102 protein-coding genes, 1 tRNA gene and 1 riboswitch (2 of these 104 cut by a window edge) are annotated in these 115,080 nt (G+C 71.6%); of the genes, 32 read left to right on the top strand and 71 right to left on the bottom strand.

Annotated features, from left to right (window positions below; all coding sequences use genetic code 11):
- Positions 1–1,584 carry the 5' portion of a DNA polymerase I gene (polA, locus tag P3G67_RS05405; protein ID WP_276092396.1) on the bottom strand. The gene continues 1,197 nt to the left of window position 1, outside the view, so 1,584 of the gene's 2,781 nt are visible here — the first part of the coding sequence; it begins with the start codon at positions 1,582–1,584; the stop codon falls past the left edge of the window.
- A 126-nt stretch (positions 1,585–1,710) separates the two neighbouring features.
- On the opposite strand from polA, the gene P3G67_RS05400 reads away from it, so the two are divergent.
- Together P3G67_RS05400 and P3G67_RS05395 are read left to right on the top strand one after the other, a co-directional pair.
- Complete coding sequence (locus tag P3G67_RS05400) at positions 1,711–4,023, top strand: FdhF/YdeP family oxidoreductase (RefSeq protein ID WP_276092395.1); 2,313 nt, start codon at positions 1,711–1,713, stop codon at positions 4,021–4,023.
- 136 nt (positions 4,024–4,159) lie between these two features.
- Entirely contained in the window at positions 4,160–4,648 is a 489-nt protein-coding gene (locus tag P3G67_RS05395) for a PaaI family thioesterase (protein WP_276092394.1), read from the top strand.
- Positions 4,649–4,655: 7 nt separating this feature from the next.
- Here P3G67_RS05395 and P3G67_RS05390 read toward each other — a convergent pair whose 3' ends face one another.
- Both P3G67_RS05390 and P3G67_RS05385 read right to left on the bottom strand, forming a co-directional pair.
- Positions 4,656–5,819 (bottom strand): PP2C family protein-serine/threonine phosphatase, encoded by a 1,164-nt coding sequence (locus P3G67_RS05390; protein ID WP_276092393.1) that lies wholly within the window; start codon positions 5,817–5,819, stop codon positions 4,656–4,658.
- A 312-nt stretch (positions 5,820–6,131) separates the two neighbouring features.
- On the bottom strand, positions 6,132–6,833 hold the full coding sequence (locus P3G67_RS05385; protein WP_276092451.1) for an ANTAR domain-containing response regulator: 702 nt from the start codon (positions 6,831–6,833) through the stop codon (positions 6,132–6,134).
- A gap of 130 nt (positions 6,834–6,963) precedes the next feature.
- On the opposite strand from P3G67_RS05385, the gene P3G67_RS05380 reads away from it, so the two are divergent.
- Positions 6,964–7,038: transfer RNA gene (locus tag P3G67_RS05380), tRNA-Leu, on the top strand.
- Positions 7,039–7,146: 108 nt separating this feature from the next.
- Positions 7,147–7,902 (top strand): helix-turn-helix domain-containing protein, encoded by a 756-nt coding sequence (locus tag P3G67_RS05375; protein ID WP_276092392.1) that lies wholly within the window; start codon positions 7,147–7,149, stop codon positions 7,900–7,902.
- A 22-nt stretch (positions 7,903–7,924) separates the two neighbouring features.
- Here P3G67_RS05375 and pyk read toward each other — a convergent pair whose 3' ends face one another.
- The 9 genes from pyk to P3G67_RS05330 form a co-directional block, all read right to left on the bottom strand.
- A complete protein-coding gene (gene pyk / locus P3G67_RS05370) occupies positions 7,925–9,358 on the bottom strand; it encodes a pyruvate kinase (protein ID WP_269854429.1) in 1,434 nt (477 codons plus the stop codon).
- Positions 9,359–9,477: 119 nt separating this feature from the next.
- Positions 9,478–10,188, bottom strand: coding sequence for an SIMPL domain-containing protein (locus tag P3G67_RS05365; RefSeq protein WP_269854428.1), 711 nt, complete (start codon positions 10,186–10,188; stop codon positions 9,478–9,480).
- Positions 10,189–10,327: 139 nt separating this feature from the next.
- Positions 10,328–11,788, bottom strand: coding sequence for a lysine N(6)-hydroxylase/L-ornithine N(5)-oxygenase family protein (locus P3G67_RS05360; RefSeq protein ID WP_276092391.1), 1,461 nt, complete (start codon positions 11,786–11,788; stop codon positions 10,328–10,330).
- A 19-nt stretch (positions 11,789–11,807) separates the two neighbouring features.
- Positions 11,808–13,304 (bottom strand): pyridoxal phosphate-dependent decarboxylase family protein, encoded by a 1,497-nt coding sequence (locus P3G67_RS05355; protein ID WP_276092450.1) that lies wholly within the window; start codon positions 13,302–13,304, stop codon positions 11,808–11,810.
- A 169-nt stretch (positions 13,305–13,473) separates the two neighbouring features.
- Positions 13,474–14,355, bottom strand: a complete 882-nt coding sequence (locus tag P3G67_RS05350) for a helix-turn-helix domain-containing protein (RefSeq protein WP_276092390.1) — start codon at positions 14,353–14,355, stop codon at positions 13,474–13,476.
- 47 nt (positions 14,356–14,402) lie between these two features.
- Positions 14,403–17,495, bottom strand: a complete 3,093-nt coding sequence (locus P3G67_RS05345; protein ID WP_276092389.1) for an endo-alpha-N-acetylgalactosaminidase family protein — start codon at positions 17,493–17,495, stop codon at positions 14,403–14,405.
- 111 nt (positions 17,496–17,606) lie between these two features.
- On the bottom strand, positions 17,607–18,821 hold the full coding sequence (locus tag P3G67_RS05340) for a sensor histidine kinase (RefSeq protein WP_276092388.1): 1,215 nt from the start codon (positions 18,819–18,821) through the stop codon (positions 17,607–17,609).
- Positions 18,755–19,468: a response regulator gene (locus P3G67_RS05335; RefSeq protein ID WP_276092387.1), complete on the bottom strand. Its 714-nt coding sequence runs from the start codon at positions 19,466–19,468 to the stop codon at positions 18,755–18,757. The genes P3G67_RS05340 and P3G67_RS05335 overlap by 67 nt, the downstream gene beginning before the upstream one ends.
- Before the next feature lie 171 nt (positions 19,469–19,639).
- The gene (locus P3G67_RS05330; RefSeq protein WP_276092386.1) at positions 19,640–20,197 is read right to left on the bottom strand and encodes a class F sortase; all 558 of its coding nucleotides are present in this window, start codon (positions 20,195–20,197) and stop codon (positions 19,640–19,642) included.
- 94 nt (positions 20,198–20,291) lie between these two features.
- On the opposite strand from P3G67_RS05330, the gene P3G67_RS05325 reads away from it, so the two are divergent.
- From P3G67_RS05325 to P3G67_RS05315, 3 genes are all read left to right on the top strand, one after another.
- Positions 20,292–21,377, top strand: coding sequence for a serpin family protein (locus P3G67_RS05325; RefSeq protein ID WP_276092385.1), 1,086 nt, complete (start codon positions 20,292–20,294; stop codon positions 21,375–21,377).
- Positions 21,378–21,459: 82 nt separating this feature from the next.
- Positions 21,460–21,633, top strand: coding sequence for a hypothetical protein (locus tag P3G67_RS05320; protein WP_276092384.1), 174 nt, complete (start codon positions 21,460–21,462; stop codon positions 21,631–21,633).
- A gap of 64 nt (positions 21,634–21,697) precedes the next feature.
- Positions 21,698–22,645 (top strand): hypothetical protein, encoded by a 948-nt coding sequence (locus tag P3G67_RS05315; RefSeq protein ID WP_276092383.1) that lies wholly within the window; start codon positions 21,698–21,700, stop codon positions 22,643–22,645.
- 561 nt (positions 22,646–23,206) lie between these two features.
- Here the strand turns inward: P3G67_RS05315 and P3G67_RS05310 are convergent.
- The 13 genes from P3G67_RS05310 to P3G67_RS05255 all read right to left on the bottom strand — a co-directional run bounded on the left by P3G67_RS05310 (position 23,207) and on the right by P3G67_RS05255 (position 38,705).
- On the bottom strand, positions 23,207–24,166 hold the full coding sequence (locus P3G67_RS05310; RefSeq protein ID WP_276092382.1) for an alpha/beta fold hydrolase: 960 nt from the start codon (positions 24,164–24,166) through the stop codon (positions 23,207–23,209).
- 149 nt (positions 24,167–24,315) lie between these two features.
- A complete protein-coding gene (locus P3G67_RS05305) occupies positions 24,316–25,776 on the bottom strand; it encodes a glutamate synthase subunit beta (protein WP_276092381.1) in 1,461 nt (486 codons plus the stop codon).
- Complete coding sequence (gltB, locus tag P3G67_RS05300; RefSeq protein WP_276092380.1) at positions 25,769–30,367, bottom strand: glutamate synthase large subunit; 4,599 nt, start codon at positions 30,365–30,367, stop codon at positions 25,769–25,771. The genes P3G67_RS05305 and gltB overlap by 8 nt, the downstream gene beginning before the upstream one ends.
- A gap of 309 nt (positions 30,368–30,676) precedes the next feature.
- Positions 30,677–31,411: a VIT1/CCC1 transporter family protein gene (locus P3G67_RS05295; RefSeq protein WP_269854414.1), complete on the bottom strand. Its 735-nt coding sequence runs from the start codon at positions 31,409–31,411 to the stop codon at positions 30,677–30,679.
- 215 nt (positions 31,412–31,626) lie between these two features.
- A complete protein-coding gene (gene lgt / locus P3G67_RS05290; protein WP_276092379.1) occupies positions 31,627–32,697 on the bottom strand; it encodes a prolipoprotein diacylglyceryl transferase in 1,071 nt (356 codons plus the stop codon).
- A gap of 72 nt (positions 32,698–32,769) precedes the next feature.
- Positions 32,770–33,558: a DsbA family protein gene (locus P3G67_RS05285; RefSeq protein WP_276092378.1), complete on the bottom strand. Its 789-nt coding sequence runs from the start codon at positions 33,556–33,558 to the stop codon at positions 32,770–32,772.
- Positions 33,559–33,637: 79 nt separating this feature from the next.
- Positions 33,638–34,450: a tryptophan synthase subunit alpha gene (gene trpA, locus P3G67_RS05280; RefSeq protein ID WP_269854411.1), complete on the bottom strand. Its 813-nt coding sequence runs from the start codon at positions 34,448–34,450 to the stop codon at positions 33,638–33,640.
- Positions 34,447–35,691: a tryptophan synthase subunit beta gene (trpB, locus tag P3G67_RS05275; RefSeq protein WP_276092377.1), complete on the bottom strand. Its 1,245-nt coding sequence runs from the start codon at positions 35,689–35,691 to the stop codon at positions 34,447–34,449. The genes trpA and trpB overlap by 4 nt, the downstream gene beginning before the upstream one ends.
- A gap of 382 nt (positions 35,692–36,073) precedes the next feature.
- Positions 36,074–36,229: a tryptophan biosynthesis modulator TrpM gene (gene trpM, locus P3G67_RS35985; RefSeq protein WP_391858202.1), complete on the bottom strand. Its 156-nt coding sequence runs from the start codon at positions 36,227–36,229 to the stop codon at positions 36,074–36,076.
- 6 nt (positions 36,230–36,235) lie between these two features.
- On the bottom strand, positions 36,236–37,045 hold the full coding sequence (trpC, locus tag P3G67_RS05270; RefSeq protein ID WP_276092376.1) for an indole-3-glycerol phosphate synthase TrpC: 810 nt from the start codon (positions 37,043–37,045) through the stop codon (positions 36,236–36,238).
- A gap of 162 nt (positions 37,046–37,207) precedes the next feature.
- Positions 37,208–37,636: a DUF2752 domain-containing protein gene (locus tag P3G67_RS05265; RefSeq protein ID WP_269854408.1), complete on the bottom strand. Its 429-nt coding sequence runs from the start codon at positions 37,634–37,636 to the stop codon at positions 37,208–37,210.
- Between the two features lie 88 nt (positions 37,637–37,724).
- Entirely contained in the window at positions 37,725–37,937 is a 213-nt protein-coding gene (locus P3G67_RS05260; protein ID WP_269854407.1) for an HGxxPAAW family protein, read from the bottom strand.
- Between the two features lie 111 nt (positions 37,938–38,048).
- Positions 38,049–38,705, bottom strand: coding sequence for a TIGR02234 family membrane protein (locus tag P3G67_RS05255; RefSeq protein WP_276092375.1), 657 nt, complete (start codon positions 38,703–38,705; stop codon positions 38,049–38,051).
- Between the two features lie 339 nt (positions 38,706–39,044).
- On the opposite strand from P3G67_RS05255, the gene P3G67_RS05250 reads away from it, so the two are divergent.
- Positions 39,045–40,271, top strand: a complete 1,227-nt coding sequence (locus P3G67_RS05250; RefSeq protein ID WP_276092374.1) for a S53 family peptidase — start codon at positions 39,045–39,047, stop codon at positions 40,269–40,271.
- Positions 40,272–40,326: 55 nt separating this feature from the next.
- On the opposite strand, the gene P3G67_RS05245 is transcribed toward P3G67_RS05250, so the two are convergent.
- Positions 40,327–41,835 carry an anthranilate synthase component I gene (locus P3G67_RS05245; RefSeq protein ID WP_276092373.1) on the bottom strand — a complete coding sequence of 503 codons (1,509 nt, stop codon included), beginning with the start codon at positions 41,833–41,835 and terminating at the stop codon, positions 40,327–40,329.
- Positions 41,836–42,015: 180 nt separating this feature from the next.
- The gene (hisI, locus tag P3G67_RS05240) at positions 42,016–42,369 is read right to left on the bottom strand and encodes a phosphoribosyl-AMP cyclohydrolase (protein ID WP_269854403.1); all 354 of its coding nucleotides are present in this window, start codon (positions 42,367–42,369) and stop codon (positions 42,016–42,018) included.
- A gap of 170 nt (positions 42,370–42,539) precedes the next feature.
- Between hisI and P3G67_RS05235 the strand changes: the two genes are divergently transcribed.
- Positions 42,540–43,373: a hypothetical protein gene (locus tag P3G67_RS05235; protein WP_276092372.1), complete on the top strand. Its 834-nt coding sequence runs from the start codon at positions 42,540–42,542 to the stop codon at positions 43,371–43,373.
- A 33-nt stretch (positions 43,374–43,406) separates the two neighbouring features.
- Entirely contained in the window at positions 43,407–44,045 is a 639-nt protein-coding gene (locus P3G67_RS05230) for a TIGR03085 family metal-binding protein (RefSeq protein WP_276092371.1), read from the top strand.
- Positions 44,046–44,113: 68 nt separating this feature from the next.
- Here P3G67_RS05230 and hisF read toward each other — a convergent pair whose 3' ends face one another.
- The 8 genes from hisF to hisD are packed head-to-tail and all read right to left on the bottom strand — an operon-like array spanning position 44,114 to position 49,905.
- Entirely contained in the window at positions 44,114–44,884 is a 771-nt protein-coding gene (hisF, locus tag P3G67_RS05225; RefSeq protein ID WP_276092370.1) for an imidazole glycerol phosphate synthase subunit HisF, read from the bottom strand.
- A complete protein-coding gene (locus tag P3G67_RS05220) occupies positions 44,881–45,327 on the bottom strand; it encodes a Rid family hydrolase (RefSeq protein ID WP_276092369.1) in 447 nt (148 codons plus the stop codon). Before P3G67_RS05220 ends, hisF begins: the two co-directional genes overlap by 4 nt.
- Entirely contained in the window at positions 45,324–46,049 is a 726-nt protein-coding gene (priA, locus tag P3G67_RS05215; protein WP_276092368.1) for a bifunctional 1-(5-phosphoribosyl)-5-((5-phosphoribosylamino)methylideneamino)imidazole-4-carboxamide isomerase/phosphoribosylanthranilate isomerase PriA, read from the bottom strand. The genes P3G67_RS05220 and priA overlap by 4 nt, the downstream gene beginning before the upstream one ends.
- Before the next feature lie 8 nt (positions 46,050–46,057).
- Positions 46,058–46,693, bottom strand: a complete 636-nt coding sequence (gene hisH / locus P3G67_RS05210) for an imidazole glycerol phosphate synthase subunit HisH (protein WP_269854397.1) — start codon at positions 46,691–46,693, stop codon at positions 46,058–46,060.
- 27 nt (positions 46,694–46,720) lie between these two features.
- The gene (locus P3G67_RS05205) at positions 46,721–46,873 is read right to left on the bottom strand and encodes a hypothetical protein (RefSeq protein ID WP_269854396.1); all 153 of its coding nucleotides are present in this window, start codon (positions 46,871–46,873) and stop codon (positions 46,721–46,723) included.
- Positions 46,870–47,460, bottom strand: coding sequence for an imidazoleglycerol-phosphate dehydratase HisB (gene hisB, locus P3G67_RS05200; RefSeq protein WP_269854395.1), 591 nt, complete (start codon positions 47,458–47,460; stop codon positions 46,870–46,872). The genes P3G67_RS05205 and hisB overlap by 4 nt, the downstream gene beginning before the upstream one ends.
- A 4-nt stretch (positions 47,461–47,464) precedes the next feature.
- Complete coding sequence (locus P3G67_RS05195) at positions 47,465–48,577, bottom strand: histidinol-phosphate transaminase (protein ID WP_276092367.1); 1,113 nt, start codon at positions 48,575–48,577, stop codon at positions 47,465–47,467.
- Entirely contained in the window at positions 48,574–49,905 is a 1,332-nt protein-coding gene (hisD, locus tag P3G67_RS05190) for a histidinol dehydrogenase (protein WP_276092366.1), read from the bottom strand. Before hisD ends, P3G67_RS05195 begins: the two co-directional genes overlap by 4 nt.
- A 223-nt stretch (positions 49,906–50,128) precedes the next feature.
- Between hisD and P3G67_RS05185 the strand changes: the two genes are divergently transcribed.
- The 5 genes from P3G67_RS05185 to P3G67_RS05165 all read left to right on the top strand — a co-directional run bounded on the left by P3G67_RS05185 (position 50,129) and on the right by P3G67_RS05165 (position 55,060).
- Positions 50,129–51,763 carry an oxidoreductase gene (locus P3G67_RS05185; RefSeq protein ID WP_276092449.1) on the top strand — a complete coding sequence of 545 codons (1,635 nt, stop codon included), beginning with the start codon at positions 50,129–50,131 and terminating at the stop codon, positions 51,761–51,763.
- Positions 51,764–51,843: 80 nt separating this feature from the next.
- Positions 51,844–52,563 (top strand): LON peptidase substrate-binding domain-containing protein, encoded by a 720-nt coding sequence (locus tag P3G67_RS05180; protein WP_276092365.1) that lies wholly within the window; start codon positions 51,844–51,846, stop codon positions 52,561–52,563.
- A 53-nt stretch (positions 52,564–52,616) separates the two neighbouring features.
- Positions 52,617–53,072, top strand: a complete 456-nt coding sequence (gene ybaK / locus P3G67_RS05175) for a Cys-tRNA(Pro) deacylase (protein ID WP_391858205.1) — start codon at positions 52,617–52,619, stop codon at positions 53,070–53,072.
- A 375-nt stretch (positions 53,073–53,447) separates the two neighbouring features.
- Positions 53,448–53,891, top strand: coding sequence for a Fur family transcriptional regulator (locus P3G67_RS05170; protein WP_276092364.1), 444 nt, complete (start codon positions 53,448–53,450; stop codon positions 53,889–53,891).
- On the top strand, positions 53,888–55,060 hold the full coding sequence (locus P3G67_RS05165; RefSeq protein ID WP_276092363.1) for a VIT1/CCC1 transporter family protein: 1,173 nt from the start codon (positions 53,888–53,890) through the stop codon (positions 55,058–55,060). The genes P3G67_RS05170 and P3G67_RS05165 overlap by 4 nt, the downstream gene beginning before the upstream one ends.
- A gap of 10 nt (positions 55,061–55,070) precedes the next feature.
- Here the strand turns inward: P3G67_RS05165 and P3G67_RS05160 are convergent, their stop codons facing one another.
- The 4 genes from P3G67_RS05160 to P3G67_RS05145 all read right to left on the bottom strand — a co-directional run bounded on the left by P3G67_RS05160 (position 55,071) and on the right by P3G67_RS05145 (position 58,849).
- Positions 55,071–55,709, bottom strand: coding sequence for a DUF2567 domain-containing protein (locus tag P3G67_RS05160; RefSeq protein ID WP_391858201.1), 639 nt, complete (start codon positions 55,707–55,709; stop codon positions 55,071–55,073).
- A 49-nt stretch (positions 55,710–55,758) separates the two neighbouring features.
- Positions 55,759–56,538: an ABC transporter permease gene (locus P3G67_RS05155; protein WP_276092446.1), complete on the bottom strand. Its 780-nt coding sequence runs from the start codon at positions 56,536–56,538 to the stop codon at positions 55,759–55,761.
- A 29-nt stretch (positions 56,539–56,567) separates the two neighbouring features.
- A complete protein-coding gene (locus P3G67_RS05150; protein ID WP_276092445.1) occupies positions 56,568–57,551 on the bottom strand; it encodes an ABC transporter ATP-binding protein in 984 nt (327 codons plus the stop codon).
- A 62-nt stretch (positions 57,552–57,613) separates the two neighbouring features.
- Positions 57,614–58,849 carry an NYN domain-containing protein gene (locus P3G67_RS05145; protein ID WP_276092362.1) on the bottom strand — a complete coding sequence of 412 codons (1,236 nt, stop codon included), beginning with the start codon at positions 58,847–58,849 and terminating at the stop codon, positions 57,614–57,616.
- 267 nt (positions 58,850–59,116) lie between these two features.
- On the opposite strand from P3G67_RS05145, the gene P3G67_RS05140 reads away from it, so the two are divergent.
- A complete protein-coding gene (locus tag P3G67_RS05140) occupies positions 59,117–59,290 on the top strand; it encodes a hypothetical protein (RefSeq protein ID WP_269854387.1) in 174 nt (57 codons plus the stop codon).
- 75 nt (positions 59,291–59,365) lie between these two features.
- On the opposite strand, the gene dnaE is transcribed toward P3G67_RS05140, so the two are convergent.
- Entirely contained in the window at positions 59,366–62,914 is a 3,549-nt protein-coding gene (dnaE, locus tag P3G67_RS05135; RefSeq protein WP_276092361.1) for a DNA polymerase III subunit alpha, read from the bottom strand.
- 134 nt (positions 62,915–63,048) lie between these two features.
- Here dnaE and P3G67_RS05130 point away from each other — a divergent pair, with 134 nt between their 5' ends.
- On the top strand, positions 63,049–63,702 hold the full coding sequence (locus P3G67_RS05130) for a hypothetical protein (protein ID WP_276092360.1): 654 nt from the start codon (positions 63,049–63,051) through the stop codon (positions 63,700–63,702).
- Positions 63,703–63,787: 85 nt separating this feature from the next.
- A complete protein-coding gene (locus tag P3G67_RS05125; protein ID WP_276092359.1) occupies positions 63,788–64,594 on the top strand; it encodes a thioredoxin domain-containing protein in 807 nt (268 codons plus the stop codon).
- A gap of 7 nt (positions 64,595–64,601) precedes the next feature.
- Here P3G67_RS05125 and P3G67_RS05120 read toward each other — a convergent pair whose 3' ends face one another.
- The 6 genes from P3G67_RS05120 to P3G67_RS05095 all read right to left on the bottom strand — a co-directional run bounded on the left by P3G67_RS05120 (position 64,602) and on the right by P3G67_RS05095 (position 70,198).
- Complete coding sequence (locus P3G67_RS05120) at positions 64,602–65,180, bottom strand: dienelactone hydrolase family protein (protein ID WP_276092358.1); 579 nt, start codon at positions 65,178–65,180, stop codon at positions 64,602–64,604.
- A 300-nt stretch (positions 65,181–65,480) separates the two neighbouring features.
- Positions 65,481–67,067, bottom strand: a complete 1,587-nt coding sequence (locus P3G67_RS05115) for a Na+/H+ antiporter (RefSeq protein WP_276092357.1) — start codon at positions 67,065–67,067, stop codon at positions 65,481–65,483.
- A gap of 100 nt (positions 67,068–67,167) precedes the next feature.
- On the bottom strand, positions 67,168–67,653 hold the full coding sequence (locus P3G67_RS05110; RefSeq protein ID WP_276092356.1) for a GNAT family N-acetyltransferase: 486 nt from the start codon (positions 67,651–67,653) through the stop codon (positions 67,168–67,170).
- Positions 67,650–68,591, bottom strand: a complete 942-nt coding sequence (locus P3G67_RS05105) for an RluA family pseudouridine synthase (RefSeq protein ID WP_269854380.1) — start codon at positions 68,589–68,591, stop codon at positions 67,650–67,652. Before P3G67_RS05105 ends, P3G67_RS05110 begins: the two co-directional genes overlap by 4 nt.
- A gap of 46 nt (positions 68,592–68,637) precedes the next feature.
- Positions 68,638–69,276 (bottom strand): signal peptidase II, encoded by a 639-nt coding sequence (lspA, locus tag P3G67_RS05100; protein WP_276092355.1) that lies wholly within the window; start codon positions 69,274–69,276, stop codon positions 68,638–68,640.
- A 76-nt stretch (positions 69,277–69,352) separates the two neighbouring features.
- On the bottom strand, positions 69,353–70,198 hold the full coding sequence (locus tag P3G67_RS05095; RefSeq protein WP_276092354.1) for a TraR/DksA family transcriptional regulator: 846 nt from the start codon (positions 70,196–70,198) through the stop codon (positions 69,353–69,355).
- Between the two features lie 522 nt (positions 70,199–70,720).
- Here P3G67_RS05095 and ileS point away from each other — a divergent pair.
- Positions 70,721–73,855: an isoleucine--tRNA ligase gene (ileS, locus tag P3G67_RS05090; protein ID WP_276092353.1), complete on the top strand. Its 3,135-nt coding sequence runs from the start codon at positions 70,721–70,723 to the stop codon at positions 73,853–73,855.
- 221 nt (positions 73,856–74,076) lie between these two features.
- On the opposite strand, the gene P3G67_RS05085 is transcribed toward ileS, so the two are convergent.
- The 17 genes from P3G67_RS05085 to mraZ form a co-directional block, all read right to left on the bottom strand.
- On the bottom strand, positions 74,077–75,252 hold the full coding sequence (locus tag P3G67_RS05085; RefSeq protein ID WP_276092352.1) for a DivIVA domain-containing protein: 1,176 nt from the start codon (positions 75,250–75,252) through the stop codon (positions 74,077–74,079).
- A gap of 46 nt (positions 75,253–75,298) precedes the next feature.
- Entirely contained in the window at positions 75,299–75,583 is a 285-nt protein-coding gene (locus P3G67_RS05080; RefSeq protein ID WP_255931860.1) for a YggT family protein, read from the bottom strand.
- A gap of 68 nt (positions 75,584–75,651) precedes the next feature.
- A complete protein-coding gene (locus P3G67_RS05075) occupies positions 75,652–76,212 on the bottom strand; it encodes a cell division protein SepF (protein ID WP_269854375.1) in 561 nt (186 codons plus the stop codon).
- A 124-nt stretch (positions 76,213–76,336) separates the two neighbouring features.
- Entirely contained in the window at positions 76,337–77,056 is a 720-nt protein-coding gene (locus P3G67_RS05070; protein WP_276092351.1) for a YggS family pyridoxal phosphate-dependent enzyme, read from the bottom strand.
- A gap of 7 nt (positions 77,057–77,063) precedes the next feature.
- Positions 77,064–77,780: a peptidoglycan editing factor PgeF gene (gene pgeF, locus P3G67_RS05065; RefSeq protein WP_276092350.1), complete on the bottom strand. Its 717-nt coding sequence runs from the start codon at positions 77,778–77,780 to the stop codon at positions 77,064–77,066.
- A gap of 34 nt (positions 77,781–77,814) precedes the next feature.
- A complete protein-coding gene (ftsZ, locus tag P3G67_RS05060) occupies positions 77,815–79,065 on the bottom strand; it encodes a cell division protein FtsZ (RefSeq protein WP_276092349.1) in 1,251 nt (416 codons plus the stop codon).
- Positions 79,066–79,339: 274 nt separating this feature from the next.
- On the bottom strand, positions 79,340–80,146 hold the full coding sequence (locus P3G67_RS05055; RefSeq protein WP_391858200.1) for a cell division protein FtsQ/DivIB: 807 nt from the start codon (positions 80,144–80,146) through the stop codon (positions 79,340–79,342).
- A 30-nt stretch (positions 80,147–80,176) separates the two neighbouring features.
- Positions 80,177–81,271, bottom strand: a complete 1,095-nt coding sequence (gene murG / locus P3G67_RS05050) for an undecaprenyldiphospho-muramoylpentapeptide beta-N-acetylglucosaminyltransferase (RefSeq protein ID WP_269854370.1) — start codon at positions 81,269–81,271, stop codon at positions 80,177–80,179.
- A gap of 6 nt (positions 81,272–81,277) precedes the next feature.
- The gene (ftsW, locus tag P3G67_RS05045; RefSeq protein WP_276092347.1) at positions 81,278–82,684 is read right to left on the bottom strand and encodes a putative lipid II flippase FtsW; all 1,407 of its coding nucleotides are present in this window, start codon (positions 82,682–82,684) and stop codon (positions 81,278–81,280) included.
- Between the two features lie 57 nt (positions 82,685–82,741).
- Positions 82,742–84,208 (bottom strand): UDP-N-acetylmuramoyl-L-alanine--D-glutamate ligase, encoded by a 1,467-nt coding sequence (gene murD / locus P3G67_RS05040; RefSeq protein ID WP_276092346.1) that lies wholly within the window; start codon positions 84,206–84,208, stop codon positions 82,742–82,744.
- A gap of 8 nt (positions 84,209–84,216) precedes the next feature.
- Entirely contained in the window at positions 84,217–85,281 is a 1,065-nt protein-coding gene (gene mraY, locus P3G67_RS05035) for a phospho-N-acetylmuramoyl-pentapeptide-transferase (RefSeq protein ID WP_269854367.1), read from the bottom strand.
- On the bottom strand, positions 85,281–86,705 hold the full coding sequence (locus P3G67_RS05030; protein WP_276092345.1) for a UDP-N-acetylmuramoyl-tripeptide--D-alanyl-D-alanine ligase: 1,425 nt from the start codon (positions 86,703–86,705) through the stop codon (positions 85,281–85,283). Before P3G67_RS05030 ends, mraY begins: the two co-directional genes overlap by 1 nt.
- Complete coding sequence (locus P3G67_RS05025; protein WP_391858199.1) at positions 86,702–88,417, bottom strand: UDP-N-acetylmuramoyl-L-alanyl-D-glutamate--2,6-diaminopimelate ligase; 1,716 nt, start codon at positions 88,415–88,417, stop codon at positions 86,702–86,704. The genes P3G67_RS05030 and P3G67_RS05025 overlap by 4 nt, the downstream gene beginning before the upstream one ends.
- A 7-nt stretch (positions 88,418–88,424) precedes the next feature.
- On the bottom strand, positions 88,425–90,362 hold the full coding sequence (locus P3G67_RS05020; RefSeq protein WP_276092343.1) for a peptidoglycan D,D-transpeptidase FtsI family protein: 1,938 nt from the start codon (positions 90,360–90,362) through the stop codon (positions 88,425–88,427).
- A 4-nt stretch (positions 90,363–90,366) separates the two neighbouring features.
- Positions 90,367–90,777 (bottom strand): septum formation initiator family protein, encoded by a 411-nt coding sequence (locus P3G67_RS05015; RefSeq protein WP_276092342.1) that lies wholly within the window; start codon positions 90,775–90,777, stop codon positions 90,367–90,369.
- Positions 90,774–91,748 carry a 16S rRNA (cytosine(1402)-N(4))-methyltransferase RsmH gene (gene rsmH / locus P3G67_RS05010; RefSeq protein WP_276092444.1) on the bottom strand — a complete coding sequence of 325 codons (975 nt, stop codon included), beginning with the start codon at positions 91,746–91,748 and terminating at the stop codon, positions 90,774–90,776. Before rsmH ends, P3G67_RS05015 begins: the two co-directional genes overlap by 4 nt.
- A gap of 313 nt (positions 91,749–92,061) precedes the next feature.
- On the bottom strand, positions 92,062–92,493 hold the full coding sequence (mraZ, locus tag P3G67_RS05005) for a division/cell wall cluster transcriptional repressor MraZ (protein ID WP_276092341.1): 432 nt from the start codon (positions 92,491–92,493) through the stop codon (positions 92,062–92,064).
- Between the two features lie 367 nt (positions 92,494–92,860).
- Between mraZ and P3G67_RS05000 the strand changes: the two genes are divergently transcribed.
- The 4 genes from P3G67_RS05000 (at position 92,861) to P3G67_RS04985 (ending at position 98,491) form a co-directional block, all read left to right on the top strand.
- Positions 92,861–93,394 carry a beta-class carbonic anhydrase gene (locus tag P3G67_RS05000; RefSeq protein WP_269854363.1) on the top strand — a complete coding sequence of 178 codons (534 nt, stop codon included), beginning with the start codon at positions 92,861–92,863 and terminating at the stop codon, positions 93,392–93,394.
- Positions 93,395–93,568: 174 nt separating this feature from the next.
- Positions 93,569–94,564: an AAA family ATPase gene (locus tag P3G67_RS04995; RefSeq protein WP_269854362.1), complete on the top strand. Its 996-nt coding sequence runs from the start codon at positions 93,569–93,571 to the stop codon at positions 94,562–94,564.
- 172 nt (positions 94,565–94,736) lie between these two features.
- On the top strand, positions 94,737–96,032 hold the full coding sequence (locus P3G67_RS04990; RefSeq protein ID WP_276092340.1) for a DUF58 domain-containing protein: 1,296 nt from the start codon (positions 94,737–94,739) through the stop codon (positions 96,030–96,032).
- A complete protein-coding gene (locus P3G67_RS04985; protein ID WP_276092339.1) occupies positions 96,029–98,491 on the top strand; it encodes a transglutaminase family protein in 2,463 nt (820 codons plus the stop codon). Before P3G67_RS04990 ends, P3G67_RS04985 begins: the two co-directional genes overlap by 4 nt.
- Positions 98,492–98,553: 62 nt before the next feature.
- Here P3G67_RS04985 and P3G67_RS04980 read toward each other — a convergent pair whose 3' ends face one another.
- The 3 genes from P3G67_RS04980 to P3G67_RS04970 form a co-directional block, all read right to left on the bottom strand.
- The gene (locus tag P3G67_RS04980) at positions 98,554–98,958 is read right to left on the bottom strand and encodes a DUF3040 domain-containing protein (RefSeq protein ID WP_269854359.1); all 405 of its coding nucleotides are present in this window, start codon (positions 98,956–98,958) and stop codon (positions 98,554–98,556) included.
- A gap of 263 nt (positions 98,959–99,221) precedes the next feature.
- Entirely contained in the window at positions 99,222–99,977 is a 756-nt protein-coding gene (locus P3G67_RS04975; protein ID WP_276092338.1) for a methyltransferase, read from the bottom strand.
- A 110-nt stretch (positions 99,978–100,087) separates the two neighbouring features.
- The gene (locus tag P3G67_RS04970; RefSeq protein WP_269854357.1) at positions 100,088–100,582 is read right to left on the bottom strand and encodes an SAV_6107 family HEPN domain-containing protein; all 495 of its coding nucleotides are present in this window, start codon (positions 100,580–100,582) and stop codon (positions 100,088–100,090) included.
- Between the two features lie 231 nt (positions 100,583–100,813).
- On the opposite strand from P3G67_RS04970, the gene P3G67_RS04965 reads away from it, so the two are divergent.
- The 4 genes from P3G67_RS04965 to P3G67_RS04950 all read left to right on the top strand — a co-directional run bounded on the left by P3G67_RS04965 (position 100,814) and on the right by P3G67_RS04950 (position 105,793).
- Positions 100,814–101,617: an ATP-binding cassette domain-containing protein gene (locus P3G67_RS04965; RefSeq protein ID WP_276092337.1), complete on the top strand. Its 804-nt coding sequence runs from the start codon at positions 100,814–100,816 to the stop codon at positions 101,615–101,617.
- On the top strand, positions 101,589–103,676 hold the full coding sequence (locus P3G67_RS04960) for a YhgE/Pip family protein (protein WP_276092336.1): 2,088 nt from the start codon (positions 101,589–101,591) through the stop codon (positions 103,674–103,676). The genes P3G67_RS04965 and P3G67_RS04960 overlap by 29 nt, the downstream gene beginning before the upstream one ends.
- A 19-nt stretch (positions 103,677–103,695) precedes the next feature.
- Positions 103,696–104,298, top strand: a complete 603-nt coding sequence (locus P3G67_RS04955) for a TetR/AcrR family transcriptional regulator (RefSeq protein WP_276092335.1) — start codon at positions 103,696–103,698, stop codon at positions 104,296–104,298.
- Positions 104,299–104,365: 67 nt separating this feature from the next.
- On the top strand, positions 104,366–105,793 hold the full coding sequence (locus P3G67_RS04950; RefSeq protein WP_276092334.1) for a phytoene desaturase family protein: 1,428 nt from the start codon (positions 104,366–104,368) through the stop codon (positions 105,791–105,793).
- 134 nt (positions 105,794–105,927) lie between these two features.
- Here the strand turns inward: P3G67_RS04950 and P3G67_RS04945 are convergent, their stop codons facing one another.
- From P3G67_RS04945 to P3G67_RS04925, 5 genes are all read right to left on the bottom strand, one after another.
- The gene (locus P3G67_RS04945) at positions 105,928–106,719 is read right to left on the bottom strand and encodes a hypothetical protein (protein WP_276092333.1); all 792 of its coding nucleotides are present in this window, start codon (positions 106,717–106,719) and stop codon (positions 105,928–105,930) included.
- 59 nt (positions 106,720–106,778) lie between these two features.
- The gene (metF, locus tag P3G67_RS04940) at positions 106,779–107,696 is read right to left on the bottom strand and encodes a methylenetetrahydrofolate reductase [NAD(P)H] (protein WP_276092332.1); all 918 of its coding nucleotides are present in this window, start codon (positions 107,694–107,696) and stop codon (positions 106,779–106,781) included.
- Positions 107,697–107,755: 59 nt separating this feature from the next.
- A complete protein-coding gene (thiE, locus tag P3G67_RS04935; RefSeq protein ID WP_276092331.1) occupies positions 107,756–108,439 on the bottom strand; it encodes a thiamine phosphate synthase in 684 nt (227 codons plus the stop codon).
- 25 nt (positions 108,440–108,464) lie between these two features.
- The gene (locus tag P3G67_RS04930) at positions 108,465–108,839 is read right to left on the bottom strand and encodes an Rv2175c family DNA-binding protein (RefSeq protein WP_276092330.1); all 375 of its coding nucleotides are present in this window, start codon (positions 108,837–108,839) and stop codon (positions 108,465–108,467) included.
- Positions 108,840–109,070: 231 nt separating this feature from the next.
- Positions 109,071–110,240: an NAD(P)/FAD-dependent oxidoreductase gene (locus P3G67_RS04925; RefSeq protein WP_276092443.1), complete on the bottom strand. Its 1,170-nt coding sequence runs from the start codon at positions 110,238–110,240 to the stop codon at positions 109,071–109,073.
- A gap of 547 nt (positions 110,241–110,787) precedes the next feature.
- Positions 110,788–110,901, top strand: a riboswitch (TPP riboswitch).
- On the opposite strand from P3G67_RS04925, the gene thiO reads away from it, so the two are divergent.
- From thiO to P3G67_RS04900, 5 genes are all read left to right on the top strand, one after another.
- Positions 110,898–112,070: a glycine oxidase ThiO gene (thiO, locus tag P3G67_RS04920; RefSeq protein ID WP_276092329.1), complete on the top strand. Its 1,173-nt coding sequence runs from the start codon at positions 110,898–110,900 to the stop codon at positions 112,068–112,070. Its footprint overlaps the riboswitch before it by 4 nt.
- Complete coding sequence (thiS, locus tag P3G67_RS04915) at positions 112,067–112,267, top strand: sulfur carrier protein ThiS (protein WP_269854347.1); 201 nt, start codon at positions 112,067–112,069, stop codon at positions 112,265–112,267. The genes thiO and thiS overlap by 4 nt, the downstream gene beginning before the upstream one ends.
- 4 nt (positions 112,268–112,271) lie before the next feature.
- Entirely contained in the window at positions 112,272–113,081 is an 810-nt protein-coding gene (locus P3G67_RS04910; RefSeq protein WP_269854346.1) for a thiazole synthase, read from the top strand.
- Between the two features lie 43 nt (positions 113,082–113,124).
- Positions 113,125–115,029 (top strand): Stk1 family PASTA domain-containing Ser/Thr kinase, encoded by a 1,905-nt coding sequence (gene pknB / locus P3G67_RS04905; RefSeq protein WP_276092328.1) that lies wholly within the window; start codon positions 113,125–113,127, stop codon positions 115,027–115,029.
- Positions 115,029–115,080, top strand: partial view of a deoxyribonuclease IV gene (locus tag P3G67_RS04900; RefSeq protein ID WP_276092442.1) — the start only. 821 nt of this gene lie beyond the right edge of the window; the window shows 52 of its 873 coding nt (coding positions 1–52); its start codon is at positions 115,029–115,031; the stop codon falls past the right edge of the window. The genes pknB and P3G67_RS04900 overlap by 1 nt, the downstream gene beginning before the upstream one ends.

The raw sequence follows: 115,080 nt of genomic DNA, 5'->3' as shown, positions 1-115,080 counted from the left end.
CAGCTCCACGTCCCGCAGCAGCTCCAGCGCGCCGTCCGCGGCCAGCCGGGCACTGAACACCTCGCCCAGGTCAGCCACCGTACGGGCCTGGAGCATCAGCGCCTCCGCCTCGGCGCCGTCGTCCACGCCGAACGCCAACTGCCCGCCGTCGCCCTCGGACGTGGTCAGCTCACGGCCCAGATACTCCACCGAGAGCGCGTCCAGGGCGAACGAGCGCCGCCCGGGCTTGATCAGGTACGCGGCCAGCGCGGTGTCCATCGCCACGCCGTCCACCGTCCAGCCGTGCTCGGCGAAGACCCGCATGGCGCCCTTGGCGTTGTGCAGCACCTTGGGCCGGTCACGGTCCGCGATCCAGCGTGCGAACGCCTTCTCGTCCCGCTCCACCAGATGCGCCGGATCGAACCAGGCCGCCGGTCCCTCCTCGGTGGCCAGCGCGATCTCGGTGACCGTCCCCGAACCCAGCGCCCAGGAGTCGACCGTGGCCACCCCGACCGTGCCCTGGCCGTGCTCCTCCAGCCAGTCGGTCAGCTCACCGGCGGCCAGCACCCGCCCGTCGATCTCCACCCCGTCGCCGACCGCCTCGGCGGCCTCGCTGGTGCCGGGGTCGGCCGCGTACAGCCGCTCACGGAAGTTGGCGTGCCGGAACTCCAGCGCCTCCAGCACCACATCGAGCGAAGCCCGGTCATACGGTTGACGCCCCAGCCCGTCGGGGCCGACCGGCAGTTCGACGTCCCGCACCATCTCGGTGAGCCGGCGGTTCAGCGTGACCGCCTCAAGGTGGTCGCGGAAGCTCTGCCCGACCTTGCCCTTGACCTCGTCGGCCCGCTTCACCAACTCGTCGAACGAGCCGAACTGGATGATCCACTTGGCCGCGGTCTTCTCACCGACGCCGGGAATGCCCGGCAGGTTGTCCGACGGGTCGCCGCGCAGCGCCGCGAAGTCCGGGTACTGCCGGGGGCTGAGGCCGTACTTCTCCTCGACCTTCTGCGGGGTGAACCGGGTCAGCTCGGACACGCCCTTGGTCGGGTACAGCACCGTCACGTTCTCGCTGACCAGTTGGAACGAGTCCCGGTCACCGGTGACGATCAGCACCTCGTAGCCCGCCCGCTCGGCCTGGGTGGCCAGGGTGGCGATCACGTCGTCGGCCTCGAAGCCGTCCACCGCGAACCGCGGCACCCGCATCGCGTCCAGCAACTCGCCGATCAGCTCCACCTGGCTGCGGAACTCGTCCGGAGTCTTGGAACGCGTCGCCTTGTACTCCGGATACTCCTCCATCCGCCAGGTCTTGCGGGACACGTCGAACGCCACCGCCAGATGCGTCGGCTGCTCGTCACGCAACGTGTTGGCCAGCATCGAGGTGAACCCGTAGATCGCGTTCGTCGGCTGGCCGGTGGCGGTGTTGAAGTTCTCCACCGGCAGCGCGAAGAACGCCCGGTACGCCAAGGAGTGCCCGTCCAGCAGGAGCAGGCGCGGGCGGCCTCCCTTCTGGCCTCCGGTCGCCCCGGTGGTCGTCGCGGTCTTCTTCGCCGTCGTCTTCGATGCCTTTGCTGCCACGTCTCCGATCCTCCCACGGACCACTGACATCCCCGCCCGCGGCGCCGCCACCCGCCCTCGCCGTCAGCGGCCCGTGGGAGGATTCGAAACGACAGCATCGAACACGCGACGCCGGCCGGGGCGAACCCGTACCGGCACGTAGCGAAGGGGACGACGATGGCAGGCAAACCGCCCGCGGGGGACCCGGTCCAGGACGCACCCGATGTCACCGCACCGCAGCACGCCGCCGCCGGGCTGCCCGCCATCGGGCACACGCTACGCATCGCGCAACAGCAGATGGGCGTGCGCCGCACCGCGCTGACCCTGCTCAAGGTCAACCAGAAGGACGGCTTCGACTGCCCCGGCTGCGCCTGGCCCGAGCCCGACAAGCGGCACCGCGCGGAGTTCTGCGAGAACGGCGCCAAGGCCGTCGCGGAAGAGGCGACGCTGCGCCGCGTCACCCCCGAGTTCTTCGCCCGCCACCCGGTCTCCGACCTCGCCGCCCGCAGCGGCTACTGGCTCGGCCAGCAGGGCAGGCTGACCCAGCCGATGTACCTGCCCGAAGGCGCCGACCACTACGAGCCGGTGCCGTGGGAGCGCGCCTTCGACATCATCGCCGAGGAACTGCGCCGGCTCGACTCGCCCGACGAGGCGGTGTTCTACACCTCGGGCCGCACCAGCAACGAGGCCGCTTTCCTCTACCAGTTGTTCGCCCGCGAACTGGGCACCAACAACCTGCCCGACTGCTCCAACATGTGCCACGAGTCATCGGGCTCCGCACTCACCGAGACCCTCGGCGTCGGCAAGGGCAGCGTGCTCCTCGAAGACCTCTACCGCGCCGACCTGATCATCGTCGCCGGACAGAACCCCGGCACCAACCACCCCCGGATGCTGTCCGCGCTGGAGAAGGCCAAGGCGAACGGCGCGAAGATCGTCACCGTCAACCCGCTGCCCGAGGCGGGACTCGAGCGGTTCAAGAACCCGCAGACCGCCCGCGGACTCGCCGGTTCCGGCACCCCGCTCACCGACCTGTTCCTCCAGATCCGGCTCGGCGGCGACCAGGCGCTGTTCCGCGCCCTGAACAGGCTCCTCCTGGAGACCGACGGAGCCGTCGACACCGAGTTCGTCGCCCAACACACCCACGGCTTCGAGGAGTTCGCCCAGACCGCCCGCGCCACCGACTGGGACGAGGTACTGCGCGCCACCGGACTGGACCGCCAACGGATCGAGCAACTGCACGACATGGTCCTGAGCGCCCGCAGCATCGTGGTGTGCTGGGCGATGGGCCTCACCCAGCACAAGCACGCCGTGCCCACCATCCGCGAGGTCGTCAACTTCCTGCTGCTCCGCGGCAACATCGGCCGCCCCGGGGCCGGAGTGTGCCCGGTGCGCGGCCACAGCAACGTCCAGGGCGACCGCACCATGGGCATCTTCGAACGGCCCGCGCCCGCCTTCCTCGACGCCCTGGAGAAGGAGTTCGGCTTCGCACCACCGCGCGAACACGGCCTGGACGTCGTACGGTCCATCCGCGCGCTTCGCGACGGCACGGCGAAGGTGTTCTTCGCCATGGGCGGCAACTTCGTCTCCGCCACCCCCGACACCGAGGTCACCGAGGCCGCGATGCGCCGCGCCCGGCTCACCGTCCATGTGTCGACCAAGCTCAACCGCTCCCATGTGATCACCGGCGCCCGCGCCCTGATCCTGCCCACTCTCGGCCGCACCGAGAAGGACGTCCAAGCCACCGGCGAACAGTTCGTCACCGTCGAGGACTCCATGGGAATGGTGCACGCCTCCCGCGGCGGACTCGCCCCCGCCAGCGCCCAGTTGCTCTCCGAACCCGCCATCATCTGCCGACTCGCCCGCGCCGCGCTCGGCCCGGACAGCGTCGTCCCCTGGGCCGAGTTCGAAACCGACTACGACCTCGTACGGGACCGGATCTCCCGGGTCGTCCCCGGCTTCGAGGACTTCAACACCAAAGTCCGCCGCCCCGGCGGCTTCACACTGCCGCACGCCCCGCGCGACAACCGCCGCTTCCCCACCGCCACCGGCAAGGCCAACTTCACCGCCGCTCCCGTCGAGTACCCCCAGGTACCCGAAGGCCGGCTGCTGCTGCAGACGCTGCGCTCGCACGACCAGTACAACACCACCATCTACGGCCTCGACGACCGCTACCGGGGCATCAGGGGCGGCCGCCGCGTCATCCTGCTCCACCCCGAGGACGCCCACGCCCACGGCCTGGCCGAGGGCGCGTACACCGACCTGGTCAGCGAGTGGTCCGACGGAGTGGAGCGGCGCGCGGAGGGGTTCCGCGTCGTCCACTACCCCACCACCCGCGGCTGCGCCGCCGCGTACTACCCGGAGACCAACGTACTGGTCCCGCTCGACCACACCGCCGACACCAGCAACACCCCGGCGTCGAAGTCCGTCGTCATACGCCTGGAGGCCACACGTGATCAAAACCACCTCCCGACGGCCGCCCCGGACGCGTGAACACCTGATAGGACGCTGCTGACACACTTCCCGGGGGCCGCGGCCGACACCGCGGGCTCCCGGGGCCCAGGCGGTGCCGGCTCCGCGACGTCCGAAGCCCACCGCGACCGACCGAAGACGATCGGAGCCGACCGACATGGGCGAGCAGGCCGCCACCCAGGCCCCCACCAAGTTCCCGCCGGAGGTCCTCGAACAGTACGCAGGGCTCGGCATCGACCTGCCGTCCCTGTTCTCCGCCGGAACCCTGGGCACCCGCATGGGCATCCAGGTCACCGAGGCCTCCGCCGAGCGGGTCGTCGGCACCATGCCGGTCGAGGGCAACACCCAGCCGTACGGGCTGCTGCACGGCGGCGCCTCGGCCGTACTCGCCGAGACCCTCGGCTCGGTCGGCGCCATGATGCACGCCGGACCCCACAAGCTCGCGGTCGGCGTCGACCTCAACGCCACCCACCACCGCGGCATCCGCGCCGGCACCGTCACCGGCGTGGCCACCCCCGTGCACCGGGGCCGCTCCACCGCCACCTACGAGATCGTCATCACCGACGAACAGGAACGCCGCATCTGTTCGGCCCGACTGACCTGCGTACTGCGCCCCTCGGCCCCCAGCGGCAACCAGACCACCTGACCGCCGCCTACCGCCCGTGCGGGGCGATGGCCAGGATCGCCACGTCGTCGTGGAGCGCCCGCGCGTGCCGGGGCAGATCGGTGTCGAGGAAGTCGATCACATCCCTGGGCGTGGGCGCCGCCAGCCCGGCGAAACGCCTCCGCAACTGGTCCAGCAGCGGGTAGAAGACCCCACCATGGTCCCGGGCCTCCATCAGGCCGTCGGTGCACAGCAGCAGCACATCCCCCGGAGCGAAGCGGTGCTCATAGGACACCGGACGCCCCGGGGCCAGCACGCCCAGGCCCAGCGGAAGGGCCGGCGGCCCGGCGAGCGTGTTCACCTCCCCACCGGAGATCAGCACCGGCTCGATATGGCCGTGGTTGATGATCGTCACGCGGTTCGCCCGCGAGTCGTACTCGACCAGGGCGGCGGTAACGAACAACTCGTCGTCGAGGATCGCCGCCGCCTCCCGGGTGATCCGGCGCTCCATGCTGACCGCCACCTGTAGCAGGTCGCCGGGATCGTAGGCGGCCTGCCGGAAACTGCCCAGCACATCGGCGACAGTGCGCACGGCCTGCAGGCCCTTGCCCCGCACATCGCCGATGATGGCCCGCTCACCCGCCGGGGTCGCGCAGATGTCGAACAGGTCGCCGCCCACCATGGTCCCCGCCTCGGCCGGGTGGTACAGGCTGGCCGCCAGCACATGGCCCACCTGGTGCGGAACCGGCCGCAGCAGGGTGTGCATCAGCGCCTCAGCGACCGAGTTGGCGTGCAGCAGATGCGCTTCCTGGCGCTTGCGGTGGGCGGACAGCGCGGTGCCGATGAAGCCCACCAGGGCCGTGGAGATGTACGCGCCGACATAGTGCCTCTCCCACAGGTCGTGGGCGTTGCGGCCGGCACAGCACGGCGTCCCGGCCAGGACCGCCTCGAACGCGATCGCGAACACCGTCACCCCGGCGACGCTCACCGGGCCCTGGGTGTACGCGGCGATCACCGGCAGCGCGATGAGCAGGAAACTCACCGGCCACTGCACCGGAGTCACCGGCTCCAGCAACAGCACCGCCGCCACGTACGCGACCGGCAGCCAGCGCATCCAGGCCGGTGCGGCGGGCACCTGCAAGCCCGCGTCGCTCAACCTCGCCGCACGGCGGTGGTCGGCCTTGCCGACCTCGCCGCGGTGTTGCTGGTTCACCTGTCACTCCCAGCGGTGTGCGGCGGGTGTGCGGTGCCCAGGCAGACGGTTGGATGCGCGGCTTGGACGCCGGTGGCGCGGAAGGAACTCCTGGGCGGCGGCTTCTTCCTCCTGACGGCATACGACCGACCAGCGCCGTCACCATCATCTTCCCGAGCACCTCGCGGCGCACGGCCAGCGCCCGCCGCACGGCCGGGCGGCTGCGGCCAGACGGCGTAACGGCCCGAAGCGGCCGTCACGCCATCAGCGCCACGCCAGGTGACATGGGACCCAACGTGCCCGGACGCGCCGGGAGCAGCCGGACGGCGGACCTCAGCCGGCCGCGCCCTTGTCGTCCGTGCCGCCCTTGTCGTCCGTGCCGCCCTTGTCGTCCGTGCCGCCCTTGCTGGCGGTGCCGCTGACCTCGTCGATGACGGCCTGTGCCACCTGCTGCATCGACATCCGGCGGTCCATCGACGTCTTCTGGATCCAGCGGAACGCGGCGGGCTCGCTCAGCCCGTACGCCGTCTGCAACGCGCTCTTGGCCCGGTCCACCAGCTTGCGGGTCTCCAACCGCTGGGCCAGGTCCGCGACCTCCGCCTCCAGCGCGCGCAGTTCGGTGAAGCGGGAGACGGCCATCTCGATGGCCGGAACCAGGTCGCTCTTGCTGAACGGCTTGACCAGGTACGCCATCGCGCCCGCCTCACGCGCCCGGTCGACCAGTTCCCGCTGCGAGAAGGCGGTCAGCATCAGCACCGGAGCGATGCGCTCCTTGGCGATGCGCTCGGCGGCGGAGATCCCGTCCAGGATCGGCATCTTCACGTCCAGGATCACCAGGTCGGGCCGGTGCTCCTCGGCGAGTTCCACCGCCCGCTGGCCGTCCCCGGCTTCGCCGACGACCAAGTACCCCTCTTCTTCGAGCATCTCCTTGAGGTCGAGGCGGATCAGCGCCTCGTCCTCGGCGATGACGACGCGCGTCGTGTGCGGCGGAACGTGCGACGGTTCGCCTTCGGCGTCGGCAGCCGGGGGCGTCATCTCATCGGGGGCGTCAGCGGCGGTCACTGGCTTCGGCTCCTCATTTCAGTGCGGGGGTGCATGCATGAGCCTACCTACGTCCTGTAGGTTTGAGTCATGGCGGGTATCCGCTATCCTTCATTTCGAAGGGGCCCCGGTAGCCCAACTGGCAGCAGGCAATGGATTCAAAACCCATACAGTGTCGGTTCGAATCCGACCCGGGGCACTCACCTTCTTTTCCAAGGTCATCACCTCATTAGCGATCTTCACCGCTTGGAGTGAACAACCCTTCGATTCGGCCAGAGGTCATTGACTTTCCGCCAGGATCGACCGCATGTACGACCTTGAGACGCGCAAGCGCGCACTCACCCTGCTCCGCCAAGGACGCAGCCTCAACTCGGCCAGCAGGCAGACGGGCATCTCCCGCGCCGCCATCCGCGGCTGGCAGGCCCGGATCGAGCCGCTGCGCCCAAGTGACTGCTGCCGGTGCCGAGATCGCCCCGAGCTCCCCCATCCCCCGGACGCGTACGCCTACTTACTCGGCCTGTACCTCGGTGACGGCTGCGTCAGCCCGCATCCGCGCACCGGTTACTTCCTCCGCATCGCCTGTGCCAACGCCTGGCCTGGCCTCATCGACGCCTGCGCCAACGCGGTGCACGCCGTACATCCGACGGGCTCGGTCCACCGACTGCCACGCGAGGGCTGCGTGAGCGTGGTCAGCTACGGTCGGCACTGGCCCTGCCTCTTCCCCCAGCACGCGCCCGGGAAGAAGCACGAGCGGCACATCCAACTCGCCACCTGGCAACGGGAATCGGTCAACGCCCACCCCTGGGAGTTCCTCCGCGGACTCGTCCACTCCGACGGCTGCCGCACCACCAACTGGACCGAACGCACCGTCGCCGGGCAGCGCAAGCGCTACGAGTACCCCCGCTACTTCTTCACCAACAAGTCCGAGGACATCCGACGGCTCTACACCGACACCCTCGACCACCTCGGCATCGAGTGGAAACAGGCGAACACCTGGAACATCTCGGTGGCCCGCAAGGCCTCCGTGGCGATGATGGACCGGCACATAGGCCCCAAGGACTAGGAGCCGTACGTTCAGGCCCCCGCTACTTCGGTGAGTCGTCCTCCCCGATGTGGTGGACCCGGACCATGTTCGTCGTGCCGGGGACGCCCGGGGGTGAGCCTGCCGTGATGACGACCACGTCGCCGGGCTTGCAGCGGCCGATTCGCAGGAGGTGTTCGTCGACCTGCTCGACCATCTCGTCCGTCGTCTGGACCATCGGGCCGAGGAACGTCTCCACGCCCCAGGTCAGGCTCAGTTGTGAGCGTGTCGCCGGTTCCGGGGTGAAGGCCAGGACCGGGATCGGTGAGCGGTAGCGCGACAGGCGCCGGGCGGTGTCGCCGCTCTGGGTGAACGCCACCAGGAACTGCGCGCCGAGGAAGTCGCCCATCTCGGCGGCGGCCCGGGCGACGGCGCCGCCCTGGGTGCGCGGCTTGCCGCGTTCGGACAGCGGGGGCAGGCCGGCCGCGAGCATGTCCTCCTCGGCTGCCGCGACGATCCGGCTCATGGTCTTGACGGTGGCCACCGGGTACTTGCCGACGCTCGTCTCGCCGGAGAGCATCACCGCGTCGGCCCCGTCCATCACCGCGTTGGCGACATCGGATGCCTCGGCGCGGGTCGGCCGGGACGCCTCGACCATGGAGTCCAGCATCTGGGTGGCGACGATGGCCGGTTTGGCGTTCCGCCTGGCGAGTTTGACCGCGCGCTTCTGCACCATCGGCACGGTCTCCAGCGGCATTTCGACACCGAGGTCACCGCGCGCGACCATGATCCCGTCGAACGCGTCGACGATCTCGTCCAGGTGCTCGACGGCCTGTGGTTTCTCGATCTTGGCGATGACCGGGATCCGCCGTCCCTCCTCCGCCATGACGCGCAGCACGTCCTCCGCATCGCGGGCGTTGCGTACGAAGGACAGGGCGATGACGTCGGCGCCGATGCGCAGGGCCCAGCGCAGGTCCTCCAGGTCCTTCCGGGAGAGCGCGGGGACGCTGACGGCGACGCCCGGCAGGTTGAGGCCCTTGTGGTCGGAGACCAGCCCGCCCTCGATGACCATGGTGTGTACGCGGGGGCCTTCGACGTCGGTGACTTCGAGGGTGACGCGGCCGTCGTCGACGAGGATGCGTTCACCGCGGCTGACGTCGGCGGCCAGACCGTTGTAGGTCGTGCCGCAGATCTGCCGGTCGCCCTCGATGTCCTCGACGGTGATGGTGAACTCGTCGCCACGTTCAAGGAGTACGGGGCCTTCGGCGAACCGGCCGAGGCGGATCTTCGGGCCTTGAAGGTCGACCAGCACCCCGACGCTGCGCCCGGTCTCGTCGGCTGCCTTGCGCACCCGGCGGTACCGGTCCTCGTGTTCGGCGTAGGAGCCATGGCTGAGGTTGAACCGGGCGACGTCCATTCCTGCCTCGACCAGGGCCTTGATCTGGTCGTACGAGTCTGTGGCGGGGCCCAGAGTGCAGACGATCTTTGCTCGGCGCATACTGCCGAGCCTACGACCTACCTGCCGGTAGGGAACCGTCTCCCGGAGAAGGGGGAACGTCCGCTCCGTTAAAGGTTGTTGACGTGAATCGCAACGGTGTACGTACCCCACAAGGGCTTTCAGCGCGGCTCAGGCGCCCGCAGGTCGGGTCGGGTCATGGTGAAGTGCGCGGTGACCTGGGCGTGCACGGTCTGGCGTTCGGGTTCGAGGGTGATCGCCGGGACCGGCTGGGCCCCGGCCGCACCGCCGGGGGCGGCGGGTGCGAACGCCCGGGGGTGATATGGGGCGGTCGGCTCCGTGCCGGTGTCGGCGAGTTCGAGGAGCGCGGTGACCTCTCCGCCGAGCGCTTCGGCGTACTCCCGGGCGCGTCGTACGGCGTCCCGTACGGCCTGGGTTCTGGCTGTGCGGTAGGCGGGTGAGTCGGGTCGCAGGGACCACCATGGGCCGTCGACCCTGGTGAGGTCGAGTTCGGCGAGTCGGGTGATGAGTTCACCGAGGGCGGTGAAGTCGTTGAGGGTGACCTGGAGGTGGACGCGGCCGTGGTAGGAGCGAACGCGTTCGCCGCGTCCCTTGGCGAGTTCGGGGGTGATGACCAGGGCGCTGGTCTGGGTCTTCTCGACGGCTTCGGTGTGGGCCCTGATGAGTTCCAGGACGGTGGTGTTGCGGCGGGTGAGGTCGTCGAGGGCGCCGCGGCGGTCGGTGCCGCGGGCGTTCACGGTGATGGCGATGCGGGCGAGTTCGGGTTCGGCCTCGATGTGGGCCTCGCCGCGTACGCCGAGGCGTGGCGCGTCCTCGTGGGGGTGGTCCTGGGGTGCCGGTGTCGTGGTCATGTCTCCACTGTGGCAGGCGCGTTGGGCACCGGAGGGTTGTCGGTGGGGCGCGTACGGGGGTGTTGTGCGCGCGGTCTGGCTGGGTGAAGGCGAACAGGGCGGTGGTCTCCGGCCGTGTTCGCCTCCGGCGGCTGGTGGCTCACCCGCGTGGGAGTGCCGCTGTTCTGATGGTGGGGGTGCTGGTCCCGGGGCGGGGTACGGCGGTGCGGGGTGGGCGGTGGGCGGGGTGGGGGTCCAGGCCGAAGGTGGTGAAGGCGGTGCGCTGCGGCAGTTCGTAGGCGGTGTCGCCGGTGAGGGAGTTGAGGATGACGGCGGAGCGCCAGGCGCCGAGGCCGAGGTCGGGGGTGCCCACGCCGTGGGTGTGGGTTTCGGCGTTCTGTACGTGGATGGCGCCGCGGATGGAGGGGTCGAGGACGAGGCGGTGCCGTTCGTCGACGCGTGGGCGGCCGGCGGAGTCGCGGCGCAGGTACGGGTCGATGGGGGCGAGGAGGGGTTCCAGGGGCCGTTGCCGGTATCCGGTGGCGAGGACGACGGCGTCGGTGGTGACGCGGCTCTGGGTGCCCTGTTGGACGTGTTCGAGGTGGAGTTCGACACGGTCGGCGCCCATGCGGCCGGCGGTGCGCACCGAGACGCCGGGAGTGAGGGTGACGTCCGGCCAGGAGGGCTGTCCGGACTCGGTTGTCAGTGTGCGCTGGTACAACTCTTCGTGGATGGCGCTGATGGTCTCGTGGTCGATGGCTTTGTGGAGTTGCCACTGGTGTGGGAGGAGTTGGTCGCGTACGGATTCGGGGAGGGCGTGGAAGTAGCGGGTGTAGTCGGGGGTGAAGTGTTCGAGGCCGAGTTTGCTGTATTCCATGGGGGCGAAGGCCTCGGTGCGGGCGAGCCAGGTGAGTCCTTCGCGGCCGTGCGGGCGGTGCCGCAGTAGGTCGAGGAAGATTTCGGCGCCGGACTGCCCGGATCCGACGACGGTGACATGGCCGGCGGCGAGCAGCCGGTCGCGGTGGGTGAGGTAGTCGGCGGAGTGGAGGACGGGGACGCTGGGGGATTCGGCGAGCGGGCGCAGCCGTTCGGGTACGTGGGGGGTGGTGCCGATGCCGATGACGAGGTTGCGGCTGTGGGTGCGGCCGACGGCGACGGCCTCGCCGTCGGCGTCGAGGCGGGTGAAGTCGACCTGGAACAGGTCGCGTTCGGGGTTCCAGCGGACGGCGTCGATCTGGTGGCCGAAGTGGCAGGTGGGCAGTGAGCCGGCGACCCAGCGGCAGTAGGCGTCGTACTCGGTGCGCGGGATGTGGAAGCGCTCGGCGAAGTAGAAGGGGAAGAGGCGGCCGCGGGCTTTGAGGTAGCACAGGAACGACCAGGGGCTGGCGGGTTCGACCAGGCTCACCAGGTCGGCCAGGAAGGGCACTTGGAGGGTGCTGCCCTGGATGAGCTGGCCCGGGTGCCAGCTGAACGCGGGGCGCCGGTCGTAGAAGGCGGTGCGTAGTTCGGGCAGTCCGTCGGCGAGGGCGGCGAGGGAGAGGTTGAACGGCCCGATGCCGATGCCGAGTAGGTCCAGGGGTTCGTCGGTGGAAGGGCTGTCGGCGGGGTCGACGGTGTTCATGGCGGTGTCCTTCCGTGGGTTACTGACCGTTCCGGGGTGCGTTGCCGCCCGGCGGGTCTTGGCCGGTGGAGGGTTCCTGGCCGTTCGACGGCGGTCGGCCGGTTCGGGTTTCCCGTGCGGTGCGGGCGACGAGGTCGAGGAGGGCGGTGAAGTCGGCTGGTTCGGTGGTGGGGTTGAGCAGGGTGGCCTTGAGCCACAGGCGCCCCGCGGCGTGGGCGCGGCCCAGTACGGCCGTGCCGGAGGTCACCAGGGCGCGGCGGATGGCGGCCAGTTCGGCGTCGGTGGCATGGCTGGGGCGGAAGAGGACGGTGGTGATGGTGGGGCGGGCGTAGAGGGTGAGACCGGGGTGGGCTTCGACGAGGTCGGCGAGGCGCTGGGCCTGTTGGCAGACCCTGTCGATGAGTTGGGCGAGCCCGTCGCGGCCCAGGGCCCGGAGGGTGACGGCGATCTTGAGGATGTCGGGGCGGCGGGTGGTGCGTAGTGAGCGGCCGAGCAGGTCGGGGAAGCCCGCTTCGATGTCGTCGTGGGCGTTGAGGTAGTCGGCGTTGGTTGCCAGTGGCCGCAGTGCGGTGGTGTCCGGTACGGCGAGCAGTCCGGCGGCGATGGGCTGCCAGCCGAGTTTGTGCAGGTCGATGCCGACGGAGGTGGCGGACTGCAGGCCGGACAGCTGGGCGCGGTGGTGCTTGCTGAACAGCAGCGGTCCGCCGTAGGAGGCGTCGATGTGGAGTTCGGCGCCGTGGGCGGTGGTGACTTCGGCGATGCCGGGGAGTGGGTCGATGGCGCCGGTGTCGGTGGTTCCGGCGGTGGCGATGACGAGGGCCGGGCCGCGCAGTTCGGCGAGGGCGCGGTCGACGGTGGCGGGGCGCAGGGTGCCGTCGTGGGTGGGCAGGGTGCGGGGTTCTGGCAGGCCGAGCAGCCAAGCGGCGCGGTGGACGCTGTGGTGGGCGTTGTCGCCGCAGACGATGTGTACCGCGGGCACGCCGGTGGCGCGGGCGCGTTCCCGGGCGAGCAGTAGGCCGAGTTGGTTGGACTCGCTGCCTCCGGTGGTGACCAGGCAGGCGGGTTGTGGCAGGTCGGGGTAGACCAGGGCGGCGAACGCGGCGGTGGTCTCGGCCTCCAGGGCGGTGGCGGCGGGGGCCTGGTCCCAGGAGTCCATGGAGGGGTTGAGCGCGGACGCGGCGAGGTCGGCGGCGACCGCGAGGGCGAGCGGCGGGCAGTGCAGGTGCGCGGCGCAGTACGGTTCCGCGGGGTCGGCGGAGCCCTCGGTGACGGCGCGTACCAGGGTGCGCAGCGCGTCCTGGGCGCCGGTGCCGTTGGCGGGCAGGACGGGGGTGGCCTGGGCGCGCAGCCGTTCGGCGACCGCCTGGGGGCCGCCCGCCGGGATGGGGCCGCCGCGGGCTGCGGCGCCCTGGCTGAGTGCGCCCAGCACGGTGTCGACCAGTGGCCGCAGTTGGCTGGGGCCTGTGGCGCCCCCGGCGAGGGCGGGCGGTTCCCCGGGGTCGTTCGGCGTCGGCATGGGTGCGGTGCCCTTCGGGATGGCGGCTTGAGGAGGCACAGACATCCCCAAGTCTTGTGGCGTTCAGGTGCGTTCACCTGACGAGCACAACGATCTCGACCCGAAAGGGGTATTGCGGGGTTATGTATGTCCATATCCTGGGCGGGGTGGCGGCAGGATCGTGGCGGGTTCAGTCCGGTGCGATCGTCGGCGGGTGGTCCGGGTGGGGGACGCGGTCGCTCCAGCCGCCGGGGACGGTGTGGTGCTGCTGCGCGCGGAAACGTATCGGCGCGACCCCCACGCGGCGGGTGAACAGTCGGCTGAAGTAGGCCGGGTCGTGGTAGCCGACCCGGCGGGCCACGGCGGAGACCGGTAGATCGGTGGCGGCGAGCAGTTCCTTGGCCCGGCCGAGGCGGATACCGAGCAGATAGTCCTTGGGGCTGCATCCGGCCGCCCGCCGGACGGCGGCGCGCAGTTCGGCGAGCGTCATACCGTGGCGTGCGGCGTGTTCCGCGACGGCGAGCGGCAGGAAGGCGTCCCGGGCCAGCGCGTCCAGTACGGGCGAGCCGTCGCCTCCGGTGTCGGCGCGGGAGCGGCGCAGGGTCACCAGGAGTTCGTGGACGGCGGCGGACGTCTCGACTTCCAGCAGGGGGTTGCCGATCCGCGCCGCGCGGGCGACGCGGGTGATGACGCCGCGGGCGGCGGCGCTGTCCCGCAGTGGGGTCACCGGCCGGTCGGGGTCGATGTAGCCCAGTTCGGTGTACGCGGTGGTGGCGGCTCCGGTGAAGTCCACGAAGCCCTCGTCCCAGCCGTCGTCCGGGTCGGGCGCGTAGTGGTGTTCGACACCGGGGGTGATCCACAGCAGCGCCGGTGCGGTGACGGGGAGGGGCGGCCCGGACCGGTGGCGGAACCAGCCGTGCCCGGTGCTGATGACGACCGCAACGTGGTGGTCGATGGCACGTGGCCCCACCGTCGGCAGCGCGCCGCGCTGGAGGCCGACGCCGAGGCACACCAGCCCGAGCCGGTGGTGGACCGGGCTCGGGGTGAAGTAGCGCATCCACGTCTGGTACATGCCGAGCACCGATCCTGCGGCATGGCGCGCCGTGACGCCATATGTCCTCAGGCGCTGCCGAGGTCGATGACGGTGAAGGAGTCCAGGGCGAACTCGGCGGTGCCGCTGTCGCCGGTCTTGGTCAGCCCGACCCAGGCCTCGCCGCCGGCCGGGGCGGTGAACTCGTAGCGGTGGTCGGCGGGGGCGTCGGCGGCGGGCAGTGGGGTGCTGGTGAGGACCTGGGGCGTGGGGGTGTCGACGGCGGTGGTCCAGGCGTACTGTCCGGCCGACTCGTTCTCGTACCGGAAGGTGACGCGGTAGCGGTGGCCGGGTTCGAAGCGCACGGTGTGCGGGACGGTGCGGTAGACGGTGCCGTTGTTCTCGCCGCGTGACTTCAGCGACTGGCCGCCGTCGATGACGTCGTCGATCACCTTGCCGTTCCAGCCGCGCTGGGTGTAGCGGGCGTGCCGTTGGGCGATGTGGGTGCGGGGGTCGGTGGCGCCGCCGGCGTCGCCCTTGACGAACGGCCCCCAGCCCTGCGGGACGTGTTCGAAGTCCTCGTGCACCAGGGCGCCTTGGGCGTGCGGTCGTACCGCGGGGACCACCCGTACGTTGTCGAAGCGGACGCGTGCCTCGCCTGCCGCCGCGGTCAGTGCGAGGGTCACCGGGCCGCCGCCGGGCGGTACTTCGAAGTAGGTGAACATCCGCTGGAAGCGGGAGTCGTGCTTGCGGTCGGCGGCGACGTAGTTGACGGCGGTGGACGTCTCGGTCCAGTTCTCCGCCGTGGCCCCGTCGCCGGTCCGCACCCGCAGCGCCGCCCGGCGCCGCTCCCCCGCGCTCTCCCCCACCTCGACCTGCACGGAGGCGGCGTAGCCGCCCGGGGCGAGCCGGGCCAGCCGCTGACTGACCGAGGCGGCCGAGCCCGCGCCGATGACCAGTTCGTAGTCGCCGAGAGCGCTGCGCACCACCGAGGCCGGGCCGCTGACCTGCCAGCCGCGCAGCGAGCCGGAGTTGAAGCCGGGGTCGTACAGCGGTGTGCCCTGGCCCCAGCCGGGCGCGCTCTGCCGGGGTGCCCGCCGTCGGTAGAGGACGTACGGCTGGTCCGGGTCGGCCTCGATGGTTACCTCACCGCCGCGCACCGGCAGGTCGCCGACGAGGATGCGCCCCTGGTCGGTGAGCCGGTACAGGCAGACCGAGGGCGCCGTGCGCCAGTCGCGCGGTAGGCGCCAACTGCTGGTGCCGCCGGCGGGGTTGTAGTGGTAGAGCCTGCCTGGCGCGTGGGCCTCGCGCGGTTCCCAGGGCAGCAGGTAGGTGCCGCCGTCGTAGACCGGTTGTCCGTCGGTGGTGATGACCCGACGGCCGGTGCGGTCCGAGACGGATGTCCTGTAGGGGCCGAAGAAGGTGATCTCGTGGTCAGTCCAGGTCTTGATCGGATATGCCTGGAGGTACTTGGCGGTTAGGTTGTCGGTCCACAACTGGCGGTAGAACGTGGTCCAGTCGGTCTTTCCCTGCCAGCCTTCGAAGGTGCCCAGCTTCGGGGTGCCCAGCAGGGGGAACTTGTCGGCGAACACGTCCTTCTGGTGCCCGCGCAGGAAGCGGATCAGGGTGGAGTTGATGCCGCGGGAGGTGTCGGGTCCGTAGTCGACCTCGTTGGCCCAGTGGGACCACAGGGAGGAGCGCTCCAGACCGCTCGACCATTCACTGCCGACCTTCCAGCCCTGTGCGCGCAGATGTCTTTGCAGACCGTCGGAGGGCCAGCCGCTCTCCCGGAAGACGTCGATGTACAGCGTGTCGAGTGCCGGATCCGTCTCGTCCCGCAGTTGCTGGAAGCGCCGCACGATGCCGTGGGTGTACAGGTCGCGCCGTGAGTCGATGCGGTAGCTCTGGTCGAGCCAGTCCCACTGCGGGTCGTGGACGTCGACCAGGGCGTCGCAGAAGGCGTGGGCCACGGGGTAGGACTCGGTGGCGTTGACGTGCACCGCGAAGTCGCTGTTCCAGTGACGTCCCTCGGCGACAAGGAGGTTGAGGTCGGCCAGGCCCCCGGCGCGGGTGTTGTAGTTGCCGCCGTAGTCCGGGTGGGCGGAGTCGTGTCCTTCGGACTGATATCCCTTGAGCAGGGTGAACTGCCGTAGTCCGTCAGTGGCCAGGGATATGCGTTTGATGTTGTCGAGGGTGGTCAGGAACGGATTGGTGGCCTGACTGGCGAAGTTGAACGGGATGTGCGGGACGACGCGCAGATACTGCTCGTCGGCGCCGAGCGGGGTCACCATGATGTCTCTGAGCGCTATGGCCGCGTCCTGCCAGTCGATGTGTCCGTCACCGTTGCGATCGCGGGTGAGGATGACGGTCACCCAGGGCAGCGGTTCGGTGTCGTCTACGGCGGCGCCCGCCGCGCGGTGGGTCCACTGGCCGCAGGAGATGCCGACCAGGGTGTGGCCGCCGGTGCTGACCGCCTGCCGCCACAGGCGGCCGTTCTCCCAGGCGGCCTCGGGGTGGGCGGTGACGTCGTCCCAGACGGTGTTGGTCTCGATGGCGGCGGCCAGGGTGTCATGGCTGGCGACCGCGTAGGCGCAGCCGATCGGCGCGGCGTCGGCCGGGGTGGCGTCGGTGACGTGGACGGTGGTGTCGCCGTTCTTCGCCTTGTCCAGGTCGATTCTGGCGGTCAGTACGCAAGCGCCGCTCTGGTCGCCGCGGACGCTCAGCCACGCCTGGCCCGGCAGTTGCAGGGTGCCGACGCGCAGGGCGGGGGTGTCGGCGACCCGGGTGATCCGGAAGGTCACCGTCCAGTCGTGGACCGCGATCTCCGCGTCGATCTCGGTGCCGCCTTCGAGGGTGAGGGCGTAGGCCACGCGGTCGGCGGCCGCCGCGCAGGTGACCGTCGGCGTGTGCGGAACGCCGTTGACGACAAGGGAGTTGACCGGTGTGGACTGGGCGTGGAACACCGCGCCGCTGCCGCGGTCGGTGTACGAGATGACGCGCGGGAAGGCGGGGTCGACGCGCACTTCCAGGGCGGTGGAGCGCAGTACGGTCTCGCCCGCGGCCTGGGCGTCGTGGGGGGTGAGCGCGCCGCCGATCCCGGCGAGTGCCGTGCTGAGCAGTACGGACCTGCGGCTCGGCCCGGTCCGGTCGGCTGGTTGTGGGTCGAGGGCGGGGCGGAACATCGCGCTCCTTCCGGCATGGCATCCGATCCGCACAGGGTGGATCATCGGGGCCGGTGCTGCCCATGGACAAAGGGGTGGCAGCGCTTGGACTCCCGCGTTCCGCGGCCGGGGTCAGTGCAGCGGCAGTACGGCGGTGACCAGCCAGCCGCCTTCGGGGGCGGGTCCGGCGGACAGTCGTCCGCCGAGCGCTTCGGCGCGTTCGGTGAGGCCGACCAGGCCGAAGCCGCCGCCGCGCGCGGACTCGGCGAGCTTGGCGGCCTTGCTGCCGTCGTCGGCGATCCGCACTTCCAGGCCGTCGGCGACGGTGCGGAGCGTGATGCGTACCGCCGTGGCGTCGGCCGCGTGCTTGACCACGTTGGTCAGCGCCTCGCGGACGATGCGGTGGACACCCGCCGCGACATCGGGTGGGACACGGTCGTCGAGGCCGCGTTCCACCTGGAGCAGCACGGGCGGGCCGGTGCGTGAGAACGCCTGCGTCAGCTCTCGTACCTGCTCGATACCGGCGAGCGGCGCGGTCTCCGCGGTGTCCTCGCGCAGTACGTGCACCAGGCGCCGCATGGCGCCCAGCGCCTCGCCCGCCGCGGTCTCGATCCGGCCGAAGCTCTCGGCGGCGTCGACCACGGCGCCTTGTTCACGCTCGGTGAACCGGGCGGCGCGGGCCTGCACCACGATGCCGGTGATGTGGTGGGCGACCACGTCGTGCAACTCCCTTGCCAGCTCCCTGCGTTCGGCGGAGCGCACGGCGGCCAGGTCGCGCAGCCGCTGGGTGGACTGGGCGCGCAGCACCAGCGAGAAGGCGGCGACCAGCGTGGTGGAGACGGCCATCACCAGGGTGAAGGCGCCCGGTCTGGTGTCGCGCAGCGGCGCGGCGACGGCGGCCAGGCCCAGCAGCGGCCCGAGGACGACGGCGGCCCGGTCCGGGGCGCGGTGCACCACCGCGGTCAACAGCACCAGCAGGGCGATCGCCTCACCGAGCCCCCAGACGCTGAGCGGGGGTTGGCCGACGAGCAGCACGATGGTGGTGGTCCAGGAGACCACCGCGGCCACCGCTGCCCGTACCACCAGTGGGACGCGGTTGTTCGGCACCGCGCACACGCACACGGCGACGCCCGCGGCCCAGACGATGGCGTGCGGACGGGTGGGCTGCCGGGCCAGCACGAGCGCCTCAAGGGCCACCAGGAACAGCAGCACGAAGGCCAGGGCGCACTTGCCGACGCCGACCGCTCGCGGATGGCGGGCCGCCCATCCCGCCAGCCCGGTCATCCGCCCGCGCCGCCGGAAGGCCCGGCGGTGCCCGAGCCGCTGGTGGCAAGTCCGCTCTCCCACGCCCACGCGGCGATCTCCACGCGGTTGCGGGCGTCGAGCTTGGACTGGATGTGGGCCAGGTGGGTCTTGACGGTGGACAGGGAGACGAACAGCTCGGAGGCGATCTCGGCGTTGGTCAGCCCGCGGGCCAGACAGCGGGCGACATCGGCCTCACGGTCGGTGAGCGGCTCGGACGGCTGTCTGGCGGGATTGCCGGTGGCGGCCGAGGTGGCCATGGTGCGCAGCAGCCGTACGGTGATCGCCGGGGAGATCAGCGAGTCGCCGACGGCGGCTGCGCGGACCGCCTCGACCAGCATGGCCGGGCTGGAGTCCTTCAGCAGGAAGCCGCTGGCGCCGTGGTGCAGCGCGGTGTGCACATACTCGTCCAGGTCGAAGGTGGTGACGATGACGATCCGCGGCGGGGAGCCCTGCCAGTACGAGGCGGCCTCGGGGGCGAGCAGGCGGCGGGTGACCTCAAGGCCGTCCACCTTGGGCATCCGGATGTCGAGCAGGCAGACGTCCGGGCGCAGCCGGCGCACGGTGTCCAAGGCGGCCTCGCCGTCCACGACGTCGGCGACGACATCGATGTCCGGCTGGCTGTCGAGGATCATCCGGAAGCCGGTGCGGACCATCTCCTGGTCGTCCGCGATGACCACGCTGATCGCCATGGGTTCCTTTCGCGGGGCCCTTCACGGGGGCGGTTTGCGGGGTTTCCGCGGCTTGTGTGTGTCTATGGGAACGGGATCGTCGGCACCCCGCAACCGGGGTGTGCGGCAGCGCCGGTCCGCGCCTTGGTGATCACTGGCCGCCGCGGTGGGAAGGCCCTTGCGGAAGCCCTGTCACGCGTTCTGGTCGGCGTGGACGACCACCGTCTCGTTCGCGGTGACCGGGGTGATCAGCTCCAGCTGGGCCGCGGTGGTGGCTTCGGGGCCGGGGACGGCGACGGGCTGGCGCGGTGTCTGGGCGGCGTCGCGTTCGATGTCTGTCACCGAGTAGCAGACGTGGGTGCCGTCGGCGCGGGATATCTCGATGGCGTCGTGCGGGCGCAGCTGGGGCAGCCCGTGGAAGACGGCGCGGTCACCGATGATGACGGAGCGCCCCGGGTCGCCGGGCGCCGCGCTGGCGGCGTACCAGCCCGCGCACTGCGGCGGCAGGGCGGGCGAGGTCGCGCCGACCGGGACCGCCTTGGCGTGGACACCCGCACGCGGGATGTCGATCTGCACCGGCGCGCCGGTGGTGCTGGCTGCCGTCGCGGCGTAGGCACCGTGCACCCGGGTGCCGGAGCCGTCCGGGGTGTACAGCAGCGCCCAGGCGCAGAGGGCGGCCGAGATCAGGAGCAGCAGGACGGCGGCACCGTTGACACGGAGCTCGGAAGAACGGGCGGTGGTCCTGCGCATACCGTTGACGCTACGGGGCCGTGCGTGACGCCGCGTCCACCATGTGGCCATCGCCCCATCGTCCGAAAGGAGGATGGCGCCGTACTCTGACGGTATGCGTCAACTCGCGCACCGCTGGCTGGAGTCCGTGGCCCAGACCCCCGACGGGGACTTCGCCGCCTCTCCCGCGGGTCTGTGGCTGGCCCTGGCCGCGGTCTCGGTGGGAGCGCGCGGCAAGACCGCCACGGCGTTCGAGGGCGTGCTGGAGACCGGCCCGGAGCCCGCCGCCGCGGTGGCCGCGGCGGTGCGCGCGCTGGAGAAGACCGACGCCCTGGCCCTGGCGACCGGGGTGTGGAGCCGTTCGCCGCTGCGCGAGGAGTTCCGTACCGCGCTGCCGGATGTCGGCTTCGGGGAGCTGGACGACGCTTCCCCGACCGTGATCGACGCCTGGGTGCGGGAGGCCACCGGTGGGCTGGTCGAGCGGCTGCCGGTGCGAATACCGGAGGAAACGCGTCTGCTGCTGGTCAACGCGCTGGCTCTGAAGGCCCGTTGGGCCGATCCGTTCGACACGGCGAACACCCGGGACCGTCCGTTCACCGACGCTACCGGGGCCGTGCACCAGGTGCCGACGATGTGCAAGACGTTCTCGGCGCACTCCGCGTGGACCGTACCGGAGTCGTCCGGCGGTCTGACCCGGGTGGTCGAACTGCGGTGCGCGACCGAGGGGTTCACTCCGGCCGTCGTACGGTTCGTCATCGGTTCGCCGGGCCGCACCGCACCCGAGGTGCTGCCCGCGGCGTGGGCGCCCACGGGGCTGCGTGCCCGGCTCGACGCCGACCGGGTGCGGGTGCTGCTGCCGCGGCTCGCGTTGCGCACCACGATCGAGGTGACCGGGCATCTTCCGGCGCTCGGCCTGGACATCGCCACCAGTGACCACGCCGACTTCTCCGGGCTGTCGCCGCAGGCCCTCACGATCGACCAGGTGGTGCAGGAGGCGGTGATCAAGGTGGCCGAGGAGGGCATCGAGGCGGCCTCGGCCACGGCGGTCAGGATGATGTACGCGGGCATGGTCACCTCACGGCCACGGGTGGTGGAGATCGCGTTCGACCGGCCCTTCGGGCTGGTGGTCCTCGACTCGACCGGGGAGCTGCCGCTGTTCACCGCCTGGCAGGCGACCGAGCCGCGCTTTCCCGAGGGCTAGTGCGGTTGGAGTGACACCGCGGGTCAGCACGATCTCCTTCAGGTCCTCCGGGCGGCCGCCGAGTCCGCGCAGGGCGGTGAGGATGTCCTGCTCGGCGCCCGCCGCGCCGCAGTCCACCAGGAAGAAGCCGTCGGCCGTGCGCACCGTGTACGCCTGGCCCACGGTGAAGCGCAACATCCAGATGTCGGTGGTGAGTTGTACCGTCTCCATGGACGCGGACGGTAGTTCGCGGGAGGGGGTGGCGCCGCGTGGTTGAGCCGAGGGCGAAAGGCGGCGGCGACACGTAGGCTCGTAAGGGCGACAGCCCTGGGGAGGTGCTCGTGACGCGTCATGCCGAACCCGCGGACCGGTCTGGACCGGCCTCCGGGCCGATCGTGCACGGCTTTCCGCACCTGGAGACCATCCAGGCCTCCCTGACCGCGCTCTACAGGCGGCTGTCCTACGACACCATCAGCACGTTCGCGGTCAGCGTACTCCCGGACGAGGTGCGGGTACCGCCGGACGCCGACATCTACCTGGGCACCCAGCAGGTGGCGCGGACCATCGTGCAGCACCTGCGGTTGCCGGAGGCGCGGATGATCGTGGCGTTCCGGGACATGGTGCACGCGGGGAACGTGGAGCTGGAGGCCGGGCCGGAGTACTTCATCGAGCTGAACTCGCGGTTCAAGGAGGATCGTCGGGACATCGGGGCGTGCCTGGCGCATGAGGTGATGCATGTCTATCTGCACCGGCTGGGGCTGGAGTTCGCCGGTACGCGGGACAACGAGATCCTCACGGACACCGCGTCCGCCTATCTCGGTGCGGGGTGGCTGCTGCTGGACGCCTACCGGGAGGAGAGCAACGTACGCGGGGACCGGCTGGTGCGGTCGGCGTCCAAGCTCGGGTATCTGACCCCGGAGGAGTTCGGGTACGTGCTGGCCAAGCGGGCGCTGGCGTTCGGGGACGACATCGAGCCGTGGTTCTCCAGCGCGCAGGCGCGGGACGCGTACCGGGCGGGGATGGCGCGGGCCCAGGCGGATCTGCGGCAGCCGCCGCTGGCACGGTGCGGGTGGGCCGGTCGACGGCGGTACGCGGCGGACCGCCGGATCGTGCAGCGGGGGAACGGGGTGTCGCCCGTGCGGGCGGGGGGCTACGCGTTCGAGGGCGGGTCGCCGTTGCGGGTGTCGTTCCCCTGTCCCACGTGCCATCAGCGGATCCGGGTTCCGGTGCGGGGAAGGTTCACGGCGCGGTGTGGGGTTTGCGGGTCGGAACTCCAGTGCGACACGTAGCCCACCCGCCCGCCCTTCTGGGGCTCCGCCCCAGCCCCCTCGGGGCACAGAGCCCCGGACCCCACTCGGGGCTCCGCCCCAAACCCCCGGCGGGGCTCCGCCCCAAACCCCGGCGGGGCACAGCCCCGGACCCCACTCGGGGCTGCGCCACGAACCCCACCTGGACAGCGCCCCCCCCGCTGGGGCTGCGCTGAACCCGCTGGGGCTCCGCCCCAAACCCCGCTCAGGGCTGCGTCCAACCCCCGCCTGGGCTGCGCCGAACCCGCTGGGGCTGCGCCCCGGACTCCGGCTCGGGGCTGTGTCCCCGTCCCACCTGCGGCTGCGTCCCTGTCCCCGCCGACGGCTACGTCCGGAAACCCGGTCGGCGCGGTTTGCCCCGGCGCGGCCCCGCCGACACCGGTCCGCTCGGGTTGGGTCCCGGACGCCGTTGGGGCGCCCCCGGGCCCCCGCTGGGCCGCGACTCTGACCGCTTCTCGGGGCGCCGCCACCGCCCCTGCTGGGGCGGTGGGGCTGCGGCATGGCTACCGATGGGACGGGGGCAGGGTCGGGGAGGCGGGGGCTTTACAGCGAGTCCAAGAACTCCAGCAGCGCCGCGTTGACCTCCTGGGGGCGTTCCTGTTGGGTCCAGTGGCCGCAGCCCTCCAGGATGATGGGCTCGCGGAGGTTGGGGTGGAGGTTGGGCAGGGCGGGGAGTAGGTCTTCCATGCCGGGAAAGCGGTAGACCAGGTCTCGGTCGCCGGTGATGTACAGGGCGGGGGGCTGGACGGCGGCGCCCTGCCAGGCGGCCGTCAGTTCCCAGTTGCGGTCCAGGTTGCGGTACCAGTTCAGGCCGCCGGTGAAGCCCGCCTCGCCGTACTCCGCGACGAAGACGTCGATGTCCTCCTCGGTGATCCAGGAGGGCAGCTTCTCCGGGGCCTTGACGCGGTCGAGGAAGCCGCCGCCGGGCTGGATCAGGGGCTGGGCGGGCGGGTTGTTGTGCGGGTTGTCGCCGCAGGCGCCGTACAGCGTGCGGCGGAACGTGGTGCGCGGGGCGGCGGCGAGTTCGGCGTCGGCGACGCCGGGAGTCTCGAAGTAGTTCCAGTAGAACTGCCCGTCGAACCGCTCGCGCATCGCCCGCAACGGCGGTACCGGGCCGCGCGGCTGCGGCGGCACGCTCAGGCCCGCGACGGCGGACACCACGTCGGGGCGCAGCAGCGCGGTGTGCCAGGCGACCGGTGCGCCCCAGTCGTGGCCGACGACCACGGCGCTCTCCTCGCCGAGCGCGTGGATCAGGCCGATGACGTCGCCGACCAGGTGCAGGATGGTGTAGGCCTCGATCTCCTCGGGCCGGTCGCTGCGCCCGTAGCCGCGCTGGTCGGGCGCGACGACCCGGTACCCGGCGGCGGCCAGCGGCGCGAACTGGTGGCGCCAGGAGTACCAGCACTCCGGAAATCCGTGCAGCAGCACGACGAGCGGCCCCTCGCCCTCCTCGGCGATGTGCAACCGGATGCCGTTCACGTTGACGCTGCGGTGCTCTACCACCTGATGCCTCCCCAACTACCGTTCGGTGAACCAGGGTCAGGCTACGCCTCGGTAGGGACACGACGCGGCGCCCGGCCCTCCGGTCGGGGAAGGGGGCGGGCGCCGCCTCAACAGCCGTACGGCGCTGTACGGCTCACTCGTGGCCGCCGTCAGACCGCCAGCGCGCGGTCGGTCGGGCGGATCGGCGCGTGCAGTGAACTGGCGCCGGTCAGGTAGTCGTCGACAGCACGGGCGGCCGAGCGGCCCTCGGCGATCGCCCATACGATCAACGACTGGCCGCGGCCCGCGTCACCGGCGACGAAGACACCGTCCACGTTGGTGGCGAAGTCCTTGTCGCGGGCGATGTTGCCGCGCTCGTCGAGTTCCAGGCCGAGTTGTTCGACCAGGCCGTTGCCCTGGTCGGTACCGGTGAACCCCATGGCCAGGGTGACGAGTTGGGCCGGGATCCTCCGCTCGGTTCCGGGCTTCGGCTCGAACTTGCCGTCCTTGAACTCGACCTCGACGAGGTGCAGGAACTGCACGTTCCCGTCCTCGTCGCCCTCGAACCGCGCCGTGTTGACCGAGTAGACCCGCTCGCCTCCCTCCTCGTGCGCGGAGGTGACCTTGTACGTCATCGGGTACGTGGGCCACGGCTGGTGGGCGGGGCGCTCGTCGGCGGGGCGCGGCATGATCTCCAACTGGGTGACGGAGGCGGCGCCCTGGCGGTGCGCCGTGCCGACGCAGTCCGCGCCGGTGTCGCCGCCGCCGATGACGACGACGTGCTTGCCCTCGGCGGAGATCGGGGAGGCGACGTAGTCGCCTTCCTGGACCTTGTTGGCCAGCGGCAGGTACTCCATCGCCTGGTGGATGCCGTTCAACTCGCGGCCCGGCACCGGCAGATCACGGGCGGTGGTGGCACCGGCCGCGATGACCACGGCGTCGTACCGCCGCTTCAGCGCGGCGGCGTCCACGTCGGTGCCGACCTGCACTCCGGTGCGGAACTTGGTGCCCTCCGCGCGCATCTGCTCGATACGGCGGTTGATGTGCCGCTTCTCCATCTTGAACTCGGGGATGCCGTAGCGCAGCAGGCCGCCGATACGGTCGGCGCGCTCGTACACCGCGACCGTGTGCCCGGCCCGGGTGAGCTGCTGGGCGGCGGCGAGTCCGGCCGGTCCCGAGCCGATCACCGCGACGGTCTTGCCGGAGAGCCGGTCCGGCGGCTGCGGGGTGACATGGCCGCCCTCCCACGCCTTGTCGACGATGGTGACCTCGACGTTCTTGATGGTGACCGGGGGCTGGTTGATGCCCAGCACACAGGCGGACTCGCACGGCGCGGGGCACAACCGCCCGGTGAACTCGGGGAAGTTGTTGGTGGCGTGCAGCCGCTCGTAGGCAGCCTTCCAGTCACCGCGGTACGCGTAGTCGTTCCACTCCGGGATGAGGTTCCCCAGCGGGCAGCCGTTGTGGCAGAACGGGATGCCGCAGTCCATGCAGCGGCCGGCCTGCTTGGAGATGATCGGCAGCAGTGAGCCGGGGACGTAGACCTCGTTCCAGTCCGTGACCCGCTCGCTGACCGGGCGGGAGGTGGCGACCTCGCGCCCGGTGGTCAGAAAGCCCTTCGGGTCAGCCATGAGCCGCCTCCATCATCTTCGCCGTGGTCTCGGACTCGCTGAGTCCCGCTTGCTCGGCGGCGTCCTTGGCGGCGAGCACTGCCTTGTAGTCCCTCGGCATGACCTTGCCGAACCGGGTGAGGGTGGTGCCCCAGTCGGCGAGCAGCGCCTCGGCGACGGTGGAGCCTGTCTCCTGCTGGTGGCGGCGCACCACGTCGTGCAGCCACGCGATGTCGTCGGCGTCCAGCTGCTCGACGCCGACCAACTGGTTGTTGACCCGGGAGGGGTCCAGGTCGAGGACGTAGGCGATGCCGCCGGACATTCCCGCCGCGAAGTTCCGCCCGGTCTCGCCCAGTACGACGGCGCGCCCACCGGTCATGTACTCGCAGCCGTGGTCGCCGACGCCCTCGGCCACGACGGTGGCACCGGAGTTGCGGACGCAGAACCGTTCGCCGACCTGGCCGCGCAGGAACATCTCGCCGCCAGTGGCGCCGTAGCCGAGGGTGTTGCCCGCGATCGTGGAGTACTCGGCGAGGTGGTCGGCGCCCCGGTCCGGGCGCACGATGACCCGGCCGCCGGAAAGCCCCTTGCCGACGTAGTCGTTGGCGTCGCCCTCCAGGCGCAGCGTGACGCCCTTGGGCAGGAACGCGCCGAACGACTGCCCGGCGGAGCCGGTGAAGGTGACGTCGATGGTGTCGTCGGGCAGGCCCGCGCCGCCGTACCGCTTGGTGACCTCATGGCCGAGCATGGTGCCGACCGTGCGGTTGATGTTGCGGATCGGCAGCTGGGCGCGCACCGGCGAGCCGCTCTCCAGTGCGTCGGCGGCCAGCTTGATCAGCTGGTTGTCGAGTGCCTTCGCCAGGCCGTGGTCCTGGGTGACGACCTGGTGGCGCACCGCGCCGTCCGGCAGTTCGGGCACGTGCAGCAGCGGCGCGAGGTCGAGGCCCTGGGCCTTCCAGTGGTTGACGGCACGGGTGGTGTCGATCAACTCCGCGCGGCCGACGGCCTCCTCGATGGAGCGGAAGCCGAGTTCGGCGAGGAGTTCGCGGACCTCTTCGGCGATGAACTGGAAGAAGTTGACCACGAACTCGGCCTTGCCGTTGAACCGTTCGCGCAGCACCGGGTTCTGGGTGGCGATGCCGACCGGGCAGGTGTCCAGGTGGCACACCCGCATCATCACGCAGCCGGAGACGACCAGCGGCGCGGTGGCGAAGCCGAACTCCTCGGCACCGAGCAGCGCGGCGATGACCACGTCACGGCCGGTCTTGAGCTGGCCGTCGGTCTGCACCACGATCCGGTCGCGCAACCCGTTGAGCAGCAGGGTCTGCTGTGTCTCGGCCAGGCCCAACTCCCAGGGCCCGCCCGCGTGCTTGAGGCTGGTGAGCGGCGAGGCGCCGGTGCCGCCGTCGTGGCCGGAGATCAGCACGACGTCCGCGTGGGCCTTGGAGACGCCCGCCGCGACCGTTCCGACGCCGACCTCGGAGACCAGCTTCACATGGATGCGGGCGGCCGGGTTGGCGTTCTTCAGGTCGTGGATGAGCTGGGCGAGGTCCTCGATGGAGTAGATGTCGTGGTGCGGCGGCGGCGAGATCAGGCCGACGCCGGGGGTGGAGTGCCGCGTCTTGGCGACCCACGGGTAGACCTTGTGGCCGGGCAGCTGACCGCCCTCGCCGGGCTTGGCGCCCTGGGCCATCTTGATCTGGATGTCGTCGGCGTTGACCAGGTACTCGGAGGTGACGCCGAAGCGGCCGGAGGCGACCTGCTTGATCGCCGAGCGCCGGGCCGGGTCGTAGAGCCGCTCCGGGTCCTCGCCGCCCTCGCCGGTGTTGGACTTGCCGCCGAGCTGGTTCATGGCGATGGCCAGGGTCTCGTGCGCCTCACGGCTGATCGACCCGTACGACATGGCGCCCGTGGAGAAGCGCTTGACGATCTCGGAGACCGGCTCGACCTCCTCGATCGGCACCGGGGGCCGCTCGCCGGTCTTGAGGTTGAACAGGCCGCGCAGCGTCATCAGCCGCTCGGACTGCTCGTTCACCCGGTCCGTGTACTTCTTGAAGATGTCGTAGCGACGGGTGCGGGTGGCGTGCTGGAGCCGGAAGACGGTCTCCGGGTCGAACAGGTGGGGTTCGCCCTCGCGGCGCCACTGGTACTCGCCGCCGATCTCCAGGCGGCGGTGCGCGGCGGCGATGCCGGAGGCGGGGTACGCCTTGGCGTGCCGGGCGGCGACCTCCTTGGCGATGACGTCGATCCCGGCGCCGCCGATCTTGGTGGTGGTGCCGTGGAAGTAGGTGTCCACGAAGCCCTCGTCCAGGCCGACGGCCTCGAAGACCTGGGCGCCGCGGTAGGAGGCGACGGTGGAGATGCCCATCTTGGACATCACCTTCAGCACGCCCTTGCCCAGCGCCTTGATCAGGTTCTTGATCGCGGCCTCCGGCTCGGTACCCGGCAGGAAGGTCCCGGCGCGCACCAGGTCCTCGACCGACTCCATCGCCAGGTACGGGTTGACGGCCGCGGCGCCGTAGCCGACCAGCAGCGCGACGTGGTGCACCTCGCGCACGTCACCGGCCTCGACCAGCAGGCCGACCTGGGTGCGGGTCTTGGTGCGGATCAGGTGGTGGTGGACGGCCGAGGTGAGCAGCAGCGACGGGATCGGCGCGTGCTCCGCGTCGGAGTGGCGGTCGGAGAGCACGATCAGCCGGGCGCCGGCCGCTATGGCGGCGTCGGCCTCGGCGCAGATCTCGGCGAGCCGGGCGGCCAGCGCCTGGCCGCCGCCCGCGACCCGGTACAGGCCGGAGAGCGTGGCGGCCTTCAGACCGGGCATGTCGCCGTCGGCGTTGATGTGGATGAGCTTGGCCAGCTCGTCGTTGTCGATCACCGGGAACGGCAGGGTGACGTTGCGGCAGGCCGCCGGGGTCGGCTCCAGCAGGTTGCCCTGCGGGCCGACCACGGAGATCAGCGAGGTGACCAGTTCCTCGCGGATGGCGTCCAGCGGCGGGTTGGTGACCTGCGCGAACAGCTGGGTGAAGTAGTCGAACAGCAGCCGGGGACGCTCGGAGAGCGCGGCGATCGGCGAGTCGGTGCCCATGGAGCCGATCGGCTCGGCGCCGGTCTTCGCCATCGGCGCGAGGATGACCCGCAGTTCCTCCTCGGTGTAGCCGAAGGTCTGCTGGCGGCGGGTGACCGAGGCGTGGGTGTGCACGATGTGCTCGCGCTCGGGCAGGTCCTTGAGGTGGATCAGACCGGCTTCCAGCCATTCGGCGTACGGCTGCTGGGCGGCCAGCTCCGCCTTGACCTCGTCGTCCTCGATGATGCGGTGGCCGGCGGTGTCGACCAGGAACATCCGGCCCGGCTGGAGGCGGCCCTTGCGGACCACCTTCTCCGGGGCGATGTCCAGCACGCCGACCTCGGAGGAGAGCACCACCAGGCCGTCGTCGGTGACCCAGTAGCGGCCGGGACGCAGGCCGTTGCGGTCCAGCACCGCGCCGACCAGGGTTCCGTCGGTGAAGGTGACGCAGGCCGGGCCGTCCCAGGGCTCCATCATCGTGGAGTGGTACTGGTAGAAAGCTCGGCGGGCCGGGTCCATGGAGTCGTGGTTCTCCCACGCCTCGGGGATCATCATCAGCACGCTGTGCGGCAGTGAGCGGCCGCCGAGGTGCAGCAGTTCCAGCACCTCGTCGAAGGTCGCGGAGTCCGAGGCGTCCGGGGTGCAGATCGGGAAGATCCGCTCCAGGTCGCCCTTGCCCGTTCCATGGTCGGCGGAGCCGAAAACGTCGCTGGCCAGCTGCGACTCGCGGGCCCGCATCCAGTTGCGGTTGCCCTTGACGGTGTTGATCTCGCCGTTGTGCGCCACGAACCGGTACGGGTGGGCCAGGGGCCAGCTGGGGAAGGTGTTGGTGGAGAAGCGGGAGTGGACCAGGGCGATCGCGGTGGCGAACCGGCGGTCGGACAGGTCGGGGAAGAACGGCTCCAGCTGGCCGGTGGTCAGCATGCCCTTGTAGACGATGGTCCGCGCGGACAGCGACGGGAAGTAGACGTTCACCTCGCGCTCGGCGCGCTTGCGCAGCACGAAGGCGAGCCGGTCCAGCTCCAGGCCCTGCCGTCCTCCGGTGGCGTCGGCGACGAACAGCTGTGAGAAGTACGGCATGGTGGCGCGGGCCGAGGCGCCCAGCAGTTCGGGGGCGACCGGCACCTCGCGCCAGCCCAGCAGTTCCAGGCCCTCCTCGGCGGCGATCCGCTCGATGGAGTCCACCGCCTTGGCCCTGGCCTCGTCCTCGACCGGCAGGAAGCCGATGCCGACCGCGTAGGCACCGGCGGTGGGCAGCTCGAAGGAGACGGTCGCGCGTAGGAAGCTGTCCGGGATCTGGACAAGGATTCCGGCGCCGTCGCCGGAGTCGGGTTCCGAACCGGTGGCTCCCCGGTGCTCCAGATTGCGCAGCACCGTCAGCGCCTGCTCTACGAGCGCGTGGTCCGCCTCGCCGGTGAGGGTGGCCACGAATCCGACGCCGCAGGCGTCGTGCTCGTTGCGGGGGTCGTACATCCCCTGCGGGGCGGGACGCCCGTCCATACGAGCCCAGCGGGTGCCGGGCGCGGAGTGCGTGGACGCGGAACGCATCGGCTCTCCTGTCGTCGTGGCATTGCATTGCCGGAGTGATGTCACGGCGCAACAGGGACGACGCTGGCCCTCTGCGATTTCGTGCAGGTTACATGATGACCGGGATCCCGAACAGTGGATATGGGCTTCCCAGTATGTGGACTAACGCGGTGGATTCGGGATCCCCGAGCAGGTCACCCGGCGCCTTGGCGGGCGGCACTGCCCGGCGCGCTTGTACCTCATGCCCCGCCGTAAGCCTGCCGAAACGAGCGGGTAACACCATGGGCCATCCGGCGGCTTGTGGCCTACGTCACGGCCCGGCTGACCAGGCTAACCGACCGCGGTCCCGAACAGCGAGCCCAGCAGGAAGGTGACCCCGGCCGCCGCGCCGCCCAGCACCAGCTGCCGCAGCCCGCTGAACCACCACGACCTGGCCGTCACCCGGGCCACCACCGCGCCGCAGGCGAACAGCCCCAGCAGCGCCACCACGAGCGCGGGCCACAGCGCGGTGGCCCCCAGCAGGTACGGCAGCAGCGGCAGCAGCGCGCCGGCCGCGAACGATCCGAATGACGAGACGGCGGCGACCAGCGGCGAGGGCAGGTCGGACGGGTCGATGCCCAGTTCCTCGCGGGCGTGTATCTCCAGCGCCTGCTCGGGGTCGGCGGACAGCTGGCGCGCGACCTCCATCGCCAGCTTCGGTTCCACGCCGCGGGATTCGTAGAGCTTGGCCAGCTCGTACAGCTCGTCCTTGGGGTTGCGGCGCAACTCCAGCCGCTCCAGCTCCAGTTCGGCCTCCACCAGCTCACGCTGCGAGGCGACCGAGGTGTACTCGCCCGCCGCCATGGAGAAGGCTCCGGCCGCCAGGCCGACGAGACCGGCGATCACGATGGTCTTGTTGGAGACGTGCCCTCCGGCGACACCGGTCATCAACGCGAAGTTGGACACCAGTCCGTCCATCGCCCCGAAGACGGCCGGGCGCAGCCAGCCACCGTTGACGTCGCGGTGGCTGTGGTGCGGTACGTGGTAGTCGAAGCGCTCGGCCTCGTTCTCGACGACGGTGGACATCTGCTCGGTCTCCCTTCCGGGCCAGGTGCGGACCGCCCGGTCCCTCCCAAACGCATCGAAGATACGCACGAAGCGATGGCCTCTGCCAGCAAGGAAAGCCTGGCCAAAGCGGGTGCGGACCCCGCGGGGGCGGTTCCCGCGCCGCGGTTCCGCTACGCGGGAAGGCCGCCGGATCCGTCAGATCCGGCGGCCTTCTCGGGACCGTGTGGGAGGCGTCAGGCCTTCTTGGACGGCTCCGTGTCGGAGGCCTCGGCCGTCTTCTCGGCGGCGGCGGGCTTGGCCGCCTCGGCCGTCTTCTCGGCGGCGGGCTTGGCCGCCTCGGCGCCGGGGGCGTTCGCCGGGTCGTCCGCGACGGCTTCGTCGTGCGGTGCGGCGGCCTCCGCTGCGGCGTCGGGGGCGGGCCGCTCGCCGCCGGCCACCGCACCGGCGTCGGACTGCGGCTCGGCGTCGGTCTGCTCGGCGGCCGGTTCCACGACCGTCTCCCGGCCCGGACGCAGCCGCGCCGAGACCACGATGTAGGTCACCGCCGCCAGGAAGACGATGATCGCTGTCCAGTCGTTGAGCCGCAGGCCCAGGATGTGGTGCGCGTAGTCCACCCGCATGTGCTCGATCCACCCGCGGCCCACGCAGTACGCGGCCACGTACAGGGCGAAGGCGCGGCCGTGCCCGAGTTTGAAGCGCTTGTCGGCCCAGAGCACCAGCAGCGCGACGACCAGGATGTCCCACAGCGACTCGTACAGGAACGTCGGGTGGTACAGGCCGATGTCCGGGGTGGCCGCCGGGCGGTGCGCCGGGTCAATCTCCAGCGCCCACGGCAGCTTGGTCGGGCCGCCGTACAGCTCCTGGTTGAACCAGTTGCCCCAGCGGCCGATGCCCTGGGCGATGGCGATGCCGGGCGCCACCGCGTCCGCGTAGGCGGGCAGCGGGATGCCCCGGCGGCGGCAGCCGATCCAGGCGCCGAGGGCGCCCAGCGCGACCGCGCCCCAGATGCCGAGACCGCCGTCCCAGACCTTGAAGGCGCCGACCCAGTCCTTGCCCTTGCCGAAGTACAGCTCGTAGTCGGTGATGACGTGGTAAAGCCGCCCGCCGAGCAGGCCGAACGGCACCGCCCACACCGCGATGTCGGCGACGGTGGTCTTCACTCCGCCGCGCGCCACCCACCGGCGGCTGCCCAGCCATACGGCGACGAAGACGCCGATGATGATGCAGAACGCGTAACCGCGCAGCGGAATGGGGCCGAGGTAGACGACGCCCCTCGACGGGCTGGGAATGTATGCGAGGTCCATGGCGTACCTGACGCTACCGTGCCGGGCGGGGGCGGGCGCAATCCACCCGGCAACGGGTGCGTAACGGGCGGGTCAGCTGCTGGGGACGGGCTTGCCCTTGTTCGCCGCGGTGACGTCGGCCTTGAGCTGCTCGGGCGTGAGGGGCTGGTTCTCGCCGAAGATGCTCTTGCCGTTGAGCAGGATGGTGGGGGTCGAGTTGTAGCCGGAGCTGTTGAAGTCGGCGTTGGACTTGTCCACCCACGCGTTGTACGTGCCGTTCTGGACGCAGGAGGTGAAGGCCGGCGTCTTCAGGCCCGGCACCTTGTCGGCGAGCTGGAGCAGGTAGTTCTTGTCGGCGAACTTGTCCACCCGCTCGTCGGGCTGGTTGTCGTAGAGCACGTCGTGGTAGTCGCGGAACTTGCCCTGGTTCTGTGCGCAGGCCGCGGCGTTGGCCGCGTTCAGCGAGCCGGTGCCGCCGCTGTTGCCGTCGATCAGCCGGACCAGGTGGTACTCGCCCTTGAGCTGGCCGCTGTCCATCAGGCTGTGCACGGTGTCGCGGAAGCCCTTCTCGAAGGCGTCGCAGGCCGGGCAGCGGAAGTCCTCGTACACCGTGAGCGTCGAGGGCGCACCGTTTCTGCCCACCGGGATGGCGAGACCGCCCTTGCCGACGGCACCCGTGGGCGCCGTCACCGGGCCGCTGCTGGAGCCGCTCTTGCTGTTGGCGACCATGATCCCGACGGCCGCGGCGATGGCCAGTACGGCGATGATCCCGCCCGACACCATGACGGCCCGCTTGCGCTTGGCCCTGGCCTTCTCGCGCTCGCGCTCCGCCTGCAGCCGCTCACGGGCGCTGCGCCTTCCCTCGCTGTTCTTGTCGCTCACGCCCCTGCTTAACGCGCCGGGGACACGGCAGCGCGCGTCCCCGGCGGTCAATTCCCCCGAACGGATCACACCGGGCGGCTCAGCGCTTACGCACGCCGGTCGCCAGTTCCCCGGCCAGCTCGCGGGCCGCGGCGATGCCGGACGCGGTGTCGGGGGCGTCCAGCAGCCGCTTGACGAACGCGGAGCCGACGATGACGCCGTCGGCGAACCCGGCGACCTCGGCGGCCTGCCCGGCGTTGGAGACCCCGAGCCCCACGCAGACCGGCAGGTCGGTGCTGGCCCGGGTGCGGCGTACCAGGTCGGCGGCCTGGGCGCCGACGGACTCACGGGTGCCCGTGACGCCCATCAGCGAGGCCGCGTAGACGAAGCCGGAACCGGCGGCGGTGATCTTGGCCAGGCGTTCGTCGCGGCTGCTGGGCGCGACCACGAAGACGGTGGCGAGGCCGTGCCGCTCGGCCGCCGCGCGCCATCCGGCGGACTCCTCGACGGGCAGGTCGGGCAGGATGCAGCCGGCCCCACCGGCGGCGGCCAGCTCCTCGGCGAACCGCTCCGCGCCGTGGCGGTCGACGGGGTTCCAGTACGTCATGCAGAGCACCGGCGCACCGGTCGCCGCGTGCACCTCGCCGACCGTGCGGACCACGTCGACGATCTTGACGCCCCCGCGCAGCGCGATGTCGTCGGCGGTCTGGATCACCGGACCGTCCAGCACCGGATCGCTGTGCGGCAGTCCGATCTCGACGATGTCGCAGCCGCCCTCGATCATGGCGGTCGCGGCGGCGATGCCGTCGGCCACGGTCGGGAAGCCCGCGGGCAGGTACCCCACCAGGGCGGCGCGGTTCTCGGCCTTGGCGGTGGCCAGCACCTTGTTCAGCAGCTGGATGTTCCCGCTCACTGGGCGTCCCCCTCGGGTGAGTCGTACAGCCCGAAGTAGCGGGCGGCCGTGTCCATGTCCTTGTCGCCGCGGCCGGAGAGGTTGACCAACAGCAGCCCGTTGAGCCCGAGCTCGCGGCCGATGCGCAGGGCACCCACGAGCGCGTGCGCGCTCTCGATGGCCGGGATGATGCCCTCGGTACGGGACAGCAGCAGCAGCGCCTGCATCGCCTCGTCGTCGGTCACCGGGTAGTACTCGGCGCGGCCGATGTCCTTCAGGTACGAGTGCTCGGGGCCGATGCCCGGGTAGTCCAGCCCGGCCGAGATCGAGTACGGCTCGGTGATCTGGCCGTCCTCGTCCTGGAGCACGTAGGAGCGCGAGCCGTGCAGGATGCCCGGGTCGCCCGCGGTCAGGGTGGCCGCGTGCTCGCCGGACTCGACGCCGTGCCCGGCGGCCTCAAGGCCGACCAGGCGTACGTCCCCGTCGGGCAGGAAGGCGTGGAAGATGCCGATCGCGTTGGAGCCGCCGCCGACGCAGGCGCAGATCGCGTCGGGCAGCCGACCGGTCCGCGCCAGGATCTGGCGGCGCGCCTCCACGCCGATGACCCGGTGGAAGTCGCGCACCAGCGCAGGGAACGGGTGGGGTCCGGCGACGGTGCCGAACAGGTAGTGGGTGGAGTCGACGTTGGCGACCCAGTCGCGGAACGCCTCGTTGATGGCGTCCTTGAGGGTGCGGCTGCCGGACTTCACGGCGATGACCTCGGCGCCCAGCATCCGCATCCGGGCGACGTTGAGCGCCTGGCGCTCGGTGTCCACCTCGCCCATGTAGATGGTGCAGTCCAGGCCGAACAGCGCGCAGGCGGTGGCGGTGGCGACGCCGTGCTGACCGGCGCCGGTCTCCGCGATCACCCGGGTCTTGCCCATGCGCTTGGTGAGCAGGGCCTGGCCCAGCACGTTGTTGATCTTGTGCGAGCCGGTGTGGTTGAGGTCCTCGCGCTTGAGGAAGATCCGTGCGCCGCCCGCGTGTTCGGCGAACCGCGGGACCTCGGTGAGCGGGCTGGGGCGCCCGGTGTAGTGGACGAGCAGGTCGTTGAGCTCGGCGGCGAAGGTGGGGTCGCCCTTGGCCTTCTCGTACTCCGCGGCGACCTCGTCGACCGCGGCGACCAGCGCCTCGGGAATGAACTTCCCGCCGAAGGGGCCGAAGTAGCCGTCGGCGGTGGGGACTTGACCCTCGGGGTCCGGGATGAAGAAGTCGGTGGACATCCGGTGTCTCCTCGACGGGGCTGGCGCCCCGTACTCCGTGATCTGCGACGAATGCGGTGGTTTTCCCGGTGAATGCGACTTTAGCGGCTTGTGCCGGTTTGGCTACGGCTCCTGTACACCCGGCGGCGTCCCCTGGGGGGTAGCGGTGCGTTCCGGTGGTCCCGGTCGGTTCGCCACCGACGGACTCCGCCGTAGGGGGTTGGCCGCCCTTGCGGCGGAAAGGAGGTTTCGGAACTGGAGCGGTGAGCGGACCGCGCCGTTGCGGTGCGAAGCCCCTGCGCCGAGTCGGCGGGCAACCGCAACGCTGTGGCCCGGCGGTGCCGAACTCACCCCAGCCCACGAACCCGAGCCGGACGGAACCGGGGACGTGCCCCGAGCCCGTTCAAGCCGTCGCTGAGCGACGGCGCCATCGCATGCCGTTCACCTGGCCCGGCTCGCAGCCGATCACGTACCGCACGCGCCGCCCGAGCACCCGGCGCGCGGGCGCGCGGCAGCCGCGCGGGCGGCAACCGGGGGCGAGGCGGGCGGAGAGCTGCACGACGCGTCAGTCCCTTCCGTGCCGCAGCGCGGGGTGGGCCCCCGCCGCGACCAGGTCGGCGACGGCGGCCTTGGGGTCACGGCCGGTGACCAGTGACTCGCCGACGAGCACCGCGTCGGCGCCGTCGTTGGCGTAGGCGATCAGGTCGTGCGGACCGCGTACGCCCGACTCGGCGACCTTCACGATGTGGCCGGGGACCTCCGGCGCGACGCGTGCGAAGGTCCCGCGGTCCACCTGGAGGGTCTTCAGGTCGCGGGCGTTGATTCCGATGATCTTCGCCCCGGCGTCCACCGCGCGCTCCACCTCGTCCTCGTCGTGCGCCTCGACCAGCGGGGTGAGGCCGATGGACTCGGCGCGCTCGATGAGGGAGACCAGCGCCTCCTGTTCGAGCGCCGCGACGATCAGCAGCGCGAGGTCCGCGCCGTACGCCCGCGCCTCCCACAGCTGGTAGGCGGTGACGATGAAGTCCTTGCGCAGTACGGGTACGTCGACCCGGGCGCGTACCGCCTCCAGGTCGGCCAGGGAGCCGCCGAACCGGCGCTGCTCGGTCAGCACGCTGATGACGGCGGCGCCGCCCGCCTCGTAGTCGGCGGCCAGGCCGGCCGGGTCGGCGATCGCGGCGAGCGCGCCCTTGCTGGGGCTGGAGCGCTTGACCTCGCAGATCACCTTCACGCTGTCGCCGCGCAGCGCGGCCACGCCGTCCTTGGCCGGCCGCGCCTTGGCCGCCCGCTCCTTGAGCTCGTCGAGGGAGACACGCGCCTGCCGTTCGGCGAGGTCCGCGCGGACTCCGTCGATGATCTCGTCGAGCACACTCACGCGAGCGGCCCCCTTCCGGTGGCGGTTGTCGAAGTTCCGAAAACCTACTGGTGGATCTGTGGAGCTCAGGTAGTGCGATGGTATCCGTCACCGGGCCGAGAACCCGCATCCGGTCGCCACCAGTCCCACCACCTGGACGAACACCACCGCTCGCGGCGGCGCCTAGGGGGCCAGGAAGGACCCGAACGGCAGGTTCCGGACAACGCCGAAGACCAGTACGACCGCTCCCATCCCCCACCACACCGCCCGCGGCACCCGCGTTCCGACCGGGCGTCCGCGCGCCTCGCGGGAGAGCCAGAGCACCCACAGCACGGCGGCGGCTCCGTAGCCGACCACGGCGAGCGCGTTGTCACGCAGCGCGGCACCGAAGTCGCCGTGCACCACGGCGTACGCGCTGCGCAGTCCGCCGCAGGCTGGGCAGTACCAGCCGGTCAGGTACAGGAACGGGCAGACGGGGTAGTGCCCCGGATGGTTGGGGTCGACCGAGCCCACGTAGCCGAAGGCCCCCGCGACCGCTGCCAGCAGGCCGACGGGGACGCTGACCCGCCGCACCAGGGAGTGGGGGGCCGGTCGGTGTTGGGTGGACGCCACGTGGCCGATTCTCTACGGAATCACCGGCGGGCGCAGCACCAGGGGCGGTCTGAAAGGCCCCGGTGCCACGGTTCCGCCGGAAGGGGCCTCAGGAGCGGGACTTCTGCGGCAGCGGGGCGCCAAGGCCCGCCATGCGCATGCCCAGACCCACGATGCCGCCGAGGGCGACCACGACGAGGCCCGCCCAGAAACCGACCGGCTTGGCCGCCACCGTGAAGACGCCCGACACGCAGAAGCCGATGAACGCGATGGTCACGCCGGTCCAGGCGGCAGGCGTGTGTCCGTGGTGGTTTCCCGCCATTGCTGCTCCCTTCCTGAAGGTGCTGTGGCGCCGAGGGGTGGCGCACTGCTGCTCCGGACCATTGTCCCCCGTCCGGAGTAGTGCTCCTGAGCGGGGTGGCCCTACCGCGATTCAGCGGGCCGTGGGGTCCTCGCCCCGGTCCAGGGCCTTCCACATCTCGCCGGGATGCTCGGGGTCCGGTGCGCGGCGGGCGGCGCGCGGCGTACGGGGGCCGTCCGCGCGCTCGTAGCGGCTGGACATGGCGGGCCAGGCCGCGCCCCGGACCACGGCCAGCACTCCGGCGAGCAGCAGCAGCAGGCCGCCCGCGGCGGCGGCCCAGGGCCAGCCGGTGTGGCCGACGTGCTGGACGACGGTACCGGTCAGTCCGCTGGCCCGGGCGGCGGCGGCGCCCAGCGCCCTGGTGTCGCCCGCGCCGCCGACGCTGGCCGCGACGGTCCCGGCGCCGCAGAGCGCGAGCAGCACGGAAACGATCAACCGGCCGATCCGGCGCACCGCGAAGACCGCGACCAGTGCGGCCAGCCCGACCAGCGCCAGCGCGTCGGGCAGCCCGGTGACCGTCTTGCCGGTGACGCTGACCGGGATCGTGCTCCCAGCCGAGGGCGCGGTTCCGGTGGACCAGGTCTTGCCCACGGCGAGCAGCACCATGGCGGCGCCCAGCGCGCCGAGCAGCAGCGCCACGGCCAGACTGCGCCGTCCGGCGGCGCGGCGCGGCGGTTCGGCGGCGGGCCCCTCGGCGGGGCGGGGCTGGGGTACGGCGGCGGCACTCACGCCTACCACTATCTCGTCACCGCGCGGCGGCCGGGCACCCGGGGGCCACGGACGGCGATTTGGGGTGTCTACCCCGACGGCGGTGGTTAATGCGCCGCCCTCGGCCACGGCCGCGCAATTTCTTGCCTACGGAATGACATCCACCGGCAAAGCGGCGGTACAGAGTCACGCCGCCGGTCTTGTTGACGTGTGCCGGTCACAATACGTTTTCCGGCAATCCCGCTCCGGATATCGGGGCACCCCGTTGCACCGTCGCGCAAGCGGGCCACGGCTCACCCCTGTACGCCGTGGCCCGTCCCCCCTCATGACTCCGGGTCACCAGCCACAGGAGGCAGTACATTGCGCAGACCCACTCCCAAGGCGCTCCGCAGCGCCGGGCTCTCCCTGACCGCCGCCGCGAGCCTGGCGCTCACCGGCTTCGCCGCCGCCCCCGCCCACGCGGGGCAGCCCTCGGCCGACACCGTCCGCACCGTCCACTCCTGCGCCGTACCGAAGAAGGCCGGCTGGGCGGCGTGTGACGCGCTCAAGGTGGTCGCCGGCACCGTCGCCGCCAAGGCGTCCGGCACGTCTCCCGAGGCCGCCCCCTCCGGCTTCGGACCGGGCGACCTGCACAAGGCCTACTCCCTTCCGTCCAGCGGCGGTTCCGGCGCCACCGTGGCGATCGTGGACGCGCAGGACGACCCCAACGCCGAGAAGGACGTGGCCGCCTACCGCAAGCAGTTCGGCCTGCCCGCCTGCACCAGCGCGAACGGCTGCTTCAAGAAGGTCGGCCAGACCGGCAGCACCAGCAAACTCCCCTCCGCCGACGCCGGTTGGGCCGAGGAGGAGTCGCTGGACGTCGACATGGTCAGCGCGATCTGCCCCAGCTGCCACATCCTGCTGGTCGAGGCCAACTCGGCGTCCATGGGCGACCTCGGCGCGTCGGTCAACGAGGCGGTCAAGCTCGGCGCCCGGTACGTCTCCAACAGCTACGGCGGCGGCGAGTCCTCGTCCGACTCCGGTTACGACAGCCAGTACTTCAAGCACCCCGGCGTCGCCATCACCGCCAGCTCCGGCGACTCCGGCTACGGCGTGGGGTACCCGGCGGCCTCCCGCTATGTCACCGCCGTCGGCGGCACGCACCTCACCACGGCGTCCAGCAGCCGGGGTTGGACCGAGACCGCCTGGAGCGGTGCCGGTTCCGGCTGCTCGGCGGACGACGCCAAGCCGAGCTGGCAGAAGGACAGCGGCTGCGGCAAGCGCACGGTCGCCGATGTCTCGGCGGTCGCCGACCCGGCCACCGGGGTGGCGGTCTACGACACCTACGGCGGCGACCCGGGCTGGGAGGTGTTCGGCGGCACCAGTGTGTCCTCGCCGATCATCGCCAGCGTCTACGCCCTCGCCGGAACACCCTCTTCCGGCTCCACTCCGGCGTCCTTCCCGTACGCCCACACCTCGGCGCTCAACGATGTGACGGGCGGCTCAAACGGCTCGTGCGGCGGCAGCTACCTGTGCACCGCCAAGCCCGGGTACGACGGCCCCACGGGCCTCGGCACCCCGAAGGGCGTCAGCGCCTTCAAGGGCTGACTCCGTCAAGCGGGTTGGGCCGCCCACTCCCGGGGGCGGCCCAACTCCCCCGCGTTCACAGCCGGTTGGCGGTGGCCACGGCGCGCAGCACCGCCGCCGCCTTGTTGCGGCACTCGGTGTCCTCGGCCACCGGATCGGAGTCCGCCACGATGCCGGCGCCCGCCTGAACATATGCCGTGCCGTCACGCAGCAGCGCGGTCCTGATGGCGATCGCGGTGTCGGAGTCACCGGCGAAGTCCAGATAGCCGACACAGCCGCCGTACAACCCCCGGCGGGTGGGCTCCAGTTCGTCGATGATCTGCATCGCACGCGGCTTGGGCGCGCCCGAAAGGGTCCCGGCCGGGAAGCAGGCGGTCAGCACGTCGAAGGCGGTACGGCCCTCGGCGACCTTGCCGGTGACCGTCGAGACGATGTGCATGACGTGGCTGTACCGCTCGATGGACATGAAGTCGACCACCTCGACGCTGCCCGGCTCGCAGACCCGGCCCAGGTCGTTGCGGCCCAGGTCGACCAGCATCAGGTGTTCGGCGCGCTCCTTGGGGTCGGCCATCAGTTCCTCGGCGAGCGCCTGGTCCTCCTGCGGGGTGCCGCCGCGCGGCCGGGTTCCGGCGATGGGGTGCACCATCGCCTGCCCGTCCTCGACCTTCACCAGCGCCTCGGGCGAGGAGCCCACCACGTCGAAGCCGTCGAAGCGCAGCAGGTACATGTACGGACTGGGGTTGGTCGCCCGCAGTACCCGGTAGACGTCCAGCGCGCTGGCCGGGCACGGCGTCTCGAACCGCTGTGACGGCACGACCTGGAACGCCTCACCGGCGCGGATGCGCTCCTTGATGTCCACCACCACGTCCTGGTACGCGGGGCCGCCCCACAGCGCGGTGAACTCCGGCAGTTCGGAGGGCGGCAGTTCGCAGGGAGAGCTGTCCGACGGGCGGGCCAGGTCGGCGGCCATGTTGTCGAGCCGCGCCACGGCGTCCGCGTAGGCCTCGTCGACGCCGGTCTCCAGGTCGTTGTGGTTGATGGCGTTGGCGATCAGCAGAACGGTGCCGTCCCAGTGGTCGAGCACGGCGAGGTCCGAGGTGAGCAGCATGGTCAGCTCGGGCAGCCGCAGGTCGTCCTTGGCGTGGTCGCCGATGTGCTTCTCCAGGCGGCGTACCACGTCGTAGCCGAGGTAGCCCACCATGCCGCCGGTGAACGGCGGGAGCGTACCGCTGGAGTGCAGGTCACGCGGGGTGTGCAGGGTCTCGATGGTGGCCCGCAGCGCGCCGAGCGGGTCACCGCCGGTGGGGACCCCGACCGGCGGCGTGCCGAGCCAGTGCGCCTGGCCGTCGCGCTCGGTCAAGGTGGCGTCGCTGCGTACGCCGACGAAGGAGTAGCGCGACCAGGAGCGGCCGTGTTCCGCGGACTCCAGCAGGAACGTCCCGGGGCGCTCGCCCGCCAGCTTCCGGTACAGGCCCACGGGCGTGTCGCCGTCGGCGAGCAGCCGCCGGGTCACCGGGATGACCCGGCGATCCCGGGCCAGCTCGCGGAACGTTTCGAGGTCGGGGGTGACGTAGCCCGTGGTCATGGCTCGCACCATACCCTTCCCGAGGGGGTGCGGATCGGGGCGGCGGCGCCTCTCCAGGGGGTTCCGGATCCGGGCCGCGGTGGGCTCCGCCGCGGTGGACGCCCGTCTTTCCGGCGCGATGCTCCCGCCTGCGGCAAGGCCGCTTCCGCAAGCCCCGCGCGGCGAGGTCCCGAGGGCCGACTAGCTCAGCGGCAGCGGGTCCGCGTCGAAGCACGTGCGGTCCCCGGTGTGGCAGGCCGCGCCCACCTGGTCGACCTTGACCAGCAGGGTGTCGCCGTCACAGTCGAGGGCGACCGACTTCACGTGCTGCACATGGCCCGAGGTGTCCCCCTTGACCCAGTACTCCTGGCGGCTGCGGCTCCAGTACGTGCAGCGGCCGGTGGTGAGGGTGCGGTGCAGCGCCTCGTCGTCCATCCAGCCCAGCATCAGCACCTCACCGGTGTCGTACTGCTGGGCGATGGCCGGGACCAGGCCGTCGGCGGACCGCTTGAGGCGGGCGGCGATGGCGGGATCGAGGCGGGAGACGGCTGGCATGCCCCCCATTGTGGATCAACCGTGCCGGATACGGGAAACCGTCGGCGCCGCGATGCGCCGGAAGACCGCTGTGCCCGGTGCGACGGGACGCAACTGCCGCCGCTGAGCTGGGAGTCACGACTTGGCATCCCTGGCGAACGGCTGTCAGTCCCATGGGGCATGCTTCGGTCATGAGTTTCCCTCCACCGCCGAACGAGACCCCGCCCCCGGGCTCCGGCGGCGGCTTCGGCCCGCCGCAGGGCTTCGGCCCGCCGCCTCCGCCCGGCAATGGCGGATACGGTCCCCAGCCGCCCGGCCCCGGCGGGTTCGGCGGCTACGGTCCGGGAGCGCCCGGCGGCCCGGCGGGACCGGGTGGATACGGCCCCGGCGGATACCCGCCGTATCCGCCGCCGCCCCCACCGGGGCCGGGCAAGGGCCCGAAGGTCGCGGGCATAGTCATCGGCGCCGTGGTGGTGCTGGCCATCGTCATCGGCGGCATCGTCTGGCTCGGCAGCAGCCACAGCGACAACAACAGCGCGCAGGCCGACGGCTCCCCGTCCGCGTCACCCGTACCGTCCGACTCCGGCGCCTCCGGCCTGCCGAGCCAGGACCCGTCGGACGGCTCCTCGCTGCCCGGGGTGCCCATGCCGTCGGCCAGCCAGCATCTGATCTACGTGAAGCTCTCGCCCGGCGACTGCTTCAACTCCCCCGGCCTGGACAGCCGTGTCCAGCAGATCACCAAGGTCGCCTGCACCTCGGCGCACGACGGCGAGGTCATAGCCAACGAGACCCTGTCCGGCACCGTGACCACCGAGGACGACCTCAAGAGCAAGGTGCTCGCACTGTGCGAGCCGGACGCCAAGAAGCGGCTGGAGTCCATACCCAGGGACGGGCGGACGTACTACAACTACGCGCTCTACCCGGACCTGGCGACCTACCAGTTCCAGGGCGAGGACACCGTCTCCTGCTCGCTGACGTTGAGCAATTCGATGGACGGCAAGCAGCTGACCGCCCCGTTGCCGTAGCCGCCCGTACGGGGGTGGACGTACGCTGCCGCCATGTCGACACATGCGCAGCGTGAACGTCTGCTGCTGGCAGACCTGTTGGAGAGCGCTGGCCCCGGGGCACCGACGCTGTGCGAGGGCTGGACCGCGCGTGATCTGGCCGCCCATGTGGTGGTCCGGGAGCGGCGTCCGGACGCGGCGGGCGGCATCCTGTTCAAGCCGCTGAAGGCCCGGCTCGACCGGGTCCAGCAGGAGTTCACCGCCAAGCCGTACGAGGAGCTGATCCAGCTCATCCGGACCGGACCGCCGCGCTCCTCACCGTTCGCCCTGAAGCAGATCGACGAGGCGGCGAACAGCGTCGAGTTCTTCGTGCACGCCGAGGACGTCCGCCGGGCCCAGCCGGAGTGGGCGGAGCGGACCATCGACCCGGTCTTCGCGAACCTGCTGTGGAAGCGGTTGGAGCGGGCGGCCAGGGTGCTGGGACGCAGGTCGCCGGTCGGCCTGGTGCTGCGCCGCCCCGACGGCCAGACGGCGGTGGCGCACCGGGGCGCACCGGTGGTCACCGTGACCGGGGAGCCGGACGAGCTGACCCTGTTCGCGTTCGGCCGCCAGTCCGCCGCCCATGTGGAACTGGACGGCGACAAGGACGCCGTGGAGAAGCTGCGCGCCGCCAAGCTGGGAATCGACGCCTAGCCCCACGCGGAGGCCGCCGCGACGACGCGAACCGGCGGCCCCGGGCCACGCCGCGCCCCGGCCCGGGGCTAGCGGACCGGATGCCCCGCTTCCCGCAGCGTCCGCTTGACCTCGCTGATCCGCAGGTCGCCGAAGTGGAACACGGAGGCGGCCAGTACCGCGTCCGCGCCCGCCTCGATGGCGGGTGGGAAGTCGCCCAGCTTGCCGGCGCCGCCGCTGGCGATGACCGGGACGGTGACGTGCTTGCGCACCGCCTCGATCATCTCGGTGTCGTAGCCGTCCTTCGTGCCGTCCGCGTCCATCGAGTTCAGCAGGATCTCCCCGGCGCCCAACTCGACCGCGCGGTGCGCCCATTCGACGGCGTCGATGCCGGTGCCGCGGCGGCCGCCGTGCGTGGTGACCTCGTATCCGGAGGGCGTGACGGTGCCCTCGGGGCAGCGGCGGGCGTCCACCGACAGCACCAGGACCTGGCTGCCGAACCGCTCCGCGATCTCCCGGATCAGCTCCGGCCGGGCGATCGCCGCGGTGTTGACGCCGACCTTGTCCGCGCCGGACCGCAGCAGCTTGTTGACGTCCTCGGCGGTGCGCACCCCGCCGCCGACGGTCAGCGGGATGAAGACCTGCTCCGCGGTGCGGCGCACCACCTCGTAGGTGGTCTCCCGGTTGCCGGAGGAGGCGGTGATGTCGAGGAAGGTGAGTTCGTCCGCGCCTTCCGCGTCGTACACCTTCGCCATCTCGACGGGGTCGCCGGCGTCCCGCAGGTTCTGGAAGTTGACCCCCTTGACGACGCGACCGTCGGCCACGTCGAGGCAGGGAATGACCCGGACGGCCAGGCTCACGGCGTATCTCCACTCGGTTCCTCAGCGTGGCGCCCGTCAGGGCGGGCCACCGGACGCACTGCTTCGACTTCCACCTCGACCAGCACCCGCGAGTCGACGAAGCCGGAGACCACCAGCAGGCTGGTGGCCGGGCGGATGTCGTCGAACAGCTCCTTGTGCGCGCGGCCCGCCGCGTCCACATCGCGGGCGTGGGTGATGTACATGCGGGTGCGGACCACGTCCGCGGCCCCGAGGCCCAACGGCTCCAGTGCCGCGAACGCGTTCGCGAACGCCGCCTTGGCCTGCAGATACGGATCGCCTTCGCCCTGGAGAACCCCCTTGACGAGCGGCATCGTGCCTGACACCAGCACCCGGTCGCCGACCGCGACGGCTCGGGCGAAGCCCATGGTCTCCTCCCACGGACTATCGCTCTGCACTCGCCGCACAGCGGGGGTTCCGGTCATCGCGACACCGCCTCCAACGCTTCCTCAAGGGTGAATGCCTTGGCGTAGAGGGCTTTGCCCACGATGGCGCCTTCCACACCCTCGGGGACGAGGGCGGCGATGGCGCGCAGGTCATCGAGCGAGGAAACACCGCCGGACGCCACCACGGGAGCGTCGGTCGCGGCGCAGACGTTGCGCAGCAGTTCCAGGTTGGGGCCCTGGAGCGTGCCGTCCTTGGCGATGTCGGTGACGACGTAGCGGGCGCACCCCTCGGAGTCGAGGCGGGCCAGCGTCTCGTACAGGTCGCCGCCGTCCCGGGTCCAGCCGCGGCCGCGCAGCGTGGTGCCGCGTACGTCCAGGCCGACCGCGATCCGGTCGCCGTGCTCGGCGATGGCCTTGGCCACCCACTGCGGGCTCTCCAGGGCGGCGGTGCCGAGGTTGACCCGGGTGCAGCCGGTGGCCAGCGCGGCGGCCAGCGAGGCGTCGTCGCGGATGCCGCCGGACAGTTCCACCTTGATGTCCATGGAGCGCACCACCTCGGCGATCTGGTCGCGGTTGTCGCCGGTGCCGAACGCCGCGTCCAGGTCGACCAGGTGCAGCCACTCGGCGCCCGCCTGCTGCCAGGCCAGGGCGGCGGCCAGCGGGTCGCCGTAGGAGGTCTCGGAACCGGACTCACCGTGCACCAGGCGGACGGCCTGGCCGTCGCGCACGTCGACGGCGGGCAGGAGTTCGAGCTTGGACATCGGGCGGCTCACAGGGTCTCGATCCAGTTGGTCAGCAGCTGGGCGCCGGCGTCGCCGGACTTCTCGGGATGGAACTGGGTGGCCCACAGCGGCCCGTTCTCGACCGCGGCGACGAACGGCTCGCCGTGCGTGGCCCAGGTGACCTTGGGGGCGCGGATGGCGTCGTTGGTGACTTCCAGTTCCCACTCGCGCACCCCGTAGGAGTGCACGAAGTAGTAGTGCTCGTCCTTGTCGAGCCCGGCGAACAGCTTGGAGTCCTCCGGCGCGTCGACGGTGTTCCAGCCCATGTGCGGTACGACCGGCGCGCGCAGCGGCTCGACGGTGCCAGGCCACTCGTCGCAGCCCGCGGTCTCCACGCCGTGCTCGACGCCGCGGGCGAAGAGGATCTGCATGCCGACGCAGATGCCCATGATCGGCCGCCCGCCCGCCAGTCGCCGACCGATGATCCAGTCGCCGCGGGCCGCCTTCAGCCCGGCCATGCAGGCGGCGAACGCGCCGACGCCGGGCACCAGCAGCCCGTCGGCGGCCATCGCGGCGTCGTAGTCGGCGGTGATCTCCACGTCGGCGCCGACCCGGGCCAGCGCCCGCTCGGCGGAACGGACGTTTCCGAAGCCGTAGTCGAAGACGACCACGCGCTTGCTCATCGCTTGTCCCTTTCCACGTGCGCGGCGCTAGAGCCGCAGCAGCCCGGCCGCGAGCGACATCACCGAGCCGATTCCGAGCAGTACGACCACGCTCTTGGGCATCTTCTGCTTCCAGAAGGAGTAAACGCCTCCGGCGAGGAACAGCCCCAACAGGATGAACAGCATCGCGCCCTTGTTCACAGCGCGCCCTTCGTGGAGGGGATCCCCGTCTGCCGCGGGTCGATCTCCGCGGCGTACCGCAGGGCGCGGGCGAGGGCCTTGAACTGGCATTCCACGATGTGGTGCGCGTTGCGCCCGTAGGGGACGTGGACGTGCAGGGCGATCTGCGCCTGGGCGACGAACGACTCCAGTATGTGCCGGGTCATGGTGGTGTCGTAGGTGCCGATCATGGGCGCCATGCCGTCCGGCTCGCTGTGCACCAGGAACGGGCGCCCGGACAGGTCGACGGTCACCTGGGCCAGCGACTCGTCCAGCGGGACCGAGGCGTTGGCGAACCGGACGATGCCGCGCTTGTCACCGAGCGCCTGCTTGAACGCGGCACCGAGCGCCAGCGAGGTGTCCTCGATGGTGTGGTGGGTGTCGATGTGCAGGTCGCCGTCGGTCTTGACGGTGAGGTCGAACAGGCCGTGGCGGCCCAGTTGGTCAAGCATGTGGTCGAAGAAGCCGACGCCCGTCGACACATCGACCTGGCCGGTGCCGTCGAGATTGATCTCGACCAGCACCGATGTCTCCTTGGTGGTGCGTTCCACGCGGCCCACGCGGGTCATGTGCTCAGTTCTCCTTCTTCAGCTCGCGCACCGCGTCGAGGAACGCGTCGTTCTCGGCCGGGGTGCCCGCGGTGACGCGTAGCCAACCCGGTACCCCGTTGTCACGGACCAGTACGCCGCGGTCCAGCAAACCCTGCCAGGCGGCGTGGGCGTCCTCGAACCGGCCGAACTGCACGAAGTTCGCGTCCGACTCCGTCACCTCGCAGCCGATCGCCCGTAGCTCGGTGACCAGTCGGTCGCGCTCGGCCTTCAGCTGCTCGACGTACCCCAGCAGAGTATCCGTGTGCTCCAGGGCGGCGAGCGCGGTGGCCTGGGTGACCGCCGACAGGTGGTACGGCAGCCGCACCAGCTGGACCGCGTCGACCACGGCCGGGTCGGCGGCCAGGTAGCCCAGGCGCAGTCCGGCGGCGCCGAACGCCTTGGACATGGTGCGGGACACCACGAGATTCGGTCGGCCCTCGATCAGCGGCAGCAGCGAGGGGCGGTGCGAGAACTCGCCGTACGCCTCGTCCACCACCACGATCGCACCGGCGGTCCCGGCCTTGGCGGCCTGCGCCGCCTCGTACAGCGCCAGCACGGTGTCGGCTTCCACCGCGGTGCCGGTGGGGTTGTTCGGCGAGCAGACGAAGACCACGTCGGGGCGGAGCGCGGCGATCTGGGCCTTCGCCCCCTCGACGTCGATGGTGAAGTCCGCCCGGCGCGCCCCGGAGATCCAGCCGGTACCGGTGCTGCGCGAGATCAGCGCGTGCATCGAGTACGACGGCTCGAAGCCGATGGCGGTGCGGCCGGGACCGCCGAAGGTCTGCAGCAGTTGCTGGATGACCTCGTTGGAGCCGTTCGCCGCCCAGACCCCGGCCAGCCCGATCCGGTGGCCGGTGGTCCTGGTCAGGTAAGCGGCCAGCTGGGTGCGCAGCTCCACCGCGTCCCGGTCCGGGTAGCGGTTGAGCTCGCGGGCCGCCTCGCGGACCCGCTCGGCGATCCGCTCGACCAGCGGCTCGGGCAGCGGGTACGGGTTCTCGTTGGTGTTCAGGCGTACCGGTACGTCGAGTTGGGGGGCGCCGTACGGGGTCTTGCCGCGTAGTTCGTCCCGGATCGGGAGGTCGTCGATACGGGTCACTGGCCGGGCACCTTCCATCCGAACCTCGCCTTCAGGGCCGCGCCGTGCGCGGGCAGGTCCTCGGCCTGGGCCAGCGTCACCACGTGGTGGGCCACCTCGGCGAGGGCGTCCCGCGTGTAGTCCACGACGTGGATGCCGCGCAGGAAGGACTGCACCGACAGGCCCGAGGAGTGGCAGGCGCAGCCGCCGGTGGGCAGTACGTGGTTGGAGCCCGCGCAGTAGTCGCCCAGCGAGACCGGGGCGTACGCGCCGACGAAGACCGCGCCCGCGTTGCGCACCCGGGCGGCGACGTCGGCGGCGTCCTCCGTCTGGATCTCCAGGTGCTCGGCGGCGTACGCGTCCACCACCGCCAGTCCCTGTTCGAGGGTGTCGACCAGGACGGTCGCCGACTGCCTGCCGGACAGCGCCTCGGTGATCCGCTCGGTGTGCTTGGTGGCGGCGACCTGGCGGTCCAGTTCCTTGTCGACCGCGTCGGCGAGGTCTGTGGAGGTGGTGACCAGTACGGCGGCGGCCAGGGTGTCGTGCTCGGCCTGGCTGATCAGGTCGGCGGCGACGTGCGCCGGGTCGGCGGTGTGGTCGGCGAGGATGGCGATCTCGGTGGGCCCGGCCTCGGCGTCGATGCCGATGCGGCCCTTGAGCAGCCGCTTGGCCGCGGCGACCCAGATGTTGCCGGGGCCGGTGACCAGGTTCACCGGGCGGCACTCGTCGGTGCCGTACGCGAACATGGCGACCGCCTGCGCGCCGCCGGCCGCGTACACCTCGTCCACGCCGAGCAGTGCGCAGGCCGCGAGGATGGTGGGGTGCGGCAGCCCGCCGAAGTCCGCCTGCGGCGGCGAGGCGACGGCCAGCGAAGCGACGCCCGCCTCCTGGGCGGGCACCACGTTCATCACCACGGAGGACGGATAGACGGCCCGCCCGCCGGGCACGTACAGCCCGACCCGCTCCACCGGGACCCACCGCTCGGTGACCGTGCCGCCGGGCACGACCTGGGTGGTGTGGTCGGTACGGCGCTGCTCGCCGTGCACCAGGCGCGCGCGCCGGATGGACTCCTCCAGCGCGGCGCGGACGGCCGGATCCAGTTCCTTCAGGGCGCGCCGCAGCGCCTCCTCGGGGACCCGTACCTGGTCGATCCTGACGCCGTCGAACCGCTCCGCGTACTCGATCAGCGCAGCGGTGCCGCGATGCTTCACGTCGTCGCAGATCGGCCGCACCTTCTCCAGGGCGGCCTCCACGTCGAGTTCGGCACGGGGAAGCAGGTCACGGTCGATTCCGCCACTCACAGTGGCCTCGGAGAAGGCGGCGCCGCGCAGATCAATTCGGGAGATCACGGTGTCAAGTGTAGAGAGCGCCATTGCCAGCCGTGGTCGGCCTCCACTTCGTGAGACACGGCGCGTCCCCGTGAGGCTGTCATGTCCAGGGCGGTTCGGTGGCTGGATTCAGCCATCGGGAGGTGGCGCGACGTGCGCCGCGCTATAGCGTGCGACCGGGCGATCGCCGCCGGGTGGTCACCCGCCGCCGACGGGAAGGGACCACACCGTGAGCCAGCCCGCCATGCCCGTAGACCTGACCACCGCGGAACGCCGCATGTGGGACGCCTACCGCCGGGGCGAGACCTGCGACCTCAGGCTCGGCCCGGCGGAGCGCGGCGAGCCGGACACCGCAGCGGAGCCGTCCGACGGCGCCGCCGGCGCGCTGCCGCGGCCCCGGGCGGGCGGCGGTGAGCCGGAAGCGCGCGGCGCGCGGCCGGCGGACGGTGACGCGGATCCCGGCCGTACCGTGCGGGCGGAGGTCGTGGCGCTGCTGCTGCTCGACGGGCCGCCCAGTGAGCCCGGGCGGGTCGCGGCGCTGAAGCTGACCGGGGCGCTGGTCACCGGGCTGCTCAACCTGTCGGGCGGCCATGTCCAGCCCTATGTGGAGCTGCGGGAGTGCCACTTCGACCACCAACTGCTGTTCCCCGCCTGCCATTTCACCACCGTACGGATGGTGCGCTGCGAGGTGCCGCGGATCGAGGCGGCCCGCCTGAACAGCGAGGGCGATCTGCATCTGCCGCAGTGCACGGTGCCGGGCGGGATCCGGCTGACCGACGCGCACATCGGCACCGATCTGGTGCTCAACCAGCTCACGGTGGGCCAGAGCCGCAGCGGCCACTCCATCGCGGCGGACGGGCTGACCGTCGCCCAGGACGTGGAGGCCGAACTGCTGGAGTCGACCGGTGAGATCAGCCTGCGCAGCGCCCGCATCGGCGGTCGGCTCAGCCTGCGCGGCAGCGCGCTGCACAACCCGTACGGCCGCTACGCGCTGAACGCCGCGCGGATCACCGTGGAGCACACCCTCTACCTCAGCTCCGGGTGGTTCAGCGGCTACCTGGGCGGCGGCACCCCGCCCGCGGGCGTGCACACCCAGCGGTTCACCTCCGAGGGCGGGATCCGGCTGGACGACGGGCGGTTCGGCAACGCGGTGATCGCGGACAAGGCGCACTTCCGGCTCACCGGCACGCAGCAGTTGTCGCTGCGCCGCGTCCAGACCCCCGAACTCCGCCTCGTCCTGGACGAACCGCCGTCCGGGCGGGTCTCGCTGGCCGGCGCCCGGGTCGGCAACCTCACTGACCGGCCGTCGAGTTGGCCCGGCCGGGGCGGCATCGACCTGGCCGGGTTCAGCTACGAGTCGCTGTCCTCGCCCAGTCCGGTGCCGTTGGACCAGCGGATCGCCTGGCTGGCCGACGCGACGCCGGAGTACAACCCTGAGCCGTACGAGACCCTGGCCCAGGTGCTGCGGCACGGCGGCGAGGACTCGCAGGCCCGCGAGGTGCTGCTGGCCAAGCAGCGCAGACGCCGGGAGACGCTGCCGCTGGCCGGCATGATGTGGGGCTGGCTGCAGGACGTCACGGTCGGCTACGGGTACCGGCCGGGGCGGGCGGCGCTGTGGATGGCGGTGCTGTGGGCGGCGGGCACGCTGTACTTCGGGCTGGGTCACCCGCCGGAGCCGGTGGACGATCGCGCCTGGCCGCACTGGAACCCGGCGCTGTTCGCGCTCGACCTGTTACTGCCGGTCGTCGATCTGGGGCAGAGCCATGCCTGGCGGCTGGGCGGGGCCGCGCAGTGGGTGGCGGCCGCGATGACCATGGTCGGCTGGGTCCTGGCCTCGACCGTGGTCACCGGCGCGTCACGGCTGCTGCGCCGCGGCTGACGATCCGGCGCGTGCCCTCGGCACCGCGTCTGTACGAAACCGGTATTGACGCACAGGGCCTGCGCTTAGGCTTACCTGTTGTGACCGCACGACTTCCGCTGTTCCCACTCGGCTCGGTGCTCTTTCCGGGCCTCGTGCTGCCGCTCCACATCTTCGAGGAGCGGTACCGCGCCCTCGCCCGCGATCTGCTGGCGCTGTCCGAGGACGCCCCTCGGCACTTCGGCGTGGTGGCGATCAGGGACGGCTACGAGGTCGCGCCGAGCGGTCCCGGCGCGCCGGACGGCGGTGCGGCGGCGGGCTTCGGGTCCGACCTGGGCAAGGCGCTGTACCAGGTCGGGTGCATAGCGGACGCGGCCTCGCTGCGGGAGAAGGAGGGCGGCGGGTACGAGATGGTCGCCACCGGCACCGCCCGGTTCCGGCTGCGGTCGGTGGACGCCACGGGCCCTTATCTGGTCGGCGAGATCGAGGAGCTGCCCGAACTGCCGGGCGAGGGGGCGGGGCCGCTCACCGCGGAGGTGGAGCGGGCGTTCCGTACGTACCAGAAGCAACTCGCGGGGGCACAGGAGCGGACGCTGTCCACGGCGCAGGAACTGCCCGGTCAGCCGTCGGTGCTGTCTTATCTGGTGGCCGCTGCCACGGTGGCCGAAGTCCCGGTCAAGCAGGAGCTGTTGGAGGCTCCGGACGCCGCGACCCGGCTGGCGGAGGAGCTGAAACTGCTGCGCAGGGAGACGGCGGTGATCGGTAGGCTCCCCTCACTGCCCGCGGTTGAACTGACCCGGCAGCCGACGAACCGCAACTGAGCTGAGGTCTGGGCGAGTTGGCCAAGAAGGCGAAATCCGGGGGGACTCCGGCGATGGTCGCGCTGGCCGCGGCGGGAGTGCCGTTCACCGTGCACTCCTACGAACACGATCCGGCCGCCGCGTCGTACGGCGAGGAGGCCTGGCGGGCGTTGGGCGTCACGCCGGAGCGGGTCTTCAAGACACTGGTCGCCGAGGTGGACGGGGCGCTCACGGTGGCGGTCGTACCGGTCGCGGGATCGCTGGACCTCAAGGCGCTGGCCGCGGCGGTGGGCGGCAAGCGTTCGGCGATGGCCGATCCGGCCGCCGCCGAGCGCACCACGGGGTACGTGCGCGGCGGGATCTCGCCGCTGGGCCAGCGCAAACGGCTGGCCACGGTCGTCGACGCCTCGGCGCTCGGGCATCCCACGGTCTTCGTCTCGGCGGGCCGCCGCGGGCTTGAGGTGGAGCTGGCTCCGGAGGACCTGGTGCGGGTCGCCGGCGCCTCGACGGCTTCCATCGGCCGCGCCTGAGCGCGGGCCTGAGCGCGGCCTGAGCGCGGGCCTGAGCGCGGCCTGAGCGCGGGCCTGAGCGCGGGCCTGGCCGTCGTCTCGACAGGCCCGCCCGATGGGCGCACGCTGGGCACAGTGCGGTCGCTCGGCCGCGCGGAGGGAGCGAGTGCCATGTCCAAGCGCACCCGTAAGCGGAAGTGGCGACTCAAGAAGCGCCACGCCAACCACGGCCATCGGCCCGCATGACCCCTTCGTAGTCGCGGTTCGCTGAGGACCGCGGGGCTACGTCGTCGGGGTCGACCGCCATCGCGGCGAGGAGTTCCCGCTCCTCGCCGCCTTTTTTCGCCTGGGTGTAACTTGGATATTGTCCAAATAACTCAGGTGGGGAGAGCGCGGATGACGGACGTCACCGAACGGCTGCGGGCGGCCGGGCTACGGGCCACGCGGCCCCGGCTGGCGGTCACCGAGGCGCTGCGGGCGATGGGCGGCCACCACACCGCCGACGAGGTGCACGCACACCTCGTCGAGCACGGCACGCCGCTGCCCAGGACCAGCGTGTACAACGCCCTGGTGACGCTGTCCGAACTCGGCGTGGTGCTGCGCGCCGACGTCGGGCCGGGCGCGGCCATCTACGAGTTCGCCGAGACCTGGCACCACCACTTCGTCTGCCGGCGCTGCGGACGGGTCAGCGACGTCTCCTGCCTGGTCGGCGCGAAGCCCTGCCTGACCGCCGGCCAGGACGTGGGCCGCGTCGACGAGGCGCAGGTCATCTTCCGCGGCATCTGCCACGACTGCCTCCGAACCACCGGTACGACCCCTGGCGGGAGAACCACGCCATGAACGCCGAGACCCCTGACCCGCACGTCGCCGAACCTCCCACGCGCACCGACCGGCGGGCGGCCGCACGGTACCGGGCCGCCCTGGAGTCCGAGCGCCGCAGCGCCGCCCTCTACCGGGGACTGGCCGCCGGTGCCACTGGTGAACGGCAGCGGATATTCCTGGAGCTCTCCGCGGTCGAGGAGCGGCACGCCAGGCACTGGGCGGACAAGCTCAGCGCCCTCGGCGAACACGTCCCCGCCCCCGGCCGCGCAGGGCCGCGCACCAGGCTGCTGTCCTGGCTGGCCCGCCGCTTCTCGGTGGACGCGGTGCTGCCGATGGTGGAACGTGCCGAGCACGCCGACGCGGGCCTGTACGCGAACGACCCGGACGCCGCGCCGGGCATGGCCGTCGACGAGCGTTCGCACGCCCGGGTGCTGACCTGGTTGCGCGAGCAGGGCTCGGCGGCCGGCGCCGAGGGCGGCCGGCAAATCGTCCGGCGGGAGCGGTGGCACCGCAGCGACCGCTCCGGGGCGCTGCGCGCGGCGGTGTTCGGCGTCAACGACGGCCTGGTGTCCAACACCGCGCTGGTCATGGGCTTCGCCGGATCCGGCGCCGCGGGCTCTACCATCCTGTTCGCCGGTGTCGCCGGGCTGCTGGCCGGGGCGTTCTCGATGGCCGCCGGTGAGTACGTCTCGATGCGCAGCCAGCGCGAGGCGTACGAACGGGAGATCGCGCTGGAGGCCGACGAGTTGCGCGACGACCCCGAGGCCGAGGCCGAGGAACTCGCCCTGATCTACCGGGCCAAGGGCCTGGACGCGGAAGAGGCCGAGCGCGTCGCGACCACGATCATGAAGGACGACGAGGCGGCCCTGAACACGATGGCCCGCGAGGAACTCGGGCTCGACCCGGACGAGCTGGGCTCACCGTTGTCAGCGGCACTCTCCAGCCTCGTCGCCTTCGCCCTGGGCGCCCTGGTGGTCGTGCTCCCCTATCTGTTCGGCTCCGGTCCGGCCGCGCTGGTCGCCGCGGTCGTGCTGGCCGTCGGCGCGCTGTTCACCGTCGGCGCGGTGCTCGGCCTGCTCAACGGGCGCGCCGCGGTGCGCTCGGGCGCCCGTCAGCTGCTGGTGGGCGCGGGCGCGGCGGCGGCCGTCTTCGGCATCGGGCACGCCATCGGCACCGGGTCGGTCTGATCCTGACCGGTCACTGGTCCGGGGTGTCGCCAGGCGGCTTGGGCGCGGACCAGCCGTCCCAGTGCTGCGGCGGCTGGGGGTCGCGCGGGCCGAAGGCGGAGGTGAGGGCGAGGAGGGTGGCCATCGCGGCCACCGGCCAGGCGAGCAGGGCGCCCTTGGCGCGCAGCTCCAGCGGGGCGTAGAAGACCTTGTTGGGGCCGACCGCCTTGGCGTGCGCCACCACGTTCTGCGTCGGGCCGAGCGCCACGCCCAGCCGCCAGGCGATCAGCGAGCCGAGCACCGCGCCCACGGCGAGCCCGATGACCACCGCGATGCCCCCGGCGCGCCGCCACCAGAAGACCGCCGCCGCGGTGAGCACGCCGAAGCCCAGGCCCATCAGCGCGAACCAGCCGTCGGCGCCGACCGCCTGCTCGCCCTCGGAGTTCTTCAGGTAGACGGCCGAGCCGTCCGAGATCAGCGGCACCTGCGGCGCCAGTTGCTCCCACAGCAGTCCGAGGACCACCCCGCACACCGCGACCGCCACCGCGGCGATCGCCGCGTCCCGCAGCTCCCGGCCCAGCCGGGGCTGTTCGTCCGCGCCGCCGCCGTCCGCGTCCGGGATGGGCGGGTTCGGGGGCTGCTGGTCGTGCGGGCTCAACGGTGCGGTCACCCGCCTATCGTGCCAGGTCCGGCTGTGCGACCGCGGAACGCCCCGGCGGTCAGCGGTAGGCCGCCCTGCGGTACGCCCAGGTGGCCACCGCCAGCGACACCACGCCCACCGCGGCGCACACCGACAGATCACCGAGCACGGCGGCCCAGTCCGGCGACCCGCCGAAGGTCCGGGCGAAGGCCTCCACCCCGTACGTGGACGGCAGCGCGTCCCTGGCCAGGCCCACCGGCCCGGGCAGGTGCCCGGCCGGAAGCACCCCGAGCAGCAGGGCGGCGGACATGCCCAACTGGCCGAACAGCGTGGCGAGTTCCTGGCGCGGAGCGAGCAGCCCCAGCGTCGCCCCCAGCCCGGACAGCGCGGCGCCCGCGAGCGGCACCACCGCGCCGAGCACCCACAGCCCGCCGAGCGGCAGATGGAACAGCACACAGCCGACGGCCGCGGTCACCACCGTCCCGGGCAGGGTGAACGACGCGTACGCCGCCGCCGCGCCCAGCACCACGGAGGCCGCGGGCACCGGCAGCGTGGCGTAGTGGTCCAGTCCGCCGGACGCGCGTAGCTGCCCGAAGTACTGGGCCAGCAGATTGAGCGCGACGAACGCCACCACCAGCACGCTGGAGCCGGAGACCACCGCGCGAGCCGCGTCGGAGCCGGTGGACACCACCCCGCGCATCAGGATCATGATGCCGATGGACTGGAACGTCGCCACGAACAGCAGCGGGATCCGGGCGACCCTCGCCCGGGACAGCTGGGCCCGGTACACCGCGCACAGCGCGGGCCACAGCCGGGCGCGCGGCGCGAGCCCGGCGGCGTCTTCCACGGCGCCGCGCATCGTCGGCACCCTCGGAGCGGACACGGTGGTCACGCCTTGACCAGTCCTTTCTGGCTTCCGCCGAGCGCCAGGTACACGTCCTCCAGGCTCGGCGTGGCGAGCGTGAAGTCGTCGAGCGCGGCGAACGCCGGTCCCGCGGTGACCGAGGCGACCACGGCCCGCGCCCGGTCCTGGGGCAGCCGCAGCGTCCAGCGCCGCCCGGCGGCCTCCGCGCGCTCGCGCAGCGCGGCGATCTCGGGCAGGTCCAGCGGCGGCTGGTCCCGCCACACCAGGTCGAGTCGTACGTCCCCGTCGACCATCGCCTTCAGCCCGGCCGGGGTGTCGCAGGCGATGACCCGGCCGCGGTCGATGACGGCGACCCGGTCCAGCACGGTCTCGGCCTCGATGACGTTGTGGGTGACCAGCAGCACGGTGGTCCCGCGTTCGGCGCGGCGGCGGTCCACGGCGGCCCACACGGCGCGCCGCGCCACCGGGTCCATCCCGGTCGTGGGCTCGTCCAGGACCAGCACCGGGCGCTCCCCCACCAGCGCGGCGGCGAAGCAGGCCAGCCGCCGCTGCCCGCCGGACAGCCGCTTCAGCGGGCGCTGGGCGATGTCGGTCAGGCCGAGTTCCTCGAGTACGGCGTCCCGCTCGGCGCGTGCGGCACGAAGGTCGAGGCCGCGCAGTCGGCCGGTGGTCTCGGCGGCCAGGGCGACGGTCAGCTCGTCGAGGGCGGTGGACTCCTGGCCGAGGTAGCCGATCAGCCGGGCGGCGCGCTCGGGGTGGGCCACCAGGTCGTGGCCGAGCAGGGTGATGTGGCCCGCGTCCGGTCGCAGCAGCCCGGTGAGCTGGCGGACCAGGGTGGACTTGCCCGCGCCGTTGGGTCCGAGCAGCCCGAAGATCTCGCCGCGCCGGATGTCGAGGTCGATGCCGTCGTTGGCACGTACCGCCGCCGCGGGCGCGCCGGCGGACCGGCGGCGCCATGGCGTCCGTCCGGCGGGGTAGCTCTTGACCAGCCCGCGGACGGTCCACATCACCGCCGATTTGGTGCCCGTACTCACGGGCACAGAGAGTACCGGGGCGTTCTGGGTGGCGGTCAGGCGGATGGCGCGGGGTCGCTGCGCGGCCCGGCGGATCGACTGTCGACCTCGCGCCAGAAGCCCGCCCGGATGGCGTAGCGGTCATGCTCGTCGATCTGGTCGTCCTTGTGCGCCAGCAGGCCGAAGCGGGCCGCGTAACGCAGCAGTTCGCCGTCGATGCGGTGCGGTACCCGGGGGTACTCGGCGGAGAGCGTCTGGAGCCCCGAGGGGTCGCCCAGACGGTCGATCCAGCGGCGGGCGAAGACCTGGCCGACCTCGAACGGGTCGCCGCTGACCGCGGTGATGTCCTCTTCCCGGTCGGCCCAGCGCTGTTCGGCGCTGGTGAGCTGGGCGAGGGTGGGCAGCCCGGGGTCGGCGGCCTCGCTGCCGGGGCCGCGTTCGATCCAGCCCTTCTCCGACGACCAGCGCAGGGTGGCGGCGGCGGGCGGCTGCGGAGTGGGGTGGCCGCCCGCCGGGCCCCGGCCACCGCCGAGCCCGGCGAGGTCCTTCGGGGTGGGCACGCCGGTCTTCGCTGCGCCGGGCTCCGTGGTCGCCGGGGCGTGGCCGTTCTTGGCCGGTTCGGGCTGCTGCGTGGGGCGGGGTGGTTTGGCGGCGGGGCCGGGCATTGCGGACTCGGGCAGCGGCGCGGACAGGATCGCGGCGATCTCCGGGCGCGCCCCGGGCGGCGGGCACACCGCGCCGGTGTCGCGGGCCTGGACCGCCTGGGTGATCCACTCGCGGTCCAGCACCCGGCGCTCATCGGCCTCGGCGACCAGGTCCTCCGACTGGTTGTAGTCCCCGTCGGCCGCCTGTACGGCCCACAGGTGCACGGCGACGCCGTGCTCCTTCGCGGACATCATCCCGGGCAGCAGATCGCCGTCCCCGGTCACCAGGACCACGTCGGAGCAGGCACGGTTGCGGGCCAGCTCGGACAGCTCGGCGTGCATCGCGGCGTCCACGCCCTTCTGCGCCCAGCGCCCGTCGGTGCGGGTCAGCGCGCCGAGCCGTACGGTGACCCGGGGCATCACGCGCAGCCGCCGGTGCTCGGGTTGGGGCACCCGGTCGGGAGCGCCGTCGAACCAGTAGATCCGCAGCAGGGGCTGGCCCGTCTCGCGTTCCGCACGTTCTCGCAGGCCCTGCACGACGGCGGCGTGGTCCACGGTGATCCGGGACCGAGAGGGTTCCCCGGCCAGCAGGCTCGCGGCGGCGCCGAGCAGATAGCCGGCGTCCACGAGGACGACGCAGCGGTCCACGTTCCACCCTCTTTTCCACATCAGGTCGCCCCCGGCACGAGGTTGCCTTGAGTCTGCCCGACCTCGCCTGGGATATGAGCCGGAACTCGATCATCGGCGTGGCGGATACCGGATTGAGGCCTTCCTTCCCTCCGACAAACGCCCGAAATGCGACTTCCGTTCCCCCGTGCAAGTCTGTGTTCGCACCGGGAAGTCGTCCCGGGGGCCGTCTCGGGGCCGCCCGCGCATCTCGGGCCGTCGTCCGGGATCCTCACAGGAGGCACGATCGTGGCCAAGAACAAGGACACCAAGAAGCCGGCCCGACAGCCGGAGAGCAGCCGCAGCGCGGCCGAGCGCAGCGCGGAGGACGCGAAGAACGTCTCCCTGGAAGCGCACCGGGATGACCTGACGGCCATGTCGATGGCGCGCAAGGGGCGGCAGAAGCGCTTCGGGCACAACTGAGCCGGTCAACCGGCCGGTGCCGCAAACGCGTTGAGGGGCGCACCCGCACGGGGTGCGCCCCTCTTTCCGAGAGCGTCAGCCGGCTTGTGAGGCGCCCAGGCAGGCCGGGCCGAGCAGCGCCTTGAGGTCACCGAACAGGGCCGGGTCGGGGGCGACCCGGTGCCGGTCCAGGCGCAGCACGGTGGTCTTGCGGGCGCCTTGGAGCCGCACTCGCACCTCGGTGTTGCCCCGGTGGCTGTCCAGCACCTCGCCGAGGCGGGCGACGAGGGGCGGGGTGACCTTGACGGTGGGGATGGAGATGGTCACCGGGGCGTTGGCGGAGGCCTCCGACAGGTCGGGGACCTGGAGCTCCATCGCCACCAGCCGGGGCACGTCCTCGCGCTTGTCGAGGCGGCCCTTGACGAAGACCACCGCGTCCTCGACCAGTTGGGTGGACACCAGCTGGTAGGTGGCCGGGAAGAACATGCAGTCGATGGAACCGGCCAGGTCCTCGACGGTGGCGATCGCCCAGGCGTTGCCCTGCTTGGTCATCTTCCGTTGCAGGCCGGAGATGATGCCGCCGATGGTGACGATCGCGCCGTCGGCGTAGTCACCGCCGGTCAGCTGGGCGATGGCGGCGTCGGTCTTGTCGTTGAGGACGTGCTCGATGCCGAACAGCGGGTGGTCCGATACGTACAGGCCGAGCATCTCGCGCTCCTGGGCGAGCAGATACGCCTTGTCCCACTCGATGTCGGAGAAGGTGACGTCGAGCCCGAAACCGGGCTCGTCCTTGTCGTCGTCGCCCATGCCGCCGAAGAGGTCGAACTGGCCCTCGGCCTCCTTGCGTTTGACCTGCACCACGTTGTCGATCATCGCTTCGTAGTGCTCGGTCAGGCCGCGCCGGGTGTGCCCCATCTCGTCGAACGCGCCCGCCTTGATCAGCGATTCGACGGTCCGCTTGTTGCACACCACCGCCTCGACCTTGTCCAGGAAGTCGGGGAAAGTGGTGTACTTCCCCTTGGCCTTGCGGCAGCGGATGATCGAATCCACCACGTTCTGGCCCACGTTGCGCACCGCGGTGAGGCCGAACAGAATCGTGTCATCACCCTGGGCGGTGAAGTTCGCGTCTGACTCATTGACGTTCGGCGGGAGCACCTTGATGCCCATGCGGCGGCACTCGTTGAGGTAGACCGCCGACTTGTCCTTGTCGTCGCGCACCGACGTGAGCAGCGCGGACATGTACTCGGCCGGGTAGTTGGCCTTCAGATACGCGGTCCAGTAGGTGACCAGCCCGTACGCGGAGGAGTGCGCCTTGTTGAACGCGTATCCGGCGAACGGGACCAGTACGTCCCACACCGCCTGGATCGCCTCGTCGGAGAAGCCGCGTTCGCGCATGCCCGCCTGGAAGGGCACGAACTCCTTGTCCAGGACCTCCTGCTTCTTCTTGCCCATCGCGCGGCGCAGCAGGTCGGCCTGGCCGAGCGAGTAACCGGCGAGCACCTGGGCGGCCTTCTGCACCTGCTCCTGGTACACGATCAGGCCGTAGGTGATGTCGAGGACCTCCCTGAGGGGTTCCTCGAGCTCCGGGTGGATCGGCGTGATCTCCTGCTGCTTGTTCTTGCGCAGCGCGTAGTTGATGTGCGAGTTCATGCCCATCGGGCCCGGCCGGTACAGGGCCGAGACCGCGGAGATGTCCTCGAAGTTGTCGGGCTTCATCATGCGCAGCAGGGAGCGCATCGGCCCACCGTCGAACTGGAAGACGCCCAACGTGTCACCGCGGCACAGCAGTTCGTAGGTCTTCGGGTCATCGAGCGGCAGTGAGAGCAACTCGATGTCGATGCCCTTGTTGGCCTTGATGAGCTTGACCGCGTCATCCATGATCGTCAGGTTGCGCAGGCCGAGGAAGTCCATCTTCAGCAGGCCGAGCGACTCGCAGGTGGGGTAGTCCCACTGTGTGATGGTGACGCCGTCGGTGTGCCTGACCCAGACCGGGATGTGCTCGGTGATGGTCTCACTGGACATGATCACGCCCGCGGCGTGCACGCCCATCTGCCGGACCAGGCCCTCGACGCCGCGGGCGGTGTCGATCACCTTCTTCACGTCCGGCTCGTTCTCGTACATTCCCCGGACCTCGCCCGCCTCGCCGTAGCGCGGGTGCTGCGGGTCGAGGATGCCGGACAGCGGGATGCCCTTGCCGAGCACGTCGGCGGGCATCGCCTTGGTGATCCGGTCGCCCATCGCGTACGGGTAGCCCAGCACCCGCGCGGAGTCCTTGATGGCGTTCTTCGCCTTGATGGTGCCGTAGGTGCCGATCATCGCCACCTTGTCCGCGCCGTACTTCTCGGTGACGTAGCGGATCACCTCGGCGCGCCGACGTTCGTCGAAGTCGATGTCGACATCGGGCATGGAGACGCGCTCGGGGTTGAGGAACCGCTCGAAGATCAGACCGTGGTCGATCGGGTCGAGGTCGGTGATGCCCATCGCGTACGCCACGATCGAACCGGCCGCGGAACCACGGCCGGGGCCCACCGCGATGCCGTTGTTCTTGGCCCACATGATGAAGTCGGCGACGACCAGGAAGTACCCCGGGAACCCCATCTGGATGATGATGTCCATCTCGTACTCGGCCTGCTTCTGCCGGTCCTCGGGAACACCGCCGGGGTAGCGGCGCGCCATGCCCCGCTTGACCTCCTCGCGGAACCAGGTCACCTCGGTGTACCCCTCGGGCACATCGAACCGCGGCATCAGGTCGCGCTTCTCGAACCAGCCGGTCGTGTCCACCTGCTCGGCGACCAGCAGGGTGTTGGCGCAGCCCTCCTGCCAGGCGTCGGAGGAGTCGATGGCGTACATCTCGTCGGCCGTCTTCAGGTAGTAGCCGGTGCCGTCGAACTTGAAGCGGTCGGGGTCGGTGAGGTTCTTGCCGGTCTGGATGCACAGCAGCGCGTCGTGCGCGTCGGCCTCGTGCGCGTACGTGTAGTGCGAGTCGTTGGTGACGATCGGACGGATGCCGAGCTTCTTGCCGATCTCCAGCAGCCCGTCGCGGACCCGGCGCTCGATCTCGATGCCGTGGTCCATCAACTCCAGGAAGTACCGCTCCTTGCCGAAGATCTCCTGGTATTCAGCGGCGGCCTTGAGCGCCTCGTCGAACTGCCCGAGCCGCAGCCGGGTCTGCACCTCGCCGGACGGGCAGCCGGTGGACGCGATCAGCCCCTCAGACCACTGCGCGATGGTCTCCTTGTCCATCCGCGGCCACTTCTGCAGCCAGCCCTCGGCGTACGCGTCCGAGGAGAGCCGGAACAGGTTGTGCAGACCGGTCTTGTTGGCCGCCCAGATCGTCTTGTGGGTGTAACCACCGGAACCGGAGACGTCATCGCGCTTCTGGTGCGGCTGGCCCCACTGGATCTTGCGCTTGTTGCGCCGCGACTCGGGCGCCACATACGCCTCGATACCGATGATCGGGGTGATCCCGGCGCCCGTCGCCTGCTGGTAGAAGTCGTACGCACCGTGCAGGTTGCCGTGGTCGGTCATGGCGATGTGCGTCATGCCCATCTCCTGACACGCCTTGAACATGTCCTTCAGTCGCGCCGCACCGTCCAGCAGCGAGTACTGCGTGTGCACATGCAGGTGCGTGAAGGTCTTGGCCACGGTGCGGGACACCTCCGGTGGGAGCTTTCGGCGAGGTGGAAAGTCTAGTCCGCGGCAGTGACAGCCCGGGCCCGTCCAGATCGTTGCGGGACCTTTAGGCGCCGCATACGGAGTCCATGGCACACTCTGCCTTCATGGAGAGAACCGCGCCCTTCAGGGCGGCACGCGCGGCGCTGTTCGCCGCGCTGTGCGTCACCCTCTCCACCACCTCGCACGTACTGCTCTCCCGCCAGCCGCTGCCGTTGGCCACGGTGGCGTTCGCCTTCCTGGGCATGTTCGCGCTGGCCTACGCGCTCGCCGGACGGGAGCGCGGCTTCTGGCCGATCGCCACGCTGCTGGTGCCGCTGGAACTGGCCGCCGACACGGTGTTCACCACCGGCCAGCACACCTGCTACGGACCGAACGGCGGCCCGGTCACCGGAGCGCTGCGGTCCTTCGGAGCCGATGTGATCTGCGACGGCGGCCGGGTGGGCACCCCGCTGGCCGGTGCCGTACCGGTCGCCGACCCGGCGGTGCCCTGGCTGCTGCTGGCCGCCCACGTCACCGTGGGGCTGCTCGCCTCCTGGTGGCTGCGCCGCGGCGAGGTGGCGCTGCGCCAACTGCTGCGCGCCACCGCCTCGTTCGCGTTCCGCCCGCTGGCCCGCGCCGCCGCGGTGCTGTGCGCGTACGCCGCGGTGCCGGACCGGCCGCGGGCGCGGCGGCCCGAGGCGCGCTCGGCCGCGCCAACCTCCCCGCTACTGCTGCACTCCGTCGTACGGCGTGGTCCGCCGTGCCCGGTCGCGGCCTGACGCCTGCCGTCGAGCCGCCACACCGGACCGCGTACCTACGCGCATCCACGTACATCCACCACCGTGACGGAGAAGCGGACCAATCATGAGCAGCAAGAACTCCTGGGAGAACAAGGCGTCGGCACGTGAGCGGCTGAAGGCCGAGCGTGAGCGGCAGGCGAAGCGGGACAAGCTGCGCCGCCAGCTCATCGCGGGCGGCGCGATCGTCGCCGCCCTGGCGATAGCGGGCGGTGTCGCCGTGGCCGTGTCGCAGTCCGGCGGCTCCAGCAAGCCGCTGGTGCTGCCTGCCAACACCTCGGGGCCGAACGGCACCACAGTGGTCTACGGCAACAAGAACGCCGCGCACACCCTGAGTCTGTACGAGGACCCGCGCTGCCCGGTCTGCGCGATGTTCGAGCAGGCGGACGGCAAGGACGTAATCCAGGGGGCGCAGGACAGCCGGTACAAGATCCAGTACACCTTCGGCACCTTCATCGACAAGAACGACGGCGGCAGCGGCTCCATGCACGCGCTCAGCGCCCTGGGCGCCGCGCTGAACGTGAGCCCGGACGCGTTCATCAAGTTCCACACCGCGCTGTACTCCCAGGCCAACCACCCTGACGAGACGCAGGACAAGTTCAGCGACAACAGCTACCTGTTCAAGATCTCCGACCAGGTACCGGAGCTGAAGGGCAACGCCGCCTTCCAGAAGGCGGTCAAGGACGGCACGTACGACGCGTGGGCGCAGAAGATGTCCGACTCGTTCAACAGCAGCGGCGTGCAGGCCACCCCGACCGCCAAGCTCGACGGCAAGGACCTGCCGGTGGCCGGTAGCAACTTCCCGCAGACCGGGGTCATCACCCCGGCCCAGTTGGCGGCGGCCTTCGACAAGGCGCTCGGCCCCAAGAAGTAGCGGACGGCTACAGCTCGGCGAGGAAGGACAGGGCCGTGGACCAGGTGCGCTCCGCGGCCTCCTCGTCCCAGTCGGGAAGGTCGGGGTCGGTGTACAGGTGGCCCGCGCCGCGGTAGCAGTGCACCTCCACATCGGCTCCGGCCCGCCGCATCCGCAGGTACCAGGCGTTCAGCCAGTCGTCGGGCTCGAACGGGTCCGGCTCCGCGACGTGCAGCTGTACCGGGATGTCGGTCGCGGCGTCGTCCGCGATGTCCGAGGTCCCGTGCAGCAGCAGCAAGCCCCTGGCCTTCTCGTCGGCCAGCGCCAGGTTCTGCGCGATGGCTCCGCCGAGCGAGAGGCCCGCGTAGACGACGCCGCGCTGGGAGTGCGGCGCGGCGGCGGTGACGGCGCGCCTGAGCAGTTCCTCGTGACCGATCTCGTCCTTGATCGCCAGACCGTCGGTGACGGTGTCGGCGGTCCTGCCGTCGAACAGGTCGGGGACCACCACCTCGTGCCCGGCGGCGCGCAGCCGGTCGGCGGCCGTGTGGACGGCGGGCCGCAGCCCGTACGTGGAGTGGAACAGGACGATCGTCTCAGCGGCGGCCAACGCGGCCCTCTTTCTCGTGTCGTGCGGTCGGGGTGGGTGCCAGCACCCACCCCATCGTGCCAGGCGCCTGCCCGGCGGAGGGACTGTGGGCGGGAGCGCCCGTCGGGCGGTGCGCATCGTTGGCCGGGTGCCTGCCGTGCGCGGTGCCCGACTCACGGGTCGGTTCGCCCGGTGCCGCCGGGCCGCGAGGTACGGGTTGCTCACCGTCGCGGCGGAAAAAGATCATGGCGGGTGGCTCGGTCGCCGGCCAGGGGGCGCCGTGGAGGTCGCTCGCCGCCGGACGCGTGTGTCCCGGGCGCGTCAACGCAGGCTGCGGACGTCCAGGTGGCGCAGGACCCGGTCCACCACCTCGGGGTCGAAGCCGGGTTGGCTGCGGGCCGCGAGGACGGCGTGCCGGGCCGCGGACATCATCTCGTTCTGCACCCGGCGGATGTGCTGCTGCCGCTTGGCGCGCTCCCTGACCGCCTCGCGCTTCTCGGTGTCGACTATGTCCGGGCTGATCCGCGCCCCGATGTCATAGGCTCGCCGGGCCAGCGCCTCCGACATTTCCTCGGGCAGCTCCTCGACCTCCTCGATCTCCTTCAGCCGCCGCTTGGCCGCCTTGGCCGCCCGGATTGCCAACTCCCGTTCCAGATCGCGCTCCACGGCCACATCACCGCGTACCCCGAGCCGCTTGACCAGCCACGGCAGGGTCAGGCCCTGGACCACCAGGGTGGCCAGCACCACGGCGAACGCGACGAACAAGATGGCCTCCCGGCCGGGGAACGGTCCGCCGTTGTCCACGGTCAGCGGAACGGCGAGCGCCAGGGCCACCGAGGCCACCCCGCGCATGCCCGACCACCACACCACGACCGTCTCCCGCCAGTTGATCGGGATGTCCTCGTCCACGTCGCGTCTTCGGTGCAGCCGACGGGTCATCCACGCGGCGGGCAGCAGCCACAGCAGCCGTACCCCCACGACCACGGCCACCACGGCGATCGCGCCGCCGACCAGCGACCCGGCGTGCACCGCCGCGGTGCCGAAGACGTTGTGCAGTTCGAGTCCGATGAGGCCGAAGGCGGCACCGGTGACCAGGGTGTCCACCACCGTCCAGAACGTGTTCCCGGCCAGGCGCCCGGTGACGTCGTCGGGATCGCTCATGTACTCGGACAGGTACAGCGCGGTGGTGAGCACGGCCAGCACGCCGGAGCCGCGCAGTTCCTCGGCGAGCGCATAGCTCGCGAACGGCACCAGCAGCGAGAGCCCCACCTGCAGCGTGGCCTCGTCGACCAGCGTCATCAGCTTGTTCGCCACCCAGCCGAGCACCAGCCCGACCGCCACCGCGACCACCGCGGACAGCACCAGCGTGAAGGCCGCCCGCGGCAGTGAGAACGTCCCGGTGACCACGGCGGCTACCGCCACGTGGTAGAGCACGATCGCGGTCACGTCGTTGAACAGCCCCTCGCCCTCAAGGATCGAGACCATCCGGCGCGGCAGCCCCAGGCTCCCCGCCACCGCGGTGGCCGCCACCGGGTCCGGCGGCGCCACCAGCGCCCCCAGCACCACCGCGGCGGCGACCGGCAGCCCCGGCACCAGCGCGTGGGCGACGGCGGCGACGGCGGCCGTGGTGACGAAGACCAGGGCCACCGCCAGCAGGAAGATCGGCCGCCTGTTGGAGGCGAACTGCCGCCAGGACGTGCGCTGTACGGCGGCGTAGATCAGCGGCGGCAGCACCAGCGGCAGGATCAGCCCGGGCCGGATGGCGACGTTGGGCACGAACGGCAGTGCCGCCAGCACGCCTCCGAACAGGGTCATCAGCACCGGGGACGGCAGCCCCAGCCGCTCCCCCACCGGGACCATCACGATGGCCCCGAGCAGCAGGACGAACAGCAGGGCGAGCTGGTCCACGGTCGGCACGCTCCCGGAGTCGAGTTCTCGCTTCAGTGCCTTTCAGCGTGCCATGTGCGACCGACAATCCGGATGTTGAGCCTGTCTCAGGGCGTCGAGGTCACAACGTGCGGCGCATCGCCTGGTGCGGGATCCCGCTGCCCTCGTCGAACTCCGGCCCGTAGGCGCGGTAGCCGAGCCGCTCGTAGAAGCCGAGGGCGTGGGTCTGCGCCTCCAGGTAGACCTGGGTGAGCCCGAGTCGGCGCGCCTCGTCCTCCACCGCCCGTACCAGCGCGGCTCCGAGACCGGTGCCGCGAGCGGACCTGCCAACGGCCAGCCGCCCCAGAACCGCCGTCAGACCGTCGGCCACCGCCGTCGGGTACTTCCGGCGCGCCACGGCGCCGTGCAGGATGCGGGCGGTGCCCGCGGGCCGGCCGTCGGGCTCGCTGGTGGCGAGCAGATGCACCGCGTGCGCGTCGTAGGCGTCCATCTCCACGTCCTCCGGGACGCCCTGCTCGGTGACGAACACCTCGCGGCGCACGGCGTAGCAGCCCTCCAGCTCCGGCTCCGCGGCCACCGCGATCCGGTAGCGCTGAGGGGCCGTCATGCGCTGTCGGCCCGCACCGTGTCCAGCGCGTGCTGGAGGTCGGCCGGGTAGGGCGCCTCGAACTCCGCCCAGCGGCCGTCGGCCGGGTGCTCGAAGCCGAGGCGCACGGCGTGCAGCCACTGCCGGGTGAGCTTCAGCCGCTTGGCGAGCGTCGGGTCGGCGCCGTAGGTCAGATCGCCGACGCAGGGGTGGCGGTGCGCGGACATGTGGACCCGGATCTGGTGGGTGCGGCCGGTCTCCAGCTTGATGTCGAGCAGGCTGGCGGCGCGGAACGCCTCGATCAGGTCGTAGTGGGTGACGCTGGGCTTGCCCTCGGCGACGATCGCCCACTTGTAGTCATGGTTGGGGTGGCGGCCGATCGGCGCGTCGATGGTGCCGCTGAGCGGATCGGGGTGGCCCTGCACCAGGGCGTGGTAGCGCTTGTCGACGGTGCGTTCCCGGAACTGCTGCTTGAGCAGGGTGTACGCGCGCTCGGACTTGGCGACGACCATCAGCCCGGAGGTGCCGACATCGAGGCGGTGCACGATGCCCTGGCGCTCGGCGGCGCCCGAGGTGGAGATCCGGTACCCGGCCGCGGCGAGGCCGCCGATCACGGTGGGGCCGGTCCAGCCGGGGCTGGGATGGGCCGCCACACCGACCGGCTTGATGATCACGACGACGTCCTCGTCGTCGTGGACGATCTCCATGCCCTCGACCGGCTCGGCGACGATCCGCACCGGCGCGGCGGGCGCGGGCATCTCGACCTCCAGCCAGGCCCCGCCGCGCACCCGGTCCGACTTCCCGGCCGCGGCGCCGTCCACCCGTACCTTGCCGTCGGCGGCCAGCTCGGCCGCCTTCGTACGGGAGAAGCCGAACATTCGGGCCAGCGCGGCGTCCACCCGCTCGCCCTCCAGGCCGTCGGGTACCGGAAGGGTGCGGGTTTCGGGAAGGGTGCTCACCCGATCGAGTATGCCGGACCACGGGCGCGGTCCGGTCCACCGGCCGTCAGTCCCGGTGCACGGTCCCGTCCGGGTCGAGGCCGCGGAAGGAGAGCCAGACGATCAGGATGCCGCCGCAGACGATCGCGGAGTCGGCCAGGTTGAACACCGCGAAGTGCGCCGGGGCGATGAAGTCCACCACGCCGCCCTCGAAGACCCCGGGCGAGCGGAAGATGCGGTCGGTGAGGTTGCCCAGCGCACCGCCGAGCAGCAGCCCGAGCGCGACCGCCCACGGCGTGCTGTAGAGCTTGCGGGCCAGTCGGGCGATCACCCCGATCACGATGACCGCGATCAGCGTGAAGACCACGGTCATGCCCTGGCCGATGCTGAAGGCGGCGCCGGAGTTCCGGATCGCCACCAGCTGCAGGTAGTGGCCGATCAGCTGGACCGACGGCTGGTTCTCCAGGTGCTGGACCACCAGCGTCTTGCTGATCAGGTCCAGGGCGTAGGCGAGCGCCGCCACCCCGAACAGCACGGGGATCCGCCGCTTGTGGCGCGAGGCGGACGCGTCCGCCTCGCCGCCCGGCGCCGCGTCCGGTTCCGGGGTACGGTCAGCGGCCGTATCGTCCGCGGCCTTGCCGTCGCTCGGCTCGCCCGCCGCCTGTTCGAAACCTGGCGTACCGATGGTCCGCTCCGCCTTCGTCACGTGAGTCCTTCAGCGTTGAGTCCCGCGTCAGGCGCTGCCTGACGGAGTCGAGCGTACGGCATGGGGTTGACCGGGGTCAGCGGCGTTCCGTCCGCTGCTTGCACTCGACGCACAGGGTCGCCCTCGGGAAGGCCTGCATCCGGGCCTTGCCGATCGGCTTCCCGCAGGATTCGCACAAACCGTAGGTGCCGTTGTCCAGGCGTTCGAGCGCGTGCTCGGTCTGCACCAGCATCTCGCGGGCGTTCTCGGCCAGCGCGATCTCGTGCTCACGCGAGATGTTCTTGGTGCCCACGTCCGCCTGGTCGTCCCCGGCGCCGTCGCCGGAGTCACGCATCAGGCCGGAGATCGCGTTCTCGGACGCGAGGATCTCGGTACGCAGCCGGGCGGCCTCGTCCATCAGCACGGTCCGCGCCTCGGCGACCTCGGCCTCCGACCAGGGCTCCTCACCCGGGCGTACCGCGAGCGTGCCGGGGTCGACCGGATCCGTCGCGGTACGCGCGGAGGGAAGCGGGGAGGATCCGCGGGACGCTGTCTTCTTCGCAACCACCGTCTTGGCTCCTGTCTGCTTGGCCGTCGCGCTCTTCTTCGCGGCCGGCGCCTTCTTGGTGGTGGTGCTCCTGGCCGCCGTCTTCTTGGCGGCGGCCTTCTTGGCAGGGGCCTTGCCGGCCCCGGCCGTTCGTCGCTGCGCGGCGTCGCTCGCCGCTTCCTTCTCGACCGTCTCCTTCTTGGCCGCCTTCTTCGCCGTCCCCTTCTTGGCGGGGGCTTTCTTGGCTGCGGCCTTCTTGGCGGGGGCCTTCTTGGCGGGGGCCTTGTTGGCCGGAGTCCTCTTGACCGCCGCCTTCCTGGCCGACGTCTTGCGGGCCGCGGCCTTCTTGGCGGTGGGCGCCGCTCTCTTGGGCGCTGCGGTCTTCTTCACCACCATGGACGCGGCCCCTTCACATAGTGTGATCTTGCTCGCGAATCGTGCCGGAACGATAAATCGACTCCACGCCCGCGGCAACGGGGCACGCCCACGGCAGGCAGGTCTGCATCCGTTGTGCCCAGCTCACCGGTGGGTAATCCGGTACGCCCCGGTAGCGACCCGTCCAGTGCGCCCAACCTCCCCTGTTCGGGTCAGTGGAGGAACAGCTCGGCCCAGCGGGGAATTCCGGAGGAGGACCCGCCCGGCGCGCCGTACACTGTGCGAAGCGAAAGGCGTTGAAGGGGACGAGTAGCGCCGTACGCAGCCATCAGCGACCCGGGGACGGTGCGAGCCCGGGGGTGTGCGCGACGTGAAGATCACCCCGGAGCCGCCGGAGGAAAGCCCAGCGGGCGAGTAGAACCGGTGTCGCGGCCCCAATGAGGGGGTCGGGAGGGCACTCCCGGCCAAGGAGGGTGGTACCGCGGGAGCACGCGCTCTCGTCCCTCCGACGGAGATCGACCGTATCCGCCGGAGGACATTCCGATGACGCAGTACCGCCAGGTCCCCGCCCAGGTGGACCTGCCCGCGCTGGAGCACGAGGTGCTCCGGTTCTGGCAGGAGAACAAGGTGTTCGCCCGCTCCCTTGAGCAGAGCGAGGGGCGGCCCGAGTGGGTCTTCTACGAGGGCCCGCCGACCGCCAACGGAATGCCCGGCGCACACCACATCGAGGCCCGCGTCTTCAAGGACGTCTTCCCGCGCTTCAAGACCATGCAGGGCCACCATGTGACCCGTAAGGCGGGCTGGGACTGCCACGGCCTGCCGGTGGAGCTGGCCGTCGAGAAGGAACTGGGCTTCTCCGGCAAGCAGGACATCGAGCGCTACGGCATCGCCGAGTTCAACGCCAAGTGCCGGGAGTCGGTCACCCGGCACACCGACGCCTTCGCCGCGCTGACCCGCCGCATGGGCTACTGGGTCGACCTGGACCAGGCGTACCGGACGATGGACCCGGAGTACGTGGAGTCCGTCTGGTGGTCGCTCAAGCAGATCTTCGGCAAGGGCCTGCTGGTGCAGGACCACCGCGTGGCGCCCTGGTGCCCGCGCTGCGGCACCGGCCTGTCCGACCACGAGCTGGCGCAGGGCTACGAGACGGTGGTCGACCCGTCGGTGTTCGTCCGCTTCCCGCTGACCTCGGGCCCGCTGGCGGGCCAGGCGTCGCTGCTGGTGTGGACCACCACCCCGTGGACCCTGGTCTCCAACACCGCGGTGGCCGCGCACCCCGAGGTCAGCTACGTGGTGGCCACCGACGGCAACGAGAAGCTGGTGGTGGCCGAGCCGCTGCTGGACAAGGCGCTGGGCGAGGGCTGGACCGCGACCGGTGAGTCCTACCGCGGCACCGAGATGGAGCGCTGGACCTACCAGCGCCCGTTCGAGCTGGTGGACATCGAGGGCGCCCACTTCGTGGTCAACGCCGACTACGTGACCACCGAGGACGGCACCGGTCTGGTCCACCAGGCCCCCGCCTTCGGTGAGGACGACCTCAAGACCTGCCGGGCGTACGGCCTGCCGGTGGTCAACCCGGTCAACCCGGACGGCACCTTCGCCGAGGAGCTGGACCTGGTCGGCGGCCAGTTCTTCAAGAAGGCCGACGAGGCGCTGGTGACCGACCTGCAGTCGCGCGGCCTGCTGTTCCGGCACCTTCCGTACGAGCACAGCTACCCGCACTGCTGGCGCTGCCACACCGCGCTGCTGTACTACGCGCAGCCGTCCTGGTACATCCGCACCACGCAGATCAAGGACGCGCTGCTGCGCGAGAACGAGCGCACCAACTGGTTCCCGGAGGCGGTCAAGCACGGCCGCTTCGGCGACTGGCTGAACAACAACATCGACTGGGCGCTGTCCCGCAACCGCTACTGGGGCACCCCGCTGCCCATCTGGCGCTGCGCGGAGGACCACCTCACCTGCGTCGGCTCGCTCGCCGAGCTGAGCGAGCTGACCGGCACCGACCAGACCTCGCTGGACCCGCACCGCCCGTACATCGACGAGATCACCTTCGGCTGCACGGCGGACGGCTGCACTCTGGAAGCGGTCCGCGTCCCCGAGGTCATCGACGCCTGGTACGACTCGGGCTCCATGCCGTTCGCGCAGTGGGGCTACCCGTACCGCAACAAGGAGGTCTTCGAGAAGCGCTACCCGGCGCAGTTCATCTCCGAGGCGATCGACCAGACCCGTGGCTGGTTCTACACGCTGATGGCGGTCGGCACGCTGGTCTTCGACCGCAGCGCCTACGAGAACGTCGTCTGCCTCGGCCACATCCTGGCCGAGGACGGCCGCAAGATGTCCAAGCACCTGGGCAACATCCTCGAACCGATCCCGTTGATGGACCAGCACGGCGCGGACGCGGTGCGCTGGTTCATGGCCGCGGGCGGTTCGCCGTGGGCGGCCCGCCGGGTCGGCCACGGCACGATCCAGGAGGTGGTGCGCAAGACGCTGCTCACCTACTGGAACACGGTCGCCTTCCAGGCGCTGTACGCCCGCACCTCCCACTGGGCGCCCAGCACCGCCGATCCGGCCCCGGCCGACCGGCCGCTGCTGGACCGGTGGCTGCTCGGCGAGCTGAACGCGCTGACCCGCGACGTCACCGAGGCGCTGGAGTCCTACGACACCCAGCGGGCGGGCAAGCTGCTGTCGGCGTTCGTCGACGACCTGTCCAACTGGTACGTGCGCCGCTCGCGGCGCCGGTTCTGGCAGGGCGACAACGCGGCGCTGCGCACCCTGCACGACGCCGTCGAGACGGTCACCCGGCTGATGGCCCCGCTGGTGCCCTTCATCACCGAACGCGTCTGGCAGGACCTGGTGGTGCCGACCACGCCGGACGCCCCGGACTCGGTCCATCTGGCCACCTGGCCGACGGCCGACGAAAGCCTGATCAACCCCACGCTCTCCGTGCGAATGACCCTGGTTCGCCGACTCGTGGAGCTGGGCCGGGCGACCCGGGCGGAGTCCGGCGTCAAGACCCGCCAGCCGCTGTCCCGTGCGCTGGTCGCCGCGGCGGGCTTCGAGGAGTTGGACGCGGACCTGCGCGCCCAGATCGCCGAGGAGCTGAACGTCAGCTCCCTCGACTCGCTCTCCTCGGTGGGCGGTTCGCTGGTGGACACCACGGCGAAGGCCAACTTCCGTGCGCTGGGCAGGCGTTTCGGCAAGGGCACCCAGCCGGTCGCCAAGGCCGTCGCCGAGGCGGACGCCGCCGCGCTGTCGCTGGCGCTGCGGGAGGGCACGGCGTCGGTCGAGGTGAACGGGGAGACCATCAGCCTCTCCCCGGAGGAGGTCATCATCACCGAAACCCCGCGCGAGGGCTGGTCGGTGGCCTCCGACTCGGGGGCGACGGTCGCGCTTGACCTGGAGATCACCCCCGAGCTGCGCCGGGCGGGCCTGGCCCGGGACGCCATCCGTCTCATCCAGGAGGCCCGTAAGAACAGCGGGTTGGACGTCGCGGACCGGATCGCGCTGCGTTGGTCGGCGTCCGACGCGGAGCTGACGGAGGCGCTCCGGGAGCACTCGGGACTCGTCTCCGACGAGGTGCTCGCCGTCGACTTCGCTGAGGGCGAGGCGGATTCCTCCTACGGTGAGCCGTTCACGGACGAGGCGCTCGGACTGACGTTCCGCCTGCGCAAGCACTAGTCCCCACCCACCCGTTCCTCGGCCCTCGATCGCCGGGCGGGCTCACAGGAGCCCGCCCGGCGACAGCCGTTCCACGCGGGTTGCGAGCCACCGCCCCGTAGGACGAAACGGGTGGGCGCCACCCACGGCCCGCGCCCACTCATCGAACGCCAAAAGGGCCGGGCCCCAGGGGAACGTGTGTCCCCAGGGGCCCGGCCCTGTGCTTGCCTCGCGGCGAGCGTTCAGTTGTCGTCCTCGTCGATGAGGAAGCCCCTCATCGGCGTCGGCGCCTGCTGGAGCGGCTGCGGACCCTGCGGGCGGACCGGAGCCATCGGCTGGGTCATCGCCGGCGACATCTGCTGCTGACCGCCGTAGGTCTGCGGACCGCCGCCACCGCCGCCCATCTGCTGGCCGCCGTAGGTCTGGTTGCCACCGTTGGTGTGCCCCATCGCCCCGGCACCGGCAGCGGCCATGCCGCTGCCCATCGAGGCGCCGCCCATGGTGCCGCCACCGAGCGAACCGCCCATGGTGGACGACGAGGGCAGCGACGCGGTCGCGGGCGTGCGCGGCGGAGCCAGCGAGTCGTCGGCCTGGTTCTCCAACTGGCGCAGCTGGCTCTCCAGGTAGGACTTCAGCCGGGTGCGGTACTCGCGCTCGAAGCCGCGCAGGTCCTCGACCTTGCGCTCCAGCGTGGCGCGGGCCGACTCCAGCGAGCCCATCGCGACGCGGTGCTTCTCCTGCGCGTCCCGCTCAAGGGCGTCCGCCTTGGCGCGGGCGTCCCGCTCCAGGCCCTCGGCGCGGCTGCGCGCCTCGCCGACGATCTTGTTGGCCTCGGAACGGGCCTCCGCGATCGCCTGGTCCGCGGTCTGCTGCGCCAGCGACAGCACGCGCGCGGCGCTGTCCCCACCGGGACCGCCCTGCTGCATGGGGTGACCCTGCTGCATGGGGTGACCCTGCTGCATCGGGTGGCCCTGACCCATCGGCCCCTGGCCCATCGGACCCTGACCCATCGGACCCTGACCCATCGGACCCTGGCCCATCGGACCCTGACCCATCGGACCCTGGCCCATCGAGCCCTGCTGCCCGCTCGGACCAGCCGGAAGCTGCGGAGCGCCAGGCAGTTGGGGCGGACCGCCCATCTGCTGCTGGCCCGGCGGCACCGGCTGCGGGCCGGATATGGCGGCGGGGACGGGAGCCCCCTGCCGGTCCTGCGGCTCGGGCTTGCGCTGTTGGTTCTGCGCGGCGGCCCGAGTGGCCGCGGCGAGTTTGGCGCGGAGATCCTCGTTCTCCCGCAGCAGCCTGGTGAGCTCCGCCTCGACCTCGTCGAGGAAGGCGTCGACCTCGTCCTCGTCATAGCCTTCGCGGAGGCGGACGGTCGTGAACTGCTTGTTACGAACGTCCTCGGGGGTCAGCGGCATCTCTTCACCTCAACGTGATCGTCGGCAATCGGCAAGACCGTATCGTTCACAGCCTGGCCACGACGGAGATCAGGATGTAGACGATGATCATCAGTACGAAGAAGGACAGGTCGAGCGCCACGCCCCCGAGACGCAGCGGCGGAATAAACCGCCGCAGAAGCTTGAGTGGCGGATCGGTGACAGTGTAGGTGGCTTCGAGAAGGACCACCATCACCTTGCCAGGACGCCACGATCGGGCGAACTGGAAGACGTAGTCCATCACTAGCCGGAAGATCAGCACGATCAGGAAGCACATCAATGCGATGTAGATGACCTGTTTTGCGACACCCATCGCGATCCCGCTCCCCTCTCCCCTGCTCTCCGCCGTCCCTGTCGGTCCGGTCCCACATGGTCGCTGTCTCAGCTCTGGTTGAAGAACCCGCCCTCGGCGATACGGGCTTTGTCCTCCGCCGTGACATCGACGTTAGCAGGAGACAGCAGGAACACCTTCTGCGTCACCCGTTCAATGCTCCCGTGCAGACCGAAGACCAAACCCGCGGCAAAGTCAACAAGACGCTTCGCATCTGTGTCATCCATCTCCGTCAAGTTCATGATCACCGGGGTGCTCTCGCGGAAGTGTTCCCCGATCGTACGGGCTTCGTTGTACGTCCGGGGGTGAAGCGTGGTGATTCGATACGGCTCTCGCTCCGACACAACCTTGGGCATGATCACCGGTGCGTTCTTCTCCAGAGTGCGGCGTTCGGGTGTGATGGATGCCACGGGGGCGATCCGCGGTTCTCGGGGAGCCGGAGCATGCACGATTCGCGCCGGTTCTTCCTGAGTTGGCTGGTGTTGTCGTCGCGCCCGGTCGGGTTCCGGCTCGGGCTCGAACTCGTCGTCGGGGTCGAACCCCGGGCCGTCGTACCCATCGTCCTCCACGAGGCCGAGGTAGACCGCCATCTTGCGCATCGCGCCGGCCATGCTCTGCGTCCTCCGCTCTGTGGTGGATCGGCACCGTCACCAGGTGAGGGGATCCACTCGGTCAGCTCCGTGTTTTGACGGAGCATGACCATATTTTCTGCTGTGGTCCGACTTCCTCGTGACGTTACCCGAGGGCGGGACGGACTCCGAGTACCGCCGTACCGACGCGTACATGTGTCGCACCGGCGGCGACGGCGTCCTCAAGGTCCGAACTCATCCCTGCGGACACCATGGTTGCAGCCGGATGCACTTCGCGCAGCGCGGATGCGATTTCCATCAGCCGGTCGAAGGCGGCACGCGGTTTTCCCGCGTAGGGCCCGGCGAGCGGCGCTACAGTCATCACCCCCGCGAGCCGGAGCCCGGGTGCGGCGGCGATCGCGTCCGCGACGGCGGCCGCATCGGCGGGCGCCGCACCGCCCCGGCTGCCGACGGACCCTGACGGGGCGTCGAGCGCCACCTGCACCAGGCAGCCCACTTCGCGTTCGGCCCGCACCGCGGCGGCCGACAGCGCGTCAACCAGTCGCAAACGGTCGACAGAGTGCACGAAGTCGGCATAACGCACCACAGACCGTGCCTTGTTGGTCTGCAGTTGCCCCACGAAGTGCCATTTCAGGTCGAGTTCAGCACATTCGGCGGCCTTGGGTGCCGCGTCCTGGTCGCGGTTCTCCGCGACCTCCCGTACCCCGAGTTCCGCGAGAAACCTCACATCGCTCGCCGGGTAGGTCTTGGTGACCACGATCAGGGTCACCTCCTCGCGCTCCCGCCCCGCGGCGGCGCACGCGTCCGCGATGCGCCGCTCGACCCGGGCCAGATTCGCGGCCAGTTGGGCCTTCCTGTCCGTCATCTCTCCGTCACTCGCTGCCGTCCAGCCACACATACCCGGCGAGCCGCCCCGTCGTGCGGTCGCGCCGGTAGGAGAAGTGGTCCGCCGACTCCAGGGTGCAGATATGGGATTTCTCTCTTCTTGCCACCCCAAGTCGGGCGAGTTGGGCATGCACTCCGGCGGCCACGTCGACCGCGGGCGTCCCCCAACTCGTCCGCGCCCACGCCTCGGGAACCGACTCGGCGACCGCCGCCCGCATCTCGCCCGGCACCTCGTAGCACCGGCCGCAGACCGAGGGCCCGGTGAAGGCCGTGATGCGGTCGGGCCGCGCGCCCAGACCGGTCATCGCCTCGACCGCCGCCGGAACCACTCCGGCGACCAGCCCCGGCCGCCCCGAATGCGCCGCGGCCACCACGCCCGCCACCGGGTCGGCCAGCAGTACCGGCACGCAGTCCGCGGTGAGCACGGCGAGCGCGAGCCCCGGGCGGGCGGTGACCACGGCGTCCACCGCGGGAACCGGCGCGCCATCCCAGGGGGCGGTGACCACGGCGACGTCGTTGCCGTGCACCTGGTTCATCCAGACCACCGCGCCGGGGTCAAGCCCCAGGGCCTTGGCGGCAAGTTCGCGGTTCTCCCGTACGGCCCGCGGCTCGTCGCCGACCGCTCCGCCGAGGTTGAGCTCCTCGTAAGGAGCGGCGCTCACCCCGCCCCACCGGTCGGTGAAGGCGAAGTGGGCGCCGCTCACTTCGTAACGCTGCTGAATTATCAACTGGGCCGGTTCACTTCAGGAAGTCGGGAACGTCCAGTTCCTCGGCCTGACTGTCCTGGTAGGGACGGGCCGGGGGCACCTGCGGCGGTGTGAGCGGAGCGGTCGGGGCCTCGGCGGCCACCACGGGCTCCGGCTTCTCCTCGCGCACCGGCTCCGGTTCACGCGGAGTGACGCTGCCGAGGCCGCCGAACACCGGGCGCGGAGTCTCGGTCGGCTGGCTGCCGATGCGGGAGGCGGCGGACGGGGTGGACGACGCGTTCTCGTCGCGGCCGCCGTAGGCACCGAGCACCTTCTCGCGGTTCTTGGTGGGCGGCTGGCCGCCGTCGAACCCGGCGGCGATGACGGTGACCCGCACCTCGTCGCCGAGCGCGTCGTCGATGACCGCGCCGAAGATGATGTTGGCCTCGGGGTGCGCGGCCTCGCTGACCAGTTGGGCCGACTCGTTGATCTCGAACAGGCCGAGGTCCGAACCGCCCGAGATGGACAGCAGCACGCCGCGGGCGCCGTCGATGGACGCTTCGAGCAGCGGCGAGGAGATCGCCATCTCGGCGGCGGCCACCGCGCGGTCGTCGCCGCGCGCCGAGCCGATGCCCATCAGCGCCGAACCCGCCTCGGACATCACGGACTTGACGTCCGCGAAGTCCAGGTTGATCAGGCCAGGGGTGGTGATCAGGTCGGTGATGCCCTGGACACCGGAGAGCAGTACCTGGTCCGCCGACTTGAACGCGTCCAGCACGCTGACCTGGCGGTCGGAGATGGACAGCAGACGGTCGTTGGGGATGACGATCAGGGTGTCGACCTCGTCGCGCAGGTCCGCGATGCCGTCCTCGGCCTGGTTGGCGCGGCGGCGGCCCTCGAAGGTGAACGGGCGGGTGACCACGCCGATCGTCAACGCGCCCAGCGACCGGGCGATGTTGGCGACGACGGGTGCGCCACCGGTTCCGGTGCCGCCGCCCTCGCCCGCGGTGACGAAGACCATGTCGGCCCCCTTGAGGACCTCCTCGATCTCCTCGCGGTGGTCCTCGGCGGCCTTGCGGCCGACATCGGGGTTGGCGCCGGCGCCGAGGCCGCGGGTGAGCTCACGGCCGACATCGAGCTTGACGTCGGCGTCGCTCATCAGCAGGGCCTGCGCATCGGTGTTGATCGCGATGAACTCGACGCCCTTGAGACCGACCTCGATCATCCGGTTGATGGCGTTGACGCCTCCGCCGCCGATGCCGACGACCTTGATGACTGCGAGGTAGTTCTGCGGTGCTGCCACGTCGAAGGCCTCTCGCCTCGATTTACGTGTCGCCGCCTCGCGAAGTCGCGGTGCGCCGACGGATGCCGATGGGACGGTTCGGACGCCGACCCGAACCCTAACCCTGAGGTTTAGGGTTACCAGTATGTCTGTTCCTTGTGTCCGTCTGCACAGGACACTAAGTCGACAAGCGGTACTCGTTCAACGAACACGCCGAACCTCCCGCTTTTCTTTTGACCCTATGTGATCACGCTCGATGCGGGCCAACCAGGGTCGCCCCGGACAATCTGCGCCGTCAACTACCCGATGACGCGGGCGCGGTGGGGGCGCTCACGTCGTAGTGCGTGGCACTCCCCTGCGCCTTCATCAGTGCGGCCAGCGCGGCGGCCTTCTGGGCACCGCGTTCCGCGCTGCCCCACAGGACCGAGCGACCACCGGTGAGTTCCAGCGAGATGGCGTCAAACGACCGCACTTGGATGGCTTGCGTCTGCTTCTGTACTGATTCAGGTAGATCCATAGCGACTTGCGCCGCCGCGTGGAGAAGTCGGTCTGTCCCGAAATAGCGGTTGCTGGGAGACTGGTTCTGGTCAGTCGACGCGGCGTCGCCCGCCAATTCGACGAACGGAACTCCGGAAGGCGGCGTCGAGTCCACGGCAAATCGGACACCGCCCGCGTCCAGTTCCTGGAACTTTCCGTCCTTTTTGAGAACTGCTTTTGGTGTTCGCTCGGTTACTTTCAGTGCGATCGAGTCCGGCCATGACCGTTCGACGTCAACCGAGGCGATCCGCAACAACCCCGAACGGAGCCGGTCCGCCACCGCGCGGGTGTCGACCGAGACCAACGGCGTCCCGATCCGCACCGCCGCCGCGGCCCTGACCTGGTCCGGGGTGAGCACCCGGGTGCCCGACACCTCGACCTGGCGCACCCTCAGCCACGGTGATCCGTAGACCAGATACGTACCGCCCGCCAGCAGCAGGACGACCGCCACCAGCAGTGCCAGCACACCGCGCCGGGACAGCCGCAGCCGTGGCGGGCGGCCGGGAGAGGGGCGCGGCCGGACCGGGCGAGCGCGCTCACGGTTGGCGGTCGTCGATCCGGCCACTGCCCCTCCTCTAGCTGCGCACGTCGTTCCCTATCCTGCCCGGCCGGCGGCGATGGCCTCGCGCACCATGCCGACGAGGAGGTCGTCCGCGTCGCGGCGGCCGAACTCGGCGGCGGAGCGTGACATCTCGTACAACCGGTGCGGATCGGTCAGCACCGGCAGGACGTTGCCCAGCACCCACTCCGGGGTCAGCTCGGCGTCGTCGACCAGCAGGCCGCCGCCCGCCTTGACCACCGGCTGGGCGTTGAGGCGCTGCTCGCCGTTGCCGATCGGCAGCGGGACGTACGCAGCGGGCAGGCCCACCGCGGACAGCTCGGCGACGGTCATGGCACCGGCCCGGCAGAGCATCATGTCGGCCGCGGCGTACGCCAGATCCATCCGGTCGACGTAGGGAACCGGGATGTACGGGGGCATGCCCGGCATGTTGTTCGGCTGCGGCAGCTCGTTCTTGGGGCCGACCGCGTGCAGGATCTGCACCCCGGACTGCTGGAGCCGCGGGGCGACCGCCTGGACGGTCTCGTTGAGCCTGCGGGCGCCCTGCGAGCCGCCGGAGACCAGCAGCGTGGGCAGGTTGGGGTCCAGGCCGAACGCGGCGCGCGCCTGCGGGCGCACGGCGGCCCGGTCGAGGGTCGCGATGGAGCGGCGCAGCGGGATGCCGATGTAGCGGGCGTCGCGCAGCTTGCTGTCGGGGGTGCTGACCGCGACGACCTTCGCGTAGCGGGACCCGATCTTGTTGGCCAGGCCGGGGCGGGCGTTGGCCTCGTGGACCACGATCGGCACCCCGAGCCGCTTGGCGGCCAGGTAGCCGGGCAGTGCCACGTAGCCGCCGAAGCCCACCACGCAGGAGGCCTTGGTGCGCTCCAGCACCTGCTCCGCGGCCTTGATGGTGCCGCGCAGTCGGCCGGGCACGGTGATGAGTTCCGCGGTGGGCCTGCGTGGCAGGGGCACGGCGGGGATCAACGCCAGTTCGTAGCCGCGTTCCGGAACCAGCCTGGTCTCCAGGCCCCGCTCCGTACCGAGCGCCGTGATACCCACGGTCGGGTCCTGCCTGCGCAGGGCATCCGCGAGCGCGAGCGCGGGCTCGATGTGGCCGGCGGTCCCACCGCCGGCGAGAACGACATGCACCGAAATTCACCGCTTCCTGGACGACCGTCGTCGGACGAGACGTCGCATGCTACGTGTCATTGCCCCTGTCACAGGACCCGCCCCCCGCGCGGCCAGCGCCGCCCTGGCTCCAGGCTCGCTCCTAGCGAAGGAGATCAGCAACCCGATCGCGAACATGGTCGGCAGCAACGCCGAACCCCCGTAGGAGAACAGCGGGAGCGGAACCCCGGCGATCGGCAGCAGACCGAGCACCGACCCGATGTTGACCACGGCCTGGGCCATGATCCACGTGGTCACGCTTCCCGCCGCGAACCTGACGAAGGGGTCCTCCGTGCGTCCGGCTACGCGGATACCCGCATAGCCTAGAGCCGCGAACAGACCGAGCACCGACAGCGTCCCCGCGAGCCCGAGTTCCTCTCCCGTCACCGCGAAGATGAAGTCGGTATGCGGTTCGGGGAGTTGACCCCATTTTTCCACACTCGCGCCAAGACCGGAACCAAACCATCCGCCCGAGGCGAGTGCATAGAGCCCGTGCACCGCCTGCCAGCACTGGTCGTTGGTACCCGGATCGGTGGCGCCGATGCACGCCAGTCGGGACATCCGGTGCGGGCTGGTCTTGATCAGCAGCAGCGCGAGCAGTCCCGCCACCCCCATGACGCCCGCGAACAGCCTGGTGGGCGCACCGGCCAGCCACAGCAGCCCGAACAGCATCGCGGTGAGCACGATCGCGGTGCCCATGTCGCCGCCGAGCAGGATCAGTCCGAGGATCAGCATCACCACCGGCACGAGTGGTACCAGCAGGTGCTTCCACTGGGTGAGCAGCCGCTTCTCGTACTTGCGGGCGAGCAGGTCGGCGCCCCAGAGCACCAGGGCGAGCTTGGCGAACTCACTGGGCTGCATCTGGAAAGGGCCGCCGACGGACAGCCAGTTCTGGTTGCCGTTGACCTTCTTCCCTATCCCCGGCACCTGTACCAGCACCATCAGGAAAATCGATCCGGCGAGCAGCGGATAGGCCAGCGCCCGATGGGTGCGCACCGGCAGCCGGGCGGCCACCACCAGCAGGACACCGCCGACGGCCGCCGCGAGCAACTGCTTGCGGAAGAAGTACGTGCCCGGCAGGCCCATCTGCAACGCCTTGACCTGGGAGGCGGAGAAGACCATCACCAGGCCCAGCACGATGATCAGCGCACTGCCGCCGACGATCAGGTAGTACGCGGTCAGCGGCCGGTCCCAGGCCCTCCTGGCCCGCTCGTACGCGAGCTGCGCTCCTCGCAGCTGCTCCGCCGGGCGCGGTGTGCCGGTACGCGGTGCGGTGCCCCGGGCGGAGCCGCGCGGTGGGCCGCCCGGGGCGGCGGCCGGGGTGCGGCGGCCGGGCAGCGGCTGCGCTCCCGGCCCGGGGCGGCGGCCACGGGCGGTCGAGCGGTCGGCCGTCATGCGCGTCCCCTCCATCGGTGCGTCGCGCCGGGTCCTCGGCGACGCGTGGACGCCCGGCTATCGGTTGTTGTGCAGAGCGCGTACGGCTTCGGCGAAGGCATCGCCGCGCTTGCCGTAGTTGGCGAACATGTCCATCGAGGCACAGGCGGGGGCCAGCAGGACGGTGTCGCCGGGCTGGGCAAGCGCTTTGGCGGCGTCGACCACGGCCGTCATCGCTTCAGTGTCGGTCCGTTCCAGGTCCACGACCGGGACCTCGGGGGCGTGTCGCCGAAGCGCTTCGGCGATCAGCGCGCGGTCGGCGCCGATGAGCACCGCCCCGCGAAGTCGCTTTGCCGATTTGGCGACAAGTTCGTCGAACGTGGCGCCCTTGGCCAGGCCGCCCGCGATCCACACCACATGCTCGTAGGCGGCCAAGGACGCCTCGGCGGCGTGGGTGTTGGTGGCCTTGGAGTCGTCGACGTAGTCCACACCGTCCACGGTCGCGACCCGCGCGATGCGGTGCGCGTCCGGGCGGAAGGCGCGCAGCCCGTCGCGTACCGCCTGCGGCTCGACGCCGTAGGCGCGGGCGAGCGCGGCGGCGGCCAGCGCGTTGGCGATGTTGTGCGGTGCGACGGTGCCCTGCTGGGCGATGTCGGAGACCTCGCACAGCTCCTGGGCGTTCTTGTGCCGGTTCGCCACGAAGGCCCGGTCGACCAGCAGGCCCTCCACCACGCCGAGTTGGGAGGGGGCGGGAGTGCCGAGTGTGAAGCCGATGGCCCGGCAGCCCTCCTCCACGTCGGCGCCGCGTACCAGTTCCTCGGTGGCCGGGTCGGCGGTGTTGTAGACGCAGGCGACCTTGTTGCCCTCGTAGGCACGGCCCTTGTCGGCGGCGTACGCCGCCATCGAGCCGTGCCAGTCGAGGTGGTCGGGGGCGATGTTGAGCACGGCGGCGGAGTGCGCGCGCACGCTCGGCGCCCAGTGCAGTTGGTAGCTGGACAGCTCCACGGCGAGCACGTCGTACGGCTCGTCGGAGAGCACGACGTCCAGGATCGGGGTGCCGATGTTGCCGACGGCCGCGGTCCGCAGGCCCCCGGCCTTCAGGATCGAGGCGAGCATCTGGACCGTGGTGGTCTTGCCGTTGGTGCCGGTCACCACGAGCCAGTCGGCCGCGCCCGCCCGTCGCCCTCCGCCCTCAGCCGAGGCGCCGCGCGCCGCGGCCACATCCTGTCCCCTTAGCCGCCAGGCGAGTTCGACATCGCCCCACACCGGCACGTTCGCCGCCGCGGCGGCGGTGAACAGCGGGCTGGTCGGCTTCCAGCCGGGCGAGGTGACGATGAGGTCGGTGCCCTCCGGCAGCGTGTCGCCGTCGCCGAGGCGGACCGCGATGCCCTCGGCCTCCAGGGCGGTGGCGGTCCGGCGCTGCTTGTCGCCGTCACCGCCGTCCACCACGGTGACCCTCGCCCCGAGACCGGCGAGCACCCGGGCGGCGCTCAGCCCGGTGACGCCGAGCCCGGCGACGGTGACGTTCTTCCCCGACAGTTCCATGGCAGTCCTTACTTCGCCGCGACGAAGCCCGCGTAGAACAGGCCCAGGCCAACGGCCATGCACATGCCCTGGATGATCCAGAACCGGACCACGACCAGGACCTCGCTCCACCCCTTCAACTCGAAGTGGTGCTGGAGCGGAGCCATTCGGAAGACCCGTTTCCCGGTGAGCCGGAAGGAGCCGACCTGGATCACCACGGAGAGGGTGATCAGCACGAACAGGCCGCCGAGGATGGCCAGCAGCAACTCGGTGCGCGAGCAGATCGCCAGCCCGGCGAGCGCGCCGCCGAGCGCCAGCGAACCGGTGTCGCCCATGAAGATCTTGGCGGGTGAGGTGTTCCACCACAGGAAGCCGAAGCACGCGCCCATCAGCGCCGCCGCCACCACCGCGAGGTCCAGCGGATCGCGTACGTCGTAGCAACCCGGGCCGGCGGTCAGCGGGTTGGCGCAGGACTGTCCGTACTGCCACACACCGATGACGGTGTAGGCGGCGAAGACCATCACCGAGGCGCCGGTGGCCAGACCGTCCAGACCGTCGGTGAGGTTCACGCCGTTGGACATCGCCAGGATCATGAACAGCGCCCAGATGACGAAGATCACCGGGCCGATCGACCAGCCGAAGTCCTGGGTGAAGGACAGCCTGGTGGACGCGGGCGTGGTGCCGCGCCCGTCGGCGAAGTTGAGAGCCAGGATCGCGAAGGTGATACCGACGATGAACTGTCCGGCCATCTTGGCCTTGGCGCGCAGGCCCAGGCTGCGCTGCTTGACGATCTTGATGTAGTCGTCGAGGAAGCCGACCACGCCGAGCCCGGCGAACAGGAAAAGCACCAACAGGCCGGACATGGTGGGGCGTTCGGAGACGATGACCTTGGTCAACGCGTAGGCGATCAGCGTCGCCAGGATGAACGCGATGCCGCCCATCGTCGGGGTGCCGCGCTTGCTGTGGTGTTCCTTGGGCCCGTCGTCGCGGATGAACTGCCCGTAGCCCTTGCGGGCCAGCAGCTTGATCAGCAGCGGAGTGCCGACCAGGGACAGGAACAGCGCGATGACACCGGAGATGAGGATCTGCTTCATCACTCGACGCCCTCGCCCTCGGCACCGTCGAGCAGGGCGAGTGCCACCCGCTCCAGGCCGACCGACCTCGATGCCTTCACCAGCACGACATCCCCCGGGCGCACTTCGCTGCGCAGCAAATCGATCGCCGTCTCCGCGTCGGACACGTGCACCGACTCCTCACCCCACGAACCCTCGTTCTTGGCGCCCATGTCCAGCCAGGCGGCTGCCTGGCCGCCCACGGCCACGAGCTTGCTGACGTTGAGCCGGACGGCGAGCCGCCCGACCGCGTCGTGCTCGGCGAGGGACTCCCCACCGAGCTCGGCCATCTCGCCGAGCACCGCCCATGTCCGACCCCCCTTTGCCCGTGCGGCCTCGCCCATGGCGACCAGCGCCCGTAGCGCGGCACGCATGGAGTCCGGGTTCGCGTTGTAGGCGTCGTTGACGACCGTCACACCGTCCGGCCGCTCGACGACCTCCATCCGCCAGCGTGAGAGTGTGCCCGCCTCCGAGAGCGCGGACGCGATCCGCGAGACGGGCATGCCCAGTTCACCGGCGACGGCGGCGGCAGCCAGCGCGTTCGACACGTGGTGCTCACCGTACAGCCGCAAGGTCACTTGGGCGCACCCGGTGGGTGTGCGGAGTGTGAAGACCGGGCGTCCGCTTCCGTCCAGGCGCACGTCCTCGGCCCGCACGTCGGCGTCCTCGGACTCGCCGAACAGCACGGTACGGGCCTTGGTGCGGCTGACCATCGCCCGTACCAGCGGGTCGTCGGCGTTGAGCACGGCGATGCCGCCGTCGGCCGCGGCGGGCAGCGCCTCGACCAACTCGCCCTTCGCCTGGGCGATCTGCTCGCGGCCGCCGAACTCGCCGATGTGCGCGGTGCCGACGTTGAGCACCACACCGATGCGCGGCGGGGTCAGTCCGGTCAGGTAGTTGATGTGGCCGATGCCGCGCGCGCCCATCTCCAGCACCAGGTGACGGGTGTCCTGGTCGGCGCGGAGAGCGGTGAGCGGCAGCCCGATCTCGTTGTTGAAGGAGCCGGGAGGCCAGACCGTGGGACCGATCTTCTCCAGCAGCTGGGCGATCAGGTCCTTGGTGCTGGTCTTGCCCGCGGAGCCGGTGAGCGCGACGACGCTGGCGCCGAGCCGTTCGATGACGGCCCGGGCGAGCGCGCCGAGCGCGGCCTGTACGTCGTCCACGACGATCGACGGACCGGCGACCGGCCGGGCGGCCAGCACGGCCACCGCACCGGCCGCCAGCGCGGACTCGGCGAAGTCGTGTCCGTCCACCCGTTCGCCGCGGAAGGCGGCGAACAGCGCGCCGGGGCGCACCTCACGGGAGTCGATCACCACGGGTCCGGTGACGGTGACACGCGGGTCGGGTATGTCGTGCATGCTCCCGCCGACCGCCTGCGCGACTTCGGCGAGGGTGAATGCGATCACTGCTGGTCCTGGTCCTTCGCTTGGCTGAGCGGAGTTTCGGCTTTCCGAAGCGCGGCGTTCCGGATCGCCGTACGCAGTACCTCACGGTCGTCGAAGGGGCGTACCACTCCGGCGATGTCCTGGCCCTGTTCGTGGCCCTTGCCCGCGACAAGGACGGTGTCCCCTGGTTCGGCGACCGTGACGGCGGCGGCGATGGCGGCCGCCCGGTCGGGCTCCACGGTGACGTGTCCGCGCTCGTGCGCGGGTACCTCGGCGGCTCCGGCCAGCATCGCGGCCAGGATCGCCAGCGGGTCCTCGGAGCGCGGGTTGTCCGAGGTGAGGATCGCGGTGTCGGCGAGCCGGGCGCAGGCGGCGCCCATCGGCCCGCGCTTTTGCTGGTCGCGGTCGCCGCCGCAGCCGAGCACGACGTGGATCCGGCCCTCGGTGACCTTGCGCAGGGAGCGCAGCACTGACTCGACGGCGTCGGTCTTGTGCGCGTAGTCGACCACCGCCAGATATGGCTGGCCCTCGTCCACCCGCTCCAGCCGCCCCGGCACGCCGGGCACGGCGGCCACGCCGTCGGCGGCGAGCTGCGGGTCGATCCCGGCGGCGACCAGGGCGGTGATGGCGGCCAGTGCGTTGGCCACGTTGAACGGGCCGGGCAGCGGGGCGGTCGCGCTGACCCGCTCGTCCTTGGGGCCGACGACGGTGAAGGTGCTGCCCCGCGGTCCCACGGTCACGTCCTCGGCGCGCCAGTCGGCGTCCGGGTGGCCCTCGGCGGAGTAGCTGACCACCGGCACGGTGGCCTCCTTCAGCAGCCTGCGGCCGTACTCGTCGTCGAGGTTGACCACCGCGGCGCGGCTGCGGGCCGGGGTGAACAGCGCCGCCTTGGCCTGGAAGTAGTCCTCCATGTCGGAGTGGAACTCCATGTGCTCCGGGCTGAGGTTGGTGAACACCGCGATGTCGAAGACCGCGCCGTCCACCCGGCCGAGCACCAGGGCGTGGCTGGAGACCTCCATGGCGACGGAGCGCACCCCGCGCTCCCGCATCACCGCGAACAGCGCCTGGAGATCGGTGGCCTCCGGCGTGGTGCGCTCGCTCTTGATCCGCTCGTCGCCGATCCGGGACTCGACGGTGCCGATCAGTCCGGTGTGCTCCTGGTAGGCGGCCCGCAGCCCGCCCTCGACCAGGTAGGCGGTGGTGGTCTTGCCGGAGGTCCCGGTGATGCCGATCTGCAGCAGGTGCCGGCCGGGCTCGTCGTAGATCGCGGCGGCCAGCGCGCCCATCCGGGCCCGCGGCTGGTCCACCACGAGGACCGGCAGTCCGGTGGCCGCGGCCCGCCGCTCGCCCTCGGCGTCGGTCAGGATCGCGACCGCGCCGCGCTCGGCGGCCTGGGCGGCGAAGTCGGCGCCGTGGAAGCGGGCGCCCGGCAGTGCCGCGTAGACATCGCCCGGACGGACCGCACGGGAGTCGTGGGTGATGCCGGTGGCGGGCTTCCCCGGGGCGGGCACCGCGGTGCCGAGCTGTTCGGCCAGCTCCGTGAGCGGCTTGGGGCGGACCTGGGACGGGCGCGGGAGGCCCGGGACGTGACCGGGGCCCTGCGCTTGGTGGGACTGATCAGCATGTGGCACGGCGGTGAGGTTACCGGGCGGGCCGGGGTCCGGGCGAAAAGGGGCCAGCTCCGGCGGCTCGGCGCCGGTTCCCTCCCCCGCCGGGTTTGTGATCGTTGTCACGGTGCCCTCACTGCTTGCCTGGCTGGAAGTCGACGGGGATCTGCGGTGCCGGAGCGCCGGTCGGCGGCACCTGGAGGGTCTTCAACGCGAACTCCATGACCTGCTTGAACACCGGCCCGCAGATCTGGCCGCCGAAGTAGCTGCCGACCGTCGGGTTCTGGATGACGCAGGAGACCGTCACCCGCGGCTGGTCGGCTGGGGCGAAGCCCATGAACGACGCCGTGTAGCCGTGGTAGCGGCCGGTCTTGGGGTCGACCCGGTTGGCGGTACCGGTCTTGCCCGCCACCCGGTAGCCGTCGATCTGCGCCTTGGTGCCGGTGCCCTGGTCGTCGCCGACCACCGACTCCAGCATCTCGGCGACCGTCTTGGCGGTCTTCTCGCTGACCACCCTGGTCCTCTTGGGCGCCGGCGCCGGGGTGAACTGGCCGTCGGGGCCGACGGTGCCCTTGACCAGGGTCGGCTGGATCCTTACCCCGCCGTTGGCGATGGTGGAGTAGATCGAGGTGGCCTGGACCGCGTTGACGGACAGGCCCTGGCCGAACGGGATGGTGTACTGCTGCGAGGTGCTCCAGTTCTGCGGCCTGGCCAGGATGCCGGGGGTCTCACCGGGGAAGTTCAGTCCGGTGGGCTCGCCGATGCCGAACCTCTTCAGGTACGAGTACAGCACCTGGTCGGCCTGGCTCTGGGTCCGCCCGAGCTGGCCGGTGGCCAGGATCGTGCCGATGTTGCTGGACTTGGCCAGCACCCCGTTGAGGGTGAGGTCCCAGGTGCCGTGGTCGACGTCGTCGTGGAAGACCCGGTCGCCGCGCTGCAGGGTGCCGGGGACCACGACGTGCGTCCACGGGGTCGCGACGCCCTGGTCGAGGACGGCGGACATGGACATCAGCTTGCTGACGCTGCCCGGCTCGTAGGCGTCCTGGAGCGCGGCGTTGCCCAGCGCGGCGGGGTCGGCGCCGCTGATGTCGTTGGGGTCGAAGCTTGGGGCGTCGGCCATGGCCAGGATCTGTCCGTTGCGCGCGTCCTGGACCACGACGTAGCCGCGGTCGGCGTGTGACTGGCGCACCTGCTGGCTGATGGCGCTCTGGGCGGCCCACTGGATGTCCCGGTCGATGGTCAGCTCGACGTTGGTGCCGGGGACCGCGGCCTGCTCCTGGAAGCCCGCGCTGGGGATCATCTGGCTGCCGGACTGGGCGTAGGTCATTTTGCCCGGCTTGCCGGCGAGTTCGGCGTTCAGCCCGGCCTCCAGGCCGCCCGCGCCCTGCTGTTGGCCGTTGACGAAGCCGAGCACCCCGGCGGCCAGCTCGGTGTTGGGGTAGACGCGCCTGCTGGTGGGCTCGGACAGCACGCCGTTGAGCAGTCCGGGGACGCCGCGCTTGGCCGCCTGGTCGGCCAGGGTGCTCTTGAGGGCCTTGATCCGGTTCCACACCTGCGGCAACTGGCGGCGGGCCAGCACCACGTAGCGGGACTTGGGCGTGGCCAGTTGCTGGGCGATGGTCTGCTCGTCGCCGCCGATGACCGGGGCGAGCAGCTTGGCGGCCTGCTGCGGCGCGTCGCCGATCCTCGCCTGCTGCGGGGCGAACAGGTACGGGTCGGCGGTGATGTCGTACGCGTCGACGCTGGTGGCCAGCGGTACGCCGAAGCGGTCGGTGATGTCGCCGCGCTTGGCGGCGACCTCCACGGGCTGGTAGCGGTTGAGGTCCGCCTTGGCCGCGTACGCGGAGGCGTCGACCACCTGCACCTGGAACAGGCGGACCGAGAACACCACGAGCACCACGGTGAGCAGCACGGTGACCAGCCGCAGCCGGGGCCTGGGCTGCATCAGCCGCAGCGCCGGGGTCACCGACGGCCCGGCCTGGCCGGAGGCCCGCGGCCGGGGCGTGGCCACGGGCCTGCGCGGGGCCTGGCGGGGCGGCTGGCCCCGGCGGGGCGGCTTGGGCTCGGTCACTCGCTCACCTTCCGGCGCTCGGGGCGGGGGCGTTCGGTGGCGCGCCGGCCTGGCTGGGTACGCCGTGCACCCTGCCGTCGGCGCCGAGGAACACCGGGGTGCCGCCGGGGACCATGCCGAGCCCCCGGGCCCGCTGCTCCAGTGTGCCGGGGGCGGAGTCGCGGTCGACCTCCTGCTGGAGCGCCTGCTCCTGGTCGGTGAGGTCGGTGGTCTCCTTCTTCAGCTTCGACAACTGGAAGGAGCCCTGGTTCACGGCCGTGTTGAGCAGCAGCAGCGAGATCAGCCCACTGGCCAGCAGCGCCACCACCAGCAGCACGAACGGCGCCCGGGCGGCCTTCGCCGACCGCCTGGTGCGGCCGGGCAGCAGCCTGCCCAGCCCCGCCCCGGCCGCCGGCCTGGGTTTGCCGCCGGTCACGGGGCGTCCCGCTGGTCGTGGGCGTCCTCACGGACGCGTTCGGCGGCGCGCAGCCGGGCCGGGGCGGCCCGGCGGTTGACGGCGATCTCCGCCTCGGTGGGCAGTTCGGCGCCGCGGGTGAGCAGCCTCAACCGTGGCTGGTACCGCTCCGGTACGACCGGCAGGCCGGGCGGTGCGGTGCTGCTGGCGCCCGCCGCGAAGACCTGCTTGACCAGCCGGTCCTCCAGCGAGTGGTACGAGAGCACGGCGATCCGGCCGCCCACCGCCAGTGCGCCCACACCCGCCGGAATAGCCCGTTCCAGCACCGACAGTTCACCGTTGACCTCGATCCGCAGCGCCTGGAAGGTGCGCTTGGCCGGGTTGCCGCCAGTGCGCTTGGCGGCCTGCGGCAGTGCGGCGCGGATGAGTTCGACCAGCCGGGCGCTGTTGCGGAACGGCTCACGCTCCCGTTCCCGCACGATCGCCTCGACGATCTTCCGGGCGAACTTCTCCTCGCCGTACGTGCGCAGGATGCGGACGAGTTCACCGGGCGGATAGGTGTTGAGGACCTCGGCGGCGCTGATGCCGGTGTCCTGGTTCATCCGCATGTCCAGCGGCGCGTCCTGGGCGTACGCGAAACCCCGCTCGGCCTCGTCGAGTTGCATGGAGGAGACGCCGAGGTCGAACAGGATGCCCTGGACCTTGGGGATCGCCAACCGCCCCAGCACGTCGGGGAGTTCGTCGTACACGGCATGCACCAGGGTGGCCCGGTCGCCGTACGGCGCCAGCCGCTCCCCGGCCAGTTTGAGGGCGGCCGGGTCGCGGTCGATGGCGACCAGCCGGGCCTGCGGGAAGTTGGCCAGCAGCGCCTCGCTGTGGCCGCCGAGGCCGAGCGTGGCGTCGACCACCACCGCGCCGGGTTCGGTCAGCGCCGGGGACAGCAGGTCCAGGCAGCGCTGGAGCATGACCGGGACATGGCGTGGCTCCTCCACAGTCACCGCCCCGTTCCGGCGTCGCCGGGCCGCGACCGCGGCGAGAGGCGGGGGGTGCCCCCCATGCCCTCAGGGCATGGGGGCTTTTGACTGGTGGTGCTCATCTGGGCCCTCTTGTCGGACTGCGCCCTGGGAACGCTGGACGTACCGCCGGGTCCCCGCCCGCTCGGAAGGGGAAGCGGTCGGCTGGCGCCGGGGAAGTAGCACCAGCAGACCATGGAGCGGGAGGAGGCCTGGCGTCACGTACGCGGATGGCGCGGGCGTGGCTGCCGGGTGTTTCGGATGCGGACGGTTCGGACGGTTGGCGGCGCGGTCACAGTATTCCGGGAAGCGCCTCCTGCGACAGGGCCGAGAAGGACTCCTCCTGGGCGGCGAGGTAGTGCTCCCAGGCCGCGGCGTCCCACACCTCGACCCGGTTGTTGGCGCCGATCACCGCGCAGTCCCGGAACAGGCCCGCGTAGTCGCGCAGCGGCTGCGGGAGGGTGATGCGGCCCTGCTTGTCGGGTGTCTCGTCGGTGGCCCCGGCGAACAGCACCCGCATGTAGTCGCGGGCGGCCTTCGAGGTCACCGGCGCCTGCCGCAGCTGCTCGGTGACGGCGCGGAACTCCGTCACCGGCCAGACGCACAGGCAGCGTTCCTGGCCCTTGGTGATCACCAGTCCGTCGGCGAGCTGGTCGCGGAACTTGGCCGGGAGGACGAGCCGGCTCTTGTCGTCGAGCCGCGGCGCGTACGTTCCGAGGAACATCCGCACCTCCCGTACTCGACCCGCACCGACCGCCCGGACTGTCCGAAACATCTCAGTGGGAGCACGTCGCCTCCCACTTCGCGCCACTTTACTCCACGATGCCCCACGGTCAACCGACGTCAGCGTCGTCCGGGCGGCACCGTGACACGCGAAGCCGCAGGCCAGAGCGGTTGCGGCGGCAGTATGCGCGGGCGCCCCGGCGCGGCGGGCCCAGCATCGCGCGCCCCCCGCGCGCAATTCACCCGTTCAGGGGAACGGGCTCCCTGCCTGTGGGTTACCTCACAGGATGCGTAATTGACATGGTAATTACGCAGTTTCGGCCATGCCTTGGCGGGACAGCGGGCCCGTCGCCCGTTACGGTCTCGGCATGCCGATACCTGCACCGTTGCCTGCCGACGCCGCCCAGGGATCCGTGATCGACCGCCTGGTGGAGGCCAACCGTCGATACGCGGCCGACTTCCACGACCCCGGGATGGACGCCCGCCCGGTACTGAAGGTCGCCGTCGTCGCCTGTATGGACGCCCGCATCGACCTGCACGCCGCGCTCGGCCTCCAACTGGGCGACTGCCACACCATCCGCAACGCGGGCGGTGTGGTCACCGACGACACCATCCGCTCACTGACCATCAGCCAGCGCGCCCTGGGCACCCGCTCGGTCGTGCTGATCCACCACACCGGCTGCGGCCTGCAGTCGCTGACCGAGGACTTCCGCACCGACCTGGAGCGCGAGGTCGGCCAGCGCCCGACCTGGGCGGTCGAGGCGTTCTCCGACGTGGACCAGGACGTACGGCAGTCGATGGCCCGGGTGCGCACCTCGCCGTTCCTGCCGCACACCGACGACGTACGCGGCTTCGTCTTCGACGTGCACACCGGTCTGCTGCGCGAAATCGCCAGCGACTAGGGCCCTCTTGGCGCAGGCCCGTGACGTACGGCCAAGCCGAAGGGAAGAATGCACACGGCGGCACCGGCTTGCCCGGTGCCGCTTCAGCCGGGGAGGGCCGGTGCTCGGGTCGCTACCGGCCGCTCCCCCAGGACAAGGGCGCCAGCCCGCCGCACATGGGCCTAGGAGGGCCGGGTGACGACCTTTGACGCACGAGCGAGCCTCAGCGATCTGACCACCACCGCCGACCGGGTGCGGCGTTCGGTGGAGAACGTGATCGAGGGCAAGCCCGAGGTCGTACGGCTGGCGCTGACCGTGCTGCTCGCCGAGGGGCACCTGCTGATCGAGGACGTCCCGGGGGTGGGCAAGACGATGCTCGCCAAGGCGCTGGCGAGATCCATCGACTGCTCGGTGCGCCGCATCCAGTTCACCCCCGACCTGCTGCCCTCGGACATCACCGGGGTCAGCGTCTTCGACCAGCAGCGCAAGGACTTCGAGTTCAAGCCGGGCGCGATCTTCGCGCAGATCGTGGTGGGCGACGAGATCAACCGGGCCTCGCCCAAGACGCAGTCCGCGCTGCTGGAGTCGATGGAGGAGCGACAGGTCACCATCGACGGCAGCACGTACGAACTCCCCAGCCCCTTCATGGTGATCGCCACCCAGAACCCGGTGGAGATGGAGGGCACCTACCCGCTGCCCGAGGCCCAGCGGGACCGCTTCATGGCCCGGGTCTCCATCGGATACCCCAGCCCCGAGGCGGAGTTGCAGATGCTGGACGTGCACGGCGGCGTCAGTCCGCTGGACGACCTGCAACCCGTGGCGCACGCCCATGAGATCGCCAAGCTGGTGGAGGCGGTGCGCACGGTGCACGTCGCGCCCGGTGTGCGGCGGTACGCGGTGGACCTGGTGGGCGCCACCCGGCACCATCCGGAGCTGCGGCTGGGTGCCTCACCGCGCGCCACGCTGCACCTGGTGAGGGCGGCGCGGGCCGCGGCGGCGCTGGACGGACGGGAGTTCGTGCTGCCGGACGACGTGCAGGTGCTGGCGCCGGCGGTACTGGCGCACCGGCTACTGCCCACCGCCCAGGCGCAGTTGAACCGGCGCACCCCGGAACACGTGGTAGCCGAGATCGTCCGCCGCACCCCGGTTCCCGACCCGTACGGCCCCGGACAGCGCGGCCGGTCCCTGTGAGGACGCGTACGGCTGGCGCCGTTTCCGCGAACCGCGGCCGGGGCGCGGCGGGTTGGGCGCCGCCGGAACGCGTCACCGCGGCCGCTCGCGGTCGCGGCGGGCAGTTCCTGCCGTCGCGAGCACCGTGCCGACCGCGGTCCGCGCCAGCCCACCGGAAGCGGGGAGCCGTCTCATGACCGCCGAGCCCGAGAGGGCGGTACGGCAGGCCCTCGGAGGGCTGACCACCCGTGGCCGGTCGTTCCTGGCCGCGGGGCTGGCCGCGGGCATCTGCTCGTACGTCCTCGGGCAGCCCGACCTGCTGCGGGTCGGGCTCCTGCTGGCCGGGCTGCCGCTGGTCTGCGTGCTCGCGCTGTACCGCACCCGGTACCGGGTGGCCAGCACCCGTCGGCTGAGCCCTTCGCGGGTGCCCGCGATGTCCGAGGCGCGGGTGCTGCTGCGGGTGGAGAACGTCTCCCGGCTGCCCACCGGCCTGCTGATGCTCCAGGACCGGGTGCCGTACGTGCTCGGCCCGCGCCCGCGGTTCGTCCTGGACCGGGTCGAGCCGGGCGGCCACCGGGAGGTGGCCTACCGGGTCCGCTCCGACCTGCGCGGCCGCTATCCGCTCGGGCCGCTGCAACTCCAGTTGGCGGACCCGTTCGGCATGTGCGAGCTGACCCGGTCGTTCACCACCGCCGACACACTGACCGTGGTGCCGCGGACCGAACCGCTTCCGGGGGTGCGGCTGGCCGGTGAGGCGTCGGGGTACGGGGACAGCGGCTATCGCGCGCTGGCGCTGGCCGGTGCCGACGACGTGATTCCGCGCGGCTACCGGTACGGCGACGACCTACGGCGGGTGCACTGGCGATCCACCGCCAAGTACGGGGAGTTGATGGTGCGTCGCGAGGAGCAGCCGCACCGGGCCCGCTGCACGGTACTGCTGGACACCCGGCGCGCCGCCTTCCACGGCGCCGGTCCCGACTCCTCCTTCGAGTGGGCGGTGACCGGCGCCGCGTCGGTCGCCGTGCACATGCTGGAGCGCGGCTACGCGGTCCGGTTGCTGACCGACTCCGGCAGCTGTGTGCCGGGCCCCGACGGCGCCACCGCCTTCGGCGGCTCGGGTGCCGAGTCCTCGGAGACGGCCGGGCTGCTGCTGGACGCGCTCGCCGTGGTGGACCACTCCGAGGCCTCCGGGTTCTCCGCCGCGCACGAGGTGCTGCGCGGCGGGAACGAGGGGCTGGTGGTGGCCTTCCTCGGCGAGCTGGACGAGGAGCAGGCGGCGGCGGTGGCCCGGATGCGGCAGCGCACCGGAGGCGCGGTCGCCTTCGTGCTGGACGGACGGGAGGACGGCGCGTGGGCCACCGACCCGCTGCGGACACTGCGGGAGGCGGGCTGGACGGCGCTGCCGGTCCGGACCGGCGACCAGCTCGCCGATCTGTGGCGGCGGGCGGACGGTTCCGCCTCGCCCGGCGGGACGGGGGCCGGGCGATGAGCGCGGGGACACGGCTGACGTTCTGCGCGGCACTGGCCTCGTTGCTGACGGCGTGCTCGCTGCTGCCGCTGGCCACGCCGACGGTGTGGCTGGTGCAGGCCGCGGTGCTGGTGCTGGCGCAGTCGGCGGTGGGCGCGGTCGGGCGGCGGATTCCGCTGGCCAGGCCGCTGACGGTGGCGTTGCAGGCGGTCGTGTCGCTGGCCCTGCTGGCCCTGGTGTTCGTCCGGGGCCAGGCGGTGCTCGGCGTGCTGCCGGGTCCGTCCGCGATCGGCGGCCTGGGCCGGCTGCTCGGGGACGGGGTGCGCGACGTCGGCCAGTACGCCACTCCGGCGCCGGTGACCGGCGGGATCCGGTTGCTGCTGGTGGGCGGGGTGCTGCTGGTCGCGCTGGTGGTGGACGTGCTGGCGGTGACCTACCGCAGCGCCGCCCCGGCCGGGCTGCCGCTGCTGGCGCTGTTCTCGATCGCCTCCGGGCTCGACGAGGGGGGCGGGCACTGGCTGTGGTTCCTGCTCGCGGCGGGCGGCTACCTCCTGCTGCTGCTCGCCGAGGGCCGGGACCGGCTGTCCCGCTGGGGCCGGGTGTTCGGCGGCGCGGCGCGCCGTTCCGGGCCTCCGGCGGACGCCGCGGGGCACGGCGCGGTGGCGCCGGTGCGCACCGGGCGGCGGATCGGCGCGCTGGCCCTGGGCCTGGCACTCGTGGTGCCGGCGCTGCTGCCCGCGATGGGCGGCGGGCTGCTGGACGCCGGCGATCCGGACGGGCCGCTCGGCCACGGCGGGGGCACCATCACCGCGGTCAATCCGCTGGTGTCGTTGCAGAACAACCTCAACCAGCCGGCCGACCGGGAGGTGCTGCGCTACCGCACCACCTCCCCCGACGCGCTCAGCATGTATCTGCGGGTCATCACCCTCGACCAGTTCGACGGCACCTCCTGGAAGGCGTCGACCCGCGGCGTCACCGACGTTCCCGGCACTCTGCCGTCGCCCGCCGGGCTCAGCCCGGGGGTGCAGGTGAGCCAGGTGGCCACCTCGATCGCCGCCGCCTCCTGGTACGCCCAGAGCTATCTGCCACTGCCCTATCCGGCGACGAGGGTGCGGATCGGCGGCAACTGGCGGTACGAGCCCGAGGGCCGCACCCTGGTCGGCGACCACGGGCAGACCACGGCGAACGCGCAGTACCAGGTCGCCAGCCTGCTGGTGGCGCCGACCGCGCGCCAGCTCGCCGACGCGCCCCCCGCCCCGGACCGGATCCGTCGCGAGTACACCCGGGTGCCCGGCTCGCTGCCGCCGGAGGTACGGCAGACCGCGCAGCAGGTGACGCGGGGCGCCACCAACGACTACGAGCGCGCGGTCAAGCTGCAGAACTGGTTCACCCTCACCGGCGGCTTCACCTACGACACCCGGGTACAGGAGGGCAGCGGCCCGGACGCGATCGTCCGCTTCCTGCACGACAAGCGGGGCTTTTGCGTCCACTTCGCCTTCACCATGGCGGCGATGGCGCGCACCCTGGGCATTCCGGCCCGGGTCGACGTGGGATTCGTCCCCGGCACCCAGCAGCCGGACAACTCCTGGTCGGTCGGGCTGAAGGACGCGCACGCCTGGCCCGAGCTGTACTTCGAGGGCGTCGGCTGGACCCGCTTCGAGCCCACCCCGAGCCGGGGCAGCACCCCCGACTACACCCGGGACACCAGCACACTGCCCAGCGGCCATGACCCGGCCGGGCCGCAGCAGGGCGCCAGCGCGGCGCCGTCGGCCAATCCGTCCGCCGGGACGGCCTGCGCCCAGGGGGGCCACCGCGCCGATGACTGCGGAGCCGTCGGGCAGCCCGCGTTCGGCGCTCCGACCGGCGGCAACGGCCCGGGCGGCGGGGTGCTGGCGGGCGTGGTCGGTGTGGTGCTGCTGGGCGCGCTGTGCGCGCTGCCGATGGTGTGGCGGTCCCGGGTGCGCGCCGCCCGGCTGGCCCGCGCGGAGGGCTCGCCGGGCGGCCGGGGGCTGACCGCGTGGCTGGAACGTGCTGACGGCTCGCCGGGCGCCCAGCCGGGACGCGATGACGGCGCGCCAGGTGACCGGGTGCTGGCCGGCTGGCGGGAGCTGGTGGACAGCGCCTGGGACTACGGCGTGCTGCCGAACGACGCGGAGACCCCGCGCCGGGCGGCCGACCGGCTGGTCCGGGCGGCCCGGCTGGACGACGAGGCGGCGGCAGCGGCGCGCCGGTTGGCGGTCGCGGTGGAGCAGGCGCTGTACGCACCGGCGCCGGGCCCGGTGGCGGAGGTCGCCGAGGACGTGCGGCGGGTGCGCCGGGCGCTGTACGCCGGGGCCGACCGGGTCACCCGGCTGCGGGCGGTGCTGGCGCCCCGGTCGGCGGCGCGGCTGGGGTGGCGGGTCGCCGATCGCTGGGGGCGGGTGGTACGCCGGGGGCGCGAGGTGGCGGAGCGCGCGGCAGCGGTGGTCAGGGTGCGTTGAGGGGCGCGGGTTCCGGTGGAACCCGCGCCCCTCGACGGCACGCTCTGCTGAGGACTCCCGACTCAGGGACCCTGCTGCTCATCGCGGCGGCGCTGCCACCGCTCCTCGATCCGGTCCATCACCCGTCCCCTGCGCCGGGGATGACGGCCGTACGGCCCCGAGGACATGCCCATGCCCGGCTGCTGCTGGGCGGGTTTGGCGGAGCGCCGCCAACCGGTGATCGCGAGCGCGGCGCAGCCCAGCATGACGAGGAAGCCGACCACGCTGATCCAGATCTGCTGGGCGACCATTCCGGCCATCAGCAGCCCGATGCCGACCAGGAAGCCCGCTACCGCCTGGTAGACACGTCGTCGAGTGAACGTGCGCAGCCCGCTTCCCTCAAGCGCCGACGCGAACTTGGGGTCTTCGGCATACAGCGCTCGCTCCATCTGCTCAAGCATGCGCTGCTCGTGCTCCGAGAGCGGCACGGAGTCCTCCTACTCGTCGGTCGCAGGGGCGCGACCGGTACGACCCTTTCAGGATAGGCAGGGATTCGTCCCCGTGAAACCCGCCCCTGAGCGCCAATCCAGCCGCCGATGCGCTTGTCGCGTACCCGCTTCGGTGACGAGCGCGGCGGACCGAGGAGTGCATTCCCCACCCGCCGGTTCGTCATGCTGTCGTTGCTTTACCCAGATGATACGTTCCACATCCCCGGAACGGGCGGGCTGTGACGGACTGCTCGCCCGGCTCGTCAGCCGCGGTGCGCCAGCACGTGCAACTGCGTCGCGATCGAGTGGAACGCGGGCAGTTCGGCGGCGGCCAGTTCCAGCTTGAGCAGCGCGTCCAGCGCGCCGGGCTCGGTGTCCACCAGCACTCCGGGCACCAGGTCGGCGAAGACCCGCACTCCGTGCACGGCGGCGACCGCCAGGCCCGCTTCGGCGACCAGCGCGGTCAGGTCGTCCGCGGTGAAGCGGCGGGGCAGCGGGTCGCCCTCGCCCCATCGGCCGTCGGGGTCGGTGAGCCCCTGCCGGGCCTCGGCGAAGTGCCCGGCGATGGCCCGGGCGAGCACCGCGCCGTTGCGGCTGGCGGCCAGCAGGCTGAGGGTGCCGCAGGAGCGCAGCGCACGCACCACGTTGCGCACGCCCTCGGCCGGGTCGTCCAGGTACTCCAGCACGCCATGGCAGAGCACCACGTCGTACGAGGACGGCGAAACCACGTCGAGCAGGCCGTGCGCGTCGCCCTGCACCCCGCGGATGCGCTCGGTGACCCCGGACTCGGCCGCCCGCCGCTCCAGCCCGAACAGCGCGTCGGGGCTGGGGTCGACCACCGTCACCCGGTGGCCGAGCCGGGCGACCGGAACCGCGAAGTTCCCGGTGCCGCCGCCGGTGTCCAGTACGTCGAGCACCTCCACACCCGAGGCTTTGGCCTGCCGTTCCAGGGCGTCCTTGAGCACCTCCCAGACAACGGCGGTTCGCAGGGAGGCTCGGGGGCGCAGCGGATCTGACACGGCGGGGCGGCTCCTCGGCGCGGCGTGCCGGGCTCTGCCGCCCGGACACGGAACTTGACGTCGGCCTCCACCTTAGTGGCCACCGGCCGGGAACCCCCTCCCGCCGGGTGCTACCGCAACGGCGGCTGGAGCCCCAGCATCCGTTCCACCAGGCGCAGGAACATGCCCGTGGCGCGCACCAGGTCATCCGCCTCGCGCCAGCTCGCGGCACCGGGTATGCCCGCTTCCGCGCGGGCCCTGCGGCTGGCGCCGGAGGCGAACAGGGCGCTCCACTCGGCCAGTTCGGGCGCCACCTCGGGCAGAACCTCCCACGCGCTGCGGATGCGCTGCCTGCGGCGGCCGGTCGGCTGCGGGCGGGCTCGGACGGCGAGCACCGCGGCGGCGGTGCGCAGCGCGGCGAGGTGGGCGGTGGCGTAGCGCTCGTTGGCGGTCGGGAGGGCCGCGGCTTCGTCGAGGCCGGTATGGGCCTGGGCCAGCAGATCGAGGGCGGCGGGCGGTGCGGCCATCTTGCGCAGAACGGGGTGAACGTCGGTGGGCGGACCGGATACCGGGCCGGCGGCGGCGTGACGGTGGCGTGCGCGTGCGTTGGCGGCGGTGGCAGCCATGGCGACCTCCTGTCTTCGGACTCCTGCCTTCCTTCGGACGACGGTGCGAGTCCGTCCACGCTCATAGTGGGGCAGACCACTGACAATCGGCTCTGACCTGCGTAAACACCAGTAACCACGGCCCAGTTGACGCTTCGGCCAACCCCGCCGGGAATACCGCGCCCCTCATGGGGCATACTTTTTTTGAACTGACCAGTCAGTTCAAGTAGGGACGAGTCAGAGGGAGGGCACGTGGGTCGGCACGCCGAAGCACAAACGGACACCGCCGCACCCGGCGGAGCGGCGGTCAGCGCGAACGGGTTCGGACTCAAGGGACCCCGCGGCTGGGTGTTCCGGAACGTCACGTTCGATGCGCCGTCCGGGAGCCTGGTCGCCATCGAGGGACCGTCCGGCACCGGCCGGACCTGCCTGCTGCTGGCACTCACCGGCCGGATGCGCGGCACCGAGGGCCACGCCGAGGTCGCCGGGCACCGTCTGCCCAAGGCTCTGACCGCGGTCCGCCGGATCAGCGCGCTCGGCCCCGTGGACGGCGTGGCGGAACTCGACCCGGCGCTCACCGTGGGCGAGCACCTGCGGGAGCGGGCGCTGCTGCAGCGCCGGTTCGACGGTTCACTGCGCGCCCTGCTGCGGCCCCGCCGTGAACGTGCCGCGCGGGACCGCGCCCGGGCGGAGCAGGCCCTCGCCGCCGCCGGGCTCGACCTGGAGACGCTGCCGAAGGGCCCGCGCACCTATGTGCGGGACCTGGAACGGCTGGAGGCGCTGCGGCTGGGCATCGCACTGGCCCTGATCGGCCGCCCGCGGGTGCTCGCGGTGGACGACGCCGACCACAAGCTGTCCGCCGAGGACCGCGCGGCCGCCTGGACCACCCTCGGGGCGATCGCCGACGCCGGCACCACCGTGCTGGCCGTGTGCACCGAGGCGCCCGAGGACGCGATCACCGTACGCCCGGCCGACGCGGGCACCACCACCAGCGACGAGACCACCGAGACCGAGGAGGAGGCGGCGGATGCGTACGCCGAGGCTGGCCGCGCTTGAGCTGCGCAAGTTCGGCAGGGGGCGGCTGCCGAGGGCCGCGATGGCGGCGCTCCTGCTGCTGCCGCTGCTCTACGGAGCGCTGTACCTGTGGTCGTTCTGGGATCCCTACGGGCGCCTGAACAAGATTCCGGTGGCGCTGGTCAACGCCGATCAGGGCGCGACCGTCGGCGGCAAGAAGCTCACCGCGGGCGATGACATCGTCGCCAAGATGCACGGCAACAGCAGCGGCTTCGACTGGCAGGAGACGGACGCCGCGCACGCCGCCAAGGGCGTCGAGAACGGCAAGTACTACCTGTCGCTGACCATTCCGGCCGACTTCAGCCGCCGCATCGCCTCCAGCGGGGGCAACGACCCGCAGACCGGCGCCCTACAGGTGCGCACCAACGACGCCAACAACTACATCGTCGGCACCATCTCCCGTTCGGTCTTCGCCCAGATCCGCTCGGCCGCCTCGGCCAACGCCTCGAAGGGCTTCTACGACAAGATCTTCGTCTCGTTCTCCGACATCCACGACAAGACGCAGCACGCGGCACAGGGCGCCGACAACCTGCACGGCGGAATCGACAAGGCCCAACAGGCCACCGGCAAGCTGGCCGACGGCCTCAACACCGCCAAGGACGCCAGCGCCCGGATCGGCAACGGCCTCGGCTCACTGCGGTCCGGCAGCAGCGACCTGGCCAGCGGCGCACACACCCTGGCGGACGGCACACAGCAGTTGGCCGACAAGGTCAACGGACTCACCGACAACTACGGCGCGTTCCTGAAGTCGAACAGCAAGCAGATCGGCCTCACCGCCCAACTGATCGCCGACGTCTCCCAGCAGATCCGCGACAACCTCGGTGACCTGCCGCAGAAGTCCTCCAGCATCGCCACCGCCGCGCAGACCGCCGCGGACCTGTCCCGCAAGTACTACGACGCACGTTGCGGCGCCGCGCCCCAACCCGGCGCGGACTGCGCCACGTTGAAGGACATCGCGGACATCAACGCCCAGCAGGCGAGCGACGCCAAGAGCCTCGACGCCTCGCTGAAGACGGACTCCTCCGCGCTGGACAAGCTGGACGGCAACCTCAGGACGCTGCACCAACTGGCGCAGCAGATCGCCGACAACGCACCGAACCTGTCCTCCGACCTGGACACCGCGGTCGCCAAGGTCAACGCGCTGAACAAGGGCGCGCACGACGTCGCCAACGGCGCCGACGGTGTGCGGGACGGCGCCGGCACCGCCAAGAGCGCGGTCGACACCCTGGACTCCGGCATCGGCGATCTCCAGTCCGGCGCGCAGACGCTCAACGGCGGCATGTACAAGCTGTCCGACGGTTCCAACACCCTCGCCACCGGCCTGAAGGACGGCGTCCAGCAGATCCCGGACTACGACGAGAAGGACCGCGACGCACGCAGCGCGGTGATGTCCGACCCCGTACAGCTGCTGTCCCAGGCGACGCACAAGGCGTCGACCTACGGCACGGGCTTCGCCCCGTACTTCATCCCGCTGTCGCTGTGGGTGGGCGCCATGGTGGCGTACATGCTGATGCAGCCGCTGAGCAAGCGAGCGCTGTCCGCGGGCGCCCCGGCGTGGCGGATCGCTTTCGCGGGCTGGCTGCCGGCCGCGGCGGTAGGCGTGCTCCAGGTCGCCGCACTGCTGGCGGTGCTGCACTGGGCGATCGGGTTGCAGATGGCACGGACGGCGGGCACCGTCGGGTTCCTGGTGCTGGTCACCGGATGCTTCGCGGCCATCGTCCAGTGGCTGAACGCCCGCTTCGGACCCGCGGGACGGGTGCTGGTACTGGCCCTGCTGATGCTCCAGCTGACCTCGGCAGGCGGAACGTATCCCGTGCAGACCTCGCCCGCGTTCTTCAACGCGATCCACCCGTTCCTGCCGATGAGCTACATCGTCGACGGGCTGCGGCACCTGATCACCGGCGGCGACCTGTGGCCGGTGTGGCGGGCGTGCCTGGTGCTGCTGGCGTTCACCGCGGGCTCGCTTACCCTCACGGCGTGGAGCGCGAGCCGCAAGCAGGTGTGGACGGTGGATCGGCTCCACCCCGAGATCAGCTTGTGACGGGGAGGAGAATCGGCGCATGAACAGCGCACGACGCCAGGCCACCCGGCAGCGGCTCTACGAGGCCGCGGTCACCCTCATCGCGGAGAAGGGGTTCTCGTCCACGACCGTGGACGAGATCGCCGAGCGCGCCGGGGTCGCGAAGGGCACCGTCTACTACAACTTCGCGAGCAAGAACGACCTCTTCGAGGAGTTGCTGCGGCACGGCGTGGGGTTGCTCACCGCCTCCCTGCGCGAGGCGTCGGAGAACGTGATCGCCCAGGGCGGCAGCCGGGTGGACGCGCTGGACGCGATGATCCGGGCGGGGCTGGTCTTCATCGGCCGCTCCCCGTCGTTCACCCAGCTGTACGTCGCCGAACTGTGGCGCACCAACCGGGCCTGGCAGTCCACCTTGATGATGGTCCGCCAGGAGGCGATCGCGGTGGTGGAGAAGGTGCTGCGGGAGGCGGTGGACCGCGGCGAGCTGAGCGACGAGATCGACGTGCCGCTCACCGCGTCCGCCCTGTTCGGCATGGTCCTGGTGGCCGCGCTCGACTGGCAGGCGTTCCAGCCGGACCGCGACATCGACGACGTCCACGCGGCGCTGTCCCGCCTGCTGCAGGGCCGCGTGGGCGGCGGCTGAGGCCTGGAGCCCCGCGGGCCGGTCCCGGCCGGGGTGACTGTCAGTGGTGCCCGATACAGTCCCTGACATGGCACGAATCGCGGTAATCGGCGCGGGTATGGGCTCGCTGGCGACCGCCGCCCGGCTCGCCACGGGCGGCCACCGGGTGGCGGTGTACGAGCGCTCGGAAACCTACGGCGGCGGCGTCGCCCGGTACGAGCGGGAGGGGTTCGCGTTCGACACCGGCCCCGGACTGCTCCATCTGCCCGCCGTCTACCGCGACTTGTTCGTCAAGACCGGCAAGGAGACGCTGGAGCGCAGCGTCGAGCTGACCCAGGTTGATCCGTCGAGCGAACATCTGCTCCCGGACGGCACGCGCTTCGCGCTGCCCAACGCGTCCCGCGCGGGCGTGGTCGCGGCGCTCGACGAGGCGTTCGGCGGCGGGGCGGGCGAGCGCTGGGGCGAGGTCATGAACAGGGCGCGGGCGGTCTGGGAGGCCACCCGCCGCCCACTGCTGGAGGACACGCTGGCCGCCGACACCGCACCGCTCGGCCGCGACCCGTACCCGGCGCGGCGGCGCGGCCTGTTCGGCCGCGGCTCCGCCTCCACGATCGCCGAGGTGGGCCGCCGCGAGCTGAAGCACCCCGGTCTCGCCGCGCTGCTTGCGGGCTACGTGCTGGGGTACGGGTACGACCCGGCCACCGCGCCGGCCAGTGCGGCGGTGCTGCCGTACATGGAGCAGACCTTCGGTTCCTGGTACGTCGGCGGGGGCCTGCGGGCGCTCGCCGACGCGGTGTTCGAGCGCTGTACGGCGCGCGGGGTCGAGTTCCACTTCGGGGCCGAGGTGGCCGAGGTGGTCGAGAAGGACGGCCGGGCGGTGGGGGTGCGGCTCACCGACGGCACGTTGACGGAGGCCGACACTGTGGTCCGCGGCACCCCGCGCCAGCCGCTTGCGGTGGACCTGGGCCGCTTCACCGTGCTGCTGGCGCTTCGCGGCCCGCGCCCGGCCGGAACGGCGCACCGCACCCTGGTGCACGGTACGGACCGCCCGCACGACGGCCGTCCGGGCACCCCCGCGCCCACGGTGACGGTGCTGCGGCCCGATGACGCCCGGCTGCGACCGGACGACGCGCACGAGTCCGCAACGCTGACGGTCACCGTGCCTGCGCAGGGGCCGGTGGACTGGACGGCTCCGGGCTACGCGGACGCGTTCGCCGACCGGGTGGTCGAGGCGGCCGAGGCCGCGGTCCCGGGGTTGCCCGAGCGGATCCTGTGGCGCGAGGTGCGGACTCCGGTGGACACCGAGCGGCTCACCGGTGTGCCCGGGGGCGCGGTGCCGGGACCGGCGCTGGCCGGGGCGGCAGGTGCGTACCTGCGTACCGGCAACCGCGCCCGGCCCGAGGGCCTGTATCTGGTGGGCGGTTCGGCGCATCCCGGCGGCGGCCTTGCGCACGCCGGAATGTCCGGCGCGATCACCGCCGACCTCATCGCCGGCGGCCCGGGCGGCAGCAGGTAGGCCTCCGGCCAGGTTCCGCGCTTCAGCGGCGGGCGCTCGGACCGCCTGGCCCCGCCAGGGGGTTGCTCGCCGTCACGGCGGTTCTGTTCCGGGGCGAGCCCACCCCGGGCCGTGATCAAGCCCGGCCGCAGGCCCTAGTAGTGGTAGGGGTCGTACGGGTCCGTGGGTTGGGGCTGGTCATGTGCGGGGGGCGCCTGTTGGGGGATGTGGGGCTCGGGGTGGTACTCCGGGTTCCAGACCCCGCCGGGTGGCGTCTCATAGCCGTACTGCGCGGCGGCGTAAGGATCCTGCGCCGGATAGGCGTACTCCCCGTACTGCGGATACTGCTGCTGGCCGTAGCCGTAGTCCGGCTGCGGCGCGTTGCCGAAGACATCCGGCTCGTACGCGTAGGACGGCTGCTGCTGCCACCCGTAGCCCTCGTAGCCGTCGCCCGGGTGCGGCTGGTAGGCGGCGTACTCCCCCGTCTCCTCCGGCATCGGCATCGGCGAGTACACCTGGGTGCTGTCCACACCCTGCGGGTACTCCTCGCTGCCGGTGCCGTACGGCTCGAACTCGGCCGTCTCCAAAGGCGGTTCGGGCTGGGCCGGGGGCTGCTCCGGCGCCGTCGGCACCTCACTCGCCGGGGCGCTCCCCGCTCCGCGGCCCCCTTTGCGGCGGCGGCTGGAACCTGGCCGTCCGCCGAGCGCCCAACCGGCGGCGAAACCGCGCCGGTACGACAGCGTGACGAAGGTCTGCCCGGCCGCGAACGCCGCCGCGCCCAGGCAGATCACGATCACCGACGGCAGGGCGACGCCCAGGACCACGCCGCAGAACCCGGAGAAGGCCAGCAGCCGCCAGCGCAGCCGCGCCTTGTACTGGAGCAGTACCTCGCCCAGCAGCCAGAGCGCCACGACACCGAACGCGATGTAGAGCACCGTGTAGCCCATGCGCGCACTTCCTTTTACCGTTCACCGCCGTCGTATCCCCCGGGGCGCGGATCCGCCCGCTACGACCTTCGGTGCAGACCGAGATTCTCGTAGATTTCCAGCGATGCCGTGGAGTGGTTCAGGGTAATGAAGTGCAGTCCCGGGATGTCCTCGTCCATCAGTCTGCGGCACATCTCGCTGGCGAACTCCACACCGATGGCCCGCACCGCCGCCGGGTCGTCCTGGACCGCGAGGATCCGTTCCGCCAGCGAGGGCGGGAACGGGGCGTTGCCGAGCTGCGAGAAGCGCTCGATCTGCCGGACGTTGGTGACCGGCATGATCTCCGGAATGATCGGCGTCTCGCATCCGGCCCTCGCCACCCGGTCCCGCAGCCGCAGGTAGTCCTCGGCGTTGAAGAACATCTGGGTGATGGCGAAGTCGGCGCCCGCCCGGCACTTGTCCACGAAGTACCGGGTGTCGGACTCCAGGTCGAGGGAGCGCGGATGCATCTCGGTGAAGGCCGCGACGCCCACGCAGAAGTCCCCGGACTCCTTGATCAGCGAGACGAGTTCCGCGGCGTAGCGCAGGCCCTGCGGGTGCGGGACCCACTCGCCCATCGGGTCACCGGGCGGGTCGCCACGGACCGCGAGCATGTTGCGGATTCCGGCGTCCGCGTACTGGCCGATGATGTTGCGCAGTTCGGCGACCGAGTGGTTGACCGCGGTCAGATGCGCGCACGGGGTCAGCGTGGTGTCGGAGACGATGCGGTCGGTGGCGCGGACCGTTCCCTCACGGGAGGAGCCGCCCGCGCCGTATGTCACGGATACGAAGGTCGGCTGGACGGCCTCGATGCGGCGGATGGCGTCCCACAGGGTCCGCTCGCCCTTCTCGGTCTTCGGGGCAGCGAATTCGAAGGAGTACGAGCGCTCGCCGGACGAGAGCAGTTCACGAATGGTGACCGCGCGATCGGTCCTGGTGGAAGAGGTTCCAAGGGCCATGTCGTTCAGGCTAACGGCCAGTGTGGACGGTCCGTAACCAGCTTCCGCGATATGAGCGGTTATGACGGAGTTCCGTCCGCGCCTCGGACGATCTTGGCAAAGCGTGCCGCCGCCTCGGCGGGGTCGTCCGCCTCGGTGATCGCCCGGACCACGACGATCCGCCGCGCGCCGGCGGCCAGCACCTGCTCCACGTTGGACAGGTCGATGCCGCCGATGGCGAACCAGGGGCGTTCGGTGGCCAGCCCGGCCGCGTACTCCACCAGCGGCAGGCCGGGGGCGTGCCGCCCGGGCTTGGTGGGCGTGGGCCACACCGGCCCGGTGCAGAAGTAGTCCGCACCGGGCTCGACGGCGGCCGCGGCCGCTTCGGATTCGGCATGGGTGGAGCGTCCGATGACCACCTCGTCGCCGAGGATGGCGCGGGCGGCGGGCACCGGCAGGTCGCCCTGCCCGAGGTGCAGCACGTCCGCGCCCGCCGCGTGCGCGACGTCCGCCCGGTCGTTGACCGCGAGCAGCTTGCCGTGCCTGCGGCAGGCCTCCCGGAAGACCGCGAGGTGTTCCAGCTCCTCGGCGGCCTCCATGCCCTTGTCCCGCAGCTGCACGATGTCCACGCCGGAGCCGAGGACCGCGTCCAGGAACTGGGGCAGATCGCCCTGCCGCCTGCGGGCGTCGGTGCACAGGTAGACCCGGGCGTCGGCGAGCTGTGCGCGCAGCGCGCGCCCGCGGTTCTCGGCGGTGGTGGTCATACGGTGGCGCTCCCCCCGGATCGGGTCAGACGGCGAGCGCCTGGGCGCGGCGCTTCACCTCGGTTCCGCGATTCTCCCGCAGTGCCTGGGCGGGCGTGCCGGGGAGGGTCGGGTCGGCGGTGAACAGCCACTCCAACGCCTCTTCGTCGGTGAAGCCGTCGTCCCTGAGCAGCGTCAGCGTTCCGGCGAGGCCCTTGATCACCTTGCCGGTGCCGATGAAGTCGGCGGGGACCATCAGAACCCGGTTTTCGCCCCGGCGAACCGCGATGAGCTGACCCTCCTTGATCAGCTGCCGAACGCGGGTCACTTCGACATCGAGCCGCTCGGCGGCGTCGGGCAGGGTGAGCCAGGAAGGAACGAGGGCGTCAATCTTGGGGTCAATCGACGAGTAACCAGTCACGGGGACAAGCGTGCCATCCCGCACCGACAACCGGTACCCGACTGGTTCCCCCGGGGGGAGGCCCGTGGTGCGGCGCCCTTACGGACTGCGTCCATGGGGGGGCCGGGCCTCCGATTCAACGTCACTCTTACGGCCGCCCGCCGCTGGTGGCCGGTGCGCGCGGCACCGCCGGGCCGCGCCGTACTGGACGCCCGCCGTCGCGGCGGGCCCTTCGGAAGCGGCCCCGGGGCGTCACGCCGCGCTGCGGACCGCCGACTTCAGCGGGATGGCGGGGTCCGCGGCCGCCGCGGGGTCCAGTCGGGCGCCGCGTTCGATCAGCTTACGGCCCTGGGCCAGGTCGCGGGGGCGGCCCACGGCGAGCAGTGCGGCCAGCGCGCCGTCCCGCAGCCAGCACACCGACCACGCCGGACCGTCCGGATCGCCGCGCCGCAGCAGTTGGTCGGAGTCCGTGTGGTGGCCCGCGTACTGCACGAAGCGCCCGAACTGCTCGGACCAGAAGTACGGCACCGGGTCGTACGGCTCGTCCTCGCCCAGCAGGTTCGCCGCCGCCGTGCGCGGGCCCTGCACCGCGTTGTCCCAGTGGTGGATGAGCAGCCGCTCGCCGTAGCGGGCGGACGGGAACGACGCGCAGTCGCCGACCGCCAGGACGCCGGGGACCGAGGTGCGCAGCCGGTCGTCGGCGCGTACCGCCCGGTGCTCGTCCAGTTCGACGCCGGAACCGGCCAGCCAGCCGGTCGTCGGGCGCGCCCCGATCCCGATCACCACCGCGCCGGCGATCAGCCGGGTGCCGTCGGAGAGCAGTACGGCGCCCGGTTCCACCCCGGCGACCTGGGCGCCGGTGAGCAGCCGTACCCCGGCCTCCTCGTACCAGCCGCGCATCGGCGCGGAGATCTCGGCGGGCAGCACCCCGGCCAACGGCCGCTCCGCGGCCTCGACCACGGTCACCTCGCAGCCGGACTCGCGGGCCGCGGTGGCGAACTCGGCGCCGATCCACCCGGCGCCGACCACGACCACCTGGCGTTTGGCGGCCAGCACCGGGCGCAGCGCGTTCGCGTCGTCCAGCGTGCGCAGCATGTGCACGCCGGGCACTCCGGCCGCGCCGGGCAGCGTCACCGGTTCCGCGCCGGTGGCGATCACCAGCCGGTCGTACGCGAGAGGGCCGCCGGCCGTCACGACCTGCCGCTCGTCCGGGCGCAGCGCGTCGGCGTGCTGGCCGAGCCGCAGTTCGATGCCGAGTCCGGCGAAGTCCACGTCGAAGGCGGAGCCGTCGGCCGCGCCCAGCAGTACGGACTTCGACAGCGGCGGCCGGTCGTAGGGGTGGTGCGGTTCCGCGCCGAGCAGTGTGATCGATCCACCGAACCCGTGCTCGCGCAGCGACACCGCGGTCTGCACTCCGGCCATTCCGGCCCCGACCACCACGACTCGGCGCACGCTCTGCTCATCCCTCACGCGATCACGGTAGCGCCGTCCGGCGCGGTTTCCGCAGCATCGTGCGGCGAGATCCCTGACACATCGTCACGGCTTGCGGCCGGTTCGCACCGCCGAACCGCGCCGTGGGGGGTGCTCGCCATCGCGGCGGTTTTCTCTTCCGGGGGCAAGCCCCGGCCCCCCTGCGGCTGCGACAGCGCTCACCCCGGCGGAACCCCGTCGCAACGGCGTGGAGCCGGGACTCGCCCCCGGAAAACCCCGCCCGACGACGGGGCCGTGGGCTCGCCCAGAGGAATCCGACGCACCGCAGGGCTTGGCCTCGCCCGAGAAGAATCCGCCAGGCCAGGGGGTATGGGGGCCTGTCCCCGGAAAAGGATCCGCCGGGCGAGCAACCCCGCCAACCGGACCGGCGGTCTGCGACCACCGCCCCCCACACCCCGCGAGGGGCCGCCGGCACCACCCGGCCGGGGTCCCGGGGGGGGTCGCCCCCCGTACCCCACGCAGTAAGGTACGGGTACGCATACGCACTCGCGGGAGCCCGGACGTACCGGGCTGAGAGGGCGGCTGACCGGCCGCCGACCGTACGAACCTGATCCGGGTCATACCGGCGAAGGGAGGAGCGGAACCGTCATGCACGTTTCCGGTTGCCCGCCGCAAGGCGACGTGCTCGTCATCGGTGGCGGAATCATCGGCCTTGTCACAGCCTGGCGCGCGGCCCAGCGCGGGCTGCGAACGGCGGTGGTCGACCCGGCGCCGGGCGGTGGCGCCGCCCGTGTCGCCGCCGGGATGCTCGCCGCCGTCACGGAACTCCAGTACGGCGAGCAGACCCTGCTGGACCTCAACCTGGCGTCGGCGCGCCGCTATCCGTCGTTCGCCGCGGAGCTGACCGAGGCCACCGGCCTCGACCTCGGTTACCGCCCATGCGGGACGCTCGCGGTCGCGCTGGACGCCGACGACCGCGCGGCGCTGCGCGAACTGCACGCGTTCCAGCTGTCCCTGGGCCTGGAGTCCGAGTGGATCAGCGGCCGTGACTGCCGCCGCCTGGAGCCGATGCTGGCCCCCGGCGTGCGCGGCGGTCTGCGGGTGGACGGCGACCACCAGGTCGACCCCCGACGGCTGGCCAACGCCCTGCTGCTGGCCTGCGAGGGCGCCGGGGTGGCCTTCCACCGCGACCTCGTCGAGCGGATCGCCGTGGACGGCGACCGGGCCCGCGGCGCGGAACTGCGCGGCGGCACCTCGCTCACCGCCGAGCACACCGTGCTGGCGGCGGGCAGCCGCAGCGGCGTCGTCGCGGGCCTGCCCGAGCACGTACTGCCACCGGTGCGGCCGGTGAAGGGCCAGGTGCTGCGGCTGCGGATCCCGCGGGCGTACGCGCCGTTCCTGTCCAGGACGGTGCGCGGGGTGGTGCGCGGCGGCCATGTCTACCTGGTGCCGAGGGAGAACGGCGAGCTGGTGGTCGGCGCGACCAGCGAGGAGCTGGGCTGGGACACCGAGGTCACCGCGGGCGGCGTCTACGAACTGCTGCGGGACGCGCACGACCTGGTGCCCGGCATCACCGAACTACCGCTCGCCGAAACCCTGGCCGGGCTGCGTCCCGGCTCACCGGACAACGCGCCGCTACTCGGGCCGACCGCGCTGCCCGGGCTGCTGCTGGCCACCGGCCACCACCGCAACGGGGTGCTGCTCACCCCGATCACCGGCGATGTCATGGCCGAGGCGCTGACCACCGGCGAAGTCCCGCCGTACGCCCGCCCGTTCACCCCCGCACGATTCGCGAACGCACTCCAGGAGCAGGCCGTATGACCGTCTCGCTGAACGGTGAAGCCCGCGAAGTCCCCGAAGGCCTCACCCTTGACCGCCTCGTCGCCACCCTGACCACCGCGCACTCCGGGGTGGCCGCCGCCGTCAACGAAACCGTCGTTCCGCGCAGCCGCTGGACCAGCACCGCGCTCGGCGAGGGAGACCGCGTCGAGGTGCTCACCGCGGTCCAGGGAGGCTGATCACATGGCCGACGACCTGTTCAGGATCGCCGACGCCGCCTTCACCTCCCGCCTGATCATGGGCACCGGCGGAGCGCCCAGCCTTGAGGTGCTGGAGCAGGCGCTGCTGGCCTCCGGGACCGAGCTGACCACGGTCGCGATGCGCAGGCTGGACCCGACCGTGCGCGGCTCGGTGCTTTCGGTGCTGGAGAAGCACGGTATCCGGGTGCTGCCGAACACCGCGGGCTGCCACACCGCCGGGGAGGCGGTGCTGACCGCACGGCTGGCCCGGGAGGCACTGGGCACCGACTGGGTCAAGCTCGAAGTGGTCGCGGACGAGCGCACGTTGCTGCCGGACCCGGTCGAACTGCTCGACGCCGCCGAGACGTTGGTGGACGACGGCTTCGTGGTGCTGCCGTACACCAACGACGACCCGGTGCTGGCCGCCAAGCTGGAGGACGTGGGATGCGCCGCGGTGATGCCGCTGGGCTCGCCGATCGGTTCCGGGCTTGGTATCCGGAACCCCTACAACTTCCAGTTGATCACCGAGCGGGCGTCGGTTCCGGTGATCCTCGACGCGGGCGCGGGCACCGCCTCGGACGCGGCGCTCGCCATGGAGCTGGGGTGCGCGGGGGTGATGCTGGCGTCCGCCGTGACGCGGGCGCAGCAGCCGGTGCTGATGGCGGCCGCCATGCGGCACGCCGTGGAGGGCGGGCGGCTCGCCGCGCGGGCCGGACGGATCCCGCGGCGGCACCACGCGCTCGCGTCCTCACCCGACGAGGGCAGGGCCGCCCTGGACCCGGAACGTCCGGCGTGGGGCGCGGCCGGGACCTGACGGGCACCGGGGTTCCACAGTCCCACCTCGTAAACTCCCTTGCGTGAATACGACCCTGCAGGACCCGCTCGTCGGGCACGTGCTCGACGGCCGGTACCGGATCGAGGCGCGGATCGCCGTCGGCGGGATGGCCACGGTCTACCGGGCCGTGGACACCCGTCTCGACCGCGTGCTGGCGCTGAAGGTGATGCACCCGGCGCTGGCGGGCGACGAGGCCTTCGTCGAGCGGTTCATCCGGGAGGCCAAGGCGGTGGCCCGCCTTGACCACCCCAACGTCGTGGGCGTGTTCGACCAGGGAACCGACGGCACGTACGTCTACCTGGCGATGGAGTACGTGGCCGGCTGCACCCTGCGCGATGTGCTGCGGGAGCGCGGCGCGCTGCCGCCGCGGGCCGCGCTGGACATCCTGGAGCCGATACTGGCCGCGCTGGGCGCCGCGCACCTGGCGGGCCTGGTGCACCGCGACATGAAGCCGGAGAACGTCCTGATGGGCGACGACGGCCGGGTCAAGGTCGCCGACTTCGGCCTGGTGCGCGCGGTGGGCACCGACACCACCTCCACCAGCGGTTCGGTGCTGGGCACCGTGTCGTACCTGGCGCCGGAGCAGATCGAGCACGGCACCGCCGACGAGCGCTCCGACGTCTACGCGTGCGGTGTACTGCTCTACGAGATGCTCACCGGCGCCAAGCCGCACAACGGCGGCACCCCGGCCACCGTGATCTACCAGCACCTGCACGAGGACGTCGGGCCGCCCTCGGCCGCCGTGCCGGGGCTCGCGCCGGAGCTGGACGAACTGGTGACCACCATGGCGTCCCGTAGGCCCCAGCCGCGCCCGGCCGACGCGGTGGCGGCGCTGGGGCGGTTGCGCGCGGCGCGCGACGCGCTCACCGATGAGCAGCTGGACGCGGTACCACCGCAGGCCCTGGCGGGCGCGGAGGACGACGACCGTACGACGGTCATCCGCCGCACCGGCGGCGAGCGCACCGAGGTGATCAACCGCACCAGCCGCTTCCAGCTGCCACCGGACCTGATCAAGCACGAGGAGCCCCCGGCGCCCGGCGGCCCGCGGCGGCTGCCGCGGCGCGGCCTGATAGCGCTCGTCACCGTGCTCGCGGTGCTGTTCGGCACCGGCGCGGTCGTCTGGTACGTGGGTTCCGGGCAGTTCACCAGCGTGCCGCCGGTCCTGGCGCTGTCCAGGGCGCAGGCCGAGCAGAAGCTGCGGGGCGCCGGGCTCGGGGTGCGGGTCAGCGAGGACTTCAGCGAGACGGTCGCCAAGGACCACGTGATCTCCACCGATCCCGGCCCCGGCGCCCGGATCCGCGGCAACGGCACGGTGCGGGTGGTCGTCTCGCGCGGCCCGCAGCGCACCGACGTGCCGCAGGTGGTCGGCAAGCCGCTGGACCAGGCGCAGCGGCAGATCAAGGACGCCGGACTGACCCCGGGCACGGTCGCCAGGGAGTTCAACGACACGGTGCCGGCGGGCGCGGTGATCTCCACCGATCCCGCACCGGGCACCCCGCGCAAGAACGGCGACGCGGTGGCGATCACCGTCAGCCGGGGCAAGGCGGTGGCGGTCCCCGACGTGGTGGGTTCCACGGTCAGCGACGCCGAACAGAAGCTCCAGGCCGCCGGGTTGAAGGCGCAGGTCTCCGGCAGCCCGGTGTACTCGGACTCGGTGCCCAAGGACTCCGTCGCCCAGCAGAGCCCGGCCGACGGCCAGGCCGCGCAGGGCGACACGGTCACCCTCACCGTCTCCAAGGGCCGGCAGTTGTTCAAGGTGCCGGATGTGACCGGTCAGGACACCGACACCGCGAAGCAGACCCTTGAGGCGGCGGGCTTCAAGGTCACCGTGATCAACCTGTTCTTCACCGGCAAGGTCTTCAGCGAGTCGCCCGGCGGCGGTTCGATGCAGCCGAAGGGCACCACGATCACCCTGTGGGCGCGCTGATGGGTACGGCGAGCGGTGCGGTCCGCAACCCGGTCGGCGCCCATGTCCCGG

It is taken from the genome of Streptomyces silvisoli, assembly GCF_029269905.1.
GTDB classification, from domain to species: Bacteria; Actinomycetota; Actinomycetes; order Streptomycetales; family Streptomycetaceae; genus Streptantibioticus_A; species Streptantibioticus_A silvisoli_A.
The sequence above is the reverse complement of the archived record's forward strand: the minus strand, read 5'-3'. Positions and strand labels throughout refer to the sequence as shown.

Bases quoted from the DNA above. Each gene is read 5' to 3' on its own strand.
- P3G67_RS05395 (WP_276092394.1), top strand. From the start codon at position 4,160: ATGGGCGAGCAGGCCGCCACCCAGGCCCCCACCAAGTTCCCGCCGGAG.
- mraY (WP_269854367.1), bottom strand. From the start codon at position 85,281: ATGAAGCAGATCCTCATCTCCGGTGTCATCGCGCTGTTCCTGTCCCTG.
- trpB (WP_276092377.1), bottom strand. From the start codon at position 35,691: ATGTCCACCGACTTCTTCATCCCGGACCCCGAGGGTCAAGTCCCCACC.
- thiO (WP_276092329.1), top strand. From the start codon at position 110,898: ATGCACGTTTCCGGTTGCCCGCCGCAAGGCGACGTGCTCGTCATCGGT.
- P3G67_RS05350 (WP_276092390.1), bottom strand. From the start codon at position 14,355: ATGTACCAGACGTGGATGCGCTACTTCACCCCGAGCCCGGTCCACCAC.
- hisB (WP_269854395.1), bottom strand. From the start codon at position 47,460: ATGACCCGCGTGGGCCGCGTGGAACGCACCACCAAGGAGACATCGGTG.
- P3G67_RS05260 (WP_269854407.1), bottom strand. From the start codon at position 37,937: ATGGCGGGAAACCACCACGGACACACGCCTGCCGCCTGGACCGGCGTG.
- P3G67_RS05095 (WP_276092354.1), bottom strand. From the start codon at position 70,198: ATGGTGGTGAAGAAGACCGCAGCGCCCAAGAGAGCGGCGCCCACCGCC.
- P3G67_RS04950 (WP_276092334.1), top strand. From the start codon at position 104,366: ATGGCACGAATCGCGGTAATCGGCGCGGGTATGGGCTCGCTGGCGACC.
- murD (WP_276092346.1), bottom strand. From the start codon at position 84,208: ATGGAACTGTCGGGGAAGAACGTCACCGTCGCCGGGCTCGGCGTCACC.
- P3G67_RS05325 (WP_276092385.1), top strand. From the start codon at position 20,292: ATGCGTCAACTCGCGCACCGCTGGCTGGAGTCCGTGGCCCAGACCCCC.
- P3G67_RS05220 (WP_276092369.1), bottom strand. From the start codon at position 45,327: ATGACCGGAACCCCCGCTGTGCGGCGAGTGCAGAGCGATAGTCCGTGG.
- P3G67_RS04910 (WP_269854346.1), top strand. From the start codon at position 112,272: ATGGCCGACGACCTGTTCAGGATCGCCGACGCCGCCTTCACCTCCCGC.
- P3G67_RS05360 (WP_276092391.1), bottom strand. From the start codon at position 11,788: ATGAACACCGTCGACCCCGCCGACAGCCCTTCCACCGACGAACCCCTG.
- P3G67_RS05305 (WP_276092381.1), bottom strand. From the start codon at position 25,776: ATGGCTGACCCGAAGGGCTTTCTGACCACCGGGCGCGAGGTCGCCACC.
- P3G67_RS05365 (WP_269854428.1), bottom strand. From the start codon at position 10,188: ATGACCACGACACCGGCACCCCAGGACCACCCCCACGAGGACGCGCCA.
- P3G67_RS05125 (WP_276092359.1), top strand. From the start codon at position 63,788: ATGAGCAGCAAGAACTCCTGGGAGAACAAGGCGTCGGCACGTGAGCGG.
- metF (WP_276092332.1), bottom strand. From the start codon at position 107,696: ATGGCCCTTGGAACCTCTTCCACCAGGACCGATCGCGCGGTCACCATT.
- P3G67_RS05245 (WP_276092373.1), bottom strand. From the start codon at position 41,835: ATGACCACGGGCTACGTCACCCCCGACCTCGAAACGTTCCGCGAGCTG.
- P3G67_RS04990 (WP_276092340.1), top strand. From the start codon at position 94,737: ATGACCGCCGAGCCCGAGAGGGCGGTACGGCAGGCCCTCGGAGGGCTG.
- P3G67_RS05230 (WP_276092371.1), top strand. From the start codon at position 43,407: ATGTCGACACATGCGCAGCGTGAACGTCTGCTGCTGGCAGACCTGTTG.
- thiS (WP_269854347.1), top strand. From the start codon at position 112,067: ATGACCGTCTCGCTGAACGGTGAAGCCCGCGAAGTCCCCGAAGGCCTC.
- P3G67_RS05235 (WP_276092372.1), top strand. From the start codon at position 42,540: ATGAGTTTCCCTCCACCGCCGAACGAGACCCCGCCCCCGGGCTCCGGC.
- priA (WP_276092368.1), bottom strand. From the start codon at position 46,049: ATGTCCAAGCTCGAACTCCTGCCCGCCGTCGACGTGCGCGACGGCCAG.
- P3G67_RS05400 (WP_276092395.1), top strand. From the start codon at position 1,711: ATGGCAGGCAAACCGCCCGCGGGGGACCCGGTCCAGGACGCACCCGAT.
- P3G67_RS05345 (WP_276092389.1), bottom strand. From the start codon at position 17,495: ATGTTCCGCCCCGCCCTCGACCCACAACCAGCCGACCGGACCGGGCCG.
- P3G67_RS05085 (WP_276092352.1), bottom strand. From the start codon at position 75,252: ATGCCGCTGACCCCCGAGGACGTTCGTAACAAGCAGTTCACGACCGTC.
- P3G67_RS05155 (WP_276092446.1), bottom strand. From the start codon at position 56,538: ATGCGCGGCGCCGTGGAAGACGCCGCCGGGCTCGCGCCGCGCGCCCGG.
- P3G67_RS05335 (WP_276092387.1), bottom strand. From the start codon at position 19,468: ATGGCGATCAGCGTGGTCATCGCGGACGACCAGGAGATGGTCCGCACC.
- lgt (WP_276092379.1), bottom strand. From the start codon at position 32,697: ATGGACCTCGCATACATTCCCAGCCCGTCGAGGGGCGTCGTCTACCTC.
- P3G67_RS05080 (WP_255931860.1), bottom strand. From the start codon at position 75,583: ATGGGTGTCGCAAAACAGGTCATCTACATCGCATTGATGTGCTTCCTG.
- pyk (WP_269854429.1), bottom strand. From the start codon at position 9,358: ATGCGCCGAGCAAAGATCGTCTGCACTCTGGGCCCCGCCACAGACTCG.
- ileS (WP_276092353.1), top strand. From the start codon at position 70,721: ATGACGCAGTACCGCCAGGTCCCCGCCCAGGTGGACCTGCCCGCGCTG.
- P3G67_RS05330 (WP_276092386.1), bottom strand. From the start codon at position 20,197: ATGCGCAGGACCACCGCCCGTTCTTCCGAGCTCCGTGTCAACGGTGCC.
- P3G67_RS04925 (WP_276092443.1), bottom strand. From the start codon at position 110,240: ATGGCCGGAGTGCAGACCGCGGTGTCGCTGCGCGAGCACGGGTTCGGT.
- P3G67_RS05000 (WP_269854363.1), top strand. From the start codon at position 92,861: ATGCCGATACCTGCACCGTTGCCTGCCGACGCCGCCCAGGGATCCGTG.
- thiE (WP_276092331.1), bottom strand. From the start codon at position 108,439: ATGACCACCACCGCCGAGAACCGCGGGCGCGCGCTGCGCGCACAGCTC.
- P3G67_RS04985 (WP_276092339.1), top strand. From the start codon at position 96,029: ATGAGCGCGGGGACACGGCTGACGTTCTGCGCGGCACTGGCCTCGTTG.
- P3G67_RS05110 (WP_276092356.1), bottom strand. From the start codon at position 67,653: ATGACGGCCCCTCAGCGCTACCGGATCGCGGTGGCCGCGGAGCCGGAG.
- P3G67_RS05185 (WP_276092449.1), top strand. From the start codon at position 50,129: ATGCCCGTAGACCTGACCACCGCGGAACGCCGCATGTGGGACGCCTAC.
- P3G67_RS04945 (WP_276092333.1), bottom strand. From the start codon at position 106,719: ATGGGCTACACGGTGCTCTACATCGCGTTCGGTGTCGTGGCGCTCTGG.
- P3G67_RS05320 (WP_276092384.1), top strand. From the start codon at position 21,460: ATGTCCTGCTCGGCGCCCGCCGCGCCGCAGTCCACCAGGAAGAAGCCG.
- P3G67_RS05075 (WP_269854375.1), bottom strand. From the start codon at position 76,212: ATGGCCGGCGCGATGCGCAAGATGGCGGTCTACCTCGGCCTCGTGGAG.
- P3G67_RS05375 (WP_276092392.1), top strand. From the start codon at position 7,147: ATGTACGACCTTGAGACGCGCAAGCGCGCACTCACCCTGCTCCGCCAA.
- P3G67_RS05130 (WP_276092360.1), top strand. From the start codon at position 63,049: ATGGAGAGAACCGCGCCCTTCAGGGCGGCACGCGCGGCGCTGTTCGCC.
- P3G67_RS05165 (WP_276092363.1), top strand. From the start codon at position 53,888: ATGAACGCCGAGACCCCTGACCCGCACGTCGCCGAACCTCCCACGCGC.
- P3G67_RS05150 (WP_276092445.1), bottom strand. From the start codon at position 57,551: ATGTGGACCGTCCGCGGGCTGGTCAAGAGCTACCCCGCCGGACGGACG.
- P3G67_RS05295 (WP_269854414.1), bottom strand. From the start codon at position 31,411: ATGTCCACCGTCGTCGAGAACGAGGCCGAGCGCTTCGACTACCACGTA.
- P3G67_RS05070 (WP_276092351.1), bottom strand. From the start codon at position 77,056: ATGACGGACAGGAAGGCCCAACTGGCCGCGAATCTGGCCCGGGTCGAG.
- gltB (WP_276092380.1), bottom strand. From the start codon at position 30,367: ATGCGTTCCGCGTCCACGCACTCCGCGCCCGGCACCCGCTGGGCTCGT.
- mraZ (WP_276092341.1), bottom strand. From the start codon at position 92,493: ATGTTCCTCGGAACGTACGCGCCGCGGCTCGACGACAAGAGCCGGCTC.
- P3G67_RS05385 (WP_276092451.1), bottom strand. From the start codon at position 6,833: ATGACGCCCCCGGCTGCCGACGCCGAAGGCGAACCGTCGCACGTTCCG.
- hisI (WP_269854403.1), bottom strand. From the start codon at position 42,369: ATGCCAGCCGTCTCCCGCCTCGATCCCGCCATCGCCGCCCGCCTCAAG.
- P3G67_RS05355 (WP_276092450.1), bottom strand. From the start codon at position 13,304: ATGCCGACGCCGAACGACCCCGGGGAACCGCCCGCCCTCGCCGGGGGC.
- ftsW (WP_276092347.1), bottom strand. From the start codon at position 82,684: ATGACGGCCGACCGCTCGACCGCCCGTGGCCGCCGCCCCGGGCCGGGA.
- ybaK (WP_391858205.1), top strand. From the start codon at position 52,617: ATGGTCGCGCTGGCCGCGGCGGGAGTGCCGTTCACCGTGCACTCCTAC.
- P3G67_RS04970 (WP_269854357.1), bottom strand. From the start codon at position 100,582: ATGGCTGCCACCGCCGCCAACGCACGCGCACGCCACCGTCACGCCGCC.
- hisH (WP_269854397.1), bottom strand. From the start codon at position 46,693: ATGAGCAAGCGCGTGGTCGTCTTCGACTACGGCTTCGGAAACGTCCGT.
- P3G67_RS05170 (WP_276092364.1), top strand. From the start codon at position 53,448: ATGACGGACGTCACCGAACGGCTGCGGGCGGCCGGGCTACGGGCCACG.
- P3G67_RS04960 (WP_276092336.1), top strand. From the start codon at position 101,589: ATGCGTACGCCGAGGCTGGCCGCGCTTGAGCTGCGCAAGTTCGGCAGG.
- P3G67_RS04955 (WP_276092335.1), top strand. From the start codon at position 103,696: ATGAACAGCGCACGACGCCAGGCCACCCGGCAGCGGCTCTACGAGGCC.